Genomic DNA, 115,343 nt, shown 5'->3' with positions numbered 1-115,343 from the left:
TCTCTCCAACAAGCTGCAAATAACTTGCTTTTTAAATGTTTGAAGGCGTTTGATTCTTTACCACCAAGTGCTTCATACACTTTTTCACCAACTTTATTCTTAATCGCTTTTGCCTGAACACTAGCAATGTAAATGTTGTCCTTCAATTCCTCGATGTCGGCTTTCACCACGCTGACCTCCGATTGAATGGTTTGGACTGATTTACGAGTTTCGAGTGCAGCTTCAAGCGCTAATGTGATAGGGTCTTGTTTCACTTGGTAAGTACCGTATTTGCGGATAGATGGAATAACCTCAATTGCTAGCCAATCTTGGAATTGTTCAGCTGCTTCGTTAGAAGCTTTAAAAGCTAATTTGTAGACCATTGGCTCTGGTATAAAATCACCTTTGCCCACTTCTGGGCAAGATTTCTTTTCGCCCACTTGTGGTCGAAAGCCTAAATACTCATTAACACGTTGCCATCTAACTGATGTGTAAATCTTGCCATTTTTGTTCTCTGTTTTTGTTAACCCTAAAGAAACTGCAACTTGTTCAACATCAAATAGAATTGCATCACTTTCTATTTTTGCGCCAACTTCGAATAATTCATTTTTAAAAATTTGTAATTGATTCATTTGATTTCCTCCTTTTGGTATAGTAAAAGTCTAGCAAATTGATTAATTACCATTTTTGGAAAATATTTCACTTCTTGAAGTTTCGTAATGTATCTATCTTCAAGTTTTTTTGGAATTAAAAGTAAAATCATGCTTCACCGGTATTCGTTTGTACTTTATTTTTTATAAAAATGGAAATTATCCAAAATTCCGTGTCAAGTGTTTTTTATAAATCAGGGAACAATTCAAAAAACGTCGATTCTAGAATAGATTCCAATTGCATTGATAACTCAATACTTGGGTTTGTTTTGCCAGACTCTAATGAACTAATCATTGTTCCTGAACAACCAACAAGTTTACCTAGTTGCGCTTGTGTAAAGCCTTTAGATTTTCTTTTAGCAATTAAACGCTCTCTCTTTGAGCCTTTTATATTCCTGAATTCATTACATGGAAATTGCTTTGGTTTTTTCTTTTTACGTTTTGGCTTGGTCATGCTCCAACCCATGGTTACACTTCCTTTCGTTTAGGCAGTTTTGTTTTGTGTATTTTTTGCACAGATTTCAATAAAAAAAATGGTCCAATCTATACCTAATACTTTTCCAATCGCTTGTGCAACTTTTACACTTGGTCTTAGACCGTTCTCAATTTTTGTGTAATAAGAACGTTCAATTCCCACCATATTAGAAACTTGTTCATGCGATAACTTTAACGCTTTTCGTTGTTTCTTTAATATTTCCGGAAACATGTTATTACCTCCTTTGTGCATTTCTTACACATAGTATATCGTGCATTTTTTGCACAGTCAATACTTTTTGTGTAGTTTTTTCACAAAATATTTATTGTGCAAAAAATTCACTTATAATATATAGAATAGAAAGGAGCGTAATGCATGAAATATGGCGATGTATTAAGGAAACTACGCACTGAAAGAGGTTTATCCCAAAAGGAATTAACTGACCGCCTTATAATAAATAGATCAACATATGCTCGTTATGAAACATCATCTACTCAACCAGATTTTGAAACTTTAAGTAAATTAGCTGACTTTTATAATGTATCTGTAGATTATCTACTAGGCAGAACTAATAACAGAGATGCTTTACATACACAAGCCGGAATATCTAATGAAGATTACAACAATCTAAGTGCATACCAAAAAGAAGTTATTGATTTCTTTCTAACTAGAGAAGATTTGTTCTTTAAAAATCAACCAGAAAATTTGTTAGATGCATTAGAACAATTCGAGGTTTTCTATGAAGTACTGAAAAGACAACAGGAAAACAAGAAGTGATATCGTTCTTGTGTAACTTTTCCAGACATTAAAAAATTCGCCTTTTCTGTGGTGGATTTTTTTGTTAATATAAAAAGAACATATGTTTGCAAAAGAGGGATGTTATGACTTTCGTTTATACTCATTTAGAAGATTACATTAGAGACCTTTATACCAGTATCGGTGTAACCAACCCAGAACATTTAGACATGAAAGTAATCGCGTCACGACTTGGGTTTACTTTATTCTTATCACCATATGATTCGACTAACATTGGTAATGTAATTTTTATAGATTCTAGATTATCCAAAGAGGAACAGTGGCAAGAATTTGGTCATGAACTAGGTCACGGGACTCTGCATTCTGGTAATCAAGCGAAATCCCCTCCTTTATTTAGAGAGTATCAAGAATGGAAAGCTAACAATTTCATGTACCACGCTTGTATTCCGACATTTATGCTAAATAAAATGATTCTACCTTCAAACAAGGAAAAAGCTATTTTCTTAATACAGAAAACTTTTAATGTCGAATATTGGTTTGCTGAAAAGCGATTAGAACAATATTTTAACAACCATTTAACATCAGTGAGTATAGATATTCAATTATATATTTAAGTCGATTTAACTTTTATAATGGAGGGGTATTACATGGCTTCTATCCAAAAATATGAATTAAAAAACGGCAAGGAACGGTGGATGTATGTAATTGAAAACGGTACTAATCCCACTACTGGTAAGAGAGAACGAATTGTTAAAAGAGGTTTTTTAAAAGAAAAGGATGCTGTTAAGGCTGCTCGTGCTATGGAATATGAAATAGATAAATGGAATTTAGATTTTAAAAACAAAGCAACCTTTCGTGACTTAGGAGAGGAGTGGTTTGAACGCTATACAAAAAGTGGTGTAAAAAATAGCACCATACGTTCAAAAAATTATCATTTAGAAAAGTTATATGAAGGTTTTGGGCATGTTAAAGTTCAAAATATATCACAAGATGTTTATCAAAAGTTTCTATTTAATCTTCACGAGCAATTATCTTACAACACTTTGACAAATGTTCACGGTACAGCTAAACAGGTATTTAAATATGCTCGTGAAAAGAAAATACTATTAGATGATCCAACTGAATTCACGATTGTTCCTAAGAGAATAAAAACAGTTGAAGAGATTGAAAACGAGGCTATCACCGATACATACTTCGAAAAACATGAATTAAAGGCGTTTTTAGATGTTTGTTATCAGAGTGGTAAAATAGGTGACTATGTTTATTTCAACACGTTAGCATGGACAGGAATGCGTCCAGGAGAGGCATTAGCATTAAAGTGGTCTGATATAGATTTTGAAGAAGGAACCATCAACATAACAAAGACTCTTTATAATCCAAAGAATAAATTTGATCAATTTGAACTTACTCCTCCTAAAACAGAGGGTTCAATTCGGAAAATAGATATTGAAGAGGAACTCATAGCTTTATTAATAGGGCATCAACTAAATCAAAAAAAGATAAAAACTATTTATGAGAAGAATTATAAAGATTTTGATTTTGTTTTCTCGCGCTTATATGGCGAATATATGGGTTATCCATGGTATTTACGAATTGTGAATAGACACATGAAATTAATTTTGAATAAAATGCCAAATTTCAATAAGCAACTAACACCACATTCATTCCGACACACTCACACTTCTCTTTTAGCAGAGATTGATGTACCGTTAGAATTAATCATGGATCGATTAGGTCACGAAGATGAAGATACAACTAAAAAAATATATCTTCATGTTACTCAAGACAGAAAAAAAGAAGCATCAGAAAAATTCGGTAAATTGATGAGAGAACTTCAAAAAACATGATTTTTTAGGGTTTCGGCATCATTTTGGCATCGTTTTATAAATACAAAGCCCGAAACCACTTGATAAATAAAGGATTTCGGGCTTTATGTCCGCGTTTACGTCCATAATATTTCTATTGTACACAATTTTAAAGCTGTATTCATCTGTTTCGGTTTAAATTCCACAAGAGTTAAAATAATTAATAATTCTAAAAATTAAAGTGGGCAGATCAGGTTGTTCTATATTTACTTTTTACATTAATCATAGCAAAAGAGACATCTCAAATTTAAATTGAGATGCCTCTTATCCCATTATATGATAATTTCTTTTTGCTCTGGTACATAAATTTCAGACTCACGTTGCTCATATTCTTGCACAATACCATTTAATATAGCACGTAATTCTGTTGCTGTTTCGGTTTGGTTAATAGCACTGCGAGCTTTACCGTTACCACGAATACCTTTTAAATACCACGATGCATGCTTACGCATTTCGCGCACAGCCACACTCTCTCCTTTTAATTGCATTAGGCGTTCAAAGTGCAATAAACATACATCCATTTTTTCGCGAACGCCAGGCTCGTCTTTTAACTCTCCTGTTTCCAAATACTGAACTGTACGATAAATCATCCACGGATTACCTAATGCTGCTCGTCCGATCATTACAGCATCCACCCCTGTTGTATCAAGCATACGCTTTGCATCTTGGGGCGATTCAACATCACCATTGCCAAGCACAGGGATATTGACATTTTCCTTTACTTGACGAATAATATCCCAATTTGCTTTTCCTTCGTACATTTGCACACGTGTACGACCATGAACCGCTACTGCTGAAGCGCCGGCACGTTCAACAGCCTGCGCATTTTCCACAGCAAAGACATGTTCATCGTCCCACCCAATACGCATTTTTACACTGACTGGCTTTTTCACCGCATCAACAACCGCAGCTACCATTTCGTAAACTTTGTTTGGATCTAGCAGTAAACGCGCACCTGCTTCACACTTAATTATTTTATTGACTGGACAGCCCATATTAATATCAATAATATCGGCAGTTGTATTTTCATCTACATACTTCGCCGCTTCTACAAGTGTCGTTTTATCTCCACCAAAAATTTGTAGGGAAAGGGGATTTTCACGTTCGTCAATATATAGCATACCTAACGTCTTTTCGTTTTTACTAACAATCCCTTTATCACTAATCATTTCTGCATATACTAGTCCTGCTCCGAATTCTTTCACCGTTAATCGAAAAGCAGAGTTACAGATACCAGCCATTGGTGCTAATACGACACGGTTGTCCATGACAATATCGCCAATTTGAAACGGCTTTTCAGTTGTCTGACTCAACGTCGATTTCCTCCTTCTATGGGCTTTCACCCGTCATTGCTAAAGATGTATTGTTAATGCTTTTGGCATTTATTATTAAGCTCTCCACAAATCAAACTTATGCACATTATTTCATAGACGGCATCAATCTCGTATCCGCCGATTGCTTCCATAGTGTTACGCCTTCCTCTTGCCAATTCATCTGTTGCAGCGTTTCGTGTGCTCTTTGCAATTGCTCTCCAGATGGGGTAGGCGTAATTTCTATTAATGGTACTAACACGAAAGCTCGTTCATACATTCTTGGGTGTGGCACAAGTAAGCTCTCTGTTTCAATATTTTCGTGATTGTAGAGTAGAATATCAAGGTCGATGATTCGAGGCCCCCATCGAAACTCCCGAACACGACCTAGCTCATTCTCTACTGACTGACAAATCTTTAGCATTTCACAAGAAGAACTGCTTGTTCTAATATATACAGCGATATTTAAAAAATCTGCTTGGTCAGTAAAGCCTACAGCTGCAGTTTCATAGATAGAAGATATACGCATAACCTCTATCTGGTCTTTTTCCATCAAAAGTTCAATTGCACGCTGAAGGTTTTCATAACGTTCACCAATATTGGTGCCAATTGATATATATACGTCATTCATTAGAAGTCACCTCTAGTTATCTCAACTGAAACTTCTTTGTAATAACCATGGATTGGCGGATCTGGTTTAATCAACTCAACTCGTACACCTTTGACCTTGTCAGGATAAGCAGAGAGAATACTATTAGCGATTTTCGCAACAAGGGCTTCAATTAGTTTAAAAGGCTCGCCCTCAACGATATCACGACAAAGCGCATACACTTCAGCATAATTCACTGTATACGTTAAATCATCTGTGTCACCCGCTTTAGTCATATCAACCGCTAGTGAAACATTGGCGCGGAAGCGTTGACCAAGTGTTGTTTCTGCTGCTAAAACACCATGATAGCCATAAAACTGCATGTCCTTTAAATGAATATAGTCCATTACGCTTCCTCCTTGTAAATACGTTTACCAACTAACACATCAGCCATGTGTGCAGCACGAGCCATTTCTTTCACATCGTGCACACGGATTAGATGACAGCCTTTTTCAATGCCATAAACAACAGTTGCACATGTTCCTTCAATCCGTTCTTCTACAGGAAGCTGCAATACATTGCCAATCATTGACTTACGCGAAGTTGCTAATAACACAGGGTATCCCATATTCACTAAATCCGCTAGATGCTGCATCATTGCAATATTTTGAGCTGTTGTTTTAGCAAAACCAATGCCTGGATCCAATATAATATAAGAATCTTGCACACCAGCCTTCTTCGCAATAGCAATACTCTGTTCTAAATCCGCTTTGGCTGTTGCCCAAAAATTACTTCCATAATCTTTGTTTTCGCGATTATGCATTAAAATAATCGGTACATTTAGTTCCGCAGCAACTTCTGCAATGGCAGGTTCTGATTTGGCACCCCAAATATCATTAATAATATGAGCACCCGCTTCAATCGCCGCACGCGCTACTTTTGCTTTATACGTATCAACCGAAATAATAGCTGGTACTTCCGCGACTAGTGCCTGAATAACCGGAACAATGCGCGCAATTTCATCCTCATCAGAAATACGCTCATAACCAGGGCGTGTCGATTCACCGCCAACATCAATAATTTTCGCACCTTCAGCAACCATCTTTTTAGCCTGCTCTACAGCCGCCTCAACGCTATTGTATTTCCCACCATCTGAAAAAGAGTCTGGCGTGACATTTAAAATACCCATAATAAATGTTTCACTGTTATAATCTAAAGTAATCCCATTAATTGTTAACGGAGTTGTATAGTTTTCTAGCATTTTAATGCTCCTTCTATTGTTGTTCCACCTCTTTGATAAACGCCTCATGTAAACGTAAATAAATCGGTCCTTTATTGCCTAACAACTGAATATCTTCTAACTTGCAAATCGGAACAAGCTCTTGCACAGAGTTTGTAATAAAACATTCGCTCCCTTGCTCCACATCGTTTTTAGTAAATAAACCTTCTCGTATTTCCATACCTACTGACTGCGCTTGTTCTAGTATCCACGCTCTCGTAATACCAGGTAAAATACCCGCTTCTAAAGAAGGCGTATATAGTATATCATCTTTCACCCAAAATATATTTGAAGTGACACCTTCAGCCACATAGCCCTCCTCTGTTAAAAAGAAACCTTCCTGCATGGCTAAAGAGGACATTTCAAACCTCCCTAAAACGTTATTGCCATAATGATGCGATTTAACACGCAAAGTACCTTCAGGAGTATTCCGTCTTACCTCTAACCATTGCGCTGTTTTTTCCTTACCACGAGGAGTATCAGGCAACTCTTTCCGAAAGACGATTACATTGGGTTGTGTATACTCGCTCGGTTGCAAGCCTATACTGTGCTCCCCAGCAGATACATTTAAACGAAAATAACCATCTTGCCCACCGGCGGCTAAATTTAGTTGTTCAATAACAGCTAGTAAATCCTGTTGTGTATAAGGCATATGAATATGGAACTGCGTAAGTGCCGCTTGTAATCGTTCCATATGCGCTTCCCAAAATAATACCTTCCCATTGTAAGTACGCAACGTCTCGAAAAAACCTAAGCCATATAAAAAACCATGGTCAAATGGTGAGATTCGCAATTCCTCCGCTGTTACATAGGTCCCGTTCAACCAGCACTGCATATTATTTCGCTCCTTCTACATACAATTCGATAAAATGACGTAGAAGCTTTTTCCCCTGTTCCGTCATAATAGATTCTGGATGATATTGAACTCCTTCGATTGGATACTCTTTATGTCGAATCCCCATAATTTCTCCTTCCGCAGTCCAAGCTGTCACATCAAAACAGGCTGGTAAGCTTTCTTTTTCCACAATAAGCGAATGATATCGTGTTGCTTGAAATGGATTGGGCATACCTGCATGTAGACCATTTTCCGCATGCAACACCGGAGACGTTTTACCATGCATTAAACGTTCGGCACGAATAACATGCCCCCCAAAAACTTGAGCTATTGCTTGATGTCCAAGACACACCCCTAAAATAGGAATATTTCCCGCGAAATATCGAATGATGTTTAGACTTTCACCAGCTTCGTTCGGACTACAAGGTCCAGGAGAAATCACAATCATATCGGGCGCAAGTTTTTCAATATCCGCAATTGTTAGCGAATCATTTCTTTTCACAATTAACTCATGTCCAAATTCTCCAAAATACTGCACAAGATTATATGTAAAAGAATCATAGTTATCAATCATTAAAATCATTTTGCTCGCTCCTCTGCCATTGCCTTAGCCTGCCACATAGCTTTTGCTTTATTTAAAGATTCTTGGTATTCTCTTTCCGGAACAGAATCAATGACAATTCCTGCACCAGCTTGGATATGGGACATTCCATCTTTAACAAATGCTGTTCGTATTACAATATTCAATTCCATATCTCCTGTATAGCCTAACCAGCCGATGGAACCCGTATATAACCCTCGACGGACTGGTTCTAATTCTTCAATAATTTCCATCGTACGAATTTTAGGTGCACCTGTAATCGTCCCACCTGGGAACATCGCTCGAACAACATCCGCATTGGTCTTTCCTTCAGCTAGTTCGCCACGGACATTTGACACAATATGCATGACATGTGAATAACGTTCAATGACCATAAACTCATCGACCTCCACTGTACCGTACGTGGATACTCTCCCTAGGTCATTACGTTCTAAATCAACGAGCATCACATGTTCTGCTCGCTCCTTCTCGTTATCAATTAACTCCTGTGCCAACGCAATGTCTTGTTCATCAGACTTTCCTCTCGGACGCGTTCCTGCTATTGGTCGTGTTGATAACTCCTTACCATGGCGTTTCACCAATAGCTCTGGCGAACCCGACACAACCGCAAATTCAGGGGCTTCAATATACGCCATATATGGCGAAGGATTAAAGGTACGTAACGCTTCATAAACATCCATTGCTGTAGCATTTAGTTTTTTCGATTGACGGACTGATAAATTCACTTGAAACACATCACCTTGTGTTATATAGCTTTGAATTTTCTTCACAGCAGCTTCAAAGTCCGTTCCTGCAAATGACACAAGCAGCTCACTTTCATCATTTACCACTTCAACAGCATTTGTCTTTTCGAACTTTCTTAACTGCAAACCTTCCTGTGCCGCTACTTGCCAAGTATGTGCTCGCTCTTCAAGGTTCACATCACAGTTAGCTAACTTCATAAACGTTACTTCATTTGTCTTAACATCATGTACTGCCCAACAATCAAATAAATAAAAATAAATATCTGGCACCTTTAAATCATCTGTTGCTAGTTCTGGCAGCTCCTCAATTTTCCGTGCGTAATCGTATGACACAAAACCGATTGCGCCTCCTTGGAAAACAGGCAGTTTAGCATCATAAGTTAATTGATAGTTCGCTACTAACTGTTCTAATAAATCAAGTGGCTCCCCGTATAACATTTCGCGAGCGCCATCTCTCCACTCAATAAGCAAACCACCCGCAATTGATTGAGCAGTTGCTAATGGCTGCCAAGCAGCGATCGAATAGTGCCCCCCACGTCCACTCTCTAAAAATACATGGGCTTTTTCATCTGTCGTTTGCTTTTTATAGCTATAAAAAAACGCGTCTGCGTCCATTTTTACTGATTTCGTAGATAATGTATTCACGTTGCTCTTCCCCTTTGGATCATATGATGTGATTCCATCTTAACGTGAAAAATGCAGAGATGCGAATTTTTTTTGCTTCTAAAATAAATAACTATTAACGTCACTTCTTACTACAACCGCTTGCCAATACTGTCGTTTTTAATGGCACTATTTCTTGCTCAAAAGATGTTCCATACGGACGTTCTGTATAATTAAAAATTTTTCTAAACATGTTGCCAAGCTAAAATGCGTATGTGAATTTATTAATTGATTGTAGCTCGAGTCCTGCGTGAAAAGCGCAAAGAATAGTTAAAACCCGCCTATAAAAAGCAAGTAACCCCCTTTAAGGGAATCAACCTGCGCGCAGAATTTGACGCCACAGCTATTCCATAAAGAAAAAACTGTAGGCACACTCTCAATTTTTTGAGATTGCCTACAGTCTATAAGACTCCCTAATAGGAGGATGTCATGTTGTCTGAAAATTAGTCTTCAAATTGGTATAAAGGTGTAGATAGGTAACGCTCACCATTTGAAGGTACGATTGCAAGAACATTTGAGCCCTTACCTAAGCGTTTTGCTGTCTCAATTGCTGCATAGATCGCTGCACCTGAAGAAATACCGCATAGAATACCCTCTTCACGCGCTACTTTACGTGCTACTTCAAAGGCAATTTCATTTTCTACAGGGAATACTGAAGAATAAACGTCCGTATCTAAAACAGAAGGTACGAATCCAGCACCAATCCCTTGGATTTTATGCGGACCTGGTTGACCTCCTGAAAGTACTGGAGAATCTTTTGGCTCAACAGCAATAATTTCAATATCTGGGTACTTCTCTTTTAATACGCTACCAGCACCAGTAATTGTACCACCTGTACCAACACCAGCAACAAATCCATCTAATTTCAAGCCGTCAAAAGCTTCCACGATTTCTGGCCCTGTTGTTAAACGGTGAACAACTGCGTTTGCTGGGTTAGTGAATTGCTGAGGTAAAAAGTATCCGTGCTCTGCAGATAACTCTTCCGCCTTTGAAATGGCACCTTTCATGCCTGCTGGTCCAGGTGTTAACACTAGATCAGCACCATAAGCACGCAGTAAATTACGGCGCTCTAAACTCATTGTTTCTGGCATTACTAAGATTGCTTTATAGCCCTTAGCTGCAGCAATCATTGCTAATCCAATTCCTGTATTACCAGAAGTAGGTTCAATAATCGTACCACCTGGTTTTAACGTTCCGTCTTTTTCAGCAGCTTCAATCATCGCCAACGCTAAACGGTCTTTTACTGAGCTCCCTGGGTTAAAATACTCTAATTTAACATATACAGTACCTTCATTTTCACCTGTTGCATGATTTAATTTTACAATTGGTGTTTTACCAACTAATTCAGCTACTGAGTTCGCTAATCTACTCATTTATTATTCCACTCCTAATCCCTACTAATTTTATAGGTTTTACTTATTTTGTATTTTATCAATTTTCCAGTTACATTGTCAATCAATAAAGCTTATATTTTCAGAATATTTATTTGAAGCCAGAAAGTACGTTACTTTCTGGCTTCCTTTTATCATTTCTTTTCTTCACCATAATACCAAGTCGCCTTAAATTCAGACCAAAATGCTTCAGGTGTTATAGATTGTTGCAATTGCTCCAACGCAAGCTCCCGTTCGATATGTTCTTTCACATCGTCATATGTAAAGGATTGACCTTCTATTACTTCTTGAACTTGCACGATTCCGTAATGGCCATTATCTAACTTAAATACCTTACTAATTTCATTTGCCGATAAAGTTTTAACCGCTTTTAACAGAGCTGGATCAATATTGCCCTGCTTCTCTGTTAAGAAGCCTATGTCTCCACCTAAGCTAGCCGATGCACTGTCAATTGAAATTTCACGTGCCAGCACAGAAAAATCAGACCCATTTTTTAGTTCACTTAGCGCTTCTTCAGCAGCTTTTTTTGAGTCTACCTCAATAAAATTTGTACGATAACTTGTGTCAGTATTATATAATGCTTTATTTTCTTCATAGTATTTTTTTATACTGTCTTCTTTAATCACTACATCTTTTGTTAGTACTTTATCTAAAATAAGCTCCGAGCGAATTTTCTGCTTTAACTGGTCAGCCGAAAGATTTTGCAATGCTGTATCGAATTTATCTTGAGCTGAACGCATTAGGGCAAGTTCTAAATCAATCTCTTGATTCGACACTTTTATTTTATATTTATCAGCAGCCTTTTCCATAACAGATTCATTCACTAAGTTTTGGAGAGTTTCTTTACCATAGCGTTCTTCCATAGCAATCATCCAGTCTTGGCGTGTTATTACATCGCCATCAACGGTAGCGACTTGTTCGTCGCTACCAATTTCCTGACCTTTATTTGGAATTAACCAAGCAATAAACCATAAAAAATTCCCTAGTAATAATATAGCAATAACTATTAAAGCCGGTTTTGTTTTTAAACGGCGTTGCAATAAGGGCGTTTGGTTGGTTGTTGAAGATGTCTGTGGTCTCCGATTACGCGTTGAGCTCATCGATAAAACCTTCTAGTTCTTCTTTTGAGAAATGATATGTTTCTAAACAGAAGTGACATTGCGCTTCAGCCGCACCATCTTCATCAATCATTTCTTGAATTTCCTGCGAACCCAAACCTAAAATTGCTGCACCAAATCGCTCTTTTGAACATTGACATTTAAATTCAACCGGCATTGAATCTAAAATTTGGACTTTTCCTTCTCCTAATACAGCCTCTAAAATTTGCTCTGGCGTATAGCCCTTTTCAATCATTTTCGATACAGGCTCTAGCGTCGCTAAATGTTGCTCGATTGCATCAATTGTTTCTTCTTCACAGCCCGGCATCAGTTGAAGAATAAAGCCGCCCGCTGCTAGAATAGAATTATCTGGATTTACTAGTACACCAAGTCCCACAGATGAAGGTACCTGTTCAGATGTTGCAAAATAGTAAGTAAAATCTTCTGCAATTTCTCCAGATATGATTGGTGTTTGACCAGAGAACATATCACGTAAGCCTAGGTCCTTGACAATCGTTAACGCACCTTCCGTGCCGACACCAGCTCGTACATCCAATTTACCTTGTTCGTTTAAATTAAAATGCACATGTGGATTTGTTACAAAACCACGGACTTCGCCTTGAGCGTTACTGTCAATTACCATAGGACCGATTGGACCATTACCTTCGATTTTAATCGTAATCTTTTCTTGACCCTTTAACATAGCTCCCATCATGACACCAGCAGTCATGGAACGGCCAAGAGCTGCTGACACAACTGGCCACGTATTATGACGGCGTTGTGCTTCTCCTACAGTGGCTGTTGTACAAGCAGCGAAAACACGCACCTGCCCATTAAATCCTAAACCTCGAACTAAATAATCTTTCATAAATGAAAAGTCCCTCTTTTCTTATTGGTTACGTTTATATAACTTATATAAACCTTTTAATGTTAAAAATGGATCAACGACATCTATTACTTGCGTCTCCCCAGCAATTAAATTGGCTAATCCTCCAGTTGCAATCACAAGCGGCTCTTCTTTACTTTGTGCCTTCATGCGATTAACAATGCCCTCCACTTGTCCAACAAAACCATAAAAAATGCCGGCCTGCATCGCAGAAACGGTTGTTTTTCCAACAATATGTGTAGAACGAAGAATTTCAATACGTGGTAATCGAGCTGCCTGCGTATAAAGTGCCTCCGTTGAAATTGAAATACCTGGAGCAATAGCACCGCCCATATAATCGCCTTTTTCATTCAAATAACAATATGTTGTTGCTGTACCAAAATCCACAATAATTAACGGTGCTTTATATGCATCGAGCGCTGCTATTGCGTTTACGATTCGATCCGAACCAACCTCTCGTGGGTTTTCATATTTAATATTTAAACCTGTTTTGACACCGGGGCCAACGACCAATGGTTTTTTCCGGAAATATTTTTTGCACATTGCTTCTAACGAAAACATAATCGGCGGTACAACCGAGGATATAATAATGCCAGTAATTTGTTCAAATGAAATGCCTGCATGGTTAAAAAAAGCGAGTACTTGCATCGCATATTCGTCTTCTGTTTTATGAAGATCCGTAACCATTCGCCAATGAAAAGCGAGCTGATCATTTGTATCATAGACTCCCAATACAATATTTGAATTTCCTGCATCCAATACTAAAATCACGGCCGATGCCTCCATATCAAATTCGCCCCCATGAAACCGACTGAGTTTCATTACTATCAACAAACGTTTGTTTGTGTAACTTCACTTCATCGAACTAGAGGCGCTTATTTTCAGTTTAAGAAGGCGCTTCGCTGAACACCAAATAAAGTTTGAACACTTTAGAAAATGATACCACACTTTTAAGCCAATGAAATAGCATTCCTACTCACGATAAAGGAGCTACCCGACATTTTAGAAATTTTAGAAGGTAGCTCCATCACATTATTTAAAATTAAATTTTTCAGGGTCTGGTCCGCAACGCAAACCGTCATTCATAGCATCTAATTGCGCCATTTCTTCATCAGCTAACGCAAAATCAAAAACATCTAAGTTTTCTGTCATACGTGATGGTGTCATTGTTTTTGGGATGGTTACAACACCATGTTGAACATCATATCGCAAAACAATTTGTGCTGGAGTTTTGTTGTATTTACTTGCTAACTGTTGAATTAACGCTTCCTCCAACAAAGAACCATTCATTAATGGTGACCATGCTTCTACTTGAATACGATGTTCTTTACAATAATTACGTACTTCCTCCTGCGTCAGATGGGGGTGAAATTCTATTTGATTGATAACAGGAATAACCGTCGTTTCTTTTAATAAATGTTCTAAATGATGTACATGAAAATTGCTGACACCGATGGAACGAACACGCCCGTCCTGATAAATTTTTTCAAGCGCTTTATATGCCTCAATATAGCTCGTATCTAAACCTGGCCAATGAATTAAATATAAATCTAAATAATCTAAACCTAATTTTTCTAAACTGCTAGCGTATGCGGCTAGTGTCTCTTCATAAGAAAGTCCGTCATTCCAAACTTTTGAAGTTATAAAAAGCTCCTCACGTGCAACGAGACCTTCATCAATTGCTGCGCGAATTCCACGCCCAACGCTTTCCTCATTACGATACACTTGTGCAGTATCTATGCTACGATAGCCTTTTGCGATAGCCGTTTTAACAGCTTCAGCCAAATCATCTCCATCTGGTACACGGAATACACCATAGCCTACTAAAGGCATTTCTAGTCCATTATTCAATGTTACGTTTTCCATGTTCAACACTCCTATCCATTATGCAGACGCATAACATACTATTTACATCGTAATGCTTCATGCAAAAAAAAAGCAAAGAAAAAGACTGCTTATGAAATTTTCATAAGCAGTCTTTTATGTGATTAATCACGTTTTTCGTCGATCCCTTTAGGAGCATCCTTTTGGTCGAAACCTTCTTTTGGTAAATCCGCTGTTGTTGGATTTGGCGCTTCGCTTAGCAATTCTTTTTCAAGAACAGGTTTACCGACTTTTTCTAAAGTTGGTTGTGCTTCAGCTTTAGGCGCTTGTTCTACAACGTTTTCCACCGCTTCAGGTTCTGGTAAAACACCATGATCGCGTAAATGTTCGATTTCTTGCGCATTTAATGTTTCTTTTTCCATTAAAGTATTCGCAATTAAATCAAGTAAATGGCGTTTTTCTGTCAGAATACGTTTAGTACGTTCATACTGCGTATCGATAATTTTTTGCATTTCTTTATCGATTTCATAAGCAATTGAATCTGAGTAGTTTTGATCAGAGTTGAAGTCACGACCAAGGAATACATTCCCACCTTGACTTGACCCAAATTGCATCGCACCAAGATTTTCACTCATACCATATTCTGTAACCATTGCACGTGCAATGCTTGTTACCTTTTGGAAGTCATTATGAGCCCCAGTAGATACTTCACCTAGCACGATTTCTTCAGCTACACGACCACCAAGAAGTCCCGCAATACGGTCTAACAGCTCTTGTTTTGTTGTGAAGAAACGTTCTTCCTTCGGTAACATAATCGCATAACCACCCGCTTGACCACGTGGTACGATTGTTACTTTATGAACTGTATCTGCTTCATCAAGCTCTAGACCAACAACAACGTGACCCGCTTCATGGAAGGATACAAGCTTTTTCTCTTTTGCAGAGTAAACGCGGCTCGCTTTCGCTGGACCTGCAATAACACGGTCAGATGCCTCATCAATATCTGCCATATTAATCGTACGTTTACTTTTACGTGCTGCTACAAGTGCAGCTTCGTTCAATAAGTTTTCTAAATCCGCACCCGAGAAGCCTGGTGTACGTTGTGCTACAGCTGCTAAATCGACTGAATCCGATAGAGGCTTATTGCGAGCATGCACTTTTAGAATGGCTTCACGGCCTTTTACATCAGGATGTCCTACTGTAATTTGACGGTCAAAACGACCAGGACGTAATAACGCTTTATCTAAAATATCTGGACGGTTTGTTGCCGCGATAATAATAATCCCTTCGTTTGCACCGAAGCCATCCATTTCAACTAATAATTGGTTCAATGTTTGCTCACGTTCATCGTGACCACCGCCAAGACCAGCACCACGCTGACGACCTACAGCATCAATTTCATCAATGAAAATGATACATGGAGCATTTTTCTTCGCATTTTCGAATAAATCACGCACACGTGAAGCACCTACACCGACAAACATTTCTACGAAGTCAGAACCTGAAATCGAGAAGAATGGTACGCCAGCTTCACCTGCTACTGCACGAGCAAGTAATGTTTTACCTGTACCTGGAGGACCTACAAGTAAGATACCTTTTGGAATACGAGCACCTATTTCAGTGAATTTGCGGTGATCCTTTAAAAAATCAACGACCTCTACAAGTTCCGCTTTCTCTTCATCTGCACCCGCTACATCAGTAAAACGAACTTTTTTCTTTTGGTCATCATAAAGCTTAGCTTTACTTTTACCAAAACTCATTACTTTATTGCCGCCACCTTGAGATTGACTCATTAGGAAGAAGAATAAGAAGATGATAATGATGAATGGAATAATACCTGTAAAGAACTGTACCCATCCACTCGTTTCTGGTGCTTTCAAGAAATCTATATTGCTATTCTTATCCTTAGCAGCTTCATCGATTCGATCCATCAATGATTGGTTATCGCGGGGAAGGTTCACTGTGAAACTTTCGCCTTTTTCATAACCTTTCATGGAACCTTCAACAATATATACTGATTTATCAGGTTGAATTTTTGCTTCTGTAATTTCATTCTTATCAAGAGCTTCTAAAAACTCTGGGTAAGTAATTTCTTTCGTCGGCGATTTACCGCCATTGAAAGTACCAAATATACCAATGATCACTAGGAAAATCAGTAAATAGAATATGGTATATCGAAATATTCGATTCATCTCCAGCCTCCTCATTACAAACAGAAAAATTATAAGTAAAATCTTAACATATCATGATTTCATCATACAACGAAAAGCCTTACTTAAAAAAAGTTTCGTTCGAATTTTGTCGAAATCTAAACATATTTACTCCCACTAATTACAATCCCAGCGAATTTGCAACTGGTAATCCTCTTTTGGCGCAACTTTCGATGCGTCCAAAACTGAATTGTTTTTTTCAATCTACCTATGTCATCCGCTGGAGGCTTAACTTGTACCCACGCATCTATGCGAGCGGGCTAAGTCATTAAAATGAATAAACTTCTGGCTTTAAAATACCGATATATGGTAAATTGCGGTATTTTTCAGCGTAGTCTAAACCATAGCCAACAACAAAGCCATCGGGAACTTTGAAGCCAACATAATCAGCAGAAAGGTTTACTTTTCGTCCTGATGGTTTGTCTAAAAGGGTAACAATTTTAATGGATTTTGCTTTACGGTATTTAAATAGATCTACCAGGTAGCTTAGCGTTAACCCGCTATCAATGATGTCCTCGATAATTAATACATCACGACCCTCAACACTTGTGTTTAAATCCTTTAAAATTTTCACTTCACCAGATGAAACTGTTGCATTACCATAGCTAGATACATCCATAAAATCTAGCTCAATAAAAGAATCAAAACGTTTCATTAAGTCTGTCATGAAGGGCATCGCACCTTTAAGTACGCCGACAGCTAACGGGAATGAATCTTGATATTCCTCTGTCAATTGGGCGCCTAGCTCAGCGATTCTTTCTTGCAGTTGTTCTTCTGTAATCATAATTTTTTCGATGTCATTTTGTAACATATTGATTCCTCCTCGTGTGTATCAAAAACTTTCAACCTGTATGTAGGTGAAATATTTTACAAAGACCATTAGTCTACGATGAGCACTGTATCATCGCTTGGTTGCGGCGTAGTTGAAAAATAAACACCCATACGCACACCAATTACCGCTACGACCTCGTTAGATTGAGAACTCAGTAACGGCCAGCTATTTCGCTCATTTAAAGGAATCTTTTCATCTATAAAAAGGCGAGATAAACGTTTTGGCTTATCCATTCCTTTTAACAGCATTCGGTCTCCTTCCTTACGTGCCCTAATATAGAGTGGAAGTGTAAGTTTATTAGCGTTAAAGTAAAAAAGTTGTGCACTATCTGTAAGCAATTCGGATGCTAATTCAGACAGCTTAACGACAGATAGACGGACACCATTTTTTAATGTTGTCCTATCATTAGCAGTTAAAACAATTCCTTTTTCAGGGTAAATTTCACTTTCTAATGATTCGCTTTTCTGAATCGTCAATTTGCCATAACGGCGAACTGCCATAAAACCTTCTGGTAAGTGAACTTCTGCATACCCAGATGTTGTTTCACAAAGCTTTAAAAGCGAAGTTAAGATAGCATAACTTTGTATCGTATTTGAATCTTTGTAAAGATAGTTTAATAGTATTAAAATGAGCCTCCTTTGTAAAGCAGGTGCTACCATTTCAAATGCTTCTATCTCCATACTATACATATTTTCTTTGTATATTTTTACTGTTTTTGAAAATATGTCTTGTGCAAGTGTCATTAAGTACGCATCATCCTCTTGCAAATGCTTTGTAAATCGACTCGTCTGCTCAGCTACACGTGGGTTTTCCGCCTCCAATAGGGGTACTACGTGGTGTCTATAACGATTTCTTACGTAGGAGTCTTTCAGATTGCTCGCATCTTCACGATAATTCAAACCCTGCTTCCGTAAATATTCCCTTATTTCGGACTTTGTAACCGTTAAAAACGGACGAATTAATGATTTTCCTGCAAAAATACGCTTTGGACGAATACCTTGCATACTATTCATCGTAGCATTTTTCGTCAGGGCCATTAATACTGACTCCAGTTGATCGTCCGCATGATGTGCAGTTACAAGCTTGGTTGCCATCGTTTTATGTATGACTTCTGCAAAATAACGATAGCGTTCTCTACGACAAACTAACTGTGAGTTGCCATTTTCCAGCGCTAAAATTTCTGGAATAGGAATGGCTGTTGCATGCAACATAACGCCATATTTATCGCAATAGCGTTGGACAAAAGCTCTATCCTCAGCGGATGCCTCGCCTCTTAACATATGATCGACATGCACTGCCTCGACCTCAATGCCCCATTGCTCTTTAGTTTTCACAAAGTAATGGAGTAGTGCCATTGAATCTACACCACCCGAAACGGCGACGAGAAGATGGTCGTCTTGCTGTAATAATTGCTCTTCATCAATAAATTGTTTGACCTTTAATTCAAATGACAAACGCTTCTCCTCCCCTTTTCGTTTCTTTTTACGAAGATTTACTCATGGAATATTGAGCTGGTTTAAATACTGCCCATGTTGGCACGACGTGGGTAACTTCTAACATCAATACTGTACAGTCATCCTCTATTGCATAATACGATTGGAAGGACTGCATGATTGTTGTTAATTTATCTTGTATGGTTTTATTTGTGCTTGCTACCTGCTGTGCGAATGCTAAAAAGGATTCTTCTTGCTCATCCCAATCGGCAATGCTTGAAAACAGACCATCGGAATGCATCAGTATGACATCGCCCGCCTTGAGCTTTCTTTTTTCAGCTTCAACCGCCGAAATTGACAAAAACCCAACAGGTGCTGCGTTACTCTCAACTTTCAATACCTCTTTGCCTCGTAAAATATAGGTGGACATGCCCCCCGCCTTCCACGACCATAAATCGCCATGTTGTAAATCGACTAGAGCAAAGTCGAGCGTAGCGTACATATCATCCTGTTGCTTAAGAGACATCACATAATGCAAGGTATGCATCGCTGTCTCGGGATTCATATTGAAATTCAAACATTCCCGCATTAAATGAATCAATTTCCTACTCTCATGCTGTGCTTCTTTACTCTGCCCCATTCCATCAGACAACAAGATGGCAAATAACCCTGGATGCAATTGGAATAGCGCGTGTGAATCACCAGAATAGAGCGTTGCATCTTTTGACATGCTATATATATCATACTCTACTTCAAAGCTAATAGCTGATCTAAAGCTTACTTGAATGTGACGAAATGGTACATCACACGCAACAACTTTATCAATTTCAAACGGTTCTTCAAAAATATCGTATAAAATTGGCAAAATCATACGCTCTGCTACTGTTGTATCCTCTTCCCAATTAACACGTGCAGGAGCTAGTGCGCATACGATTTTTCGCGCGCCCGCCTTATTGCTCAGCACATCAAGCTGAAAACACTCGATATGAGCATCCTTCAAGCGTTGAATAATATCCTTCTCTACGCTGACGAAAGAGATTGTTTCTTCTTTCATCTCTGCAATTAACTGATTAAGATGATTACTCATATCGCGTAACTGAAGGGCAATCATTTTTTTACCATGAAAATACTGTCCATTAATACGCTCCCTATACAGTTCCGTCTCCAATTCCTCGAAAATTTTGGTTGCTTTAACACATTTATATCGAATTTGTTCTTCCACCCGGTGGATAGACGATTCTTTCCCTACACCTTTCATATGAAACCAATCTGTCATAAGCTTGTCCATGCCATTATTTTGCGCGCCCCAGCACCGATCATGGCGAAAACAACTTAAACATGTATTCATAGGAGCCACTTCTTCTTTCACTGCTACAGGGGCTGTCATAAAGCGTTCAAATACAAGTTCTTTCATGAAATGAACGAAATGTTGAAAGTGCTCTAGCTTAAATGTAACATGCTCTGTCAACCAATGTTGCCTAGCTAATAACACTTCTTCACGTTGTGGAAAAAGCTTGTTACGCACTTTATCTGAATAGCTTTTAGGAAGAACTAAAAAAACCAAACTGCCTATAGCAATTGACGTGAAGTACACGCTATCTAATGGCAACGTTGCGTCATAAAATAAAAAAAACACACTCGGCAAAATGCTACCAATCGCTACACCAAATCTCCCTGCACGAGCCCCCATACCTGCACAAAGCCCCGTTAAGGTTGCAACCGACAACATCCCTGTAAAAGATAACTTTGCCACACCTATAAGTGCTCCTAATACCGCTCCTATTACAGTAGCTAGCGGCACACTTCCCACGGATGCACCAAAACAAATAAGTAGTTGTAATAAAAAAATAGGTAGAGAAAAATAGCTAATGACGACGGCTTGCATCCCCGTAAGCATAGCCGCAAATACAACTAATGCTGAGCCTAGCCGTTCATATGTCCAATGGCTTGTAAACCACTCATAGGAGTTAACAAAAAGCACTTGCATAAATAACGTCATAATGAGCGCTAACGCTACTTCACATCCTACATAAAATTGTACAAGCACTGGCGGAAGCCCTTGGTGCATTACTCCTTGCCATAATACTTGTACGATAAGTACAGCAAGTGAAACGGCAATACTTTGGGGTAACTGCCAATATCGGAAACGTTGTATACATTCATACATGCCTATTTGTAATGCTAGAATGAGGACTTGTCCAAAACCAAGGAAATAACAGCCTATTAAACCGCCTATTAAGACGAACTTCGCATACTCTTTATATTTACTGCGAATAATCGCCCAAAACGGGACAGAGAAAGGTACAGCTGCTTCAAACACCACAGATTGAGCTAAAAAAAAGGATGTTAAGAAAAATAGGGAACCTATCAGCAATTGCCTTTTTCTTGCCCCCGATTTTTGGTCGTCTACATTCGCTGTTTCATACCATTCAACACTAGTCATTACATAATCCCCTTTCTACACTTTTTCGTTATTATAAGAAATTATGTGTGGAAAGATTGTCTGACGATGGCAAAAAAAAATATAAACATTTCGACGAATACATATGCATAAATACGTTAATTGTCAGCAAGTACTAAAAAAATAGGATACTGTGCAAAATTACAGTAAATATTTTTCGGAATATTCTATTATTACGTGTTTTTATGGTGCTAACGTCATTTTTTGCGCTGATATTCATGCGCTCACGGTGTTTGTTCTCATGCAAATAGATGCTTTTTCATTTTTTTAAGATTTTTATTAAACTTTTTTCATAAAGAATATTGACACTTGGTTTAATGGATTGTATTATTTAACTTGTCCTTAAAAAAGAAATGCGGAAGTAGTTCAGTGGTAGAACACCACCTTGCCAAGGTGGGGGTCGCGAGTTCGAACCTCGTCTTCCGCTCCAATAACATTTCGGCGGCCTAGCTCAGCTGGCTAGAGCGTACGGTTCATACCCGTAAGGTCGGGGGTTCGATCCCCTCGGCCGCCACCATAATTGGCCCCTTGGTCAAGCGGTTAAGACACCGCCCTTTCACGGCGGTAACACGGGTTCGAATCCCGTAGGGGTCATACTGCAAAATGGCTTAGAAGTATTTTCTAAGCCGTTTAAATTGTCGACAAAAGGCATCAAGAGTGAATTTAAACTCCTTGATGCCTTTTGTTATTTTTTGTGTTTTTAAAAATACTGAAGTGAATCTTTTGTAAACAAGAACCGATCTACATGTTGAGCACCACATGGCAAGCCCATCTTCAGCGAAAATCAACATCCATATTATTGGTTTACAATACCGTACAATTGGCATCAGCACTTTTAGTATGCCTCTTTTCTAAAACTGTGGCATACTTATGGTAAAATGCACATGTTATTAGGAGGTTACCTTTCTTTGAGTTTATTAACGAAAGCAGCTTTAATTTGCGGGAGTGGCTCTATGATTATTCTCGTATCCATACTCATTAACTTACCGTTTGCCATACAAATATTTTTACTCCTTACCGGACTAGTCGTAAGCGTATACGGCGTGTACTTGCTCGTAAAAATGGTGTCCCAGCCAGCGCAAAAGACAGTTAAAACAACACAGGAGCAACCTGCACCTGCTCCTAAGAAGAAGAAAAGACCAACCTCAACATTATAAGGTGTTTTCTTTATTTGCGTAGTTTCAATCTTTTGGAATTACGTTTTTTTGACCCTTATCATTCCAAATGTACATATTCTATAGACTTTAAACCAAAAAAGATTAGCCTTTGTCATAAACAAAAGCTAATCTCCGTTCTATTTAATACACTTTTTCTACGATTAAAACAGTCAGCAAACTACCCTCTTCTAGCCCCGCGACCACCACGTTTTGACTCTGTAGCACGTTTTAATGTTGCTAAACGCTCATCACTATCTTTTAAGAAACGTGCCATTTTTTGCTCAAAGTTTTCCTTCGGCTGATGGCGTTCGTTACGATCGTTAGAACGATTGTCACGACGCGGACGTTGAGGACGCTCTGGTCTCTCAGCTTGAGGCTTTGCTTTACGGATTGAAAGACCAATCTTTCCATCCGCTTCAACATTCATCACTTTTACTTCAACTTCATCTCCAACTTTTAGATGCTCATTGATATCTTTTACATAATTGTCAGCAACTTCACTGATGTGTACTAAGCCTGTTTTGCCGTCTGGCAGCTCAACGAATGCTCCAAAATTTGTGATTCCTGTTACTTTACCTTGTACCTTGCTGCCTACTTCAATTGACATAAAAAAAATGCTCCTCCTTAAAAATTAAGCGACTCTTTTGAGCCATGTAATCAATTTAATCAAACTTTTTACTTCAATAAGTTTCTCTTTTCATTATATATAACTAAAAAAGAGTGTCAACAATACATAGCTTTTCAGTCGTCTTTTTTATCTTCCTTATCTGGCATAATGAAAATAATTTCACCTTCCTCAGATAAGAAGTACTCTTTTCGCAATAACTTTGCAATATACTCATCATCTTCTAATTGTTTAATTTTAAGATTAAGTGAATCCTGTTCCTCTTTTACCTTCATCAAATGCTGATTGGCTTCTTCTTTTTTCTTTTCCTTTGCAGCTAGCGTTTCAGACTGATGGGCAAGTACATTTAAGAGAAAGGCGATGATAACGACTGGCGCAATCGCAAAAAAGACAATACGACGCATTTTTCGTTTACGCGATTGCACTTTACGATTTATAGCTTTATCCGTGTTACGGACATAGTCATTATCAAGCTTGGTGTAGTTTTTCTGTTCATCTTTTGATGAATGACGTCTAGTCATGCCCGCACCTCCGAAGTTATTGTTGTCTTTTATTATACTTGATATATCGAATTTTTTTTAATAAAGTGTAGGACAAATACGAATAAATTTTGACAAAAGGCCTTAAGACGAACGTAGCAATTTTAATGAATATCTGTATTATTTGTCGAATAATAGCGATTATTACTCGGACAATAAACCAAAAAGGTCTCCATGTTATATTCACTACGATGCGTGCCATGAAACGTAAAAAGGTTTGAAAAAAAGTCTGATATAAAAATATACCAGCAATCTGCGCTAGCGGGTCGTAAGCCCGCCACGCGCCGTCTTTTAGCCAAAATAATAAATAATACGTTAACCCTCCAAGCAGAATCCATGTCAGCAGCTCTAACACCATCATCCACTTTCGGAGGCTTGACTTTTTTGGAGTTGAAAAAACTATGAGCCTTACACTATCAATAATAAATCCCACTGCTATACCGCTCACAACCATGACTAATAGCTGAACGAATTGCTGACTAACAATCATCCAAACAATTTATGAAGGAAACCTTTCGAGAAGCCACTTTCCTCCTCGTCATACTGCAAGGTTTTTACAGTTCCTTCAAGTGTCAATAACCCTTTGTCAACATCTAAGTGAACGATATGCAGTTCCTCTCCACGAATCAATAAATGCCCTTGGGACGTCTTGATAAAAAACTCTTCCTGATCAAAGCGTTCAATTGATTTTACAGAAGTCATGTCCATTCTTTTACGATTACGAATCGTTAAAATATGCTCTCCAGATGGAATTGTGTAACGATTACTTTCTTGATGTAGCGTCATTTTTTTCCTCCTTTAGTCGTCCTAGCTTCTGTTCACTTTATGCGGACAACCTTCAAAGCATGACAAACTTTATGGAAGTTGCCTTACTTTTAAGAAGAAAAATTTATAACGGTACCTATTCTGCTATCCGTTCACTTTGGTAAAACTGCCATCTGATTGCTGGCAATTGAGCACAAATCTATATTATCACTAGCACCTTATCGTCTTTTTAGCTAGCGTTTTGCCCGCCTATATTAGCGGCAAGTATCTACTAAAGTAATTTTCATTAGTCCTCATCATCAATAAATTCAGGCTCAACCTTTTCAAGACGCTCTTCTTTTAAAATTGTAAACATCTTTGCAGCATCTTCTTTTTTCACTGTATCACGCAATTCTTCCACACGTGCCGTGACAATTTTTTGACCGAAGCGAATCGCTAATTCATCGCCAGCCTTCACACTGCTACTAGCCTTCGCTACTTTACCATTAATAGTAATACGACCTTGGTCAGCGACTTCTTTTGCTAACGTACGTCGTTTGATTAATCGTGAAACTTTTAAAAATTTATCTAATCGCATGTTTTTACTCCTTCTCAAGCTGCTTGGCTTCATCCCAAAAAGCATCTAATTGTTCTAGTGTATAATTTGAAAACGGCTGACCGCTCGCCTTTACTTTCGCTTCAACATAGCCAAAACGTCGTGCAAATTTCTCATTTGCATGCAACATTGCTTCTTCAGGTGATAGCTTATAAAAGCGCGCTAAGTTTACAAGTGTAAACAAAACATCGCCAAATTCATCGAGTCGTGTTCCATTAGACCCTTTCGCCACTTCCTGACGAAATTCCTGCCACTCTTCCGCAAACTTATCCCAAGCACCTTCTACATCTGGCCAATCAAAGCCAACTTTTGCAGCCTTTTTTTGATAATTGTATGCCGTTTGCAACGCGGATGACGCGCGGTATTCTTCTTCCAGCAGTGACTTGTCACTCATACCCTTTTCTTCAGCCTTTATCGCTTCCCAATTAACGACAACACCGTCTGCATCCTCCACTGATACATCGCCAAATACATGAGGATGTCGACGAATCATTTTTTCACTAACGGAAGCCAACACGTCCTCTAGTGTGAAGTAGCCTTGGTCTTCTCCAATTTGTGCATGTAAAAATACTTGTAGTAACACATCTCCAAGTTCTTCAATCATTGCAAAATCATCTTCTGCATCTACAGCCGCCAAATATTCATGTGCTTCTTCCAGTAAATATTTTTTAAGTGATTCATGTGTCTGTTCTCGGTCCCACGGGCAGCCGTTTGGCCCACGTAAAGTAGCAATTATTTGGCGGAATGTTGTCCAATCACGTAAAGCCTCTTCCTGTGATGTGACTGGCGGTACATAAACCGTTGTTAAATTATTTACTTCAACGCTTTGATCTAGCTCATACAGTGGCACTGTTACAAGCTTTTCTTGTGAGGAACCCGCTGCTGTAACAACGGTTACCGGATATTCATCATGATATTTTTCCATCAATGTCAGCTTTACTTCAGATGCACTAAATGTATCATATACTTGCGCAATTAAAATGTGCTGACGCATATTAATGTCATGCATGGAAAAGCTAGTGCCATCTAGTAATTGAAAGCCCTCAATCGGATCGATTTTTAACGCACCAAAAATAGGATCTAAGAAGCTTTGTCCGCCTTCAATCACTACCTTCACTTTACCTTCATCCGCAGCTTCAATCAGTAATTGCACTGTTTGCTCTGCCACTAGCGGATGACCTGGCACAGCATACATAACATCTCCAATTTTAGTCGCTTCAATTAATCGTTGTGCAATTTCTTCATACACTGGCTGGAACGTATGATGCTTTTCATAAATTGCATCAAAGCTTTCAAACTGTAAGCCTTCGTTAGCTAACTCATCTAATACAGGATGATCCACCGTCCGCACAAATAACTTTTCGGTTGCCATTAATTTTTTATAAACGCCCATTTGCAACTGACTGAAATCACCAGCGCCAAGACCAATTATTGTTAATGTATTATTCATTCATTCCACCTACTTCTTTCGATTTAACCATAGTTGATAAACTGCCATTCTTCGACCAAAAGGCAGTAGATACCATTCTTTTTCAGCCAGTACTCGTAGCTTGGCAATGCACGTAATCATAACAAATGCACCAATACAAACCGCACTAAAACCAGCAACCACTGCCACTAAACGTTGAGATAATAAACCATCAAATAAAGATGGGGTAATTTGAAGCCAAAGTATGACTGCTATTGCCATACATAATGATGCAATGCTAATCTTTTTGTAAAAACTAGCAGGTGCTAATTGCATACCCGTTAATTTTTTTAAGTAAAAAACAAGCGCTAATGCTGTGAACAACAGGCCCACATTATTTGCAATAGCAGCACCTAAAACACCTAATGTCTTAATTGTGAACACATTTAGCAGCACTTTCAACGAAAAACCTGTCAATAAAAACAGGGCTGGCTTTTTTAACTTCCCAAAACCTTGCAAAATCGCTGTAAATGTCAAAATAATAGACAACGGTACAATTTGGAGTACATATAGCATTAGTACTTCCGATAAAGCATCTGTTTTAAACAGCATTGTATTTATATAAGGCATCACTAATATTAACCCTAGTGAAGCAGCCCAGCCAAATAATATAGAAGCTCTATATGTCAACTGTATAAATGGCAACGCACTACGTCCATTTTGCTTATTAGACATATGGGCAACGAGCGGAACGATTGCTAGAGATAATGAGGCAGCAATGACAACACCAAGTTGCACTAATGGTTGTCCACGATCGTAAATCCCTTTCGTTTCCTTCGCTATCGTGTGGTCCATCCCGCTATCTATTAATAGCGAATAGATAGTAAAAGAATCGACTAGTTGATAACCAAGCAGTAATAAACTACTCATACTTACACTTAAACTTAGTAGTGTCACTTCTTTTAACACCGGAAAACTGGCTAAGCGTTGTTGCTGTTTTCCTATAAATGAACCAAAGCGTTTTCTAAAGAGATACGCAATTAATAATAAGCCTACGCCTTCTCCAATAACAGTCCCGATAATCGCCATTTGGCCAGCACCGTAGAGAGATTTTGACGTCGTCATTATGATAAATGTACCGGTCAAAATAACAGAAACCCTTACCGTTTGCTCCAAAACTTGTGCATAAGCAATTGGCTCCATAATCCCTCTGGATTGAAAGCCTCCCTTAAAAATAGCAAGTGCCGGCATAACCAATACAATAAATGACCCCGTTCGTAGTAAAGGAGCAAGATTTGCATCTCCCATCATTTTCGCAATGACGTCAGCTCCAGCAAATAATGCAACAAAAAATACCAGGGAGAGTATCGTTAAATAACGAAATATAATGCGCATAATGCTTCGTCTTCTCTGTGTACGTTCTTCCACATCGACCAAACAATCATTATCTGCCAGCATTTTGGAAATTGCTACAGCAAAACCACTCGATGTCCATACTACAAATATGGATATTACAGGATACACTTGTTGGTAAATATAAAATCCTTCGTCACCTACAAGGTTTTGAAAAGGCACACGATAAATTGCGCTTAAAATCTTCACAATGAGTGCCGCAATGGTTAATAATGCTGCACCCTTCATGTAACTTTTCATACCAAATCGTTCCGACATACATTGTCCTCTTTCCTTCGTTTAACAATGCCAATAGTATAGCATACCTCAAAAGTTTGACGCTCACCTGAACAATCTTTGCTATCAGCGAAGCTTTATGTATACAAAAAAAGTTATTGTTCACCCTAAAAAGAGTTATGACAATAACTTTCGATGTTCATTAATTATTCATTTGTTTTGATAAGAAGTTAGCAGCTGTTTCCACAACTTTTACTTCTACTTCGCCAACAAAATGTACTTTAGATAAAACAATAATACAACCAATAGGATCCCCGTTCACCATGATTGGTGTTGCACAATAGGATTTAACTTGCTCATATTGTCCAGGAACAATTTCAATTGTTGTTTCCATCTTCTCAATTTTTGTTGAACGCTCGTCCATAAAACCTTCCGCAAAGGATGTAATACGACGATTAATGTATTCCTTCTTACCAATCCCTGCAACAGCGATTACTTCGTCACGGTCTGTTACAAATGCCGGCGTGCCTAGTGTTTCATATAATGTTTCCACATATTCACGGGCGAATTCTCCTAAATCATTAATTGGAGAATATTTTTTCAAAATGATTTCACCTTCACGGTCCGTATAAATTTCTAACGGGTCACCTTCACGAATACGTAGCGTTCTACGAATTTCCTTTGGTATTACCACACGTCCTAAATCATCTATACGACGAACAATTCCTGTTGCTTTCATGCTAAACTGCCTCGCTTTCGTATTCATTAAAATTTTTCTTCAACAATAGTATGGTTTTTCTTGAGACAATCTATGCAAAAAATGAACGAAAAGGATTATGAATCCAACATTAATTTTTTTAATAAAAATTTGTCTTTTCATACAATAAGGCTGAACTTGCCAATTTGTCAACAAGTTCAGCCTTTTTTCACATATTTTTTTTGGAATTTGCAATAATCTGCATTATTTCTTCTAATATATCAAAATGATGGTATTTTATGCATTTACGCTCATCAATTGTCAATATCAATTGCATACTATCCATACCGAAGCCAACAGCTCGCTCAAACTTCATCGTCTCGCTTACAATTTTACTTCCATCCACTTTGGCTGAACCTTCCTCCGATAGCAAAATGGAGATGACCTTTTGCTTTTCCTTAATAGAAGAAACACCCATTTCTAATCCCCAAATCTTCATGCGGGCAATACGCAGTAAACGTTCTGTTTCGATTGGTAAATCACCAAAACGGTCTTGTAATTCTTCCATAATTTCTTCGTATTCATCTACTTGGTCCATCGCTTTAATGCGCTTATACATCTGAATTTTTTGATAGCCGTCTGGTATATACGCATCAGGAATGTAAGCATCAACGTTGAGTAAAATCTCTATCTCTGGTTTCTCTTCTTTTTTCACGCCAGTTTGTCGCTCTGCAATTGCCTCTTCTAGCATTTGGGAGTACAAGTCGAAACCAACTGAATCAATAAAGCCATGTTGTTGCGCACCTAATAAATTCCCAGCCCCTCGAATGGATAAATCACGCATAGCAATTTTAAATCCAGAACCGAGCTCTGTGAACTCTTTTATTGCTTGTAATCGTTGCTCAGCTACATCTGTCAGTACTTTGTCACGTTGATACATAAAGTAAGCATATGCCACTCGATTTGAGCGACCTACACGGCCACGTAATTGGTAGAGCTGTGCTAAGCCCATTCGATCTGCATCATGGACAATCAACGTGTTCACATTCGGAATATCAACACCTGTTTCGATTATTGTAGTTGTTACTAAAACATCATAATCCCCTTCAATAAAGGCTAAAATTACAGACTCCAATTGTGATTCCGTCATTTTGCCATGAGCATAGCCGATACGTGCTTCAGGGACAAGTATTTGAATCTCCTCAACTTTACGCGCCATATCCTCTACTCGATTGTATAAGTAAAATACTTGACCACCACGCGCCATTTCTCGCTCAATGGCTTCGCGTACAAGTGCCCCACTATGCTCCATAACATAGGTTTGTACTGGGAAACGATTGGCAGGAGGTGTCTCGATAACCGATAAATCACGAACACCTACCATAGACATATGCAATGTTCTCGGGATAGGCGTTGCGGTTAATGTTAAAACGTCCACATTCGTTTTTAATTGTTTTATTTTTTCCTTATGGGTAACACCAAAACGCTGTTCTTCATCTACAATTAATAGACCAAGATCTTGGAACGTTAAATCTTTAGATAAGATTCTATGTGTCCCTATTACAATATCTACTTGCCCTTCTTTTAATCCTTTTAAAGTCGCTACTTGCTCTTTTTTCGTACGGAAACGAGATAATAAACCGACATTGATAGCAAAATCCTGAAATCTATCACGGATTGTCTCGTAGTGTTGTTGCGCTAGAATCGTCGTAGGCACTAAGAAGGCAACTTGTTTACCGTCCTGAATAGCTTTAAAAGCTGCACGAATGGCTACTTCTGTTTTACCATAACCTACGTCACCACATACAAGGCGGTCCATCGGGCGTTCACGTTCCATATCACGTTTCACTTCAACTATAGAACGAAGCTGATCTTCCGTTTCTTCATAAGGGAACGATGCCTCAAAATTCCGTTGATCGTCATTATCCGGTGCAAAAGCATGCCCTTTTTCTGCTTCTCGCTTGGCGTATAGCTTTATTAAATCATCTGCAATATCTTGTACGGCAGAGGAAACCTTTGCTTTTGCTTTTTTCCACTCTGCTCCACCTAATTTATGTAGCTTCGGTTCGCGGTCTTCAGATGCCACATATTTTTGAATTAAATCGATTTGCTCCACAGGTACATATAATTTATCGTCTGCACGATAGCGTATATGCAAGTAATCCTTATGTGTGCCATTGACTACAAGCGTTTCTACACCAATGTATTTCCCAATCCCATGATGCACATGCACGACAAAGTCGCCAGCTTTAATTTCTGTATAGCTTTTAATACGCTCTGCATTTGTCATTTTTTGAGGGCGCGATTTTTTCTTTGCTTGTTGTTTAAATAATTCATCCTCTGTCACAATTGCCAGACGCTGCAATGGTAGTTCAAAACCACTCGATAATCCGCCTTCTACAATGTATAGACCTGGGTCATGAGGCTCTCCAATGGTTGCATGAATATCATATTCCTCAAGCATTTCCTGTACACGTTTTACACGGTTTTTATCTCTAGCTACGATAAGAACGGTAAATTTACCAAGCTGCCATCGTTCAACTTCACTTTGTAATAATGCCATTTGTCCGTGGAATTGTTGCATCGGTTTACATGAAAAATTAGTCGTTTTAGAAAAGGTAATACCTGCAAACGTACGAGAAAATAGCGAGAAATAAAGCTTCTGCTGCGACAGCATCGCCAATATTTCCTTTAAAGAAAAGGCTGGTTTCACATCATGTACCATTTTCCCCTCTTCGATTAGCGATAAAAACCATTCTTCCTCTTCACGTTCCCATGCATCCATTACTTCTTGAATACGACCTAGCTCATCAAATAATACAATGCCATTTTGTGCAAAATAGTCACCTAAATAAGCTGTTTTATCATATAGCAACGAGCCATATTTATTTACAAAGTCAGGTAAGTTCCCTTGTTGCAACAATTCTATATCATACTGAATATGTTGATACAGCAGCTCTTTCGTCTCTTGCTTCTTTACTTTTTTCAAGCTTGTCGCTAACGCACTTTCTAATCGACCTGCTAACGCGATTCGCTCTTCCATTGTCAAAATCACTTCTGATGCAGGTAAAATACGCACTTCTTGCAATTTATCAATCGAACGCTGGTCATCCGCAGAAAATGTACGAATGGAGTCCACTTCTGTATCAAATAACTCGATTCGAATCGGCGCCTCTAAATAGGGAGGATAAATATCCAAAATCCCTCCACGCAACGCAAACTCCCCAGGTGTCGTTACCATTGAATTACGAACATAGCCCATAGCTACGAGCGTCTGTAACCATTCCTCAATTTGTACTTCTTGTCCGACTGCTGTCTGTAAAAAATAATGAATCCAATGCTCTTTTGGTGGCATTATTTTTCGTAAACCGGCAATCGGGATAATATAAACAGCTTTTTCACCTCTCGCTAGGCAATCAAGCGTCGCAATACGCTCTGCTCGAAGCTCTGGCGAGGCAACTGCTAAGTCAGCAGCAATAAACTCATCTGCTGGGTAATAGTGAACATGTTCCTCTCCCAATAACCCAACAAGCTCATCCGCCATCTTTTGCGCCTGCAATAAATTGGGTGACACAATATAAATGGGTTTTTGGACATGTTCAAATAACGCATCGACCATAACTGGACGTGCGCTTCCTGTTAAACCTGTAATAAGCTGTGATGCTGTATTGCCGCTCTGAATCTCCTGTAAAAATGATGTGATATGTTTGTCCTGCGACACAAGCTGTCGTAAAACTTCCACAGTCAAAAGCTCCTTTCAGCGCGAAAATTCTAATTATTCAATGTGTTTTATACTATTATTCTAGTACAATATTACACATTCCCATTGTCTAATTATCATGTTCACCTTTGTGTAATTGTCCTAGTCAGTTCATTTTTAGTTTAAAAAGATGACTCTCTAATCATTCATCTGTATTAATTTTTTTCGTATGATTAAAAGCAGCATAACCATGTGCTTCAAAAAATAAAAACGGAAAAAGCTTTGGACGCACACATTGTGCGCCAAAGCATCCTTCCAATTATTGAATCCATTTATTGAGTGCGTGATAATCTGGATATTGTCTAAGCGAATCCTCACATTGCTCACAAATGCAGTGGACAGTAGTTTCACCTTGTTGATTCTTTTCAACATAATCGTCTGCCTCACCTAACTCAAAAATATGCAACTTTCGAATTGTATCATCTGCATCAAATGGTAGTGTTCCTATTTCTACTTCACAATGCCTACATCGGTAGCGAATTGCCATCTCCAAATCATCCTCCTTTAAGCAACTTACTACTTAAAGTATAGACATTTAGGAAAAAGATTATGCACCGTTAAATTGGTTCATCACATCAAGAAATGGTTTTGAAAGAGACGCTTCTATTGCATGAACACTATTATCAATAGCATCAGCCATAATAATATTTTCTTCTTTAGAAAACTTGGATAGCACATAATCCGCTACCTTCATGCCTGCCGGTGGGCGACTCACGCCAATACGAATGCGATTAAATTCCTGCGTTCCTAAATGCTGAATTAACGATTTAATCCCATTATGCCCGCCCGCACTGCCTTTTTGACGCAAACGTAATTTGCCTGTTTCTAAATCTAAATCATCATAAATAACGATTAAATCTTTCACCTCAATATCAAAATAGTCCATGAGAGGTCTAACACATTCCCCTGATAAATTCATATATGTTAAAGGCTTAACAAGTAGAACCTTTCCTTCAGGACGATGTACAGTAGCATACATGCCATTAAACTTAGAATTTGTTAATGGTGCATCCCACTTTTTTGCTAATGCATCTATGACATCAAAGCCAATATTATGTCTTGTATGCTCATAAGGTTTACCTGGATTTCCTAAACCAACGATAATTTTCATAAGTACCTCACTTCTTTCAATCTAATAGTCATTATTTTACCATACTGCGCTCTAAGAAAGCATTTCGTTCATATCACTTCTGAACAATTATCCATATGCTAAAAATTCATTCGCCATTAATTTCATTGTCGCTTTTTCAACAAAAAAAGACTATCAAGTCCGTCTTTTACGACTTCCTCGATAGCCTTCCCTACTAACGTCTATTTAACCTTATGCCTCAACACTTTCTTCGACTTCTTCATCTTCTGCCGATACGGTTGGCGCCATAATTGTTGCTAAGATATGATCATCTTCGTTCACAATTTCAAACTCTACTTGATTGCGAATATCCGCTACCATGATAGATTCTCCAATTGCTAGTTTCGTAATATCAATTTCTAATGTTTCTGGAATATCAGTAGGTTTTACTTTAATTTTCACTTCTAAGTTTGGCTGCATTAAAATGCCACCTTCACTTACACCAACGGATTCTCCAGTAAGTGTTACTGCAACATCTACTTCTAATTCTTCAGTCATATCAATTGCTAAAAAATCAACATGATTCACTTCATCTTTCAGTGTACATTTTTGTACTTCTGATACAACGACATTTACCCGTTCACCATCTAACTCCACCGGAATAACACCATTACGCCCATTTTTTTGAACGAACTGTCTAAATTCTTTCGCTGAAATAGAAATTGGGGTTGAATCTAGTTTGTAGCCATAAATAACAGCAGGAATGGCTCCCCCTTTTCTAAGTTGGGTTAATGTCGAACGATGCCCAGTTTCGCGTTTATTTACACTTAACACGGTACTCATATCTATACCTTCCCCTTCCAAGAAAAATTAATAATTTATTTCACCGAAGCCGCAACCTATTTACAGAATTTTAATATACTATTTATTCGTTCTGTTAAAAGTCTTTGACAACGCTGAAATTATTTATAATATTTACATTCTTTTTACATATGAATGCAAATATTAAGCAGTAACAATTACTATTATACCCTTTAATGAGAAACTTCACACATAACTGCTACGCAAAAAGGACAAATCTACTCATAAATGTAGATTTGTCCTTTTTTTGTCACATATTATGCTAATTCTTTTACGTATAACTAAAACGAACCCCATAATTTATATTTCTAGCGTTACAGATAACCCTTTTAAAAGCTATAAAGCTAAGGCGGACACTATCCTTCGATGGAGTTCGCCGCCTTTTGCTTTATTGACATGCATCTGTCCCTAAAAACATTATGAATCGATTTTAATTAATCGAATAAAGTACTTACTGATTTGTTTTCGTAAACGCGAGAAATTGCATCTGCCATTAATTTAGCTACTGAAAGCTCTGTAATTTTTGGTGATTTTTTCTCTTCAGAAAGTTGAATTGTATTTGTTACTACTAATTCTTTAATCGCAGAGTTTTCAATACGCTCGATAGCTGGGCCAGAAAGTACTGGATGTGAGCAACATGCATACACTTCTTTTGCACCCGCAGCACGTAATGCATCAGCGCCAATCGTAATTGTACCTGCAGTATCGATAATATCATCAATCAAGATTGCCACTTTACCATCAACATTACCAACGATGTTCATCACTTCTGCAACATTTGGTTTTGGACGGCGTTTGTCAATAATTGCAATTGGTGCTTTTAAACGTTCTGCCATTTTACGTGCACGCGTTACTCCACCATGGTCAGGTGAAACAATTACGATTTCCTCAGCAGGAATACCTTTTGATTTGAAGTAATCAGATAGTAAAGGTACCGCCATTAAGTGATCGATTAAAATATCGAAGAAACCTTGGATTTGTGGTGCATGTAAATCTAAAACGATAACACGTGTTGCACCAGCCGTTTCAAGTAAGTTTGCCACTAATTTAGCTGTAATTGGCTCACGCGCTTTTGCTTTACGGTCTTGACGAGCATAACCATAGTAAGGCATTACAACGTTAACTGTACGTGCAGATGCGCGTTTTACAGCATCTACCATAATTAAAAGCTCCATTAAATGTTCGTTTACAGGTGCAGAAGTTGACTGCACGATAAACACGTCACAACCACGAATACTTTCTTCAATGCTAATTTGAATCTCTCCATCGCTAAAGTGCTTAACAGAAGATTTCCCTAATTCAACTCCCATTTCTTGCGCAATTTCTTGGGCAAGTGGATTATTAGAATTGAGTGAAAATATTTTTAATTGTGAGTTTGCATATTGATACGGCATGATGGCCTCCTGTTTAGTTGATAATTATTTTGAATTTAATTTGCTTACATAATTCGGTTTGTTTTCTTGTCTTGCACGAGCAATTGCTAGCGCATCTTCAGGAACTTCTTTTGTAATTGTAGATCCTGCTGCAATAAATGAACCTTTTCCAACTTTCACTGGCGCTACTAAGTTAGTATTACATCCTACAAATACATCATCTTCAATAATTGTTTGGAATTTGTTTTTCCCATCATAGTTCACTGTAATAGAACCACAGCCAACATTGACGTTATTTCCTATTTCAGCATCTCCAATATAGCTTAAATGGGATACTTTTGTGTCATGACCTAGTGTACTTTTCTTCACTTCTACAAAGTTACCGATTTTAACATGGCTACCGATATCAGATAGTGGACGAATATGTGCAAATGGTCCAATCGCTGTATCTTCCGCTACAGTGCTTTCTCTTACAACAGAGGAATGTACTGAAGTACGGTCACCGATACGGCTATCAATAATTTGTGAATTTGGACCAATGATACAATCTTCTCCTATTACCGTAGCCCCTTCAATCATAGAACCAGGATGTAGAACAGTATCACGTCCAATAACTGCGTCTGAACTAATATACGTAGCAGTTGGGTTAATGATTGTTACACCATTGCGCATATGACGTTCATTAATGCGTGCACGCATTAATGTCTCCGCCTGTGACAATGCCACACGGTCATTGACTCCGAGTGTTTCTTCAAAATCATCTGTTACATATGCTTCAACAATATCGCCTTGCTTTTGTAAAATTTCAATTACATCAGGTAAATAATACTCGCCCTGTGCATTGTCATTTTTCACAAGCTTTAACGTCTCAAACAACGCCTTGTTATCGAAGCAGTATGTCCCCGTATTAATTTCTTTTACTTGCTGTTGCGTAACACTTGCATCTTTTTGTTCAACAATTTGTTCCACCTGTCCATTATCGCCACGTAAAATACGACCATAGCCAGTTGGATTTTCAGCAACAGCTGTTAAAATTGTCGCTTTTGCATTGTTTGCTAGATGATGCTCAAATAACGCTTTCATCGTTTCAGGACGAATAAGTGGCGTATCACCGCAAACAACTAATGTTGTTCCTTGCTCGCTACCTAAAATTGACTCTGCTTGTTGTACTGCATGTGCTGTACCTAGTTGTTCAGCTTGTAAAACATACTCACTTTTATCGCCAAGTTGTTGTTTTACTTTTTCTGCACCATGTCCTACAACCGTTACGATGCGCTCGACATCTAACGTTTGAATGTGATCCACTACATGTTGTACCATGGGCTTCCCACATACTGAATGGAGCACTTTATATAATTTGGACTTCATACGTGTACCTTGACCTGCAGCCAAAATGACAGCAAAAATATTGCTCATCAGTAAGTCCTCCAATACGCTCATTTTCTCTTATGACTATATAGCAAAATTCATCTATTTTCAAGGCATGTAGAATTGACTAAAAAGTGAATTCCTAAATCAAACACGGCTTATGCTCGATTGTTATGAGCTATGCACTAAAATCTGCCCGTTTTCTCTTTTTTGAAAAATAAAAAGAACCCTTCATTCTATGAGGAGTTCTTTCTATTTTTCATCGCCAAAAAGTCCTTATTTTGTAAATAACCTTTGAACGAACATTTATTTTCATAAAACTATACGCCAATTCCTTCTAATTCGGCTGCTTGTTCTGACTCAGGCATGTCGCTTGAGTTATGATAAGCGTTTAAAATAATCTCTTGAATTTTGTTACGTGTCGTTGAATTAATCGGATGCGCAATATCTCTAAATTCTCCATCCGGTGTACGTTTACTTGGCATAGCAACGAATAAGCCTGTATTGCCATCAATTACACGGATATCATGTACCACAAACTCATTGTCGAGTGTAATGGAAGCAATCGCACGCATGCGACCATCCGTTTGAACATGACGTAATCTCACATCAGTAACTTCCATTTTCTCACCACCTCTCATCTTAGATGCCTAAATGAAAATATTTATATTCCTATTACCGAATATTTTCCTTTTCATAGTCTAACAAATTTTCTAAAAAATTTGAATACTTCATTTTTAATTCACTATAATATTTTCTCTAGTTCATCGTAAATTTGACAATAGTTTGTCAAATTTTTGGAAAACTAACGAATCTTTTATGTTTTTCTGTAATACAGCTCCATTTTCTAAGTAAACAAGTTTTTTAGATGTCTAAGATAATGACTACATGGCACTCGTAAGAAATTTTGAGTATTAGTAAAAAACCCTTTAAAAGAGTTATTGTTCTTTTAAAGGGCGCTTATTTTATTTTACAACGGCTATTACTTCTATTTCGACTTTCACATCTTTTGGTAAACGAGCTACTTCCACTGCCGAACGAGCTGGCTTATGTTCGCCAAAGTGACTAGCATAGACTTCGTTCATTGCCACAAAGTCATTCATATCTTTCATAAAGACAGTAGTTTTTACTACATTGTCTAATGATGAACCAGCAGCCTCTAACACTGCCTTTAAGTTAGCAAATACTTGGTGTGTTTGAGCGGCGATATCACCCTCTACTAATTCCCCTGTTGCAGTAAGCGGAATTTGACCTGAACTATAAAACATCCCATTTACAATTATTCCTTGTGCATATGGTCCAATTGCTGCTGGTGCATTCGTTGTAGATACTACATTCATTTGTCATTTCTCCCTTTTTGTAAAATAATTTCCTTCACTTAATGCAATCGTACGATCCTTTTCATTAACCTCATGAAGCTTTACAAGTGAATAGTAATCGTCTACTAAAGTTTCATCGGCATGCTCTGCTTCAACAAGAACCGCGATACCTGCTAGTTGACAGTCAAACTCTTCTAATAGATTTTTCATACCGTTCATCGTACCTCCGACCTTCATAAAATCATCGGTAATCAGTACACGCTGTCCACTCTTCATGCTTCTTTTTGATAATACCATTGTCTGAATTCTACGAGAAGAACCAGATACGTAGTTAATGCTGACTGTAGAACCTTCTGTTACTTTGCTGTCTCTACGTACAACTACTACTGGTACATTTAAATGTCTTGCTATGGCATGGGCAATAGATATCCCCTTTGTTGCCACCGTCATAATGACATCAATTTGTTGGTCAGCAAAGGCAGATGCAAAGACCTTACCAACTCGATTAATTAAATCTGGATTGCCTAGTAAATCCGTCATAAATAAATAGCCACCAGGTAACAAACGATCTGAATGTTCAAGTTCAGCTTTTAAATCCTGTATCACTAAACGAACTTCCTCTTCGGACATTTTAGGAATATACTTCACACCACCTGCAGCCCCTGGCACTGTTGTCAATAACCCGATTCCTTTTTCTTCGAAAGTTTCTTTTACAATCGTTAAATCTTCACTAATTGAAGACTTAGCTGATTGATATAATTCTGAAAAATAAGTTAGCGGGATCAGCTGATGTGGATGTTCTAGTAAATAGTACGTCATATCAACTAGTCGTTCACTACGCTTCCATTTCATGCGACCCTCTCCTAAACACGAATATTTATAGGTAAAATTAACACAATTATGCGTTTTTAAGCAAGCGTATTTCGCTCCCCTAAAATGCGCACAGCATATACTTCTTCACAAAAGCCTCGTAAGCCATTGTAAATTCGACTTACACGAGCCTCACTATCCACAAGGCCAAAGACCGTTGGACCGCTTCCACTCATTAATGTCGCATCTGCTCCAAAACGTTTCATCTGCTCTTTTAACATAATAACTTCTGGATGCAACTTAAATGTTACAGTTTCCAAAACATTTCCTAAAGATGCACATAATAGTTCATAATTATCCGTCTCAATCGCTTGAATCATTTGCTTTGTATTTGGATGCTCAAGTCCTTCAACTTTCAATCCGCCATATACTTCCGCTGTTGATACGCCTATTTTAGGCTTGGCTAATACAACCCAACAGCTTGGCGGAGCAGGTAATTCTTGAATTTTTTCTCCACGTCCAGTTGCTAACGCTGTACCGCCGTATACACAAAAAGATACATCAGAGCCAATCTTAGCACCAAGCTCTGCTAACTCATCTATGGATAAGTTTAAATTCCAAAGTTCATTTAAGCCTTTTAGTGTCGCCGCTGCATCACTACTACCTCCTGCAAGACCTGCAGCAATCGGTATTTCTTTTTCAATTGTAATGGATACACCTTGTCTAATGCCGTATGTATCTTTTATAAGACGCGCTGCTTGATAAGCAAAGTTGCGGTGATCATTTGGTACGAAATTATCCGTTGAAATAATTTCGATTACTCCATCTTCACGAGATTCTAAGCTAATACGATCTGCCAAATCGACAGTCGTCATGACCATCTCCACTTCGTGATAATTATCTGGTCGTTTATAAAGAACATCTAATGTTAAATTAATTTTTGCAGGCGCCTTTACATAAAGCATCTTACTTCCTCCCTCATAACTACACGCAGAAACAGCCATTCATTTTTCGCGCAAGATAATTCATTTTATTTTACCATAATGAGAAAGCAAACTGAAAAAAGAACCGTTTTATAACGGTTCTCTCTCGTCAGTTGTTTTGTTGTGTTCAGCATAGGCAAGCCTAGCTAAATGAAGTAAATAAATGTAAGCAACCTATTTTACGCAAAGTAGACTACTTACGCTCTTGTTCACTGCTTGCTCTTTCCGCCATCTCAATGGCACGTTTCACCATATTACCAGCATCTCGAGCTTTAATGCCGCCCCAACCTTCTTTTTGCACAACATCATAAAATCCAAGTTCTTTGGCGATCTCTTCTTTTAAACGAGGTGACATGATACCTTTTCTAGGCATATAAACTCCTCCTTGTAACAACTGACGACATTAGTATGTCCGATAAAACGAAAAACACTCATGTAGTTTTTAACATACATGAGTGCTCCAAAATATAGAAATAAGTACTAGAAACTATTTCGCGACAGCAGCTTTTGCTTCGTCTAAAAATGTAATCTCTACTGCCTCAGTTAAAATATCTGTGTAGCTATACGATACGCGCTTGCACGTATTGTCTTCTTGATCAAGCTCAACTACAAAAATTGCACGATATGTTTCGCGCAATATCCCTGCACACTCGACCGTTTTCTTGCGACCACCGTTTGCTTTTAACTGCAAACGTTTACCCAAATGACAATCCAACGACTTTTTAATGTCCGCTAAAGTTTTTGGCATTTTCGCTTACACCTCACTAATAACTAGTATAAGTGATACGCCCAAAAATGTCAACAAAATATAATATTTTATCAGCCCTTTGTAAATGTTGTCAACTTATTTTTTTTGAAAAAATACGTTTTTTTTTCATAACACATGAAAATGTAACAATTTTTTTACTTTGCAAAGGTTGGGTAAAGTGCGTCCGCCAGCTTTCCAAACTCTTGAATAGAAAGCGTCTCACCACGACGAGTTGGCTCGATATTTACAGATTCTAAAGCCTCGATAATTTTCTCTTTATTGGCCTTACCATTTGGTAAACCCGATTGTAAATTATTTAAGATGGTTTTACGACGCTGTACAAATGACGCTCTTGTGACAACAAAAAGAAAGTCCTCATCAATTACATTAACCGGTGGCGCATCATGCTTAATAAGGCGAATAACTGCTGAATCTACATTTGGTTGTGGCATAAAAACAGTTTTCGGTACGGTCATCGCAATTTCAGCCGTCACGTAATATTGAATGGCAATCGATAATGAACCATATTCTTTTGTTCCTGGTTTCGCTGTAATACGATCCGCAACTTCTTTCTGCATCATCACCACAAAACCACGGATTGGTAGACGATCATTTAACAACTTCATTAAAATTGGTGTCGTAACATAATAGGGTAAATTAGCAACAACCATAATATCCTCAATACCTGGCATTTCCTCCTCAATTACTTTAGCAACATCTGCTTTTAAAATATCGGAATGCACGATAGACACATTATTATATGGACTTAATGTATCGGCTAGTACTGGTAATAAACGCTGATCGATTTCAAACGATACGACCTTTTTTGCGCTGCGTGCCAAATGCTCGGTTAATGCGCCAATACCGGGACCAACTTCAATTGCACCACTGTTTTCTGTCAAATTCGCATGACTAACAATGTTTCTTAAAATGTTCGGGTCAATTAAAAAATTTTGACCTAAGCTCTTTTTAAATGAAAAACCATATTTCTTTAAAATTTCCTGTGTTCGAATGGGTGTTGCAATATCCTTATGCATTATTTTCCTCCTGATCTACCTGTGCGACAGCAGCACCAAATTGCTGTTCTGTTATTTGAAACATTTTCAATCTTTTATGAAGTTGTTTACCATTTGTTGCACCAATATTCAATATTTCACCTAGACGATCACGACGTCTTTTCGCCAATGGATGACCGATTAAACGAGCGGTCATTAAATCTTCTAGTGTAATATCATCGGCAATGGGCTCGCTGCTATTTGGCGTATAGACAAGACTTAACGCTTCGCGAATATCCTCATCTGCCGCATGCTCAATGCCTAAACCTTTACCGTTTTTTGCAATTGTTTTTGATTTTGGTAAAAAGGCATGTTTTACTCCTGAGACATGTTGCTCAATAATAGCTCGAATTCGCCGTCCTGGATAATCTGGATCTGTAAACACAATAACACCTCGTTTATCCTGTGCGTGCTGAATACGTTTAAGCGTCTCCTCTGAAATCGCAGATCCATTTGTTTCAATAGTATCTGCTTGCACAGCTCGCTTAATGGCTGTTGTATCATCTTTTCCTTCAACGACAATGATTTCTTGAATTTGCAAAAAGGCTCCTCTTTTCTACCTTATCTTCAGACCATTTTACAACTGCCCTGTGTGATTGTACAGAAATACAAGGCTCGTTTGTCCTATACGTGAAAAAAGCTTTCCCGCCAGTCAATACAGGAAAGCCAATGCTTAGTGAAAACATTTTGTTATATTTTACATTTTTTTTAATTTAATACTTTAATACGCACTTTCTTACGTCCCCAGTTACGGGCTTGAGCATCTGTTTGTACAAGTATGTCGATCTTATTACCTTTAATTGATCCGCCAGTATCCCCAGCAATAGCTGTTCCATAACCTTCAACCCACACCTTTGAGCCAAGTTTAATAACAGATGGATCTACTGCGATTACCTTTAAGCCAGAACCTGAACGCAAGTTAATGCCAGTAGCTGATGTACCTGAACAGCCTTTACAATACGGTGTATAAGCTGTTGCTGTTACATAAAATTCTTTCCCACTAGCAGGCTCCGCTGAACCACGAGACACAGTTGTTGCGCTAGCTACTAATTTTTTTGCACCAACAGCAACTACTTGTTTCTTTGGCTCTTTTATAACGTTTTCAGATTGTAAATTTTTTGCCACAATTTTGCCGTTTTCTTTCACGACTTCATACGTTCGAGAAACTGTACCCTTCTCGCCCGTCGTGACAACTTTTTCTTTTCCTTTAAGCAAAGAAGCATCTTGCTTCTTTTCAATTGTGAAATCTATAGAGTCTTCCACTACATCGATAACCTTTTCTACGCGAACTACTGCGATTTTACTCTCTGGAGTGATAACGTCCTCCAGGTTATTCTCGACACGATCGAATTCATTAAGTTGAATTCCTTGTTGTTTTAAAAAGTTAGCGACCGTAGTCGAAGTGGACCAAACTTGTCTGTTTTCTAAACCATCGACAAGCGTTACCTGAAACGCTTTTTGAATATCGATTTTGTTATCTGCTCCTACTTCTGTATCCAAACCTTGCGCTAATGAATCATGTTCTGATACTTCGATATTTGCTTCCTTCAAAATGTCTTTCACTAGTTTTTCAGTTGTCCAAACTTTTGACTGATTTCCATCAACTGAAATTGTTACTTCTTTTGCCTGTTCCCAAGTAATTGCTAAACCATTAACAATTTTGGCATTCAGAGAGGGTGATATTTTGTCATGCGCTGCTACGTCTATATTTTGATTTTGTAATAGTTCTTCTACAGTTTTAGCATGTGTTGATACTTCAATTGCTTCTCCGTTAGCATTAAGCGTTACGGATTTTTTAGTACCTTGGTAAAGTACGAATGAAATTACTGACACAAACAGGACAAGTGAAACAATTCTTATCACTGTTTGCTTACTCCTCAATGATCCTAAGAACAAGTTTTTCATGGAATTATTTGACATGAAAAAACGCCTCCTTAATACAAAGTTGGATTATACGGACTAGATTTAGCACTGTCAACCCGAATGTATTTCAAAAAAATTTGACCATGCTATTTTAGCCAACCGCAAACACAGTATTGGAGGCACTTTAGCTAGTTAAACGTCAATCCTAAAAAATTTTTTTGCATTGGCAGTCGTTACATTGGCAACTTCCTCAATTGGGATTTCTTTTAAACGTGCAATTTCTTCTGCAACTAATGGCACCAATGCTGGTTCATTACGTTTACCACGATATGGATGTGGAGCTAGATATGGCGCATCTGTTTCAATCATCAAGTGCTCTAAAGGTATCTCTGTTGCCACTTCTTTCGGCATACGAGCATTTTTAAAAGTCACTGGTCCGCCAAGACTAATCATAAAATTCATTGCGATGCATTGACGTGCTGTTTCTACACTCCCACTATAGCAATGCATAACGCCTCCAACAGAAGCAGCGTTCTCTTCACGTAAAATATCCACAACATCTGCTGTTGCATCTCGATTATGAATGATAATTGGTAAATTTACTTTTTGTGCTAAATGAATTTGCTTGCGAAAAAGAGCTTGCTGAACATCCTTTGGTGATTTATCCCAGTAATAGTCTAACCCTGTTTCACCAATTCCAACGACTTTAGGATGTGCCGCCAATTCCTCAATCCATTTTAAATCTTCTTCAGTGCAATCAATGGCATCTACTGGATGCCAACCAATCACACCATAAATAAAATCGTATTGTTCTACTAATTCCATTGTTTTTTTAATCGTTTTACGATCGAAACCTACAACTACCATGGTTTCAACCTTTGCTTCAAGAGCTCGATCTATGACTTCTTGTAAGTCTTCTTGATATTGCTCTGCATTTAAATGTACATGAGTATCGATAAACATTGTCATTCCCCTAACCTTGATTTTATTAAAAATTATTATTTCATATTTTTCATCTGCATTACAATTTTGTTACAAACAAATTAGTATTGTGACAATACACTTATATATATTCGCCAAAACTATTACCATGTGCCTAAAATTCGCCAATTTACGCGTTGCATAAGTTATAGTGAAATAGTTTTCGGCCAAATAATAGTCCAAATTTAGAATGGCCTGCTGAATATTTTCTACTCAACAGGCCATACTGCATTTTTTATTTTACTTTTGCACCATTTTCAAGTTTTGGATCAACAGAGGCTAGCTTTAAAATTCCATCTTTTTCACCAGCTAAAATCATCCCTTGTGATAATTCACCACGTAATTTTACAGGTTTCAAGTTTGCAACAACAATCACTTTTTGTCCGACTAGCTCTTCCGCAGTATAATACTTAGCAATTCCCGAAACTACTTGGCGTTGCTCATATCCAAGGTCAACTTGTAGCTTTAATAATTTATCCGCTTTTGGAATCGGTTCACATGCTGTAACCGTTGCCACACGTAAGTCCACTTTCATAAAATCATCAATAGAAATTGCAGGTATTTCTGGAATTTCTACAACTTTTGATTCTGTGCTTGGTTCTTCTTCTTGAGAAGTTTTTACAGAGCCGCGCATTTCTTCTCGAATGTAAGTAATTTCAATTTCACCATCTAAACGTGGGAAAATTGGTGTACCTTTTTCTACCACTTTAATGTTTGCTGGAATAGTATTACCGAATGTTTCAATTGTTTCCCATGATAAAAATTTGTCGTCTAATCCTAATTGTTGCAATATGCGTGTCGGTGTAGATGTCATAAATGGTTGTAGCATAACGGCAATATGATGTAAACTCTCTGCCAAATTTCGCATAACAGCCCCTAATTTTGGCTTATCTGCTTCTTCTTTTGCAAGTACCCAAGGCTGTGTTTCATCAATGTATTTATTTGTACGAGATACTAGTGTCCACAGGTCTGCTAATACGACACTAAATTGCATTTTTTCCATACTTTCTTCATATTTAATACGTACAGTTTCTGCATGCACTTTTAATGCCTCATCAAATTCTGTCGATTGAAGATTTTCTGTAGGAATATTACCATCAAAATACTTATTAATCATAGAAATTGTACGGTTTAATAAATTACCTAAATCATTAGCTAAATCAAAATTTGTTCGCTCCACAAATGATTCTGGTGAAAATACGCCATCAGAGCCGAATGGTAACTCTCTTAATAGGAAGTAACGTGTTGCATCTAATCCATAACGTTCGATTAACATTTCAGGATAGATAACATTTCCTTTTGATTTAGACATTTTTCCGTCTTTCATCATAATAAATCCATGCGCGAAAACTTTTTTAGGTAATGGTAAATCAAGAGCCATTAAGAATATCGGCCAATAGATTGTATGGAAACGTACGATATCTTTTCCTACCACATGTACATCGGCTGGCCAATATTTATTAAATAACGTTTCATCTTCTGATAAGTAACCTAAAGAGGTAATATAATTTGTTAACGCATCTACCCAAACGTAAATTACGTGTTTTGGATCTCCCGGTACTTTAATGCCCCAATCAAATGAAGTTCGTGAAACTGATAAATCTTCAAGCCCTGGTTTAATAAAGTTATTAATCATTTCGTTTTTACGAGATTCCGGTTCGATGAATTCTAGATTTTCTTCATAATAAGCGAGTAGGCGATCTGCGTATTTCTTCATATTAAAGAAGTAAGATTCTTCTTTAACTTTGTGTACAGCGCGACCACAGTCTGGACACTTTCCATCTTCTAATTGCGTTTCAGTAAAGAATGACTCACAAGGAGTACAGTACCACCCTTCATACTCACCTTTATAGATATCGCCGTTGTCTAAAAACTTTTGGAAAATTTTTTCGACAGTTTTTTTATGACGTTCTTCCGTTGTTTGAATGAAATCATCATAAGAAATATCCATTAATGCCCATAGTTTTTTCGCTGCCTCGGCAATCTCATTTACATATTCTTGAGGATGCTTGCCAGCTTCTTCAGCTTTTTCTTGAATCTTTTGTCCATGCTCGTCCATCCCAGTTAAGAAACGTACATCATAGCCACGTAAACGTTTGTAACGTGCAATCGTATCAGACGCTACTGTCGTATACGCTGTACCAATATGGAATTTTCCACTTGGATAGTAAATCGGGGTTGTTATATAGAATGTTTTGTTTTGTTCGCTCACGAGAACTGCCTCCAATGTTTCACAGTATAATATCTATTCTATCGAAGTACGAAATTCGTTTCAATGAAAGTTTATTGAATGCGAAAAATGTCGAATATTATATTAATCCATTTAATGTATTTTATAAGAAGCTTTTTTACTATAAAATAAAATCTATAATAAAAACCTTTTAAAAAAATAGAAATAACAGTTTTCTCCTCAAAAATTTTTACAAATAAGAAATTATTACTGTATTAATTAATTGACGTTTATGGCATTACTTGGTATGATAACTATCAGACAAGGAAATTATGTCGAAATTTGACGAAACACAAATATAACTTTCACTTATAGGAGGAAAAATAATTATGAAATCAACAGGTATTGTTCGTAAAGTCGATGAATTAGGTCGTGTGGTAATTCCAATCGAACTTCGTCGTACATTAGGTATCGCTGAAAAAGACGCTTTAGAAATCTACGTAGATGATGACAAAATCATTCTAAAAAAATATATGCCTAACATGACTTGTGCTGTTACTGGTGAAGTTTCTGATGATAACTTCCGTCTAGTTGGAGGCAAATTAATTTTAAGCCCTGAAGGCGCAGAAATGTTAATGAAAGAAATCCAATCTAGCTTAAAAAAATAAACCCATTCCTGCACCTAAATCGACAACAGCGGTTTAGGTGTTTTTATTATTTGATAAAAATTTCTTTTTATAATGGCAAAGTTTTATATATACTTCCCATATAATGTCCATGTCAGACCTCTTTTATTAAGATTACCCGTTTTTACAATTATTATCAATTTAAACATGAACGTTTTAATAGAGATAATCACTCTCAATCGTAATAAATTGGCGAATATTGTATTTTCATAACAAAAAAAGATTGCCTCTATGGAGACAATCTTTACTACTCACTCACTATGGTATTCGTTATAAATATCACGCTTCGCTACTTGGCGCAGTTTTGCAACTTCTTTTATTGCTTCCTTAGAAGTAACGCCTGATTCGGCAATAATATAATCAACATGTTCCACTACATTCATGGCAATCCAATAGGCATCTTCTTGCATATCGTCTTCTGCATTTTGATTTCCTTCCAATACAATACAAAACTCTCCGCGGATTTCTTCAGTTTGAGACCATTCCACCGCTTCTGTTATAGTACCACGAAGAAACTCTTCGAATTTTTTTGTCAGTTCACGCGCAAGCACAATACGACGGTTACCAAGAATTAATTCCATATCCTTTAGTGTTTCTTTTAAACGATGGGGAGCCTCGTAAAATAAGATGGTTTCTTGTCTTTTTTTTAATTGCTCTAATTGTTGTCGTCTCTCTTTTTTTCCACGATTTAAAAACCCGTAAAAGAAAAAGGGTTGTGGTGTTAAACCAGAAGCAATTAAAGCAGAAATTGCGGCATTCGCACCTGGTATTGGTACTACAGCTATTCCTTCGGCAATTGCCTTACTAACAATATCTGCCCCTGGGTCCGAAATACAAGGTAAACCAGCATCACTTACTAATGCCACCGTCTTTCCTTGACGTAAAAAGCTAAGTAGCTTCTCTCCCCCGGCATCAATATTATGTTCGTGATAACTTACAAGTGGTGTTTCAATGTCAAAATAGTTGCATAGCTTCTTTGTATTCCGTGTATCTTCAGCAGCGATTACATCCGCTTCCTTTAAAATTCGTAGTGCACGTACACTCATATCCTCTAAATTGCCAATGGGTGTTGCGACAAGATATAAATGTCCTTGATGATCCTGCATCGTACTTTTTTGTGATTTCACGATTTACCCCTCCCTATATAGTTCGTTTTTTGCGCCCGTGTTAACTGCTTAAAAGCATATTCTGCCCGCATCGCTTCTTGTTTTGTGTCGAAAGCTTCGACATAAATACATTCAACCGGCCCTCTAGCCCGTGTATATTTGGCACCTTTCCCTGCATTATGTGCGGCAACACGCTTTTCTACATTAGTTGTATATCCTGCATAATATGACTTGTCCGCACATTCTAACACATAGAAGAAATGACTATTCGTTTTGTCCATAAAGCATTGCTCTCACTTCAGCTGTATATTCATTATTTGAATCGTAGACATACAGTGGGGGTAATATTTTCAAATCTGGTTTACCATCCTTTATTGCTTCGATTAATAAAGTATTGGCTTCCTTCCCTGCTTTCGGATAAATCAGTTGCATTCGTTTTGGTTCTAATCGATTTGCTCGCATAGCTGTGACAATATCTAATAAGCGACCAGGGCGATGTACAAATGCTGCTTTTCCACCTTGTTTTAATAATCTACTTGCGGATTGCACCGCTTCATCGAGCGTTAAATGTAACTCATGTCGAGCGATCGCGTAATGTTCAGATAAATTTTTATCACTTGCTTCATGTGCTAAAAAATATGGCGGATTACAAGTCACTACATCATATTTTTCTATTCCTAATTGAGATGGAATTTCCTTTACATCACCAAGTACCATATTGATTTGTTGCGCTAAGTTATTATACCGAATACTTCGCTCTGCCATGTCAAATAAACGAGGCTGTAATTCTACACCCGTAATATGTCCTTTCGTTCTAGCACTTAAAAATAACGGAATAACACCATTACCTGAGCATAAATCAACTATTTCCCCTTTATGATAAGGTACATTGACAAATTTCGAAAGTAACACTGCATCCAATGAGAAAGAAAAGACAGATGGGCTTTGAATAATACGTAAATTCTCTGCCAACAAATAATCTAATCTTTCATCATCCTTCAACCAATTTTCCATGAGCCTTCCTCCTACTATACAAAACAAAAGACTGATACCACCGAAGCGGGAATCAGTCTTCTATTACACATTTTGCTTATTTAAAAATGATAGACAAAACAGACAATCTTCACCTTTACGTGAACTTCCAAAATGAACATGACAAACGTGGAAGCCCTCTTGGTATAGACGTGCTAAGTTATCATATCCCTCGCCAATATCTAATGGATTCTCTTTCTTCTCATCTGTAGCCTGTACGGTGTTCTCTTTAGAAAGTAGTTCTTCTAGACGTGTACGAAGGTGATGATTTTCTGTTTCGAGTGCCTTATGTTCTTCCATCATTAACGCTACAAATTGCTTCAATGCACCAAATTGCGCCTGCATTGCTTCGAGCTGTTGTTCGAACTCCATAACGGTATCTAAGAAATTACGGTCCTTCACCCAAGCCACCTCGTTAAATTCTCTATCTTATATAAGATTTTTTTCGCATGCTAGCAGTTCTTCGAGCGTATACTCAACCGTGCGCTCTTGCTCCTGTAAATATACTTGAATAAGTCTTTCTAGCACATTTAAACCAACAACTCTCCCACGGCCATCTGGTGTCATTGTCATTTCACCAATATCTGGCATACCCTCTTTTGCTTCTTCGTATTCATCGTTTTCATACTTCAAGCAGCACATTAAACGACCACATAACCCAGATATTTTAGATGGGTTTAAAGATAAATTCTGATCTTTTGCCATTTTAATAGACACCGGATCAAAATCACCTAAAAATGTTGAACAGCATAGCATTCGGCCACAAGGACCAATACCACCTAATAATTTTGCTTCATCTCGCACACCAATTTGGCGGAGCTCGATACGGGTTCTAAAAACAGATGCTAAATCTTTTACTAAGTCCCTGAAGTCAACACGACCTTCTGCCGTAAAGTAAAAGATAATTTTATTGCGATCAAATGTATATTCAACATCAACAAGTTTCATCTCTAGTTTATGTTCTATAATTTTTGCATTTGCTAGCTCAAATGCACGTTTTGACTCAATCGCATTTTCTTCAACTTGAATACGATCACGTTCATCTGCTGGTCGTAGTACTTGTTTAAGTGGCAATACGACATCATTTTCCCCTACTACTTTTTGAGGGACAACCACTTTACCGTATTCTACACCACGAGCTGTCTCTACAATGACATATTGACTGTCCTCTAGTAGAAATGATGCTGGATCGAAATAATATATTTTACCCGCCTTTTTAAAGCGGATTCCTACTACATTATACAAATGTATATCCCTCCTGCAGATTTAGCATTAGCTGCTCCATCATTAACGTCCTATTCATGTTACGCTGTAAAGATGCACGCGCCTGTAAAATGGACTCCATTTGACTAGATAGGCGTTCAAAAGTCGAATGTAACGCAGCTTCTTTAAACGTCTGTAACATGTCTGGATAAGTACAAGCTGCTTCGGGATTAGCTTTTATTGACACTATATCACGGTAAGCAAATAGTAGTAAATTCAATGCTTGCTCCATTTCGCTTTTTTCCTTAAATAGTGGCAACCATTCCTCATGTACAACTATCATGGCTTCATGTACATTTTGGCGAATTGCCTCTACTAATTTTAACACTGTTTTTCGAGCCTGTGCAAACTGCTCATCTTTTGCTAAAAAAATAGCGGTTTCGAGCTCGTTCGTCATCATGCTAACCGTAGAAGCCATGGAGTGGGGAACGTCATTTTCTTGCAAATGCTTTAACAACAATTGACGCGGCATTTTTTGAAACTTAATATGCTGACAGCGCGAACGAATCGTAGGCAATATTGATTGCATCTGCTCTGTTAACAAAATAGCCGTAACTTCTCCATCGGGTTCCTCTAAAAATTTTAATATCATATTAGCAGATGCGATATTTAAACGATCTGCATGATGAAGTACGTATATTTTACGTCCTTGCTCAATACCCATCATTTTCATTTCAGAAATAAGATCACGTATTTGATCAATTTTAATAAATTGACCTTCCGGATAGATTTCGTGAATATTCGGATGATTTCCCGACTCAACTCGTCTGCAATTTCGACATGTTTCACATGGAACATTTTCATGTGGGTGTTCACATAGCATTAATTTTACAAAAAAATGCATAATATCCACTTTCCCTGTTCCTTTTTCGCCATCAAAAATGTATGCATGGGCTAATCTATCTTTGTCAAAAATCGTTTGAAGCTGCTTCATTACGACTGGCTGTAGTGTGAAAAGCTCTTCAACATTCTTCGCCATTTTTATTATATTCCTTCCTATATCTATAAAGCCTTATGGACTTGTACATGAAATTTATTTTTGGTAGAAGAAACGAACGCTTTACCCATTGTGATAGTAAGAAGTAAATCCTACTGATTAAATTTGAAAAAAGCCCGCGCCTACAAGTGAACAAGACACGGGTTTTACATATATAAATTAATTAATAGACCTTTAATCTCACCGATTTTGTCGAGAAGGTCAATTGCTTCCTTTTCTTCATCTAAAATATCTTGTGCAAGCTCCACAAGACGCGTATCAATTGTCTCAATAATTTTCAATCGTCTTCCTTCACCAAAGCGATTCCACGTATGCGATTGTTTTAATTCCATACCATGCTCGACAGTTTCCTGTAAGAAACGCTTCACAAGCATTTTAAAACGAGCAAGCTCTCGCAAATTACGGGACCTTGCCACACGGTCACCAGCAGTTGAAATATCCCCCAACAATCGTGTTAGTTGTTCGGTTTGCAATTTGGAGCCTTGCTTGACGACCATATCACCAAATCGGTTATTTGGATTATTATTTTGTAGAGGCTCCTTACGATTAGTATTGATCCCGACACGTATATCTTGATTGATCTTCAAGCTTTATTCGCCCCCAATTGCTTTATTATCAATGTCATCTATAGTTGTAAATTATTACTGCCAGTTTGGCAATGCTCACTAAATATTAAATACTGTTAAAAGTGGTGAAATTGTTCAATCGGTAAAACAAAGACGGTAGCGCCCCCTACCTCTACCTCCACTGGATATGGGATATAGGAATCTGCATTACCACCTAATGGTGATACAGGTGCAACCAATTGTTCACGTGCTCGACAATTATCACGGATAATATCTAAAACTTTGGGTATGAGAGAGTCTTCTGTTCCAATTAGAAATGTCGTATTACCAGAGCGTAAAAAACCCCCTGTACTCGCTAATTTTGTTGCGCGAAACTGATTTTTCGTTAAAGCATTTGATAAGCGGCTACTATCCTGATCTTGTACAACAGCTACGACTAACTTCATTCGCACTCACCCCTTTATATAATTGGCCTTGATAGAATTTATTCAAAACAGCAACATCGTCTAACAATTTCAATCCATACGTTGAAAGAAAAGACGCTAGCAACGTTCATGTTAAAAAACTTTGCGACGATTTAACTTTATTCGTACGCGTATCAGATGAAAGTAGGCATATTGCATTCTTCTTAGCACTTATAAGGTAAAGTTTTCTTTTATCCGATGCAGTAAATGGGTCATCAGATGTTACCATTATATCACAATATGGTAGTTAACTTCATGTTTTTACTGCATTGCCTTATACACTATTGCCCATACATCTTCAACTACATGCTCCATACTTTGGTCCGCATTAACGACTCTTATACGTTCTGGATAACGTTTTACTAATTGTAAATATCCTTCACGCACCTTTTGATGAAAGGCCAAACTTTCAACATCAAGGCGGTTTACTTCACGATCTCCATGAGCGTGTATACGTGCTAAACCAACCTCTGGTGAAATATCAAATAGGATAGTTAAATCAGGTAATTTTTTCCCTATAGCAAACTCATTAATAGAGAGTACCTCATCTACACCAATGCCACGCGCATATCCTTGGTAAGCTAACGATGAATCAATAAATCGATCACAAATAACCATCTTACCAGCATCTAAAGCGGGTCTTACTTTTTCAAAGTAATGCTGACTTCTCGCTGCTGCGTACAATAATGCTTCCGTCCGTTCATCCATTGCTGTGTGTTCCGGATTTAAAATGATTGTTCGAATTTTTTCGGCGATTTCAATACCTCCAGGTTCTCTCGTTGCTAAAACATCTATATTTTCTTGTGCTAATCGTTCAGCTATTTTTTTAATGATGGTTGTTTTCCCGGCACCTTCTGGACCTTCAAATGTAATAAATAAATTGCAATTCATGCTGTTATTGCCTCCAACTATTTAATGACCTCGATCATTTTTTCCTCTAACCTGTGATTTCCTTGAAATGTTGCGCCTGTTGCAAGTAATTCCTCCAACTGACTTAGTTTAGCTACCGTAATTTTTTCTCCCGGAATGAGCAATGGGATGCCAGGAGGGTAAGGAATAATCATACTTGCAGCCGTACGTCCCATTGTCCGCATGTAGGGTAGCCATTCCTTCTTCATATTGGAAATTTCATCAAATGAATATGCTGGTTCCGTAATAGCTGCGAAACTGTAGGCAGTGTGTGAAACCGTTTGTATTTCTGTTTTGTCAGTGTTTAATAATGCTGTTACAGCCTCTTTTATACGTACACGAATCTCTGCAAACGGAAAACTATACCCTTGTTTTAAAAGTGGCAGTACAAATAATACCTGATGAGCATCGGCAAGCTCTGCATATACATGCTTCGCTTCTAATGCTTCCTGTAGTTGATAGCCACTATAACCTTTAACGCGAAGCAATAATTTTATAGGGTCGTCTACCTCAATTACTTCAAGCGAACCGATTGAACGTAATGCATCAATCCATTGATTTTTTTTCTCTATTATATATGCACCATCGCTCTCCATATATGTCTGTATATAATAGCGTGCATCATCCAAAGAAGCTAACAATACATAAGATGGACTGCTGGATTGTAACATGCGTAAATAGTGATGGATACGATCAACATTGACTAATTGTGAGTTCACATGCATAAAAGATGCCATTGTCATAGCAGGCAATGTTTTGTGTGCTGACTGCACAACAACATCGGCGCCGAAGGTTAAAGCAGATGGCTGGAATAAAGAACAAGCATTAAAATGAGCCCCATGCGCCTCATCTACTAAAACGGGTATATTTTTTTCATGACAATATGCTATTTGCTGTGATATTTCTTTTGATGTCATACCGTAATATGTTGGATACGTTAAAACAACTGCCTTTGCATCTGGATAGTCATTAACAGCCTGCTTTAGATCGTGATAGGAAACATGTGTTGCAGTTAATGTTCGGTCGTCCCAAAGAGGAGAAACATAAACAGCCTTCGCTCCAACAAGCTCAATTGCATGAAAAATAGACTTATGAGCATTACGTTGTACAATGATTGTATCGCCTCTTTTACATGTAGCATATATCATCGCTAAATTCCCAACTGTTGAGCCACCTACTAAAAAAAAGCTTTTCATCGCACCATATGTTTCAGCTAGTAAATTTTCAGCCTCTAAAACCATTTCTTCAGGATAGTGTAAGTCATCCAGTCCTGTTAACTCTGTTACGTCGTATCGCATAACATCTTTAAAAGCCTGTGGTAAATGTGATAATTCTCCATGTTTATGTCCCGGTACATGAAAGGATATATTTTGTTGTTGTCGAAAACGCTCTAAACCTTCTACAATTGGCTTTTTCTTTTGCAAAACAAGACACCCTTTTTTCGTTTATTATATTCTTTAATTATACGGGATTATGGCAGGATAAAAAAGCTATCCTACAAAATAGGATAGCTTAAGATTTAGAACGCAAAACTAACTATAAAACAGCATTTGATTTTCATTCTAACTGCTACACTGATTCAATGATTGCCAATAAATTAACTATAGAATTGGCATGATAGGAATATGCAAAAAAGCTATTATATTTACTTCCTAAATAAGAATGGCCTTCCTCAATATAGCAAATTCTTTAAATATCTCTATTTTCATCACTTTCACCATTTGCAATACTTACTATCTATTTCTTACTGACTGTATTGATATATGATGCCACCCAGGTTATAAAACAATATATATGTTGTTTATAGTAGCTGGACTATGAGATACATTATAAGATCTACTACTTTTTTGGCTTGCAACTAATTATGACATGGATAGCAATGGGCTATAGTATCATTTTTTTATTTCTATAAATTATTTAACTTTCCCCTAGCGATTTGAAAACGTTATGATTTTAAATAAAAAAAGACCGAAGATTTCTCTTCGATCTTTTTAAGTTGCCTAGCGACGTCCTACTCTCACAGGGGGAAGCCCCCAACTACCATCGGCGCTAAAGAGCTTAACTTCCGTGTTCGGTATGGGAACGGGTGTGACCTCTTTGCCATCATCACTAGACAGTATTTAATTGAAAGATTGTTCTTTCAAAACTGGATAAACGGTTCATTGAATGTTTCAAACTTTTTGGTTAAGTCCTCGATCGATTAGTATTCGTCAGCTCCATGTGTCACCACACTTCCACCTCGAACCTATCTACCTCATCGTCTTTGAGGGATCTTACTTACTTGCGTAATGGGAAATCTCATCTTGAGGGGGGCTTCATGCTTAGATGCTTTCAGCACTTATCCCGTCCACACATAGCTACCCAGCGATGCCTTTGGCAAGACAACTGGTACACCAGCGGTGTGTCCATCCCGGTCCTCTCGTACTAAGGACAGCTCCTCTCAAATTTCCTACGCCCACGACGGATAGGGACCGAACTGTCTCACGACGTTCTGAACCCAGCTCGCGTACCGCTTTAATGGGCGAACAGCCCAACCCTTGGGACCGACTACAGCCCCAGGATGCGATGAGCCGACATCGAGGTGCCAAACCTCCCCGTCGATGTGGACTCTTGGGGGAGATAAGCCTGTTATCCCCGGGGTAGCTTTTATCCGTTGAGCGATGGCCCTTCCATGCGGAACCACCGGATCACTAAGCCCGTCTTTCGACCCTGCTCGACTTGTAGGTCTCGCAGTCAAGCTCCCTTGTGCCTTTACACTCTACGAATGATTTCCAACCATTCTGAGGGAACCTTTGGGCGCCTCCGTTACCTTTTAGGAGGCGACCGCCCCAGTCAAACTGTCCGCCTGACACTGTCTCCTGCCCCGCTAAGGGGCATGGGTTAGAATTTCAATACAACCAGGGTAGTATCCCACCGACGCCTCCTTCGAAGCTGGCGCTCCGAGATCTCTGGCTCCTACCTATCCTGTACAAGTTGTACCAAAATTCAATATCAGGCTACAGTAAAGCTCCACGGGGTCTTTCCGTCCTGTCGCGGGTAACCTGCATCTTCACAGGTACTATAATTTCACCGAGTCTCTCGTTGAGACAGTGCCCAGATCGTTACGCCTTTCGTGCGGGTCGGAACTTACCCGACAAGGAATTTCGCTACCTTAGGACCGTTATAGTTACGGCCGCCGTTTACTGGGGCTTCAATTCGCAGCTTCGCTTGCGCTAACCACTCCTCTTAACCTTCCAGCACCGGGCAGGCGTCAGCCCCTATACGTCACCTTACGGTTTTGCAGAGACCTGTGTTTTTGCTAAACAGTCGCCTGGGCCTATTCACTGCGGCTCTCATGCGCTTGCACGCTCAAGAGCACCCCTTCTCCCGAAGTTACGGGGTCATTTTGCCGAGTTCCTTAACGAGAGTTCTCTCGCACACCTTAGGATTCTCTCCTCGACTACCTGTGTCGGTTTGCGGTACGGGCACCTCTCACCTCGATAGAGGCTTTTCTTGGCAGTGTGAAATCAGGAACTTCGTCCATACGGACTCGCCATCACAGCTCAACGTTACAGTGTGCGGATTTGCCTACACACACGCCTTACTGCTTGGACGCGCACAACCAACGGCGCGCTTACCCTATCCTACTGCGTCCCCCCATTTCTCAAACGGTGAGGAGGTGGTACAGGAATATCAACCTGTTGTCCATCGCCTACGCCTATCGGCCTCGGCTTAGGTCCCGACTAACCCTGAGCGGACGAGCCTTCCTCAGGAAACCTTAGTCATACGGTGGACGGGATTCTCACCCGTCTTTCGCTACTCATACCGGCATTCTCACTTCTAAGCGCTCCACCAGTCCTTCCGGTCTGACTTCAACGCACTTAGAACGCTCTCCTACCACTGACATCGTAGATGTCAATCCACAGCTTCGGTGAATCGTTTAGCCCCGATACATTTTCGGCGCAGCGTCACTCGACCAGTGAGCTATTACGCACTCTTTAAATGATGGCTGCTTCTAAGCCAACATCCTGGTTGTCTGTGCAACGCCACATCCTTTTCCACTTAACGATTACTTTGGGACCTTAGCTGGTGGTCTGGGCTGTTTCCCTTTTGACTACGGATCTTATCACTCGCAGTCTGACTCCCGTGTATAAATATCTGGCATTCGGAGTTTGTCTGAATTCGGTAAACCGGGATGGCCCCCTAGTCCAAACAGTGCTCTACCTCCAGTATTCTCATCACGAGGCTAGCCCTAAAGCTATTTCGGAGAGAACCAGCTATCTCCAAGTTCGATTGGAATTTCTCCGCTACCCACACCTCATCCCCGCACTTTTCAACGTGCGTGGGTTCGGGCCTCCAGTAAGTGTTACCTCACCTTCACCCTGGACATGGGTAGATCACCTGGTTTCGGGTCTACGACCACGTACTAATTCGCCCTATTCAGACTCGCTTTCGCTGCGGCTCCGCCTTCTAAAGCTTAACCTCGCACGTAATCGTAACTCGCCGGTTCATTCTACAAAAGGCACGCTATCACCCATTAACGGGCTCTAACTACTTGTAGGCACACGGTTTCAGGATCTCTTTCACTCCCCTCCCGGGGTGCTTTTCACCTTTCCCTCACGGTACTGGTTCACTATCGGTCACTAGGTAGTATTTAGCCTTGGGAGATGGTCCTCCCGGATTCCGACGGAATTTCACGTGTTCCGCCGTACTCAGGATCCACTCTGGAGGGAATAAACTTTCGACTACAGGGCTTTTACCTGCTCTGGCGGACCTTTCCAAGTCGCTTCATCTAACTCATTCCTTTGTAACTCCGTATAGAGTGTCCTACAACCCCAAGAGGCAAGCCTCTTGGTTTGGGCTCTTCCCGTTTCGCTCGCCGCTACTCAGGGAATCGATTTTTCTTTCTCTTCCTCCAGGTACTTAGATGTTTCAGTTCCCTGGGTCTGCCTTCAAGACGCTATGTATTCACGTCAAGATACTACGCGATTAAACGTAGTGGGTTCCCCCATTCGGAAATCTCCGGATCAAAGCTCACTTACAGCTCCCCGAAGCATATCGGTGTTAGTGCCGTCCTTCTTCGGCTCCTAGTGCCAAGGCATTCGCCGTGCGCCCTTAATAACTTAACCTGCAGCTTCCGATATACATCGTAATCCAGCGTCAGCTTCATTCGTTCGGTCAGTCACGTACAGAGGTACGCTCCTTCTCTCACTCAATCGCTTCCTTGTCTTACTCGTATCTCGAAACCTTCATTTGTTATTAAGCCTATAAAAAACTTAAAAAAATAAATGTGTTTGTTACAATTTCAATGTCGTTTTATCCAGTTTTCAAAGAACAAATTCACTACCTGTTTCTACTTCTTCGCAAATTTGCGACGAAAGCGTAGCGACAGGAGCACAGTTTTGAAGTATTTCATCGTAATGATGAACCTTCAAAACTGAACGCAAAACGTAATCTTACAAACCCAAGGTTTGTATTCCGAAAATATCCTTAGAAAGGAGGTGATCCAGCCGCACCTTCCGATACGGCTACCTTGTTACGACTTCACCCCAATCATCTATCCCACCTTCGGCGGCTGGCTCCAAAAGGTTACCTCACCGACTTCGGGTGTTACAAACTCTCGTGGTGTGACGGGCGGTGTGTACAAGGCCCGGGAACGTATTCACCGCGGCATGCTGATCCGCGATTACTAGCGATTCCGGCTTCATGTAGGCGAGTTGCAGCCTACAATCCGAACTGAGAACGACTTTATCGGATTAGCTCCCTCTCGCGAGTTGGCAACCGTTTGTATCGTCCATTGTAGCACGTGTGTAGCCCAGGTCATAAGGGGCATGATGATTTGACGTCATCCCCACCTTCCTCCGGTTTGTCACCGGCAGTCACCTTAGAGTGCCCAACTAAATGATGGCAACTAAGATCAAGGGTTGCGCTCGTTGCGGGACTTAACCCAACATCTCACGACACGAGCTGACGACAACCATGCACCACCTGTCACCGTTGTCCCCGAAGGGAAAACCATATCTCTACAGTGGTCAACGGGATGTCAAGACCTGGTAAGGTTCTTCGCGTTGCTTCGAATTAAACCACATGCTCCACCGCTTGTGCGGGCCCCCGTCAATTCCTTTGAGTTTCAGTCTTGCGACCGTACTCCCCAGGCGGAGTGCTTAATGCGTTAGCTGCAGCACTAAGGGGCGGAAACCCCCTAACACTTAGCACTCATCGTTTACGGCGTGGACTACCAGGGTATCTAATCCTGTTTGCTCCCCACGCTTTCGCGCCTCAGTGTCAGTTACAGACCAGATAGTCGCCTTCGCCACTGGTGTTCCTCCAAATCTCTACGCATTTCACCGCTACACTTGGAATTCCACTATCCTCTTCTGCACTCAAGTCTCCCAGTTTCCAATGACCCTCCACGGTTGAGCCGTGGGCTTTCACATCAGACTTAAGAAACCACCTGCGCGCGCTTTACGCCCAATAATTCCGGACAACGCTTGCCACCTACGTATTACCGCGGCTGCTGGCACGTAGTTAGCCGTGGCTTTCTAATAAGGTACCGTCAAGGTACAGCCAGTTACTACTGTACTTGTTCTTCCCTTACAACAGAGTTTTACGAACCGAAATCCTTCTTCACTCACGCGGCGTTGCTCCATCAGGCTTTCGCCCATTGTGGAAGATTCCCTACTGCTGCCTCCCGTAGGAGTCTGGGCCGTGTCTCAGTCCCAGTGTGGCCGATCACCCTCTCAGGTCGGCTACGCATCGTCGCCTTGGTGAGCCGTTACCTCACCAACTAGCTAATGCGCCGCGGGCCCATCCTATAGCGACAGCCGAAACCGTCTTTCAGTATTGTCCCATGAGGGACAATAGATTATTCGGTATTAGCCCCGGTTTCCCGGAGTTATCCCAAACTATAAGGTAGGTTGCCCACGTGTTACTCACCCGTCCGCCGCTAACGTCAAAGGAGCAAGCTCCTTCTCTGTTCGCTCGACTTGCATGTATTAGGCACGCCGCCAGCGTTCGTCCTGAGCCAGGATCAAACTCTCCATAAAAGAAATTTGATTAGCTCAAATTGTTTTGCTGGCATCAATTTTGATGTCCAAAATTTTGTTTCGTTCACTAACGAAGTTAGCTAGTAAAAACTATATTGATTACGTTTTGCTTGTTCAGTTTTCAAGGTTCAATTTGTCGCCGTTTGTTTCAGCAACTCTTATATAATACCATCTTTTCAAATCGATGTCAACAGTTTATTTTAAATTGTTTTTTGTTTTATATAAGTTGTTTCAGTTGTTATCTTAACGACTCTTATTACTATATCATAATATTTATAGTTTGCAAGTCTTTTATAAAAATAATATTAAAAAAGTGATTCCTAGTACACCTGGAATGCCCAACAATGCAATTGTGAAAACGGAAAACAGATTAATTGGTACATTATAACCGCTATAACCAACACCTAAATGAATAATGAATAATAATAAAAATGCAAATGCAAATCGGAACCAAAATACTGATAGTCCTTCTATTACTTTACCCAATTTAATGTGTCTTCCTACTATATAAAGAAAAAGAAGCGCTACAGGAACACAAATACTCACAATTACAGTCCACGGCATATGATTGCCCCCTTCGATCATAATTATGTAATTTTATGATTCCTATAGCACATCTATAACTCTACAATCATTATTTTATTAGTACTCGTCGAATTCTAGCTTCTTTAAATAAATAAAAGTGAATACTCTCTGCTGCTTTTCGCTGTGCAATAACTTCTAAATCATAATCATTTAATAATTCTTCAATCAATTTTGCTTGTTGTAAATCTTCTTTTGTTTGTTTAATAAGATTAACAAGCTTTTCGTCAAATTCTCTTTTTAGCTTTCCTTTATTGCGGAAGAACATTTCAATCCCTCACTCATAACTCTCGGCGGCCTTCCATTGCCTTCGATAACGTTACTTCATCAGCATATTCTAAATCTCCACCTACTGGTAATCCGTGCGCAATGCGTGTTGTGCGGATGCCAGATGGTTTAACAAGACGAGAGATGTACATAGCCGTCGCTTCACCTTCAATAGTAGAATTTGTTGCTAAAATAAGCTCCTGCACAGTTTCATCTTGTAAGCGTACTAACAATGAGGCTACATTAATATCCTCCGGACCGATACCATCCATTGGTGAAATAGCCCCCTGTAACACATGGTACTTACCATGGTAATCACGCATTTTTTCCATTGCAATAACGTCCTTTGTATCTTGTACAACGCAAATTACTGAGGCATCGCGTTGTTTATCGGTACAAATATGACATGGGTCTACATCGGTAATATTGCCACAAACAGAGCAATAACTTAAATTACGTTTTGCATCTATTAAAGCTTTGGAAAAAGAAAGAACGTCATCTTCTTTCATTGTTAACACAAAAAACGCCAGTCGGGCCGCGGTTTTTGGCCCGATACCTGGCAATTTCATAAAACTATCGATTAATTTTGATATTGGTTCTGGGTAATACATATTGTTACCTCCTAGAATGGAAGGTTCATGCCTTGCGTAAATTTACCCATTGTTGCATTTGTTTTTTCTTCTACTTTTTTAAGTGCTTCATTCGTTGCAACAACAATTAAATCTTGTAACATTTCAATATCGTCAGGATCTACTACTGAAGTATCAAGATTCACTTCTACTACTTCACGTTGACCTGTAACTGTTACTTTCACCATACCGCCGCCAGCAACACCTTCAAATTGTTCAGCATTTAAAGCTTCTTGAGCTTCCATCATTTCTTTTTGCATTTTTTGCATTTTTTTCATCATGCCTTGCATATTTCCCATTCCACGCATAACCTATTCCTCCTAAGTAATCAGTCTTCAATAATTTCAATAAAATCCTTACCGAACAGCTTTTCCGCTTCCGTCACTAATGGATCTTGTGATGCCAGCGGCTGCGCATCATCGATAAAAGGTTCTTCTGGCATTTCTGCCGGTGGTGGTTCCAATAATTCAACATTCGGATCATCGTTAGCTAGTGTTGCTTTCTTTTGTTGTAATCCGTGATCACGAATGAACTCTTCACGCAACTTTAACCATGTTTCTTCTGGCGTACAAAGCATTTCATACATTGTGCCTGTTTGACCTGCAATAAGTTGTGTGAATTGAGCTTTTAGCATTTGATTATCAGCGACCATTTGACAATGAATATCATACTTGAATTTTAACACAAAAGCACTCGAAGATGCCGCAACAGGTTCAGCTTCTGCTAAAAGAGCGGATTGTGACTTTTGCAATTGATTTAACGCCTGCGCCCATACAGCCTTTACGCGCTGTACATCTTGCTTTGTCGCATCCTTTAGCACTTCTTGGATACGACCAGTAGGCGCTTTATAACCATTTGGACTTTTTGCACGCGGACGTTGTTCTTTGGCAACCTGAGCTGCTTGCGACGGCGCACCATTTTGTAATTGTAAGGATAATTGTTGCACCATTTGCTCAAGCGCAATGATTTTTTGCGCAAGTTCTGGACTCATTACCGCTTCACTTGATGGGGCAGTTTGATTGACTACGCCACCCGAAAACTGTGTCATTTTTAGCAATGCTGTTTCCAAATAGATTTTCGTATGGTGCGAGAAACGCATTTCTTGTTGTGTTTTCGCTAAAATGTCGATGTAGCCGTAAAGCATATCTGGAGCAAAGTCATGCGCCAATGCAAATACGCGCTCCTCAGGTGATACTAACTCTAATAGTTCAGCTAAATTCTCACTTGTTTGTAGAAGAAGTAAATCGCGGAAAAATGTGATTAAATCCTCTGATAAGCGCAACGGATCCTTCCCATCTGCGATTAGCTGCTCTAACAGGGCAAGCATTTGTGCCACATCTTTGACCTTTAAAGCTTCAGCTAAATCATAGAAAACATCCTGACTAATTGAACCTGTGACTAGTAGAGCATCCTCTAGTTTCAACATTTCACCGCTAAAGGATACAACTTGGTCCAACAAGCTCAATGCATCACGCATACCGCCTGCTGCTGACTGCGCAATCACTTTTAGTCCTTGTTCTTCAAATGGGAGTTCAATATCTTCTAGTACGACCTTCATGCGCTCGATTATATCGTTAGTTGAAAGTCGCTTGAAATCAAAACGTTGACAACGTGAAATAATCGTTGCAGGTAATTTATGAGGTTCTGTTGTTGCTAAAATAAATACAGCGTGTGGTGGTGGTTCTTCTAGCGTTTTTAAAAGCGCATTGAAGGCACTTGTAGACAGCATATGCACTTCATCAATAATGTACACTTTAAACCTACTACTGGCTGGAGCAAAACGTACCTTTTCAATAATGTCCCGTATTTCTTCAACACGTGAATTAGAAGCCGCATCAAATTCAATAACATCAGGATGAGAACCATCTGTAATGCTTAAACAAGTTGCACACTCATTACAAGGTTCGCTTGCTGGAGCATGCTCGCAGTTTAAAGCCTTAGCAAAAATTTTAGCTGTACTTGTTTTCCCTGTACCCCGAGGTCCGGAAAACAAGTAAGCATGAGTTGTTTTATTCGCTAGGAGAGCATTTTGCAGCGTTCTTTTGACATGCGCTTGACCTGACATTTCTCGGAAAGATTGTGGTCTATACACACGATAAAATGCTTGATACGTCAATGATTTCCTCTCCCCTTCTTTTTCAATATTAATAAAACCATTATAGCATCGGCAGCCTTGTTTATAAAACCGTGTCCTATTTTATAATATAAAAAAACGCACTCGCCTACAGTAGACGAATGCGTTTAAATTGGCAATTTAATGCCGTGCACCTTTCTTCGACAGCCGCACATAAGCGTTACTCTTGTCGTTAGCTCAGATTAGGCAACCCCGCGGCACATGAATAAGACCACTTAATGCTGCTTCCTTCCGGACCTGACATGGTTCATGGGTATCCATTGCGCAGGACCCAATCGTCAACACTACGTGCAAAAGGCAGACCAAACAATACGGACAGCCTCGAAAAAGGAATTCAGTCTCGCTAGAGCGGATTGCGAGTTACAGGACACCGCTACCTTCCCACCTAGCACGGCAATAACTAGTATACTTTCAGTTTGTATAAATTGCAACGAATTGCACAAATTATTTAAGTACATTCCTAATGAATAAAAATTAATTTTTAAAAACCTAATATTTTTTCAAAAAGATGTTGACGTCAAAATAAAATCATGATAAATTAGTTCTTGTCGATAAGACATCAAAGCAATATAGTATGGAGGTATACCCAAGTCTGGCTGAAGGGATCGGTCTTGAAAACCGACAGGCGGGTAACACCGCGCGGGGGTTCGAATCCCTCTACCTCCTCCAGTTTTTTTAAATCCGACTACACGATGTAGCCGTTTTTTTTTGCTTAAAAAATTGTATGTCATACTTATTAAATACCACTTCCGATTCGGTTGTGGTATTTTTTTATTAGCAATCTTGCTCTTAAATACTTTAGGAAGGATATTTAATATGTATTCCAAAGCCTTTATTTCTCGTAGTTCCCTCACGTGGATTATATCCATCGCTTTATTAACGGCTATCGGTAGTGAAATTAAAATCATTCCTTTCGCCAATACTTCTTTTCGCTTTGGTCTCGGGACAATTATATTCTTTTTATGCACCTTACTTAGACCGACACCAATTATTTTAGCCGGCATTGTAACCAGCATTGTAACGACCACTTTACGAATCGCTATTAGTTACTATACGCATAATACATCTTTAATAGATGGTATTTATAATCACTTACCTGCTGGGACATTTTATTTATTGTTTGCAATATGCCTACAGCTTTTAAATATTCATCAATATCGTGAAAAGCCATTAAAGTTAGGATTACTAGTTGCCTTCAGCGAGGTTATTAGTAATTTAGCGGAACAATTGCTACGTTTCCTTGTCCAATCTTATACAATTTTATTTATTCATGACCTACTCATCCTATTAGCCGTTGCCCTGTTACGTAGTTTTTTTGTTGTTGGCATTTATAGCTCTATTGTCATTGCAGAGCAAAAAAAACGCGTGCAGGAAATGCTGACGATTGGTTCAGATTTATATGTAGAGACGCTCTATTTAAAAAAATCTATGAACCATATTGAAACGATTACTGCCAATGGGTTTGATTTGTATAGACAATTAAAAGCACAAGGCAATCGTTCAGAAAGTATACAAGCACTTCATATTGCCCAGGAAATTCATGAAGTCAAAAAAGATTCTCAGCGAATTTATGCGGGGATATCTAAAATTGTTGGGGACAAGAGCTTCGGCTCATTACGATTATCAGAATTATTACATTATATAGAAGACGGCAATCGCAAATACAGTGAGTTACTCGGTAAAGACATCCAGTTTAATATAAGTTTAGATACTGATTTTTTAACGAATGAGCATATTGCCTTGCTGGCACTATTAAATAATTTAACTGCTAATGCCATTGAAGCAATTGAAAAGCAAGGTATCATATCTATTGATATTCAACAGCAGGAGGTTGATACTGTAATAACAGTAAGTGATGATGGAAAAGGCATCTCCGAAAGTGACCTTTCTATTATTTTTGAACCTGGCTATACGACGAAATATAATGTTGAAGGTGTAGCAGCTACAGGAATTGGACTATCACATGTCGCTGAATTAATTTCTAAATTAAATGGCTCCATTTCAGTTGAATCAAATAACTACAAAACGGTGTTTAAAATTATAATTCCTACGCAAACTATTCTAACGGGAGAGACTTAAATGAGGTATTTTATTGTAGATGATGATCGTGCAAGCCGCGTGATGCTAAAACAAATTATTGAAGATAGTGGTTTAGGTACAGTAATCGGCGAAGCACGTAATGGGGTGGATGCCATTCCACAAATATTAATGACACAACCTGAATTTGTACTAATCGACTTACTTATGCCTAAGCTAGATGGTATAGCAACGGTGGAGCATCTTCTTCAGAATCGATTTGAAGGACAGTTTATTATGATTTCACAAGTTGTTAATAAGGAAATGGTCGGTGAGGCCTATGAACAAGGGATAGATTTCTTTATTCATAAACCCATTAACCGTATTGAGGTTGAAAATGTTTTACGCAAAACAACGGAACAATTTCGCCTAAAAAATTCCCTATTAGTTATTCGACAATCACTAACGAACATTGATTTAAGTGAGCAAATAAACAATAAAGCCACATCGCGAGACCATATCCAATCCATCTTAAATGATATGGGGATTGTCGGTGAAATTGGAAGTGAGGATATTATAGCAATTATTGAAACATTGCTAGCTCATCAGCACAAAATTGCGCCACTTCCTCCATTAAAAGAGCTTTATGAGGAAATTGCAGCTGTCACAAAGTCAACTCCTGATGAAATATTAAAAGAGAGTAAAGCAATTGAACAGCGGGTACGTCGAACGATTTTAGCTGCCATGATAAATCTCGCCAATTTAGGCGTCGTTGATTATACAAACTCTGAATTTGAATATTATGCTCCTCGATACTTTGACTTTAAAGAGATTCGTCAGCTTATGACGCAAATCGAAGACCATGGGAATCGCAAAGCAAAGGTCAATATTAAGAAGTTTATTCAGGTGTTATATTCAGACATTTTAACAAAAGTAAATTAATTTTCTCGGATTTTGTCGGATTTCATAAGTCCTCCGTATTATTAAAGTAAGGCGTGTCCTAAAAATTTTAATATAGGGGAGGAATTAAGATTTTGAAAAAGAAATTTAAAATCAGTTTAGCCGCTCAAATTTTAATCGGTTTGATTTTAGGGATAATTGTTGGTGGTATCTTTTATGGTAACCCCAAAGTTGAAACATATTTACAACCATTAGGAGATATCTTCCTACATCTAATTAAGATGATTGTAGTACCTATTATCATTTCGACTTTAATTGTTGGTGTTGCTGGAACTGGAGACATGAAACAGCTCGGAAGATTAGGCGGAAAAACGCTTATTTACTTTGAAATCATTACAACAGTAGCGATTGTTGTTGGATTGCTTTCAGCAAACCTGTTCCATCCAGGTGCTGGCATCAATATGAACGAACTTTCGCAAGGGGATATTTCAAAATACGTTTCAACAACTGAAGAAGTACAGCATGAAGGTCCATTTGATATTATTGTAGGCATTGTACCGACAAATATTATTCAATCAATGGCTGAGGGCAATATGCTTGCCATCATCTTCTTCTCTGTTATTTTTGGTTTAGGGGTAGCTGCAATTGGAGAACGAGGTAAACCTGTATTGGACTTCTTCCAAGGTGTAGCAGATGCTATGTTCTGGGTAACGAACCTTGTGATGAAATTCGCTCCAATTGGGGTATTTGGTTTAATTGGTGTAACCGTTTCCAAATATGGGTTCGCTTCCCTCATACCTTTAGGTAAGCTTGCAATACTTGTATATGTCACAATGTTCTTCTTCATCTTTGTCATTCTTGGCCTTGTTGCAAAATTTGCCGGTGTCAACATTTTTTACTTAATCAGAGTGTTAAAAGATGAGTTAATTTTAGCCTTCTCCACTGCTAGCTCGGAAGCTGTATTACCACGAGTGATGTTGAAAATGGAGAAATTAGGTGCACCAAAAGATATTGTTTCCTTTGTTATTCCAACAGGTTATTCTTTTAACTTAGATGGTTCAACATTGTATCAAGCAATTGCCGCATTATTCATTGCCCAAATGTATGGTATTCACTTAAGCATCGGGGAACAAATTACATTAATGCTTGTATTAATGGTTACTTCTAAAGGGATTGCCGGTGTACCAGGCGTATCATTCGTTGTATTACTTGCCACTTTAGGTACTGTTGGTATTCCAATCGAAGGTTTAGCATTTATTGCTGGTATCGACCGTATCCTTGATATGGGACGAACAGTAGTTAACGTAATCGGAAACTCACTAGCTTCATTAGTAATGGCGAAATGGGAAGGCCGCTTCGATAAAGAAAAAATGAAAAACTACTTTAAAGAAAATGAAAATTTAGCATAAATTCATAAAAAATGCCTCACGATGGCTTATGACATCGTGAGGCATTTTTTTATTTTGTCAGTACTTTATCTAAATAAGCAATAATAGACGCTTTGCCATTGACATGGGCTTCTTGTGCGCGCACTTCATCCTTTTGGACTTTCGCCTCAGCGGCTGCAACAATACGCTCTGCATCTTCTTGAGGCACGACAATAACGCCATCTACATCTCCAATAATATAATCACCTGGTTGTACTGTTACACCGCCAATAGCGATTGGCACATTCACTTTACCACCGCCATTTTTATTGCCCGCTGCTACGGTTGTCCCAAGTGAAAATACAGGGAAATCTAGTTCTCGAATCGCGGCAATATCACGAATAACCCCGTCTACTACAAAGCCCTGTACACCCATACCCTTTGCTAAAGAAATAACAAAATCTCCTGCGACAGCACGATTTCTATTACCCTTTGCATCAATGACCAAAATATCACCCTCGCTAGCTCCTCGAATTGCTTCAAGTACAGCCCCATTTTCGCCATCAGGTAAACGGACGGTTACCGCTCGCCCTGCTATTTTAAAATGGTCTGCTAACGGTTTAATGTCACTGCGTAAATTTGTATGTCCCCCAGTTGCATCTGAAATTGCTGTCGTTGGTAAATGTTTAAAACTTATTTCCACTTTTGTCATACATAACACCCCTATTATGATTTATGAATACCTTACACAATTATTGTAAATAAAACACATCTACTATTTCAATATAATTCAGAAAATTTAGTAAAGTATATTTTTAAAAACGGTAGTAACTATTCGATTGTTTTTTATAGCAATATAAAAAACCTGAGGCAAATGTTCACGTCATGACTATTTGCCTCAGGCATCTTTTAAATTATTTCAATAAATTGCTTAGACCGTTCATCTAATGCCTCTGCTGCAGAAGCGATTTCAGCAAAATCACTCGTCGTCACAGTAATCTGCCCATTCGTTTTTTCAATTTCTTCAGAAATTCGCGTGATGCTTTCTGTTACTTGCCCTATCTCGCGTACAATCCCTTCCACATTTTCTTTCACCTCTGAAATCGATTGCTCTACTCTTACGGACAGTTTTCGCACCTCTTTGGCGACAACATCAAAACCTCTGCCATACTCTCCAGCTCTTGCGGCTTCAATAGCTGCATTTAAAGCAAGTAAGTTTGTTTGGGAGGCAATACCTTGAATTGTTTTGACAATGCCTTTAATGGATTCTGCTTGATTTTGCAATTGATCTAAGTTTTTAACATTTTCCGAGGATTCTTTTGAAACTTGTTGAATTGTTTCAAGTAAATTTTCACTATTTTTAATACCTGCCTCTGAACGACTATACAGCTTAGTGGACATTTGCTTTAACTGATCTGCTACATTGACAATGGTATTTTGACGTTCCGTAATATTTGTTGCTATTTTGGATACACCAATCACTTTTCTTGAATGACTATCAAATACTGGCATATAAGTAGCCTCTAGCCAAATACTATTTCCTTGAGCATCCATTCGTTCTACTTTATCTTGATAGCTCTTACCTGCTGCTAAATTACGCCAAAACCTCTCGTATTCAGGACTCTTTACGTAATTAGGAAAACAAAATTCCTTATGGTCTTTCCCCATCATTTTTTCTACTGTAAAGCCCATTGTTTTCGCAAAAAGCTCATTTACATAAGCAACTTTTCGGTTCATATCAAATCGGATAATCGCTATATTACGCTCAATTGCTTGAACAACTAAATCATCTGTGACTTGTGTATCATTTTTTTGCATAACATCCACCTCTATCACTCTATTTTACTAGCGTTATCTCTAATTTACTTTCTTCTTTTTAAAAAATGCATTGTTATATATTATAATATATCTAATAGCATCTTAAAAATACTATAAATTTGTATTTTTACTATTCTTATGCTCAATTATGCTTTTTTTCTTATTTTATCATTGTTAAAACTTCTTCTGCCGTTGTAGCTACACGAATTAACGCCTTGTGTTCTGGGTGTATAAAGCCCTCCTCTAGCATTTTAGAAAAATGTAGTAGAAGTGCGTCATAAAAACCATTGATGTTAAATAAAATAACAGGCTTTTCATGTAATTTAATCTGCGCCCATGTAAATACTTCAAAATATTCGTCCAGTGTACCGCCACCACCTGGCAACGCGATAAAAGCATCTGCTAATTCAACCATTTTTGCCTTACGTATATGCATGGATTCTACAAAATGTATTTCCGTCAATGCGGCATGAACGCTTTCTTGTTTTTGTAAATGAGTAGGCATGACGCCAATCACCTCTCCACCTGCTACTAAGGCGGCATCAGCCACTTTGCCCATCAATCCTATTTTAGAACCTCCATAAACAATACCATGTCCATGTTGTGCTAATACCGTTCCTAATTCACTTGCCTTTTCAGCATAAATCGGGTTATTGCCTAGTGCTGATCCACAATATACTGCGATTCTCATATTTATTCCTCCTATTACAAAAGACGTGATAACAATAGGTATCATATTGTCTCACGTCTTTTGGTCTTATTTCTGTTATTTATTTTAAAATACAAAGTCCTTATATTTCTATCTGGAAGCTTTCTACGTTCCTTTTGCTTTCGGTCAGAACGCTTTGAGGTTCCCTTCTTCAAAGTCTTTACTGTTGCAATAGCGATTCTTCTATTTACGTAAATGACTTGTTTGCGCCTGACGCTTCGCTTTCGGCCAGAACGCTTTGAGGTTCTTTCTTCAAAGTCTTTACTGTTGCAATAGCGATTCTTCTATTTACGTAAATGACTTGTTTGCGCCTGACGCTTCGCTTTCGGCCAGAACGCTTGGAGTTTCTTTCTTCAAAGTCTTTACTGTTGCAATAGCGATTCTTCTATTTACGTAAATGACTTGTTTGCGCCTGACGCTTCGCTTTCGGCCAGAACGCTTGAAGTTTCTTTCTTCAAAGTCTTTACTGTTACTTAGCGATTCTTCTATTTACGTAAATGACTTGTTTGCTTTAGCATATGACTTATGCGGCTGACAATTGATTCAATTGCGTCTGGATTTTTTAATAAATCATAATCATTAATATCTAAACGTAGGACAGGGCATGAATTAAAATTATTTATCCAATTTTCGTAACGCTCATGCATTTCAATCCAATAATCATTTGGTGTTTGCTGTTCCATCTCACGACCACGCTCTTGAATACGTCCAATGACATCATCAATCGGTCCCTCTAAATAAACTAATAAATCGGGGTGCGGGAAATACGGTGTCATCACCATCGCATCAAATAAATTACGATACGTTTCATAATCAGTTGGACTCATTGTTCCTTTATCATAATGCATTTTGGCAAAAATCCCTGTATCTTCATAAATAGAACGATCTTGCACAAAGCCCCCACCATATTCGAAAATACGCTTCTGTTCTTTAAAACGTTCTGCTAGAAAATAGACTTGTAAATGGAAGCTCCATTTTTCAAAGTCGTCATAAAACTTATCTAGGTACGGATTGGTATCTACTTTTTCAAATGATGTACGGAAATTTAACGCTTGTGCTAGCGCCTTTGTCATCGTTGATTTTCCTACACCTACTGTTCCGGCAATTGTAATTACAGTTTGTGGCGGAATATCATATTTCTCTCTCAAATTCATTGTTGCAAGCTCCTTTGTTGTAACGTATCTTCGATTGTTTTTAATACATATTGTAAATCTTGTGGGTTTTTTACAAAATCAAGTTGATCTCCATTAAATCGGATTACAGGAATTTCGGGATGTAACTGCTCAAAATGCTCTGTAAAAGTATGATAGTCTGCTACTAACTGCTCCATATATTCACGTGAAATCATTTTCTCAAATTCACGCCCCCGTTTAGCAATGCGTTTCATTAACGTATCGACACTAGCATGTAAATAAACGACGACATTAGGCACTGGCATATCTTTTGTTAAAATTTGATAGATTTCTTCATACTTTTCGTACTCAGCAGGTGGCAATGTACGCTTTGCAAAAATTAAATTTTTAAAAATATGATAGTCCGATACAACTGATGTCTTTTGTGCTAAACGTAACTTCTTTATATCTGTTAATTGTTTATAGCGATTACAGAGGAAGAACATTTCTGTTTGGAAACTCCATTCCTCAATATTTTCATAAAACTTATTTAAAAACGGATTTTCGTCTACAATTTCTTTTAATAGATGGTAATTAAATGTTGCCGCTACCTCTTTTGCCAATGAAGTTTTGCCTACACCAATCGGACCTTCTACTGCAACAAATGGAACCGTCACTAGAAGTTCCTCCTTTATATTTAGGATTCTATAAGTCAATTATGCCACTATTTTAAGGCTATATTGTATGAAACTAAAATGAATCAGTGCTTTTCATTGTATCATAGTGAGAAAATGAAAAACAGAATCAACATGTATCTCAATTTTTAACATTATTTGAACTGCCCAGTTGATAGATATCCAACAAATTATAGTTCCATGCAACAAAAAAAGACCCACATTAGTGGGCCTAACTTTAGCCAGCCAATACTGCGTAGATTTTTCGCTAAGTGGACTCTTTCCGTTCTGCATCCGGTACGTCCACTCTAAGCAAGCGTTTTGGTGAAAATCTACTTCGAGAATTGTTTGAGAATTGTTTGGGTGACTGGCACTATAATTTTACTCGTTGTAAACGTAAGGCATTTAACACGACGGACACTGAGCTGAATGCCATAGCTGCGCCCGCTACCCACGGTGCAAGTAGGCCCATGGCTGCAATTGGAATCCCTAATGTATTATAAGCAAATGCCCAAAATAGATTTTGTTTAATATTGCGCATTGTTTTACGGCTCATAATAATGGCATCCGCAATGCTAGTTAAATCACCACGTATAAGCGTAATATCAGCCGCCTCCATTGCCACATCTGTACCAGTTCCTATAGCCATCCCAATATTGGCAGTTGCTAATGCTGGTGCATCATTAATGCCATCACCAACCATCGCAACATTTTTGCCCGTAGCTTGCAGTTTTTTCACTTCATCCGCTTTACCTTCTGGAAGTACTTCTGCGATAACATGGTTAACCCCAACTTCCTGACCGATTGCTTGCGCAGTCCGTTCGTTATCACCCGTCATCATAATGACTGTAATGCCCATATCCTGTAAACGACGAATGGCTTCTTTTGACGTGTCTTTCACCGTATCTGCAACAGCAACAAGTCCTGCATATTGACCATTTATAGCAGCCAACATTGTGGTTTTACCGTTTTCCTCTAATGTCTCCATTGTCGGCAATATATGCTCAATATCAATATCATATTGTTGCATTAATTTACGTGTCCCGATTACCACACCTTGACCAGAAACGGTTGCTTGCACGCCGTAACCTGGAATGGCCTCAAAAAATTGAACATCGCCAAGCGTGACACTTCGTTCTTCAATTCCTTGCACAATGGCTTGTGCTAGCGGATGTTCGGATTGTTTCTCTGCTGCCCCAATCAATGAAAGAAAGGATGCTTCTTCTTGCCCTGTTGCTAGTACAACATCTGTTAATATCGGCTTGCCGTGTGTTACGGTCCCTGTTTTATCGACAACAACTGTATCAATGCGTTGCGTTTGTTCTAAATGCTCGCCACCTTTAAACAAAATCCCAAATTCAGCAGCGCGACCAGAACCGGCCATAATAGAAGTTGGTGTCGCTAAGCCTAGCGCACAAGGACAAGCAATAACAAGTACCGCAATTAACACTTCTAGTGCAGGTGTAAATTCACCAGGTTTTACCCATAAAATCCAAACAAGGAATGTCACGATCGCAATACCAACAACAATCGGCACGAATATGCCCGAAATTTGGTCGGCTAAACGTTGTATTGGCGCTTTTGAACCTTGTGCATCTTCTACAACTTTAATAATTTGAGCAAGTGCTGTGTCTCTACCAACTTTGGTTGCTGACATTTTCACAAAGCCATTTTTATTAATTGTTGAACCGTATAATACATCGCCTTGTTTTTTATCTACGGGAAGACTTTCTCCTGTTAGCATTGATTCATCAACGGCTGTTGTACCTTCTAATACTTCCCCATCTACAGGTATTTTTTCGCCTGGTTTAACTAATAAAATATCGCCTATCACAACTTCTTCTAATGGGACTTCTTTTTCTACTCCATCTCGCACAACTATCGCCGACTTCGCTTGCAGACCCATAAGCTTTTTAATCGCTTCTGATGAACGACCTTTTGCCTTTGCTTCGAATAATTTACCTAATAGAATTAACGTAATTAAAACGGCACTCGTTTCAAAGTATAGATGCGGGCCGTGATGTGAATTGACTGTAACAATTGCTTGATAAACGCTGTAAAAATAAGCTGCTGAAGTCCCCATAACGACAAGGACATCCATATTAGCACTGCCATTGCGTAAAGCTTTATATGCGCCTACATAAAATTGTTTCCCAATAATAAATTGAACTGGTGTAGCTAACACTAATTGCACCCAAGGATTCATTAAAAAATCGGGGACATATAAAAACGATGTCAATGAAAAGTGAGCAACCATCGTCCACAGTAATGGTAGCGATAGAATAGCTGAAAAAAGAAATTTTTGTTGCTGTTGTTTTATTGCCTTTTCTCGATAATCTTCAGTTGCTCGCTCATCTGCTTTTTGATGAGCACCATATCCAAGCTTCTCAACCTTGCCAATAATGTCCGATACAGAAACCTCGGTTGGATTAAATTCAATGGATGCTTTTTCAAGTGCCAAGTTTACTGTTGCCGTTGAAACACCTGAAAGTTTATTTAAACCTTTCTCAATACGAGTGGCACATGCAGCACACGTCATACCTGTAATATCAAGTTCCGCTTTCTGTTTTACGACGCCATAGCCTAACGCTTCGATTTTCTTTTCAAAGTCTGCTTCACTCAATTTTGCTGGATCATATTTTATTGAGGATTTTTCAAGCGCTAAGTTTACAGTTGCTTGCTCGACACCATCCATTTTTTTTAAGCCTTTTTCGATACGCGTAGCACACGCTGCGCAGGTCATACCTGTAATTTGTAGGTTCGTTTCCTTCAATTCAGAATGCATTAACTTTCCACCTCTTTCTATACCATATAGGGGTATATAGATTTGAAAATAATAGAGTGCTTTTTGAGCACCCTATTGATCTTATTCTACCTCGTAACCTTGGTCGTCAATCGTTTCTTTAATTTGCGCAAGTGATACTTGAGCATCGTCAAATGCGACATCTACCAAACCATCTGCTAAATTTACTGTTACTTGTTCTACACCAGCTAGTGCGCCGACACTTTTTTCCACTGCATTGACACAATGTCCACATGACATTCCTTGTACGTTTAATGTTACATTTTGCATAAATATCTCTCCTTTAAATTTAATGTACATGCTATATAAGAGTAACTACCCGTAAAATTATTTTTTCATTAATTTTTGAATGGTCACGACTAACTCATCTAGAACCGCTTCATCACCTTCAGATAGGCGATCTACGACACAGCCCTTTAAATGACCTTCTAATAAAATTTTCGCTACGCTATTCAAAGCGGATTGTGTGGCAGACAGTTGCGTGATGATATCATCACAGTAAACGTCTTTTTCAATCATTCCCTTAATGCCTCGGATTTGACCTTCTACTCGATTTAAGCGAGTCGTTAAATCCTTTTTCACGCGCTCAGGGTGATGACTTTTTCGACACGACGTAGTTTCCTCTGTATGACAAGCATCATTTTTCACTGTGTCCTCCAACTTCTTCACCTCCTATTTGCTATTATCATACTATACCCACGAAGGGTATGTAAATAGGCGTTTTAGTTTTTTATATTTAATGGTGGTCATGATGAACTGGCTCACTCTTTAGATTACATAAAATTGATTCAGCATGGCGGTTCGCTATGGTTTCCAATTGAATCGTTACGTGCTTTATGCCCTTATGTTCAAGATTATGTTCAATTTCACGTAAAATATGCTCGCTTTCTCCAATTGTTAGCTGGTCATCGACAACTGCATGGCAGGATAATGCATTTGTTCCGCTAGTTATCGTCCAAATATGAAGATCATGAATACTTTGCACACCTTCCGTTTGCTCTATTATTTGAATGATTTCCTGTACGTCGACATTTGAAGGTGTTCCTTCCATAAGAACATGGATAGCAGACTTTGTCACAAAATATCCACTACGTAGTACTAATAATGCAACAATAACACTGGCAAGAGGATCGGCCCAGCCCCAGCCGAAAAACATAATGACTAAGGCAGCAATGATGGCACCGACAGAGCCAAGCATATCACTAAGAACATGTAAAAATGCACCACGCTTGTTTAAATTGTCTTCCGTATCTCCACCACGCATCATAATCCAAGCAACTACTATATTAATTAACAAACCAATTACACTAATAATCAGCATACCTGTTGTTGCTACTTCAGGTGGATTTGCAAAACGCTCAATGGCTTCATAGAAAATAAATAACGCAATTAAAATTAATGTCACACCATTTAAGACAGCAGCTAATATTTCAAACCTTTTATAACCATATGTTTTACTAAAGCTAGCTGCTTTTTCTCCAAACATAAAAGCAAGAAGTGCAATGGCTAAAGAAATCGAATCACTTAACATATGTCCAGCATCCGATAAAAGCGCCAAACTATTTGTTAAGAATCCACCTATTGCTTCAACCACCATATAACTCGTGATAATGATAAAGGATAGTAAAAGCACTTTTTTATTCGCGCCATGTGTATGATCATGGCCGTGATCGTGATTATGCCCCATCGTTTTCCCCTCCAAATATTAATTAATACAATTAGTTGTGCGTAGCGTGTTCAATTGCTTGCTTCAATAAATTCATAATGTGGTCATCATCTTTTGAATAATATAAGCTTGTTCCTTCTCTCCTGAATTTTACTAATCGTAAATTTTTTAAAAATCGTAATTGATGCGATACTGTTGACTGACTTAAGTCTAATATTTCAGCAATGTCGTTAACCGAGTGCTCATCTGAACATAATAAATTTAAAATCCGTATTCTTGTTGGATCACTTAATGCTTTAAACGTTTGAGAAACAACAAATAGCGTTTCCTCATCTAAATGCTGGCCATTACCACTTTCTATTTCGCCCTGTTTAACTTGTTCATCCATTTTCCGTTCCTCCTATAGTTTATTTATATATGAGCATGTGTTCATATATAAATATATAGGGTTATTTTAGGAATGTCAATTCAAAGAAAAATACAAAACCTCACGCGCATGATACACTACTCTTAAGGAGAGATTTGAGTGGATATTTTTGAAAAAGACCGTATCTTTATGAACCAAGCTTTAGAAGAAGCAAAAAAAGCTGCTTTGCTTGGTGAGGTACCAATAGGGGCCGTTCTTGTATATGAAGGAGAAATTATTGCGCGCGCGTATAATCTACGTGAAACAACTCAAAATGCAACTACGCATGCCGAATTAATGGTAATTCAAGAAGCATGTAAAAAATTAGGTAGTTGGCGACTTGAACAAACAACACTTTATGTCACACTGGAACCTTGCCCTATGTGTGCAGGGGCCATTTTGCAGTCTCGAGTGCCGCGTGTTGTATACGGCGCACGGGATATAAAAGCTGGCTGTGTCGATTCACTCTATCATTTATTAAATGATGCGCGTTTCAACCATGAATGTGATGTAACGGAAGGTATTTTAGCTGAAGAATGCGGCCAAATTTTAACCGATTTTTTTAGAGCATTACGTGAACGAAAAAAAGCTGAAAAAAAAGCACGTAAAATGGCAGAATCTAGTGAGCCCCAATAAGTGGTGTTTATCAGAGTATTTGCTTTCAACATGAAAAGGTACCTCATAATTTATGGGGGTACCTTTTTCTTTTCTCTAATAATCGGTACAAATAAGGAAACAAGACCGAAATTATCCTTTTATCCGAAACTTTTCCATGCTTTAATCGTAATAGATATAGAGTAAATAAAACAACATGGGAGAGAGAACAATTGAAAAAATGGATGAAGAGATCAATTGCTTTAGTAGCGTCAGCTTCACTAATGGTACCTGCTGCTTCTGCCTATGCTACAGCACCAGAAAAAACAACAAAGCATACAGAAGTAGAGAAAAGTCTTATAGCTAGCAATAAGGAACAAGCATTAAAGTATGTCAAAAATGATAAGGAATGGATTAGTAAAGATACCATTATCGTCAAGCATACAGGTCTTGCTAAGAACGCACATAAAAACATTGGCTCAAAAGTAATACGATCTATTCCATCATTAGGATATGATGTAATCCAACTGAAAAAGGGAATTTCTTTAGAAAAAGCAGTTTCTTACTATGCAAAGCAAGACGGAGTTAAAAGTGTATCCCCAAGCTACGTGTATCATTCTTTTGCTAACGAAGCAGATCCAAAGAAAAAAGATATGTATCATCTAAACTTACTTCAAATGGATAAGGCACTAGAGTTAGCAGGTAATCATGAAGTAAAAGTAGCAGTTATTGATTCTGGTGTGGATTTTAAACACCCTGATTTAAAATCTCAAGTACTTCCACCGTATAATGCCGCAGCACCAGCCAATACCACTTATACTGGTGACCACGGAACACATGTAGCAGGCATTATTGGCGCAGCAAAAGATAATAATATTGGAGGACATGGCATTAATCCCAATGCTAAGCTTCTTCCAATTGATGTATTCAACGGAGAAGAAGGTGCCAATGATTTCGTCATTGCACAAGGTATTCTTTACGCCATTGAACAGGGCGCCGATGTTATTAACATGAGTCTTGGTGGTTATGGAGAATCTCCATTAATGAAAGACGCTGTTAAGCAAGCGATAGATAAAGGAATTACGATTGTAGCTGCAGCAGGAAATGAATCGACAGATGAATACTCTTTCCCTGCTTCTTACGAAGGTGTCATTAGCGTAGGTTCTACAAATGATATTAACAAACTATCAAGCTATTCAAACTATGGTCCATCGGTTGACGTGGTAGCACCAGGTGAGGAAATATACAGTACCGTTCATGATGAGAAAAAGGGATCGTCCTTTGTCAAATTTAGTGGTACATCAATGGCGGCTCCCGTTGTAGCAGGTGTTGCCTCCCTACTAAAATCAAAACATCCAAATTTAAAGCCTCATGAAGTAGAAGCTATTCTCGAAATGACCGCAAATAATCTAGGTGAGAAAGGCTATGACCTTACATATGGACATGGTCTTATCAACCCGGTGAAAGCATTACAGTTTAATGTCAATAATCTACCGAAAGAGTATTCAGAAACAACGGAAGAACGTATAAAAAACGCCAAAGTTCTTGCTAAGAATACATTGAATTCAGAAAAAGGTGAATTCAAACAACCAAACGAAAAAAAATGGTACAAGGTTGATTTAGATGCAAATGAATATGCTCAACTGACATTAAAAGGTGCAAACAAATACGATTATGCACTTGAATTGTATTTCTACCCTGCAGATAACAAAGAGGAAGTCGACCCAATCCATGTCAATGATGTGCGTGTAGGAAAGCAAGAGGGCTACCTATACAAAGCAGATCAAAAAGGAACACTGCTTGTTGGGGTTAAAGATTATAATGGCAGCTATAACTTAAATGGTGAGTCGAACTACGTATTCACTGCTCAAACAACGAAGGATTTACCAATTGATTCATTAGAGATGGACAAAAAGGAGAACATTCAACAGTTCCCATTCAGTACAAAAGGGAAAAACTATACCCTTCTTTCTAAAGATCAGCAAAGGGACCAAGATTATTTCACATTTTCAGTAAAAGAACCAACAACACTGCGATTTGATTTGTCTGGTATTCCAGGTGTTACAGCCTCTATGGAACTTTATCTAAAGGAAGACTTAGATGCTGTACCAGCAGAAAACGTTAATGATGAGGAAATGTATGAGGCCTATCCAATTCAAACAAGCTATAGCGCAGATAAAGGCGACGGAGTAAATCTTATTGTTGACGCTATTCCTGGGGCAGAATATGTATTAAACGTATCCAATCAGGGCAGTAGCGCTTTTTCACTTGATATGTTCTTTAGCGGCGGCATTGAAAATGAAGAAACGGTAAGTGAATCCATCATCCCTTATACTTTAAAGGGTGAAGTCGTTACCCTTCCTGAAGATGAAGACGGGTTACCTTTAAATGAGGGAATGCCAGAAGGTGATGTAGAAAATGAGCTTTTACCTTTAACTCAATATCAAGCAAAAAAAGACAATCAAATCAATGATATATTCAATATGTTTATGAATCCTGGTGCTATGGGAAATCCAGAAGACATAGCTCTAATTATGGGGCAAGCGGTTCCTTTTGATATTGGTCAGGATAAAAAAGCTTACTTCCAAACAGAATTTGATGAAGATTACTTCTTATTGAAGCCTAAAGAAGATGCCGTATATGGGTTCCAAGTTAAAAATGGCATGAATCAAATTCCAACTGGAACTATTTTTGAATATGATGAGGAAACAAATGAATTATTAGCAGTTTCTTCATTAAGTAATGATATGGGGCTACTAAGTTTACTTCTTGGCTCAACTAGTAACGCCAATGATGCAAAAGCAGTTGCGTTGAAAAAGGACAAAACTTATGTTGTAAAGGTAATGAATCAAGGTGCTCGCTCGGCTGAACCATATACTCTTAAAACAAGTAAATTAGCAGCTATCCCATCAGATTATAAAAGTGATAATAACACAACAATAAATGCTCAAGCGGTTCAACCTGGTACAATCTATCAAGATCATATCATTTATCAAGATGATATTGATTACTACTATTATAAACAACGAGGGCAAGATGAAATCATGAGCCTTCTTGTTTCTTCTGTGCCTATGACAAATGAACAGCTAAATCAATTACCTAAAGAGCTTCAAAATGCCTTTAAATTTTCTGGTTCTATAATTGAAGATACAAATGGCAACATGGAAATTGATCCAAAAGAATTGGAAACCGAAATTCAATTTGGACAAGGCAATAACATTATTGAACAATTACTCGGTATTTTTGGCACAACAGATGTTAATACCTCTTTTAAAGCGAAAAAGAATCATGGTTATTTTATTATTATTAACGGTATGAACCTTGGACAAGTATCCATTCATCCGTATACTTTAAGCATGTATAAACACAATCAGGTCGATGAAGATAAGGGTTCTGAGTTAATCAATGGTATACCAACAAAGCCATCTAAGCTTACGAAAAAAGAGAACAAATGGGTTGCTACGCAATATTTAAATGCTGGTGTTCCGTTTGGCGATAAAGACTATTTTGAATTAAATATTGATAGCAAACGCGATGTATTCTTCTCTCTACAAACAGAAAAAGCACTGGATGGTGTTATACGTATTATTGATGCAAAAGGAAAAACAGTGGGAACATTTGATCTTTACGGAGCTGACGATCCTGAAGTAGGTACAGTGGAATTGGACAAAGGAACTTACTATATTGAAGTAAGTGAAGTAAACGGCAAAGCTAGCACTCAACCATATACACTTGAAGTACAATAGGGTATAAATCACCTAAACACCGACACTTCTGTTGTCTGATTTAGGGCTGAAATAAAAGAGAAAAAGTGTTAGATTGACTGTAGTCAATCTAACACTTTTTTGCTATGCCGTTGTCGTCCGTAACGGTGATGCTTTCCGCTCAGCACAGTAAGTCGCAACCTCGCTAAGGCGTGGAATGTCCGCGTCTTACATTGTGTGCTGTTCCCGCAGGAGTCACAACCTCCGCTACCGACAACTCGTGAACAGTTCTAATTTTTAGTTGTTGCAAAAGCAAGAATAGCTAAGTTCTCTATATAGCAAAAATTTATGAACATCTTTCCACTGTTCCTTAAATTTTTTCGTTATGCCCCAACCTCTTTTTTGGTGTGGATGGTTTGAAGAATTTCACTAATTACTTCGGTGCAATAACTTTTTTGCCGCCCATATAAGGAACTAATACCTCTGGAATAACTACGCTTCCGTCAGCTTGCTGATAGTTTTCAAGGATGGCGGCCACTGTTCGACCAATGGCAAGACCTGAACCGTTTAATGTGTGGACGTATTCTGGTTTAGCATTTGGCTCACGGCGGAAGCGGATATTGGCACGACGCGCTTGGAAATCCTCAAAGTTTGAGCAAGAAGAAATTTCACGGTACATATTTTGCGCTGGAATCCATACTTCTAAATCATATTTTTTGGCAGCAGTGAAGCCTAAATCAGCTGTACACATTTTTAATTTACGATAAGGTAAGCCTAATAATTGCAATACTTTTTCAGCATGACCTGTTAATAATTCTAGCTGTTCATAAGATTCCTCTGGTTTCACAAAACGGACTAATTCTACTTTATTGAATTGGTGCTGACGAATTAAGCCACGTGTATCACGACCGGCAGAGCCCGCTTCTGAGCGGAAGCAAGCGCTATACGCTGCAAAGCCTTGTGGTAAAACTTCAATAGGTAGAATTTCATCACGATAGAAATTCGTCACAGGTACTTCTGCTGTTGGAATCATAAAGTAATCTGTATCATCTAGTTTAAATACATCTTCTTCAAACTTAGGAAGCTGACCTGTACCCGTTAAGCTATCTCGATTTACGATAACAGGTGGTAGCATTTCTTCATAGCCATGTTCTTCTGCATGTAAATCCATCATAAAGCTCATTAATGCACGTTCTAAACGAGCACCTAAACCACGATAGAATAAGAAACGACTGCCCGCTACTTTTGCTCCGCGTTCAAAATCTACAATTTGTAAATCTGTTGCGATATCCCAGTGTGCTTTAATATCAAAATCAAAAGTTGGTACTTCTCCCCACGTATATTCCACTACATTGTCGTCTTCCGTAGTACCGACTGGCACAGATTCATGTGGCACGTTTGGTAAACGCATCATCATATCTTTAAAACGGTCTTCTACTTCATTGAGTTGTGTATCTAACTCTTTAATTTCATCGCCAACTTGACGCATACGTGCGATGACTTCATCAGCATTTTCTTTATTACGTTTCATAACAGAAATTTGTTCAGATACTTTATTTCGTTCAGCTTTCAGTTCTTCTGCTTTCGCGATTAATTCGCGACGTTTTGTATCTAAAGCTTCAAAATCATCTAAGTTTCCTAAATCTTCGTTGCGTGTTAATAGCATTTCTTTAATTTCCGCGAAGTTATCACGGACGCGTTTAATATCTAACATCCTTCATACCTCCAGTAGTAGATTCATAAATGATGGGAATTTATAGATAAGATAGAACACAAAAAAGCCCTCATCCCATGAAAGGGACGAGAGCTACCCGCGTTGCCACCCTAATTGACCAGACAGATTGCCTAGTCCACTTATCTCATAACGGCATTTCAACCGGCGACAGCCTACTTCATTCACTTCGACTGCGCAACTCCAGGACGGATTCACAAGTGCTTTTATCAGCTTCCACCACCCGCTGACTCTCTAAAAAAAACGTGCTTGCTACTACTTCCCATCATCGTGTTCAATTATTTAAATTTTATCCATACTGTACTATATGAAACGACATTTTGCAAGTCACACCATAGTCGTCACAAAATATTTGACAATGCGCAAATCTGTCGTTAATTCAGGATGAAATGAACAGCCCAGTAAATGACCATCTCGCGCTAGCACAATTTTTCCGTCATGCTCCGCTAGCACTTCCACACCTTCCCCAACTGACACAATATGCGGTGCGCGTATAAAGACGGCTGGTATTGCTTCGCCAATCGCTTGGATATTTAAATTCGCTTCAAAGCTATCTACTTGACGTCCATATGAATTCCGAGCAACGACAACATCCATTACAGCTAAATGTGGATCATGGTCAACCACTTCTTTTGCCAATAATATCAACCCAGCACACGTGCCGAACATTGGTACGCCTTTTTGCGCAAGTAAGCGAATAGGTCCCATTAGTTCATAGCGATCAAGTAATTTGCGCATCGTTGTACTTTCTCCACCTGGTAATATGAGTCCATCAAGCCCTTCTAAATGCTCCTTATGCTTGACTAAAACCGTTTGACAACCAAGTGCCTCTAACATTCGTACATGCTCTCTAACAGCACCCTGTAATGCTAAAACACCCACTCTCTTCATATTACCAGCCTCGTTCTTGCATACGTTCACTTTGACTAAGCTGTGCAATATCAATACCTTTCATCGGCACACCTAGCTCTTTTGAAATTTCTGCAATCAATTTATAATCTTTATAATGCGTCGTTGCTTCCACAATGGCACGTGCAAATTTCTCAGGATTTTCTGATTTAAAAATACCAGAGCCGACAAATACTCCATCAGCACCTAACTCCATCATTAATGCTGCATCTGCTGGTGTCGCAACACCTCCTGCTGCAAAGTTTACAACCGGTAATCGACCAAGTTTTTTAATTTCTCGTAATAATTCAAATGGAGCACCCAGCAATTTTGCCTCAGTCATTAACTCATCTTCAGTCATCCCGACAACTTTTCGTACTTGGGCATTGACCTTACGAATATGGCGTACAGCCTCTACAATATTCCCTGTACCTGGCTCACCTTTCGTCCGTAGCATAGATGCCCCTTCACCGATACGACGAGCCGCTTCACCTAAATCGCGACAGCCGCATACAAATGGCACTGTATAGTCACTCTTCAATAAATGGTATTCCTCATCCGCTGGCGTTAACACTTCACTCTCATCAATATAATCAACCCCCATTGCCTCTAACACGCGAGCTTCGACGATATGACCAATACGTGCTTTCGCCATAACAGGAATTGTGACAGCCGCCATAACTTCCTCTACAATACGAGGATCTGCCATGCGTGCCACTCCTCCTGCCTTTCGTATATCTGAAGGCACTCGCTCTAATGCCATCACAGCCACAGCACCCGCTGCTTCAGCAATTTTCGCCTGCTCCGCATTAATGACATCCATAATGACGCCACCCTTTTGCATTTCCGCCATCCCACGTTTTACTAATTCTGTTCCTGTTTGCTTCATTCTTTTCTACCTCCACCTTTGTGATGAAATTTAGTATAATAGAAATTGACCATATCAAAATATTCAGTTTATAAAATAATTATAAGGTCAGGTGGGAAATCGAACATGGATATGCTTTTATTTCAGCTTGAAAAAAACGGTGAAAAACCGCTATACGATCAGCTTTACAGCGGTATTAAAGAAGCGATTATTACAAAGAAAATTACGGTCGGAGAAAAATTACCTTCGAAGCGAAAATTGGCAGATTTTTTGAATATTTCTCAAACAACAATCGAAATTGCCTATGCACAATTACTGGCAGAAGGTTATATAATATCGAAATCTCGGGTCGGTTATTTTGTAGAGGATATTGATGAACTACCTTATATTCAACAAGACACATCTATGCTACTAAAAGAGCAACCTCGGAAAAAAACATATGCCATTGATTTTAATCCTGGTTCCATAGATATTGATGCCTTCCCATTTCAAACGTGGCGAAAATATGCAAAAGAACTTTTTGATGATGCCTCCAAAGAATTATTATTGACAGGGGAACCACAAGGAGAATTAGCGTTACGTACGGAGATTGCAAATTACTTATATCAGTCGCGCGGCGTTGTTTGTAGCCCAGAGCAAATTGTCATTGGTTCAGGTACAGAACAACTGCTTCCGATGATTTTGCGTCTTTTCAGCGAAGACACTTGCTTTGCACTCGAAAACCCTGGTTATCCGACCGTGCATCGGATGTTTTTACAACACAAGCGACAGGTTTGTCCAATTGCAGTAGATGATGAAGGTATCCTTATCCATGAACTGGAAAAAACAGCTGCTAATGTTGTTTATATCACGCCGTCGCACCAATTCCCTACTGGTGCTGTCTTGTCTGCCACAAGGCGCGCACAAGCTTTAAATTGGGCGGCTCAAAGTCCATCACGATATATCATTGAAGATGATTATGATTCGGAATTTCGTTATACTGGAAAACCAATTCCCGCGCTACAAGCTTTAGATCGCAATGAGAAAGTTATCTATATGAGTACTTTTACCAAATCCTTAATGCCTTCCTTGCGAGTCGCCTATTTTGTACTACCACCTAAGCTACTTACTACTTATAATGATGTCTTTAATTATTATTCATCAACAGTACCAAGGTTCGATCAGCACATTGTAGCTAATTTCATGAGAGACGGACATTTTTCAAAACATTTAAATCGTATGCGAAAAGTATATCGAAAAAAGCATGAGAAGCTCACGACGATATTAGAAAATTATTCTACTCAAATAAAAATCACTGGGGAGCAGGCTGGTATGCATATCTTGCTCAATGTGCAACATGATTTATCTGAGCAACAATTACAGCACAGTGCCAATGATGCAGGTATCGGTATCTATCCATTATCAGCTTATCGTCTTGATGAAAATACGACCACACAAGCTCAATTTTTACTCGGCTTTGGCGGTATTCCTGTGCACAAGATTGAATCATCCATTGAGAAGTTAATGAATTGCTGGGCAATACAAACGAAACAACCATCTTCATCACGATTCAAGTGACGAGATGGTTGTGCTTTTTTAATTTTCTTTTAGTTGAATGTTGTATTGCTTAAACCATGTATCAATCTGTCCCAAATAAGCTAAAAGTTGTGGCCCCGCCATTAATTGTCCATACCAAGGTTCTTTAAATGAACTTCCTCCAGAGTCAATTAACTCCACTAGTTTTTGTCGTTCAAAAAATTCATGAAGAACTGAATGTTTATCGCTCATAATTTCTGTTAACCATTTTTGAACACCTGCTGTATATACCGGATGATAGGTTTTTGGATAAGGATTCTTTTTTCGGTATAATACTTCCTCTGGCAATAAATGCGCCATCGCCTTACGAAGCAAACCTTTTTCCATGCCGTCTAAATTTTTCATTTCCCAAGGAATATTCCATGCATATTCCACAAGCCGATGGTCTGCGAATGGCACACGCACCTCAAGACTCGCCCCCATACTCATGCGGTCTTTCCGTTCTAGCAAAGTCTGCATAAACCATACCATGTTTAAATAAAACATTTCACGATGTTGCGCTGCATCTGTGCTTTCCCCTTCTAAATAAGGTACTTCACCAATCGTTTGTTCATAAACATGCTGCGCATAATTTTCAACAGCTAACTTTGTACGCCATTCCTCGCGTAACATAGCTGTTCTTTCGGGTAATGAACGAATCCAAGGGAAACCAGTCGTTCTTTCTTTGAACCATGGATAACCACCGAATATTTCATCGGCACATTCCCCTGATAAAGCAACCGTAAAATCTCTTTTTATTTCTCGGCAAAACCATAGTAAGGATGAGTCAACATCAGCCATACCAGGTGCATCTCTTACAAAGACCGCTTCTTTCAACAAGTCAATTAACTGTTGTTGGCTAATTTGCTCCGCATGATGTGTTGTATCAAACGAGTCTTTCATTTTTTGTATCCAATAGGTATCCGTTGAATTTTGAAAAGCATGCGGATTAAAGAAACGTTCATTGTCCTCATAGTCGATAGAGTACGTGTGGAGTTTACCTTTCTTTTGTTGTTGAAAGTTGTTTGCTGCTATTCCAGTAATAATGCTGGAATCAAGCCCTCCAGAAAGGAATGTACAGATTGGTACATCTGAGACTAGTTGACGCTCAATAGCATCGGTTAGTAAATACCGTACATGGTCAATCGTCTCTTCTAATGATTCTTCATGTTTTTTGCTTTGAAGCTGCCAGTATTGCCATATACGTAATCCCTCTTTTGAATACCGCATTGCGTATCCTGGTCGTAGTTCATGAATATTATGGAACAACGACTTTCCGGGCGGTTTAGATGGTCCTACAGCCATGATTGTCGCAAGACCTTCCCTATTAACAAACGGTTGGACTGCTGGATGTGCAAATAATGCCTTGACCTCCGATGCAAATAGTAATCCTTCTTGTTGTTCAGTGTAATACAGAGGCTTTACACCTAGACGATCACGACACAGAAAGAGCGATGCCGTTTGTTCATCCCACACACCAAATGCAAAAATGCCATTTAGATAATTCACACACTGTTCTTTCCACTCAATATACGCAGTTAACAATACTTCTGTATCTGACTGGGTTGTAAAGACGTACCCTCTTGTTTGCAGTTCTTTACGCAATTCTTCGGTATTATACAGTTCGCCATTATATGTAATGACATATGTTACGCCATCATGTTTTTTTACCATTGGTTGCTTGCCACCTATTAAGTCAATGACCGCTAACCGTCGGTGGCCAAATGCGATATGTTCATTACACCAAATATTTTCATCATCTGGTCCCCGTTTACTTAATGTTTGCGCCATTAACTTCACAATGCTCTCGCTTGTTCGTAAATCTCTTTTAAAACTAGCCCACCCGGTAATTCCACACATTTAGCCACATCCTTTCGCCTATTAGCGTATGCACATTGACTGTAAAACGTGAAAAAAGAACACGCTATGTTTTTACAAACATAAACGTGTTCTTACTAGTTAGTTTTTAAAATAATCCACCAACAAAATCAGTAATGCCACCCCATAAGTTTCCGAAGAAGTTACCGATACCTTGGAAGAATAGAGAAATACCGCTAGCACGTTCTACAGACGCTGTTGTCACGACATCAGATGTAAACTCTTTACCATCAATAAAGCCGTAATCTTTGCCTTCTGTGCGCTCTATAACGACCTTCCCTACTACTGTATCTTTCTTAACTTTAGCTTCAAGGCTTTTTTTATCTAAAACTAATTTAGGTTGGTATAAATCCTTTTCAGAAGATTTCACCATAAATGAAATTGGTTCTTTCACAGCAATAGCTACTTTGTCTTCTTGCCCTTTAGTTACTTTCACAGTCTTTTGGTCTTTAAACTTATAGTTTGCTGGAATAATTTCATGTTTTGTAAATTGCGTGAAGCCATAATTAAATAACTTAGCCGTAGCATCAAAACGTGCTTTATAAGAGCCTTCTCCTTTTGCATCGACAGCTTTCATTACGACTGCAATTAGACGCGTCCCATTGCGTTCTGCAGTACCAGTGAAGCAATGTCCTGCAAAGTTAGTAGTACCTGTTTTTAGGCCATCTACGCCTTCATACTGGAATACTAGACCTGGTAACATAAAGTTCCAGTTTGACATTTCAATTGCGTCATCTGTTCCTTCACGGAATGTCTTTTTTGTTATTTTAGATGTCTCTAAAACCTTTGGATGATCTTTTAATAAATGATAGGCTAATTTTGCTACAGATTTAGCAGGCATTACATTCTCATCTTCTGGACCAGTACCTGCTGGCTGCATACCAAATAAATCAGCATTGTTAAGACCGGAAGCATTTACAAACTTATAGCCTTCAAGGCCAAGCTCTTCTGCCTTTTTATTCATTAGTTTTAAAAACTCAGTTTCAGTACCAGCAATTGTTTCTGCAATTGCCACTGTAGCTGCATTAGCAGAGTAGATAGCCATTGCCTCATATAGTTCACGAATTGTATATGATCCGTCTCTTCGTAACGGTACATTACTTAATGCACGGTTTTGAGACATACGATACGTATAATCCGTCACATGATATTCCTGATCCCATTTCACCGTACCTGCATCAATTGCGTCCAGTAGTAGGTACTCGGTCATCATCTTCGTCATACTAGCGATACCTAGTGAAGTATCTGCATTTTGTTCATATAAAATTTTCCCTGAATCTGCGTCTATTAAAATCGCAGCGTCAACCGTTAACCCTAAATCTGTTTCTGCATTTGCTTTTGCAGGAACACCTGCAAATATACTAAATAATAGAACAGGAATTAGGAGCAAACGTAATACGGTGTTCGTTGTTTTTTTCACCTTTATTGCCCTCCAAAAAATAATCTTGTCCTCGACATTTTATCATAGATATCCTAGTAGGTGCGCAATCTATCTCATAAAAAATGCCCTCGTATCATCTTTTTAGACGATACGAGAGCATAAAAGTTGCTTGAAATATATTACATTGAATAGTTTGGTGATTCTTTTGTAATTTGAACATCATGTGGATGTGATTCACGAAGACCTGCACCTGTCATACGGACAAACTGAGCGTTGTCACGTAAATATTCAAGGTTAGGCGCACCACAATAACCCATACCTGCTCGAATACCACCAATCAATTGATAAACTGTATCTGCTAGAGGTCCTTTATAAGGAAGTCGACCTTCAATACCCTCTGGTACTAATTTTTTTGCATCTTCTTGGAAATAACGATCTTTTGAACCTTTTTCCATTGCGCCAATAGAACCCATACCACGGTAAACTTTGAAGCGACGACCTTGGAAAATTTCAGTATCTCCTGGAGATTCAGAAGTACCTGCAAGAAGTGAGCCAAGCATTACGATATTACCGCCTGCAGCAAGAGCTTTTACGATGTCTCCAGAGTATTTAATACCACCATCAGCAATAATTGTTTTACCTAATTCACGCGCTACTGTAGCACAATCATAAATGGCAGTAATTTGAGGTACACCTACACCTGCAACAACTCGAGTTGTACAAATTGATCCTGGTCCAATACCAACCTTCACTACATCTGCACCAGCTTCAAACAATGCACGTGCTCCCTCTCCAGTTGCCACGTTACCAGCAATAATTTCTAATTCTGGGTAAGCTTCACGGATAGAACGGATTGTTTGTAGTACACCCTCTGAGTGACCGTGGGCTGTATCGATTACTACGATATCAACCTGTGCTTCAACAAGCTTCTCAATGCGAATCATTGTATCTTTAGATACGCCTACAGCTGCTCCTACTAATAAACGACCATGTACATCTTTTGCAGCATTCGGGAACTCAATTACTTTTTCGATATCCTTAATTGTAATTAAACCAGTTAACTTACCTTCTTCATCTACAATAGGAAGTTTTTCGATTTTATATTGTTGAAGAATCTTTTCCGCATCCTCTAAAGTCGTTCCAACAGGAGCCGTAATCAAATCTTCTTTTGTCATTACATCTTCAATTTTTAAAGAGTAGTCAGAAATAAAACGTAAATCACGATTTGTAATAATTCCTACTAGCTTTTGGTTTTCCATACTATCCACAATTGGTACACCTGAAATTCGGTATTTACCCATTAAATGTTCAGCATCAAAAACTTGGTGAGTCGGAGTTAAGAAGAATGGGTTTGTAATAACACCATTTTCAGAACGTTTTACTTTTTCAACTTGTTCCGCTTGCTCATCTATGCCCATATTTTTATGGATAATACCGATACCACCTTGACGTGCCATAGCAATAGCCATCTTAGATTCTGTAACTGTATCCATACCTGCACTGACCATTGGAATATTTAATTTAATCTTTGGTGTAAGTTGAACTGATAAATCAACATCTTTCGGTAGTACTTCTGAATGAGCTGGTACTAATAATACATCATCAAAAGTTAAACCTTCTTTGGCAAATTTAGATTCCCACATTTTCGTAACTTCCTCCTATAGTTAAAAGAATATTAATTGTAAGATTAACAACGTGTCATGCTACTGTCAAGAAACTTATAAAAGAAAGACAATTCAGATTTTTTAGTTTGTCCAAACTTATACCTAATTATTCATTTTTAAAACCAATTTTCTATATTTAATGCAGAAATATCTCTTTTTTAAAATATTTTTCTCCTAAATAATCAGCTACCTAGAAAAAATTAAACCCCCAAATCATTAATCAGATAATTAATAGTTAGCATATTTATTTTCACTTAGTTTCTCACACAATATGCAAAAATAATAGCACAAAAGGGCTCATAAGAACGCTTACAATTTTATTGAAATCGTTTTCTAAAGCTAAAAATAGACAAAAAACAGCCAGCAATTTGCTGACTGCTTTGTGTGCCTAGCGACGTCCTACTCTCACAGGGGGAAGCCCCCAACTACCATCGGCGCTAAAGAGCTTAACTTCCGTGTTCGGTATGGGAACGGGTGTGACCTCTTTGCCATCATCACTAGACTATATTCGACCTCCAATACACGGCGTATTACTGTGTCTTGAAGCTCTCTTTTTAGAAAGGTTGTTCTTTCAAAACTGGATAAACGGTTCATTGAATGTTTCAAACTTTTTGGTTAAGTCCTCGATCGATTAGTATTCGTCAGCTCCATGTGTCACCACACTTCCACCTCGAACCTATCTACCTCATCGTCTTTGAGGGATCTTACTTACTTGCGTAATGGGAAATCTCATCTTGAGGGGGGCTTCATGCTTAGATGCTTTCAGCACTTATCCCGTCCACACATAGCTACCCAGCGATGCCTTTGGCAAGACAACTGGTACACCAGCGGTGTGTCCATCCCGGTCCTCTCGTACTAAGGACAGCTCCTCTCAAATTTCCTACGCCCACGACGGATAGGGACCGAACTGTCTCACGACGTTCTGAACCCAGCTCGCGTACCGCTTTAATGGGCGAACAGCCCAACCCTTGGGACCGACTACAGCCCCAGGATGCGATGAGCCGACATCGAGGTGCCAAACCTCCCCGTCGATGTGGACTCTTGGGGGAGATAAGCCTGTTATCCCCGGGGTAGCTTTTATCCGTTGAGCGATGGCCCTTCCATGCGGAACCACCGGATCACTAAGCCCGTCTTTCGACCCTGCTCGACTTGTAGGTCTCGCAGTCAAGCTCCCTTGTGCCTTTACACTCTACGAATGATTTCCAACCATTCTGAGGGAACCTTTGGGCGCCTCCGTTACCTTTTAGGAGGCGACCGCCCCAGTCAAACTGTCCGCCTGACACTGTCTCCTGCCCCGCTAAGGGGCATGGGTTAGAATTTCAATACAACCAGGGTAGTATCCCACCGACGCCTCCTTCGAAGCTGGCGCTCCGAGATCTCTGGCTCCTACCTATCCTGTACAAGTTGTACCAAAATTCAATATCAGGCTACAGTAAAGCTCCACGGGGTCTTTCCGTCCTGTCGCGGGTAACCTGCATCTTCACAGGTACTATAATTTCACCGAGTCTCTCGTTGAGACAGTGCCCAGATCGTTACGCCTTTCGTGCGGGTCGGAACTTACCCGACAAGGAATTTCGCTACCTTAGGACCGTTATAGTTACGGCCGCCGTTTACTGGGGCTTCAATTCGCAGCTTCGCTTGCGCTAACCACTCCTCTTAACCTTCCAGCACCGGGCAGGCGTCAGCCCCTATACGTCACCTTACGGTTTTGCAGAGACCTGTGTTTTTGCTAAACAGTCGCCTGGGCCTATTCACTGCGGCTCTCATGCGCTTGCACGCTCAAGAGCACCCCTTCTCCCGAAGTTACGGGGTCATTTTGCCGAGTTCCTTAACGAGAGTTCTCTCGCACACCTTAGGATTCTCTCCTCGACTACCTGTGTCGGTTTGCGGTACGGGCACCTCTCACCTCGATAGAGGCTTTTCTTGGCAGTGTGAAATCAGGAACTTCGTCCATACGGACTCGCCATCACAGCTCAACGTTACAGTGTGCGGATTTGCCTACACACACGCCTTACTGCTTGGACGCGCACAACCAACGGCGCGCTTACCCTATCCTACTGCGTCCCCCCATTTCTCAAACGGTGAGGAGGTGGTACAGGAATATCAACCTGTTGTCCATCGCCTACGCCTATCGGCCTCGGCTTAGGTCCCGACTAACCCTGAGCGGACGAGCCTTCCTCAGGAAACCTTAGTCATACGGTGGACGGGATTCTCACCCGTCTTTCGCTACTCATACCGGCATTCTCACTTCTAAGCGCTCCACCAGTCCTTCCGGTCTGACTTCAACGCACTTAGAACGCTCTCCTACCACTGACATCGTAGATGTCAATCCACAGCTTCGGTGAATCGTTTAGCCCCGATACATTTTCGGCGCAGCGTCACTCGACCAGTGAGCTATTACGCACTCTTTAAATGATGGCTGCTTCTAAGCCAACATCCTGGTTGTCTGTGCAACGCCACATCCTTTTCCACTTAACGATTACTTTGGGACCTTAGCTGGTGGTCTGGGCTGTTTCCCTTTTGACTACGGATCTTATCACTCGCAGTCTGACTCCCGTGTATAAATATCTGGCATTCGGAGTTTGTCTGAATTCGGTAAACCGGGATGGCCCCCTAGTCCAAACAGTGCTCTACCTCCAGTATTCTCATCACGAGGCTAGCCCTAAAGCTATTTCGGAGAGAACCAGCTATCTCCAAGTTCGATTGGAATTTCTCCGCTACCCACACCTCATCCCCGCACTTTTCAACGTGCGTGGGTTCGGGCCTCCAGTAAGTGTTACCTCACCTTCACCCTGGACATGGGTAGATCACCTGGTTTCGGGTCTACGACCACGTACTAATTCGCCCTATTCAGACTCGCTTTCGCTGCGGCTCCGCCTTCTAAAGCTTAACCTCGCACGTAATCGTAACTCGCCGGTTCATTCTACAAAAGGCACGCTATCACCCATTAACGGGCTCTAACTACTTGTAGGCACACGGTTTCAGGATCTCTTTCACTCCCCTCCCGGGGTGCTTTTCACCTTTCCCTCACGGTACTGGTTCACTATCGGTCACTAGGTAGTATTTAGCCTTGGGAGATGGTCCTCCCGGATTCCGACGGAATTTCACGTGTTCCGCCGTACTCAGGATCCACTCTGGAGGGAATAAACTTTCGACTACAGGGCTTTTACCTGCTCTGGCGGACCTTTCCAAGTCGCTTCATCTAACTCATTCCTTTGTAACTCCGTATAGAGTGTCCTACAACCCCAAGAGGCAAGCCTCTTGGTTTGGGCTCTTCCCGTTTCGCTCGCCGCTACTCAGGGAATCGATTTTTCTTTCTCTTCCTCCAGGTACTTAGATGTTTCAGTTCCCTGGGTCTGCCTTCAAGACGCTATGTATTCACGTCAAGATACTACGCGATTAAACGTAGTGGGTTCCCCCATTCGGAAATCTCCGGATCAAAGCTCACTTACAGCTCCCCGAAGCATATCGGTGTTAGTGCCGTCCTTCTTCGGCTCCTAGTGCCAAGGCATTCGCCGTGCGCCCTTAATAACTTAACCTAGTTATTAAGCCTAAAAACTTAATTTAAAAAATAAATGTGTTTGTTACAATTTCAATGTCGTTTTATCCAGTTTTCAAAGAACAAGTTTTGAAGTATTTCATCGTAATGATGAACCTTCAAAACTGAACGCAAAACGTAATCTTACAAACCCAAGGTTTGTATTCCGAAAATATCCTTAGAAAGGAGGTGATCCAGCCGCACCTTCCGATACGGCTACCTTGTTACGACTTCACCCCAATCATCTATCCCACCTTCGGCGGCTGGCTCCAAAAGGTTACCTCACCGACTTCGGGTGTTACAAACTCTCGTGGTGTGACGGGCGGTGTGTACAAGGCCCGGGAACGTATTCACCGCGGCATGCTGATCCGCGATTACTAGCGATTCCGGCTTCATGTAGGCGAGTTGCAGCCTACAATCCGAACTGAGAACGACTTTATCGGATTAGCTCCCTCTCGCGAGTTGGCAACCGTTTGTATCGTCCATTGTAGCACGTGTGTAGCCCAGGTCATAAGGGGCATGATGATTTGACGTCATCCCCACCTTCCTCCGGTTTGTCACCGGCAGTCACCTTAGAGTGCCCAACTAAATGATGGCAACTAAGATCAAGGGTTGCGCTCGTTGCGGGACTTAACCCAACATCTCACGACACGAGCTGACGACAACCATGCACCACCTGTCACCGTTGTCCCCGAAGGGAAAACCATATCTCTACAGTGGTCAACGGGATGTCAAGACCTGGTAAGGTTCTTCGCGTTGCTTCGAATTAAACCACATGCTCCACCGCTTGTGCGGGCCCCCGTCAATTCCTTTGAGTTTCAGTCTTGCGACCGTACTCCCCAGGCGGAGTGCTTAATGCGTTAGCTGCAGCACTAAGGGGCGGAAACCCCCTAACACTTAGCACTCATCGTTTACGGCGTGGACTACCAGGGTATCTAATCCTGTTTGCTCCCCACGCTTTCGCGCCTCAGTGTCAGTTACAGACCAGATAGTCGCCTTCGCCACTGGTGTTCCTCCAAATCTCTACGCATTTCACCGCTACACTTGGAATTCCACTATCCTCTTCTGCACTCAAGTCTCCCAGTTTCCAATGACCCTCCACGGTTGAGCCGTGGGCTTTCACATCAGACTTAAGAAACCACCTGCGCGCGCTTTACGCCCAATAATTCCGGACAACGCTTGCCACCTACGTATTACCGCGGCTGCTGGCACGTAGTTAGCCGTGGCTTTCTAATAAGGTACCGTCAAGGTACAGCCAGTTACTACTGTACTTGTTCTTCCCTTACAACAGAGTTTTACGAACCGAAATCCTTCTTCACTCACGCGGCGTTGCTCCATCAGGCTTTCGCCCATTGTGGAAGATTCCCTACTGCTGCCTCCCGTAGGAGTCTGGGCCGTGTCTCAGTCCCAGTGTGGCCGATCACCCTCTCAGGTCGGCTACGCATCGTCGCCTTGGTGAGCCGTTACCTCACCAACTAGCTAATGCGCCGCGGGCCCATCCTATAGCGACAGCCGAGACCGTCTTTCAGTATTGTCCCATGAGGGACAATAGATTATTCGGTATTAGCCCCGGTTTCCCGGAGTTATCCCAAACTATAAGGTAGGTTGCCCACGTGTTACTCACCCGTCCGCCGCTAACGTCAAAGGAGCAAGCTCCTTCTCTGTTCGCTCGACTTGCATGTATTAGGCACGCCGCCAGCGTTCGTCCTGAGCCAGGATCAAACTCTCCATAAAAGAAATTTGATTAGCTCAAATTGTTTTGCTGGCATCAATTTTGATGTCCAAAATTTTGTTTCGTTCACTAACGAAGTTAGCTAGTAAAAACTATATTGATTACGTTTTGCTTGTTCAGTTTTCAAGGTTCATTTCGTTAACTGTTTTAAAAGAGTTAACTTTTATATAATAACATGTTTCTGAAATAATGTCAAACATTTTTTTGTTTTTATTTTTTCTTAACTACATGTTGTAACAGCAACTTTTATATAATAACATCTAGTTTTTGAAAAGTCAACAGTTTTTATTATTTTTTTTAAAAACTACTACATTCTAAATCTCGGCCAAGTTTTTAAAAATTGAAGAGTACGATTTCTACCTATCTCTAGCAATGTTTCTTTAGTCTCTTCATTTAAATCAAATTGTGTGGCGCTATAATCATCTACTGGAATAAAAACAATATCCCTTTCGTGTCTTCTTGAAATATACCTTTCATCATGTGCCCCTTTCATAGTAGCAAATAACGCTTCAAATAAATTCAAGCCATTCTTTATCTCTTGTGGACATTGTTCTTCACTACTTCTACTTAGTTTAAGACCAAGTACAGGTCGCTTTTTACGCCCTTCTTTGTCATCAAATATCCATAAAGGAAAATTACTTAGTACGCCTCCATCAACAATGACAGACTCCCCCCTTCCTGTTTTTAATGTAACTGGTTCAAAAAAGAACGGAATGCCACAGCTCATACGTAACGCACAAGCAACAGAAAAATTATTGGCATCAATTTGATATTTGTGTAAATCATCTGGTAAAACAATAATTCTGCCATTCGATAAATCGGATGCTACTAATTTTAATGAACCTTTAGGTAAATCGGAAAAAGTATAAACCCCTTTATCCGCTAATTTTTGAAAAAACCATTTTTCTAATGCTTTCCCTTTATACAACCCTAAATGGTTATAAACATTAATCCATTTCATAAACGGTAATGGTAGAAATGTTTTTCGAGGATCTAATAATGAAGGTACATCTAATTCTTCAAGTATACATTCAATTTCCTTTCCACTATAACCAGCAGCAATAAAAGCAGCTAATATTGCTCCAGCACTTGTTCCTGCAACTCGTTTAAAGTGAAAATTTTCAGCTTCTAATACTTGATACGCTCCAACCAAAGCAAAGCCTTTCAATCCTCCACCAGAAAAAACCCCATCAATCCACAAAATTCCCTCTCCTTTTTTAAGTAATCGTTATATTATAGAAAATTATCAAAGAGATTAGAACTTTAAAAAATGAATTCTGTCGAACTAACTGGATTATTAGATTGTTTACGTAAACATTAAAAATACATAATAAAAAAATAGAACGCCTGTCAGTATAAATCTCAATCTTAAATAAATAAGTAATACTTCAATATCTGCATGTATTCAATTAATATTCTCATATCGAATATTCAAACCTCCAGCTTTCAAGCCCGTCTTAAGTAACTCATATGTTTTATAATTAAAACATGCCATATAGTCACTAGAATGCCCTTAACGGGCTTTAAAATTGCAAAAATAGTATATTGCCAGCATCTACACTTTCTAATTCTTCTATTGATACTTTGTTAAAATTTAAAATGCTTAATAATGAATTATGATTTTCCTTTTTAAAAAAATAACGAGAACCTATAAAAATAATAGATTCTCGTTATTGCTCAAAATAAAAAAACAGCCAGCAATTTGCTGACTGCTTTGTGTGCCTAGCGACGTCCTACTCTCACAGGGGGAAGCCCCCAACTACCATCGGCGCTAAAGAGCTTAACTTCCGTGTTCGGTATGGGAACGGGTGTGACCTCTTTGCCATCATCACTAGACTATATTCGACCTCCAATACACGGCGTATTACTGTGTCTTGAAGCTCTCTTTTTAGAAAGGTTGTTCTTTCAAAACTGGATAAACGGTTCATTGAATGTTTCAAACTTTTTGGTTAAGTCCTCGATCGATTAGTATTCGTCAGCTCCATGTGTCACCACACTTCCACCTCGAACCTATCTACCTCATCGTCTTTGAGGGATCTTACTTACTTGCGTAATGGGAAATCTCATCTTGAGGGGGGCTTCATGCTTAGATGCTTTCAGCACTTATCCCGTCCACACATAGCTACCCAGCGATGCCTTTGGCAAGACAACTGGTACACCAGCGGTGTGTCCATCCCGGTCCTCTCGTACTAAGGACAGCTCCTCTCAAATTTCCTACGCCCACGACGGATAGGGACCGAACTGTCTCACGACGTTCTGAACCCAGCTCGCGTACCGCTTTAATGGGCGAACAGCCCAACCCTTGGGACCGACTACAGCCCCAGGATGCGATGAGCCGACATCGAGGTGCCAAACCTCCCCGTCGATGTGGACTCTTGGGGGAGATAAGCCTGTTATCCCCGGGGTAGCTTTTATCCGTTGAGCGATGGCCCTTCCATGCGGAACCACCGGATCACTAAGCCCGTCTTTCGACCCTGCTCGACTTGTAGGTCTCGCAGTCAAGCTCCCTTGTGCCTTTACACTCTACGAATGATTTCCAACCATTCTGAGGGAACCTTTGGGCGCCTCCGTTACCTTTTAGGAGGCGACCGCCCCAGTCAAACTGTCCGCCTGACACTGTCTCCTGCCCCGCTAAGGGGCATGGGTTAGAATTTCAATACAACCAGGGTAGTATCCCACCGACGCCTCCTTCGAAGCTGGCGCTCCGAGATCTCTGGCTCCTACCTATCCTGTACAAGTTGTACCAAAATTCAATATCAGGCTACAGTAAAGCTCCACGGGGTCTTTCCGTCCTGTCGCGGGTAACCTGCATCTTCACAGGTACTATAATTTCACCGAGTCTCTCGTTGAGACAGTGCCCAGATCGTTACGCCTTTCGTGCGGGTCGGAACTTACCCGACAAGGAATTTCGCTACCTTAGGACCGTTATAGTTACGGCCGCCGTTTACTGGGGCTTCAATTCGCAGCTTCGCTTGCGCTAACCACTCCTCTTAACCTTCCAGCACCGGGCAGGCGTCAGCCCCTATACGTCACCTTACGGTTTTGCAGAGACCTGTGTTTTTGCTAAACAGTCGCCTGGGCCTATTCACTGCGGCTCTCATGCGCTTGCACGCTCAAGAGCACCCCTTCTCCCGAAGTTACGGGGTCATTTTGCCGAGTTCCTTAACGAGAGTTCTCTCGCACACCTTAGGATTCTCTCCTCGACTACCTGTGTCGGTTTGCGGTACGGGCACCTCTCACCTCGATAGAGGCTTTTCTTGGCAGTGTGAAATCAGGAACTTCGTCCATACGGACTCGCCATCACAGCTCAACGTTACAGTGTGCGGATTTGCCTACACACACGCCTTACTGCTTGGACGCGCACAACCAACGGCGCGCTTACCCTATCCTACTGCGTCCCCCCATTTCTCAAACGGTGAGGAGGTGGTACAGGAATATCAACCTGTTGTCCATCGCCTACGCCTATCGGCCTCGGCTTAGGTCCCGACTAACCCTGAGCGGACGAGCCTTCCTCAGGAAACCTTAGTCATACGGTGGACGGGATTCTCACCCGTCTTTCGCTACTCATACCGGCATTCTCACTTCTAAGCGCTCCACCAGTCCTTCCGGTCTGACTTCAACGCACTTAGAACGCTCTCCTACCACTGACATCGTAGATGTCAATCCACAGCTTCGGTGAATCGTTTAGCCCCGATACATTTTCGGCGCAGCGTCACTCGACCAGTGAGCTATTACGCACTCTTTAAATGATGGCTGCTTCTAAGCCAACATCCTGGTTGTCTGTGCAACGCCACATCCTTTTCCACTTAACGATTACTTTGGGACCTTAGCTGGTGGTCTGGGCTGTTTCCCTTTTGACTACGGATCTTATCACTCGCAGTCTGACTCCCGTGTATAAATATCTGGCATTCGGAGTTTGTCTGAATTCGGTAAACCGGGATGGCCCCCTAGTCCAAACAGTGCTCTACCTCCAGTATTCTCATCACGAGGCTAGCCCTAAAGCTATTTCGGAGAGAACCAGCTATCTCCAAGTTCGATTGGAATTTCTCCGCTACCCACACCTCATCCCCGCACTTTTCAACGTGCGTGGGTTCGGGCCTCCAGTAAGTGTTACCTCACCTTCACCCTGGACATGGGTAGATCACCTGGTTTCGGGTCTACGACCACGTACTAATTCGCCCTATTCAGACTCGCTTTCGCTGCGGCTCCGCCTTCTAAAGCTTAACCTCGCACGTAATCGTAACTCGCCGGTTCATTCTACAAAAGGCACGCTATCACCCATTAACGGGCTCTAACTACTTGTAGGCACACGGTTTCAGGATCTCTTTCACTCCCCTCCCGGGGTGCTTTTCACCTTTCCCTCACGGTACTGGTTCACTATCGGTCACTAGGTAGTATTTAGCCTTGGGAGATGGTCCTCCCGGATTCCGACGGAATTTCACGTGTTCCGCCGTACTCAGGATCCACTCTGGAGGGAATAAACTTTCGACTACAGGGCTTTTACCTGCTCTGGCGGACCTTTCCAAGTCGCTTCATCTAACTCATTCCTTTGTAACTCCGTATAGAGTGTCCTACAACCCCAAGAGGCAAGCCTCTTGGTTTGGGCTCTTCCCGTTTCGCTCGCCGCTACTCAGGGAATCGATTTTTCTTTCTCTTCCTCCAGGTACTTAGATGTTTCAGTTCCCTGGGTCTGCCTTCAAGACGCTATGTATTCACGTCAAGATACTACGCGATTAAACGTAGTGGGTTCCCCCATTCGGAAATCTCCGGATCAAAGCTCACTTACAGCTCCCCGAAGCATATCGGTGTTAGTGCCGTCCTTCTTCGGCTCCTAGTGCCAAGGCATTCGCCGTGCGCCCTTAATAACTTAACCTAGTTATTAAGCCTAAAAACTTAATTTAAAAAATAAATGTGTTTGTTACAATTTCAATGTCGTTTTATCCATTTTTCAAAGAACAAATAAAAATTGGTGGAGCCTAGCGGGATCGAACCGCTGACCTCCTGCGTGCAAGGCAGGCGCTCTCCCAGCTGAGCTAAGGCCCCAAGAGGTTATATATGGTGGGCCTAAATGGACTCGAACCATCGACCTCACGCTTATCAGGCGTGCGCTCTAACCAGCTGAGCTATAGGCCCTCTTGGAAGTTTTATAAAGTTAGTTATAAACCTTCAAAACTGAACGCAAAACGTAATCTTACAAACCCAAGGTTTGTATTCCGAAAATATCCTTAGAAAGGAGGTGATCCAGCCGCACCTTCCGATACGGCTACCTTGTTACGACTTCACCCCAATCATCTATCCCACCTTCGGCGGCTGGCTCCAAAAGGTTACCTCACCGACTTCGGGTGTTACAAACTCTCGTGGTGTGACGGGCGGTGTGTACAAGGCCCGGGAACGTATTCACCGCGGCATGCTGATCCGCGATTACTAGCGATTCCGGCTTCATGTAGGCGAGTTGCAGCCTACAATCCGAACTGAGAACGACTTTATCGGATTAGCTCCCTCTCGCGAGTTGGCAACCGTTTGTATCGTCCATTGTAGCACGTGTGTAGCCCAGGTCATAAGGGGCATGATGATTTGACGTCATCCCCACCTTCCTCCGGTTTGTCACCGGCAGTCACCTTAGAGTGCCCAACTAAATGATGGCAACTAAGATCAAGGGTTGCGCTCGTTGCGGGACTTAACCCAACATCTCACGACACGAGCTGACGACAACCATGCACCACCTGTCACCGTTGTCCCCGAAGGGAAAACCATATCTCTACAGTGGTCAACGGGATGTCAAGACCTGGTAAGGTTCTTCGCGTTGCTTCGAATTAAACCACATGCTCCACCGCTTGTGCGGGCCCCCGTCAATTCCTTTGAGTTTCAGTCTTGCGACCGTACTCCCCAGGCGGAGTGCTTAATGCGTTAGCTGCAGCACTAAGGGGCGGAAACCCCCTAACACTTAGCACTCATCGTTTACGGCGTGGACTACCAGGGTATCTAATCCTGTTTGCTCCCCACGCTTTCGCGCCTCAGTGTCAGTTACAGACCAGATAGTCGCCTTCGCCACTGGTGTTCCTCCAAATCTCTACGCATTTCACCGCTACACTTGGAATTCCACTATCCTCTTCTGCACTCAAGTCTCCCAGTTTCCAATGACCCTCCACGGTTGAGCCGTGGGCTTTCACATCAGACTTAAGAAACCACCTGCGCGCGCTTTACGCCCAATAATTCCGGACAACGCTTGCCACCTACGTATTACCGCGGCTGCTGGCACGTAGTTAGCCGTGGCTTTCTAATAAGGTACCGTCAAGGTACAGCCAGTTACTACTGTACTTGTTCTTCCCTTACAACAGAGTTTTACGAACCGAAATCCTTCTTCACTCACGCGGCGTTGCTCCATCAGGCTTTCGCCCATTGTGGAAGATTCCCTACTGCTGCCTCCCGTAGGAGTCTGGGCCGTGTCTCAGTCCCAGTGTGGCCGATCACCCTCTCAGGTCGGCTACGCATCGTCGCCTTGGTGAGCCGTTACCTCACCAACTAGCTAATGCGCCGCGGGCCCATCCTATAGCGACAGCCGAAACCGTCTTTCAGTATTGTCCCATGAGGGACAATAGATTATTCGGTATTAGCCCCGGTTTCCCGGAGTTATCCCAAACTATAGGGTAGGTTGCCCACGTGTTACTCACCCGTCCGCCGCTAACGTCAAAGGAGCAAGCTCCTTCTCTGTCCGCTCGACTTGCATGTATTAGGCACGCCGCCAGCGTTCGTCCTGAGCCAGGATCAAACTCTCCATAAAAGAAATTTGATTAGCTCAAATTGTTTTGCTGGCATCAATTTTGATGTCCAAAATTTTGTTTCGTTCACTAACGAAGTTAGCTAGTAAAAACTATATTGATTACGTTTTGCTTGTTCAGTTTTCAAGGTTCATTTTGTTTCGTTTAGTGCGTCACCTCTTGGCGACTCATTTATAATATCAAGATTCATAAACTATGTCAACACTTTATCTAAAAAAATATAAATAGTTTTTGATTACATGTATTTACTCTAGTAGAACAACGGATTAATAAGGCAATCACAACACTTTATGACTGCCTTATTAGTTCTTTATTTACTCTATTCATTTGTAATAATTCGTGAAATATAAAACGTACGATTTTTCCCTAAATCAAAAATTTCACCTGTAATGCTTAATTTAATAATAGGACGTGTAGGTGCATATCTGTTTACGAACATTACTTCACCACGTTCTAGATTTGAAAGTTCAATAATTGTTCCAATTGGTAAGTCTGCCACTAAGTCAATCAACGCTCTTACTACTTTAATATCAAATTTCCCAAACTCAGACTCATTTATCATTTCTATTACTTTAAACGAAGATTGTTTAGAGCGATAAACTCGCTCACATGTCATAGCATGAAAAACATCAGCAACTGCAATAATCTGCGCAAAGACCGATATGTTAGCGATTTTCTCGCCTTTAGGATAGCCACTTCCGTTTAAGCGCTCATGATGTTGGAAAATTGCTTCTTTAATTGTATCTTTTAGGATAGTTAAATCCTTTACCATGTTATAACTATATATAGGATGTTTATGAATCTCTGAAAATTCTTGTTCTGTTAAAGTGGTTTTTTTATCACGAATACGTGGGTGAATTTTAGCCATACCGCAATCTGCTAATAAACCGCCAATTGCAATTTGAATGGTTAACCCTTTATCGTAACCTAATTTTTGAGCGATCACAGAAGAAATCAGTGCTGTTCCTACACAATGATGGTATAAATAATCTTTTGGATTCGAATATTCATTTAAGTTAAAAATAATTGTACGATCTTCTAAAACCATATCCAATAATGGCAAAATAATCGAACGTGCTTTTGTAATATCTACCTTCGCACCAGCTTCCCAATTTTTAAACTCTTTCTTAAATTGTTCAACAGAATTGCTGTAAACTCTTTTAAACGTTGGGACAACTTCTGGTTGGAAAGCAAAATCTATGTCTTTTTCAGTCTCTACTGAAACTTCTTTTAAATTGTCTTTATATACAGGAGCTCTTGAAATATTAAATGCGCTAAAGACTTGTAAATGCTCATGCGATACTACTGTATCTTTAAAAATTATTGGATATTGTGTATTAGCAAAAATATCTTCAGAAATAACTTTTCCAATACGTAATTCTGAAATTGGGACATGTACCGTTTCCACGAAATTAAACACCTCTTTACTATTTCACTTACTTGAACTAAGGTCTATTTATATATTATCACGAATTTCTAAATTATTACTTATTTTTCACGATATATAATAAAAACCGATGAGCAGCAACAAACGCTGTCGTCATCGGTTATTTTTTATTCTTCTATTTCCTCATTTTCATCAGTGGTCTCTTCGTCTTCTTTTTCAACTTTTGCAACAGTTGCAACAAGTTCGTCATCCCCTAAACGAATTAAACGAACGCCTTGCGTGCTACGACCAATTAATGAGATATCATTTACATCCATACGTATCAGCATTCCGTTGATTGTAATAAGCATTAAATCTTCAGAACCATCAACCGTTTTAACAGCCACCATAGGACCATTTTTATCGGTAATTTGAATTGTTTTTAAACCAACGCCACCACGACTTTGTAAACGATACTCCTCTTCAGTTGTACGCTTACCATAGCCTTTTTCGGTAACGACTAAAATTTCTTGTCCAGGTTCGACGATTTCCATACCAACTACTTCATCGCCTTCTCGTAGCTTAATACCACGTACGCCACCTGCTGTACGTCCCATTGAACGGATATCATCCTCTTGGAAACGAACAAGCATACCGTCACGCGTTCCGATAATAACTTGCTTCATACCATCCGTTAAACGAACAGCAATTAAATCATCATCTTCTCTTAAACTAATAGCAATTAAGCCATTCGTACGGATATTTGCAAATTGAGATACAGGTGTACGTTTTGAAATACCTGTTTTCGTTGTAAAGATAAAGTAAGCATCCTTGTCAAATGAATCAACACGAATCATTGCCGTAACTTTCTCACCTTTATCGATATTCAGTAAGTTAACGATTGGTAAACCTTTCGCCGTGCGACCGTACTCCGGAATTTCGTAACCTTTTGCACGGAATACTTTCCCCTTAGACGTGAAGAATAATATAGTATCGTGCGTAGATGTATTCATAAGGTGCTCGACGAAGTCATCCTCATTGGTTCCCATTCCTTGTACACCACGACCACCACGCTTTTGACTGCGATATGTATTGGCAGCTAAGCGCTTAATATAACCATTATGCGTTAACGTAACAACTGAATTTTCTACAGGAATTAAATCCTCATCCTCAATCATTTCCATACCGCCAGATGTAATCTCTGTACGACGAGCATCATTGAAGCGCTCTTTCAGTTCTAATATTTCAGTGCGAATAATCTCAACAATTTTAGCTTCATCAGCTAAGATTGCTTTTAATTCAGCAATTAGCACTTGTAACTCTTGATATTCCGCTTCAATTTTTTCTCGTTCTAACCCACTTAAACGAACTAAACGCATATCTAAAATTGCTTGCGCTTGACGTTCAGATAAATTAAACCGTTCCATTAATTGCGGTTTAGCTTCCTCACCACTACGAGAACCGCGGATAATCGCAATAATTTCATCAATATGATCTAGGGCAATTCGTAAGCCCTCTAAAATATGAGCACGGTCTTCTGCTTTCTTTAAATCGAATTCAGTACGGCGGCGAATAATGACTTTTTGATGCTCTAAATAATGATACAGCATCTCTTTAATGCCCATTACTTTTGGCTGTCCATTTACTAACGACAGCATATTAACACCAAAGCTTGATTGCATCGCTGTTTGCTTATAAAGATTATTTAACACGACATTTGCATTTGCATCTTTTCGTATTTCAATAACTACACGCATACCACGGCGGTCAGATTCATCTCGTAAATTGGTAATGCCATCGATTTTTTTATCGCGAACTAGCTCAGCAATCTTTTCAATTAATTTTGCCTTATTTACTTGGTAAGGTAATTCATGAATAAGAATTGTTTCTTTACCGTTTGATTTTTGTTCAATTTCTACTTTAGCTCGAATAATAATGGAACCACGGCCCGTTTCATAGGCACGGCGAATACCACTGCGTCCTAAAATTAATCCGCCAGTTGGGAAATCCGGTCCTGGAATAATTTCCATCAATTCTTCAGTAGTAATTGCAGGATTTTCAGATAGTGCTAACACTCCGTCAATCGTTTCCCCTAGATTATGTGGCGGGATATTTGTTGCCATACCAACGGCAATACCAGCAGCACCATTAACTAATAAGTTAGGATAACGACTTGGTAAAACGATTGGTTCTTTTTCAGAGCCGTCATAGTTATCAGTATAGTCAATTGTGTTTTTATTAATATCTCGAAGCATTTCCATTGCAATACGAGACATACGCGATTCTGTATAACGCATTGCAGCTGCTCCGTCGCCATCAACAGAACCAAAGTTTCCGTGACCATCAACAAGCATGTAACGATAACTAAAATCTTGTGCCATACGTACCATGGCATCGTAAATAGAAGAGTCACCATGTGGATGGTACTTACCCATTACATCCCCAACGATACGTGCTGATTTTTTGTACGCTTTATCTGCTGTATTCCCTAACTCTTGCATGCCGTATAAAATACGACGATGAACTGGCTTTAATCCATCGCGTACATCTGGTAATGCACGCGAAACGATTACACTCATTGCATAATCGAGGAAGGATGTTTCAATTTCTTCTGTTATATTAACTCCTTTAACACCGGAGCGTTCTTGTTCTGACAAAGTGTAGACCTCCCCTCAAGAAAAATTAAATATCTAAATTAGCGTATACTGCATTTTCTTCGATAAATTGACGACGAGGTTCTACTTCATCGCCCATTAAGCGTTCGAAAGCTTCGTTCGCTTTAATTGCATCATCTAATTCCACTTGCAATAATGTGCGGTGCTCTGGATCCATTGTTGTATCCCACAGCTGCTCCGCATTCATTTCGCCAAGACCTTTATAGCGTTGAACTACAGGCTTAGGCATGTTTGGCAATCGCTCTAAAATCTCTTGTAGCGCAATATCATCATAGCAATATTCAACATGCTTCCCTTGCTTCACTTGATAAAGTGGTGGCTGTGCAATATAAATATAACCAGCATCTATTAGAGGTCGTAAGAAACGGAAGAAGAATGTTAACAATAACGTACGGATGTGCGCTCCATCTACGTCGGCGTCCGTCATAATAATAATTTTATGATAACGCGCTTTTTCTAAATTAAATTCTTCCCCAATACCAGTACCGAAGGCTGTAATCATTGCTCGAATTTCAGCATTAGATAATATTTTATCTAATCGTGCTTTTTCAACGTTCAAAATTTTACCACGTAAAGGTAAAATCGCTTGGAAGTGACGGTCACGTCCAGATTTCGCTGAACCACCGGCAGAGTCACCCTCTACAATGTAAATTTCACATTCAGCTGGGTTTGTAGAAGAACAGTCAGCAAGTTTACCAGGTAAGCTTGATACTTCAAGTGCTGATTTGCGGCGTGTAAATTCGCGCGCCTTTTTCGCTGCCACACGTGCCCGAGCTGCCATTAAACCTTTATCAATAATTTTACGTGCTACAGTTGGATTTTCTAACATGAAACGTTCAAAACCATCTGAGAATAACGCATTCGTAATTTGGCTTACTTCGGAGTTACCAAGCTTAGTTTTCGTTTGTCCCTCAAATTGAGGATCAGGGTGCTTAATAGATATAATAGCCGTTAACCCTTCGCGAACATCTTCACCTGTAAGGTTCGTATCCGCTTCTTTTAATAAGCCATTTTTACGCGCGTAATCATTGATAACACGAGTAAGTGCTGTTTTAAAACCTGACTCATGTGTACCACCTTCATACGTATTGATGTTATTTGCGAACGAGAAAATATTCGATGAAAAACCAGCATTATATTGCATGGCGATTTCAATAGAAATACCGTCCTTTTCGCCAAGAACATCAATTGGCTCATGGATAGGCTCTTTAGACTTGTTCAAGTGCTCTACATAAGAACGAATACCACCTTCATAATGATATGTAGTGGAACGTATCTCATCTTCACGCTCATCTGCAATTGTAATTCGAATACCGCGATTCAAATAGGCTAATTCGCGAATACGATGTGCTAAAATATCGAATTCATATTCTGTTGTTTCTTTGAAAATTTCAGGATCTGCTTTGAAACGAGTAGTTGTTCCGTTATGATCGGTTTCACCAATAACAGTTAATGCCTGTGTTGTTTGACCGCGTTCAAATTTTATTTCGTGGATTTGTCCCTCGCGATGAACTTGAACAATTGTCTCAACTGACAAAGCATTTACTACTGATGCCCCTACACCATGAAGACCGCCTGATACTTTATAGCCCCCACCTCCGAATTTACCACCAGCATGGAGCACTGTCATAATGACTTCGACAGCTGGTTTTCCCATCTTTTCTTGAATACTGACAGGAATTCCTCGACCATTATCTTCTACACGAATCCAATTGTCTTTTTCAATCGTAACTGAGATATCAGTACAAAAACCTGCAAGTGCTTCATCTATACTATTATCAACAATTTCCCATACCAAATGGTGAAGACCTTTAGAGCTTGTTGAACCGATATACATCCCCGGTCTTTTACGAACCGCTTCTAAACCTTCTAATACCTGTATTTGATCGGCTTCATACGCTTGATCTTGTAAACCTTCGTTTTCTATAGCCACGGCTTCCATCTACTCCTTCATAACATCTTTGTGTGTAAATGAATGAACAGTCAACCGAGCTGACTATTACCATTCTTTTATAATCTAAAAAACTCCCTGGCTAACTTTCTTCAATCGCACCTTGTTTCACGTGGAACAGCTGAGCATGTTCCATCGTCTCATGATGAATTCCATCAACACTTGTAGTCGTTACAAAGGTTTGGACTTCACCTTGAATGGTATTTAATAAATGCGATTGGCGATAATCATCGAGTTCCGACAATACATCGTCTAAAAGTAGAATGGGTGTTTCATTTGTTTCTTGTTTAATTAACTCAATTTCGGCGAGCTTTAATGACAAAGCAGTTGTACGCTGCTGTCCTTGTGAGCCATATGTTTGCACATCATAGCCATTCACTAAAAATTGTAAATCATCTCGATGTGGTCCAACCATCGTGACACCACGCTCAAATTCACGATTCTTTACCTCTACTAACTTTTTAAGTAATAGATCTTCCATTTCACTAGCAGTCTGTCCTTTATCAATACCTGCTACAGTGCGGTATTTAATCATTAAAGTTTCCTTACCTTGTGAAATTCCTGCATGAATCGGCTCTGCCCACTCTTGTAATAAATCCATAAATTGAAATCTTTTTCGAATAATTTGGGTAGCTGCGTGAATATACTGCTCATTATAAACATCATACATCACATCGTTTGTCATTATCTTACCCTGATTCATTTTCAAATAATGATTGCGTTGTTTTAAAATCTTTTGAAAGGTTAATAAATCATGTAAGTAGACGGGCGAAATTTGCCCAATCTCCATATCAATAAAACGTCGTCGTATTTGCGGGCTTCCCTTAACAACATTTAAATCTTCTGGCGCAAACATAACCACATTCATTTGACCAATATAATGACTAAGACGGCTTTGTTCAATATGATTAATTTTACCCTTTTTGCCCTTTTTCGTAATGGTAAGCTCTATTGGTAAAATACCGTGCCTTTTTTGAACGGCCCCTTCTATTTTACCATAGTCTGAATCCCAACGTATCAATTCTTTATCGTTCGTCGTGCGATGTGATTTAGCCATCGCTAATACGTAGATGGATTCCATCACATTTGTTTTCCCTTGGGCATTTTCACCAATAAATACATTTATTTTTGGAGAGAATTTTAACGTTAACGCATCATAGTTGCGGTAATTTGTAAGTTTTAACTGCTCAATATGCATAATTTATTGTCCAGTGGGTCCAACAATTCGGAACCGGCCACATCCAGGTATATTTACAACATCTCCGTTACGTAATTTGCGACCACGGCGATCATCTACCTCGCCATTTACGTAAACATCATTTTCGTGTAAAAACCATTTTGCCATACCGCCTGAGCTAATGGCATCAGTCATTTTTAAAAGTTGTCCTAACGTGACAAACTCTACATCGATTTCAATGTCTTTCATAGCTGTGTTACCCTCCAAATACAGAATGTCTATCTCTCTATCATACCTAAAAATGCTTCATAAGTAAAAAAAGATAGCCGCAATGAGCGACTATCCCAAAGTTTATCAAAGTAAGTAAACATAACTTAAAATCCAATTTATTCTATAAAATACAACTAATAGAAATCGGGCGATTAATATGTGCGAACTGGTAAAATTAGTTGCAGAATTGCATCATCATGAACAGAGCGTAAAATAAATGGTCTCATCGCACCAGTGAATTGAATAACCACATCTTGACCATCAATTGCTTTTAATGCTTCCATCATGTATTTAGCGCTAAAGGAAATTTTTAAGTTATCCCCTTCTAATGCTTCCACAGGTATTTCTTCTTGTACTTTACCTATCTCCGGAGAATTCGATGAAACTTCAACCGCTTGACTATCTAAAATTTCGAAGCGCACAACATTATTACGATCTCCTCGTGCGACAAGTGATGCACGATCAATTGCTTGTAATAAAGCTTTACCGTTAATCGTTACATTTGTTTGATATTCTTCTGGAATTAAACGTGATGTATCAGGGTAGTTCCCTTCAAGTAAACGAGAGAAGAATAATACATCTCCTGTTTTAAATAATACTTGCTGACTTGTAATAACAATTTGGACAAGATTTGTAGAATCTTCTAACACCTTATTTAACTCATTTAAACTTTTACCAGGAATGACTACACTATGTTCAACTTCAGGTAAATCTTCTAGCTGTACTTTACGTCTTGCTAAGCGGTGGCTATCTGTTGCAACACAGATTAATGTTTCGTTTTTAATCTGCCAGTTTACACCTGTCAACACGGGTCTGCTTTCAGAAGTTGCCACTGCGAATACTGTTTCACGGATAATTGATTTTAGTAAGTCAGCAGGAATAGTAAATTTTTGATCCTCTGTTAATTCTGGTAATAAAGGATATTCAGCAGCATCAGAGCCAATTAAATGGAATTCTGATTTCCCTGAACGAATATGCGTTTGGAAACCTGTTGTTACTTGAATTTCAACCTCGTTTGTCGGCAATTTACGAACAATTTCATTGAACATACGTGCTTGTACAACGATTGAACCAGTTTCCGCAATGTGAATAATTTGTTGCCCATCTTCTTCTACTGGGATAAATGTTTGAATTGTAATATCTGCATCACTACCAGTTAGACGAATTCCTTCGTTTGTTACATCAATTTTAATCCCCGTTAATATCGGAATCGTTGTTTTCGAACTTACGGCTTTCATGACATCATTTAAACCTTCTAGTAAACGGTCACGTAAAATATCAAATTTCATTTGTTTTCCCTCACATATTTATATTATTTATTTATTAAATATAAAAAGATATAGTAATAGGCCCTGTGGATTTGTGGATAAGTGCTTCTAGGTGAATAAAATCAGTCTATCCACATGTAGATAGACTGTGTATAAGTTTGTGTTTAAAAATTAGAGTTGTCCACAAGATTATTTCCCTAGCATGCTACGAATTTGTTTAATATCTTGTTGTAGTTGAACGTCATTTTTCAACAAAGAAGATATTTTTTCATGAGCATGGATAACAGTAGTATGGTCACGACCACCAAACTCTTCGCCAATTTTCGGCAGCGAGAAATCTGTTAATTCGCGTGATAAAAACATCGCAATTTGTCGAGGAAAGGCGATTAGCTTAGTTCGTTTTTTAGCTGAAAAATCTTCTAAACGAATATTAAAGTGCTCTCCTACTGCATTTTGAATGTCTAAAATTGTCACAGTTCTAGGTTTTGTATTAGGAATGATATCTTTTAATGCTTCAGCGGCTAATGTAGCTGTAATATCCTTGTTTACTAACGAAGAGTAAGCTACGACACGAATAAGCGCACCTTCAAGCTCCCGGATATTGGAGTCAATCTGGTTCGCAATATAGAGCATGACTTCGTTTGGTACATCCAAACCGTCCGCTTTTGCTTTTTTTCGTAGAATAGCGATACGCGTTTCTAAATCAGGTGGAGCTATATCTGTAATTAGCCCCCACTCAAATCGAGAACGTAAGCGATCCTCTAAAGTAGGTATTTCCTTAGGTGGACGGTCACTTGATATGACAATTTGTTTTGATTCCTCGTGCAATGTGTTAAAAGTATGGAAAAATTCTTCTTGAGTCGATTCTTTTCCAGCAAGGAATTGAATATCATCAATTAGCAGCACATCTACATTACGGTATTTGTTGCGAAAATCGAGTGCTTTATTATCGCGAATAGAGTTAATAAATTCATTTGTAAACTTTTCTGATGATAAGTACACGACTTTTGCGTTTGGATTATGTTCTAACACATAATGGCCAATTGCGTGCATTAAATGCGTTTTGCCAAGCCCTACGCCCCCATATATAAAGAATGGGTTATAAGCCTTTGCAGGGGCTTCAGCAACAGCTAACGATGCAGCATGTGCGAAGCGGTTTCCAGAGCCAATAACAAACGTATCAAATGTATATTTCGGATTTAACATCCCTGGTGAAATATCATGATGGTCGTTATTTTTTGCTTGGATAATCGGCGCTGGTAAGTCAAAATCGTCCGAATCCTGGTTTTTTTGAACAACAAATTTAATAAGCAAGTCTTCGCCTGTTAGCTCCGTTAATATACCTGTAATCAAATGAATATAATGATTTTCAAGCCAGTCTCGAGCAAACGAATTTGGCGCCGCTATTGTCACGGTTGAACCACTTCCATTGTAAGAAAGTAATTTAGTAGACTTTAGCCACGTTTCGAAGCTTGGTTTAGAAATTTTTTGTTCAACTTGAGCCAGGACATTATTCCATAATTCTTCTAAATGTTCCAA

Annotated in this window: 94 protein-coding genes, 6 tRNA genes, 9 rRNA genes, 1 other RNA gene and 1 other annotated feature (1 of these 111 running past the window's edge); of the genes, 15 read left to right on the top strand and 95 right to left on the bottom strand. The window is 39.5% G+C overall.

Annotated features, from left to right (window positions below):
- From MHH88_RS00550 to MHH88_RS00540, 3 genes are all read right to left on the bottom strand, one after another.
- Positions 1-611: the 5' portion of an ORF6C domain-containing protein gene (locus MHH88_RS00550; protein ID WP_339260881.1), read on the bottom strand. It extends 157 nt beyond the left edge of the window; the window shows 611 of its 768 coding nt (coding positions 1-611); the start codon lies at positions 609-611; its stop codon lies beyond the left edge, outside the window.
- 205 nt (positions 612-816) lie between these two features.
- A complete protein-coding gene (locus tag MHH88_RS00545) occupies positions 817-1,083 on the bottom strand; it encodes a helix-turn-helix transcriptional regulator (RefSeq protein WP_339260879.1) in 267 nt (88 codons plus the stop codon).
- 30 nt (positions 1,084-1,113) lie between these two features.
- Positions 1,114-1,335, bottom strand: a complete 222-nt coding sequence (locus MHH88_RS00540; RefSeq protein ID WP_339260877.1) for a helix-turn-helix transcriptional regulator — start codon at positions 1,333-1,335, stop codon at positions 1,114-1,116.
- Between the two features lie 144 nt (positions 1,336-1,479).
- Here MHH88_RS00540 and MHH88_RS00535 point away from each other — a divergent pair, with 144 nt between their 5' ends.
- From MHH88_RS00535 to MHH88_RS00525, 3 genes are all read left to right on the top strand, one after another.
- Entirely contained in the window at positions 1,480-1,881 is a 402-nt protein-coding gene (locus MHH88_RS00535; protein ID WP_339260875.1) for a helix-turn-helix transcriptional regulator, read from the top strand.
- A gap of 104 nt (positions 1,882-1,985) precedes the next feature.
- Entirely contained in the window at positions 1,986-2,474 is a 489-nt protein-coding gene (locus MHH88_RS00530) for an ImmA/IrrE family metallo-endopeptidase (RefSeq protein ID WP_339260873.1), read from the top strand.
- A 33-nt stretch (positions 2,475-2,507) separates the two neighbouring features.
- Positions 2,508-3,707 (top strand): tyrosine-type recombinase/integrase, encoded by a 1,200-nt coding sequence (locus MHH88_RS00525; protein ID WP_339260871.1) that lies wholly within the window; start codon positions 2,508-2,510, stop codon positions 3,705-3,707.
- Positions 3,708-3,997: 290 nt separating this feature from the next.
- Here the strand turns inward: MHH88_RS00525 and dusB are convergent, their stop codons facing one another.
- The 16 genes from dusB to MHH88_RS00445 all read right to left on the bottom strand — a co-directional run bounded on the left by dusB (position 3,998) and on the right by MHH88_RS00445 (position 21,861).
- The gene (gene dusB / locus MHH88_RS00520) at positions 3,998-5,038 is read right to left on the bottom strand and encodes a tRNA dihydrouridine synthase DusB (protein WP_069510868.1); all 1,041 of its coding nucleotides are present in this window, start codon (positions 5,036-5,038) and stop codon (positions 3,998-4,000) included.
- A gap of 106 nt (positions 5,039-5,144) precedes the next feature.
- The gene (gene folK, locus MHH88_RS00515; RefSeq protein WP_069510865.1) at positions 5,145-5,666 is read right to left on the bottom strand and encodes a 2-amino-4-hydroxy-6-hydroxymethyldihydropteridine diphosphokinase; all 522 of its coding nucleotides are present in this window, start codon (positions 5,664-5,666) and stop codon (positions 5,145-5,147) included.
- The gene (gene folB / locus MHH88_RS00510) at positions 5,666-6,031 is read right to left on the bottom strand and encodes a dihydroneopterin aldolase (protein WP_024362617.1); all 366 of its coding nucleotides are present in this window, start codon (positions 6,029-6,031) and stop codon (positions 5,666-5,668) included. The genes folK and folB overlap by 1 nt, the downstream gene beginning before the upstream one ends.
- On the bottom strand, positions 6,031-6,885 hold the full coding sequence (folP, locus tag MHH88_RS00505) for a dihydropteroate synthase (RefSeq protein WP_339260868.1): 855 nt from the start codon (positions 6,883-6,885) through the stop codon (positions 6,031-6,033). The genes folB and folP overlap by 1 nt, the downstream gene beginning before the upstream one ends.
- Positions 6,886-6,898: 13 nt before the next feature.
- Complete coding sequence (pabC, locus tag MHH88_RS00500; protein ID WP_339260866.1) at positions 6,899-7,738, bottom strand: aminodeoxychorismate lyase; 840 nt, start codon at positions 7,736-7,738, stop codon at positions 6,899-6,901.
- Position 7,739: 1 nt separating this feature from the next.
- Positions 7,740-8,321 (bottom strand): aminodeoxychorismate/anthranilate synthase component II, encoded by a 582-nt coding sequence (gene pabA / locus MHH88_RS00495; protein WP_069510859.1) that lies wholly within the window; start codon positions 8,319-8,321, stop codon positions 7,740-7,742.
- Positions 8,318-9,697, bottom strand: coding sequence for an anthranilate synthase component I family protein (locus tag MHH88_RS00490; protein ID WP_339262968.1), 1,380 nt, complete (start codon positions 9,695-9,697; stop codon positions 8,318-8,320). The genes pabA and MHH88_RS00490 overlap by 4 nt, the downstream gene beginning before the upstream one ends.
- Before the next feature lie 491 nt (positions 9,698-10,188).
- The gene (gene cysK / locus MHH88_RS00485) at positions 10,189-11,118 is read right to left on the bottom strand and encodes a cysteine synthase A (RefSeq protein ID WP_339260863.1); all 930 of its coding nucleotides are present in this window, start codon (positions 11,116-11,118) and stop codon (positions 10,189-10,191) included.
- 152 nt (positions 11,119-11,270) lie between these two features.
- Positions 11,271-12,236 (bottom strand): peptidyl-prolyl cis-trans isomerase, encoded by a 966-nt coding sequence (locus MHH88_RS00480; protein WP_339260861.1) that lies wholly within the window; start codon positions 12,234-12,236, stop codon positions 11,271-11,273.
- Positions 12,220-13,101, bottom strand: coding sequence for an Hsp33 family molecular chaperone HslO (hslO, locus tag MHH88_RS00475; protein ID WP_339260859.1), 882 nt, complete (start codon positions 13,099-13,101; stop codon positions 12,220-12,222). Before hslO ends, MHH88_RS00480 begins: the two co-directional genes overlap by 17 nt.
- Before the next feature lie 21 nt (positions 13,102-13,122).
- Positions 13,123-13,890 (bottom strand): type III pantothenate kinase, encoded by a 768-nt coding sequence (locus tag MHH88_RS00470; protein ID WP_025218335.1) that lies wholly within the window; start codon positions 13,888-13,890, stop codon positions 13,123-13,125.
- Between the two features lie 261 nt (positions 13,891-14,151).
- Positions 14,152-14,985: an aldo/keto reductase gene (locus tag MHH88_RS00465; protein ID WP_339260856.1), complete on the bottom strand. Its 834-nt coding sequence runs from the start codon at positions 14,983-14,985 to the stop codon at positions 14,152-14,154.
- 122 nt (positions 14,986-15,107) lie between these two features.
- On the bottom strand, positions 15,108-17,135 hold the full coding sequence (gene ftsH / locus MHH88_RS00460) for an ATP-dependent zinc metalloprotease FtsH (RefSeq protein ID WP_024362607.1): 2,028 nt from the start codon (positions 17,133-17,135) through the stop codon (positions 15,108-15,110).
- A 286-nt stretch (positions 17,136-17,421) separates the two neighbouring features.
- On the bottom strand, positions 17,422-17,964 hold the full coding sequence (hpt, locus tag MHH88_RS00455) for a hypoxanthine phosphoribosyltransferase (protein ID WP_069510847.1): 543 nt from the start codon (positions 17,962-17,964) through the stop codon (positions 17,422-17,424).
- 68 nt (positions 17,965-18,032) lie between these two features.
- Complete coding sequence (tilS, locus tag MHH88_RS00450; RefSeq protein WP_103978036.1) at positions 18,033-19,439, bottom strand: tRNA lysidine(34) synthetase TilS; 1,407 nt, start codon at positions 19,437-19,439, stop codon at positions 18,033-18,035.
- Between the two features lie 28 nt (positions 19,440-19,467).
- Positions 19,468-21,861 (bottom strand): SpoIIE family protein phosphatase, encoded by a 2,394-nt coding sequence (locus MHH88_RS00445; RefSeq protein WP_339260852.1) that lies wholly within the window; start codon positions 21,859-21,861, stop codon positions 19,468-19,470.
- A 373-nt stretch (positions 21,862-22,234) separates the two neighbouring features.
- Here MHH88_RS00445 and MHH88_RS00440 point away from each other — a divergent pair.
- From MHH88_RS00440 to MHH88_RS00425, 4 genes are all read left to right on the top strand, one after another.
- Positions 22,235-22,309: transfer RNA gene (locus MHH88_RS00440), tRNA-Gly, on the top strand.
- 10 nt (positions 22,310-22,319) lie between these two features.
- A tRNA-Met gene (locus MHH88_RS00435) sits at positions 22,320-22,396 on the top strand.
- A gap of 5 nt (positions 22,397-22,401) precedes the next feature.
- Positions 22,402-22,473 (top strand) — tRNA-Glu (locus MHH88_RS00430).
- A 314-nt stretch (positions 22,474-22,787) separates the two neighbouring features.
- Entirely contained in the window at positions 22,788-23,036 is a 249-nt protein-coding gene (locus MHH88_RS00425; protein WP_024362603.1) for a hypothetical protein, read from the top strand.
- A gap of 178 nt (positions 23,037-23,214) precedes the next feature.
- Here MHH88_RS00425 and MHH88_RS00420 read toward each other — a convergent pair whose 3' ends face one another.
- The 25 genes from MHH88_RS00420 to metG all read right to left on the bottom strand — a co-directional run bounded on the left by MHH88_RS00420 (position 23,215) and on the right by metG (position 47,696).
- Complete coding sequence (locus MHH88_RS00420; protein WP_024362602.1) at positions 23,215-23,643, bottom strand: S1 domain-containing RNA-binding protein; 429 nt, start codon at positions 23,641-23,643, stop codon at positions 23,215-23,217.
- Positions 23,644-23,777: 134 nt separating this feature from the next.
- The gene (locus tag MHH88_RS00415) at positions 23,778-24,182 is read right to left on the bottom strand and encodes a septum formation initiator family protein (protein WP_339260849.1); all 405 of its coding nucleotides are present in this window, start codon (positions 24,180-24,182) and stop codon (positions 23,778-23,780) included.
- Positions 24,183-24,198: 16 nt separating this feature from the next.
- Positions 24,199-24,690: a spore cortex biosynthesis protein YabQ gene (gene yabQ / locus MHH88_RS00410; RefSeq protein ID WP_103978038.1), complete on the bottom strand. Its 492-nt coding sequence runs from the start codon at positions 24,688-24,690 to the stop codon at positions 24,199-24,201.
- A complete protein-coding gene (gene yabP / locus MHH88_RS00405; RefSeq protein ID WP_004229167.1) occupies positions 24,687-24,986 on the bottom strand; it encodes a sporulation protein YabP in 300 nt (99 codons plus the stop codon). The genes yabQ and yabP overlap by 4 nt, the downstream gene beginning before the upstream one ends.
- A 265-nt stretch (positions 24,987-25,251) precedes the next feature.
- Complete coding sequence (locus tag MHH88_RS00400; RefSeq protein WP_024362599.1) at positions 25,252-25,542, bottom strand: RNA-binding S4 domain-containing protein; 291 nt, start codon at positions 25,540-25,542, stop codon at positions 25,252-25,254.
- Positions 25,543-25,546: 4 nt separating this feature from the next.
- Positions 25,547-27,010: a nucleoside triphosphate pyrophosphohydrolase gene (mazG, locus tag MHH88_RS00395; RefSeq protein WP_339260846.1), complete on the bottom strand. Its 1,464-nt coding sequence runs from the start codon at positions 27,008-27,010 to the stop codon at positions 25,547-25,549.
- Positions 27,011-27,019: 9 nt separating this feature from the next.
- Positions 27,020-28,639: a polysaccharide biosynthesis protein gene (locus MHH88_RS00390; protein WP_339260844.1), complete on the bottom strand. Its 1,620-nt coding sequence runs from the start codon at positions 28,637-28,639 to the stop codon at positions 27,020-27,022.
- A 160-nt stretch (positions 28,640-28,799) separates the two neighbouring features.
- On the bottom strand, positions 28,800-29,336 hold the full coding sequence (gene spoVT, locus MHH88_RS00385) for a stage V sporulation protein T (RefSeq protein ID WP_024362596.1): 537 nt from the start codon (positions 29,334-29,336) through the stop codon (positions 28,800-28,802).
- Between the two features lie 187 nt (positions 29,337-29,523).
- The gene (gene mfd, locus MHH88_RS00380; protein ID WP_103978041.1) at positions 29,524-33,036 is read right to left on the bottom strand and encodes a transcription-repair coupling factor; all 3,513 of its coding nucleotides are present in this window, start codon (positions 33,034-33,036) and stop codon (positions 29,524-29,526) included.
- Positions 33,037-33,313: 277 nt separating this feature from the next.
- On the bottom strand, positions 33,314-33,541 hold the full coding sequence (locus MHH88_RS00375) for an anti-sigma-F factor Fin (RefSeq protein WP_069510833.1): 228 nt from the start codon (positions 33,539-33,541) through the stop codon (positions 33,314-33,316).
- Between the two features lie 60 nt (positions 33,542-33,601).
- The gene (pth, locus tag MHH88_RS00370) at positions 33,602-34,165 is read right to left on the bottom strand and encodes an aminoacyl-tRNA hydrolase (protein WP_069510831.1); all 564 of its coding nucleotides are present in this window, start codon (positions 34,163-34,165) and stop codon (positions 33,602-33,604) included.
- Positions 34,166-34,375: 210 nt separating this feature from the next.
- On the bottom strand, positions 34,376-34,966 hold the full coding sequence (locus tag MHH88_RS00365; protein WP_069510829.1) for a 50S ribosomal protein L25/general stress protein Ctc: 591 nt from the start codon (positions 34,964-34,966) through the stop codon (positions 34,376-34,378).
- A gap of 452 nt (positions 34,967-35,418) precedes the next feature.
- Positions 35,419-36,378 (bottom strand): ribose-phosphate diphosphokinase, encoded by a 960-nt coding sequence (locus MHH88_RS00360; RefSeq protein WP_024362592.1) that lies wholly within the window; start codon positions 36,376-36,378, stop codon positions 35,419-35,421.
- Between the two features lie 24 nt (positions 36,379-36,402).
- A complete protein-coding gene (gene glmU / locus MHH88_RS00355; protein WP_069510827.1) occupies positions 36,403-37,773 on the bottom strand; it encodes a bifunctional UDP-N-acetylglucosamine diphosphorylase/glucosamine-1-phosphate N-acetyltransferase GlmU in 1,371 nt (456 codons plus the stop codon).
- A 272-nt stretch (positions 37,774-38,045) separates the two neighbouring features.
- A complete protein-coding gene (gene spoVG, locus MHH88_RS00350) occupies positions 38,046-38,348 on the bottom strand; it encodes a septation regulator SpoVG (protein WP_069510826.1) in 303 nt (100 codons plus the stop codon).
- A 342-nt stretch (positions 38,349-38,690) separates the two neighbouring features.
- Positions 38,691-39,065: a RidA family protein gene (locus MHH88_RS00345; RefSeq protein WP_024362589.1), complete on the bottom strand. Its 375-nt coding sequence runs from the start codon at positions 39,063-39,065 to the stop codon at positions 38,691-38,693.
- A gap of 3 nt (positions 39,066-39,068) precedes the next feature.
- Positions 39,069-39,896: a pur operon repressor gene (gene purR, locus MHH88_RS00340; protein ID WP_024362588.1), complete on the bottom strand. Its 828-nt coding sequence runs from the start codon at positions 39,894-39,896 to the stop codon at positions 39,069-39,071.
- A 56-nt stretch (positions 39,897-39,952) separates the two neighbouring features.
- Positions 39,953-40,819 carry a 4-(cytidine 5'-diphospho)-2-C-methyl-D-erythritol kinase gene (gene ispE / locus MHH88_RS00335; protein WP_069510824.1) on the bottom strand — a complete coding sequence of 289 codons (867 nt, stop codon included), beginning with the start codon at positions 40,817-40,819 and terminating at the stop codon, positions 39,953-39,955.
- 211 nt (positions 40,820-41,030) lie between these two features.
- Positions 41,031-41,210 (bottom strand): small, acid-soluble spore protein, alpha/beta type, encoded by a 180-nt coding sequence (locus MHH88_RS00330; RefSeq protein ID WP_004229193.1) that lies wholly within the window; start codon positions 41,208-41,210, stop codon positions 41,031-41,033.
- A gap of 114 nt (positions 41,211-41,324) precedes the next feature.
- Positions 41,325-41,585: a Veg family protein gene (locus MHH88_RS00325; RefSeq protein WP_004229199.1), complete on the bottom strand. Its 261-nt coding sequence runs from the start codon at positions 41,583-41,585 to the stop codon at positions 41,325-41,327.
- Positions 41,586-41,740: 155 nt separating this feature from the next.
- A complete protein-coding gene (rsmA, locus tag MHH88_RS00320) occupies positions 41,741-42,622 on the bottom strand; it encodes a 16S rRNA (adenine(1518)-N(6)/adenine(1519)-N(6))-dimethyltransferase RsmA (RefSeq protein WP_103978045.1) in 882 nt (293 codons plus the stop codon).
- Positions 42,615-43,181 carry a ribonuclease M5 gene (rnmV, locus tag MHH88_RS00315; RefSeq protein WP_069510820.1) on the bottom strand — a complete coding sequence of 189 codons (567 nt, stop codon included), beginning with the start codon at positions 43,179-43,181 and terminating at the stop codon, positions 42,615-42,617. Before rnmV ends, rsmA begins: the two co-directional genes overlap by 8 nt.
- Positions 43,182-43,348: 167 nt before the next feature.
- On the bottom strand, positions 43,349-44,560 hold the full coding sequence (locus tag MHH88_RS00310; protein WP_069510818.1) for a G5 and 3D domain-containing protein: 1,212 nt from the start codon (positions 44,558-44,560) through the stop codon (positions 43,349-43,351).
- A gap of 135 nt (positions 44,561-44,695) precedes the next feature.
- Positions 44,696-45,466, bottom strand: coding sequence for a TatD family hydrolase (locus MHH88_RS00305; RefSeq protein WP_339260833.1), 771 nt, complete (start codon positions 45,464-45,466; stop codon positions 44,696-44,698).
- A gap of 253 nt (positions 45,467-45,719) precedes the next feature.
- Positions 45,720-47,696: a methionine--tRNA ligase gene (metG, locus tag MHH88_RS00300; protein WP_339260831.1), complete on the bottom strand. Its 1,977-nt coding sequence runs from the start codon at positions 47,694-47,696 to the stop codon at positions 45,720-45,722.
- Positions 47,697-48,043: 347 nt separating this feature from the next.
- Between metG and MHH88_RS00295 the strand changes: the two genes are divergently transcribed.
- Positions 48,044-48,322 (top strand): AbrB/MazE/SpoVT family DNA-binding domain-containing protein, encoded by a 279-nt coding sequence (locus tag MHH88_RS00295; protein WP_024362580.1) that lies wholly within the window; start codon positions 48,044-48,046, stop codon positions 48,320-48,322.
- A 269-nt stretch (positions 48,323-48,591) separates the two neighbouring features.
- On the opposite strand, the gene rsmI is transcribed toward MHH88_RS00295, so the two are convergent.
- From rsmI to ffs, 19 genes are all read right to left on the bottom strand, one after another.
- On the bottom strand, positions 48,592-49,467 hold the full coding sequence (rsmI, locus tag MHH88_RS00290) for a 16S rRNA (cytidine(1402)-2'-O)-methyltransferase (RefSeq protein ID WP_069510811.1): 876 nt from the start codon (positions 49,465-49,467) through the stop codon (positions 48,592-48,594).
- On the bottom strand, positions 49,464-49,727 hold the full coding sequence (locus tag MHH88_RS00285; protein ID WP_069510809.1) for a GIY-YIG nuclease family protein: 264 nt from the start codon (positions 49,725-49,727) through the stop codon (positions 49,464-49,466). Before MHH88_RS00285 ends, rsmI begins: the two co-directional genes overlap by 4 nt.
- Positions 49,711-50,460, bottom strand: coding sequence for a tRNA1(Val) (adenine(37)-N6)-methyltransferase (locus tag MHH88_RS00280; RefSeq protein ID WP_339260827.1), 750 nt, complete (start codon positions 50,458-50,460; stop codon positions 49,711-49,713). Before MHH88_RS00280 ends, MHH88_RS00285 begins: the two co-directional genes overlap by 17 nt.
- Before the next feature lie 63 nt (positions 50,461-50,523).
- A complete protein-coding gene (yabA, locus tag MHH88_RS00275) occupies positions 50,524-50,880 on the bottom strand; it encodes a DNA replication initiation control protein YabA (protein ID WP_024362576.1) in 357 nt (118 codons plus the stop codon).
- Positions 50,881-50,907: 27 nt separating this feature from the next.
- On the bottom strand, positions 50,908-51,723 hold the full coding sequence (locus MHH88_RS00270; RefSeq protein ID WP_024362575.1) for a stage 0 sporulation family protein: 816 nt from the start codon (positions 51,721-51,723) through the stop codon (positions 50,908-50,910).
- Complete coding sequence (gene holB / locus MHH88_RS00265) at positions 51,716-52,720, bottom strand: DNA polymerase III subunit delta' (RefSeq protein ID WP_339260825.1); 1,005 nt, start codon at positions 52,718-52,720, stop codon at positions 51,716-51,718. Before holB ends, MHH88_RS00270 begins: the two co-directional genes overlap by 8 nt.
- A gap of 164 nt (positions 52,721-52,884) precedes the next feature.
- On the bottom strand, positions 52,885-53,325 hold the full coding sequence (locus tag MHH88_RS00260; RefSeq protein WP_069510804.1) for a YaaR family protein: 441 nt from the start codon (positions 53,323-53,325) through the stop codon (positions 52,885-52,887).
- Between the two features lie 95 nt (positions 53,326-53,420).
- Positions 53,421-53,750, bottom strand: coding sequence for a cyclic-di-AMP receptor (locus MHH88_RS00255; RefSeq protein ID WP_024362572.1), 330 nt, complete (start codon positions 53,748-53,750; stop codon positions 53,421-53,423).
- Positions 53,751-54,029: 279 nt separating this feature from the next.
- A complete protein-coding gene (tmk, locus tag MHH88_RS00250) occupies positions 54,030-54,659 on the bottom strand; it encodes a dTMP kinase (RefSeq protein ID WP_069510802.1) in 630 nt (209 codons plus the stop codon).
- A gap of 17 nt (positions 54,660-54,676) precedes the next feature.
- Entirely contained in the window at positions 54,677-56,101 is a 1,425-nt protein-coding gene (locus tag MHH88_RS00245; RefSeq protein ID WP_339260820.1) for an aminotransferase class I/II-fold pyridoxal phosphate-dependent enzyme, read from the bottom strand.
- A gap of 574 nt (positions 56,102-56,675) precedes the next feature.
- Positions 56,676-56,791, bottom strand: a 5S ribosomal RNA gene (gene rrf / locus MHH88_RS00240).
- A 66-nt stretch (positions 56,792-56,857) separates the two neighbouring features.
- A 23S ribosomal RNA gene (locus MHH88_RS00235) occupies positions 56,858-59,785 on the bottom strand.
- A 365-nt stretch (positions 59,786-60,150) separates the two neighbouring features.
- Positions 60,151-61,702, bottom strand: a 16S ribosomal RNA gene (locus tag MHH88_RS00230).
- The 16S, 23S and 5S rRNA genes sit together here, the layout of an rRNA operon.
- A gap of 291 nt (positions 61,703-61,993) precedes the next feature.
- A complete protein-coding gene (locus MHH88_RS00225) occupies positions 61,994-62,266 on the bottom strand; it encodes a pro-sigmaK processing inhibitor BofA family protein (protein ID WP_339260818.1) in 273 nt (90 codons plus the stop codon).
- Positions 62,267-62,336: 70 nt separating this feature from the next.
- Entirely contained in the window at positions 62,337-62,552 is a 216-nt protein-coding gene (locus tag MHH88_RS00220; protein WP_024362956.1) for a YaaL family protein, read from the bottom strand.
- A 13-nt stretch (positions 62,553-62,565) separates the two neighbouring features.
- The gene (recR, locus tag MHH88_RS00215) at positions 62,566-63,162 is read right to left on the bottom strand and encodes a recombination mediator RecR (protein WP_024362955.1); all 597 of its coding nucleotides are present in this window, start codon (positions 63,160-63,162) and stop codon (positions 62,566-62,568) included.
- 11 nt (positions 63,163-63,173) lie between these two features.
- Positions 63,174-63,488, bottom strand: a complete 315-nt coding sequence (locus tag MHH88_RS00210; protein ID WP_024362954.1) for a YbaB/EbfC family nucleoid-associated protein — start codon at positions 63,486-63,488, stop codon at positions 63,174-63,176.
- 20 nt (positions 63,489-63,508) lie between these two features.
- Entirely contained in the window at positions 63,509-65,296 is a 1,788-nt protein-coding gene (gene dnaX, locus MHH88_RS00205; protein WP_339260814.1) for a DNA polymerase III subunit gamma/tau, read from the bottom strand.
- Between the two features lie 144 nt (positions 65,297-65,440).
- Positions 65,441-65,708, bottom strand: an RNA gene (ffs, locus tag MHH88_RS00200) — signal recognition particle sRNA large type.
- Positions 65,709-65,890: 182 nt separating this feature from the next.
- On the opposite strand from ffs, the gene MHH88_RS00195 reads away from it, so the two are divergent.
- From MHH88_RS00195 to MHH88_RS00180, 4 genes are all read left to right on the top strand, one after another.
- Positions 65,891-65,983 (top strand) — tRNA-Ser (locus MHH88_RS00195).
- Between the two features lie 147 nt (positions 65,984-66,130).
- Positions 66,131-67,393, top strand: coding sequence for an ATP-binding protein (locus MHH88_RS00190; protein WP_339260812.1), 1,263 nt, complete (start codon positions 66,131-66,133; stop codon positions 67,391-67,393).
- On the top strand, positions 67,394-68,272 hold the full coding sequence (locus tag MHH88_RS00185; protein WP_024362951.1) for a response regulator: 879 nt from the start codon (positions 67,394-67,396) through the stop codon (positions 68,270-68,272).
- A 92-nt stretch (positions 68,273-68,364) separates the two neighbouring features.
- Entirely contained in the window at positions 68,365-69,639 is a 1,275-nt protein-coding gene (locus MHH88_RS00180) for a cation:dicarboxylase symporter family transporter (RefSeq protein ID WP_103978054.1), read from the top strand.
- 49 nt (positions 69,640-69,688) lie between these two features.
- Here MHH88_RS00180 and MHH88_RS00175 read toward each other — a convergent pair whose 3' ends face one another.
- The 10 genes from MHH88_RS00175 to MHH88_RS00130 all read right to left on the bottom strand — a co-directional run bounded on the left by MHH88_RS00175 (position 69,689) and on the right by MHH88_RS00130 (position 78,767).
- A complete protein-coding gene (locus tag MHH88_RS00175) occupies positions 69,689-70,309 on the bottom strand; it encodes an RraA family protein (RefSeq protein WP_339260810.1) in 621 nt (206 codons plus the stop codon).
- A gap of 197 nt (positions 70,310-70,506) precedes the next feature.
- The gene (locus MHH88_RS00170) at positions 70,507-71,415 is read right to left on the bottom strand and encodes a methyl-accepting chemotaxis protein (protein ID WP_339260808.1); all 909 of its coding nucleotides are present in this window, start codon (positions 71,413-71,415) and stop codon (positions 70,507-70,509) included.
- Between the two features lie 160 nt (positions 71,416-71,575).
- Positions 71,576-72,106, bottom strand: coding sequence for a TIGR00730 family Rossman fold protein (locus tag MHH88_RS00165; protein WP_069511022.1), 531 nt, complete (start codon positions 72,104-72,106; stop codon positions 71,576-71,578).
- A gap of 503 nt (positions 72,107-72,609) precedes the next feature.
- Positions 72,610-73,278 carry a deoxynucleoside kinase gene (locus tag MHH88_RS00160; protein WP_024362947.1) on the bottom strand — a complete coding sequence of 223 codons (669 nt, stop codon included), beginning with the start codon at positions 73,276-73,278 and terminating at the stop codon, positions 72,610-72,612.
- Positions 73,275-73,913, bottom strand: coding sequence for a deoxynucleoside kinase (locus MHH88_RS00155; RefSeq protein ID WP_024362946.1), 639 nt, complete (start codon positions 73,911-73,913; stop codon positions 73,275-73,277). The genes MHH88_RS00160 and MHH88_RS00155 overlap by 4 nt, the downstream gene beginning before the upstream one ends.
- Positions 73,914-74,283: 370 nt before the next feature.
- Positions 74,284-76,695 (bottom strand): heavy metal translocating P-type ATPase, encoded by a 2,412-nt coding sequence (locus MHH88_RS00150; protein WP_339260805.1) that lies wholly within the window; start codon positions 76,693-76,695, stop codon positions 74,284-74,286.
- An 81-nt stretch (positions 76,696-76,776) separates the two neighbouring features.
- Entirely contained in the window at positions 76,777-76,983 is a 207-nt protein-coding gene (copZ, locus tag MHH88_RS00145) for a copper chaperone CopZ (RefSeq protein WP_024362944.1), read from the bottom strand.
- A 57-nt stretch (positions 76,984-77,040) separates the two neighbouring features.
- Positions 77,041-77,373 carry a metal-sensitive transcriptional regulator gene (locus MHH88_RS00140; protein WP_069511030.1) on the bottom strand — a complete coding sequence of 111 codons (333 nt, stop codon included), beginning with the start codon at positions 77,371-77,373 and terminating at the stop codon, positions 77,041-77,043.
- 76 nt (positions 77,374-77,449) lie between these two features.
- Positions 77,450-78,400: a cation diffusion facilitator family transporter gene (locus tag MHH88_RS00135; RefSeq protein ID WP_339260802.1), complete on the bottom strand. Its 951-nt coding sequence runs from the start codon at positions 78,398-78,400 to the stop codon at positions 77,450-77,452.
- A 31-nt stretch (positions 78,401-78,431) separates the two neighbouring features.
- On the bottom strand, positions 78,432-78,767 hold the full coding sequence (locus tag MHH88_RS00130) for a metalloregulator ArsR/SmtB family transcription factor (protein WP_069511033.1): 336 nt from the start codon (positions 78,765-78,767) through the stop codon (positions 78,432-78,434).
- Between the two features lie 138 nt (positions 78,768-78,905).
- Here MHH88_RS00130 and tadA point away from each other — a divergent pair, with 138 nt between their 5' ends.
- Positions 78,906-79,421 carry a tRNA adenosine(34) deaminase TadA gene (tadA, locus tag MHH88_RS00125; RefSeq protein WP_339260800.1) on the top strand — a complete coding sequence of 172 codons (516 nt, stop codon included), beginning with the start codon at positions 78,906-78,908 and terminating at the stop codon, positions 79,419-79,421.
- A 191-nt stretch (positions 79,422-79,612) separates the two neighbouring features.
- Positions 79,613-83,125 carry a S8 family peptidase gene (locus MHH88_RS00120; protein WP_339260798.1) on the top strand — a complete coding sequence of 1,171 codons (3,513 nt, stop codon included), beginning with the start codon at positions 79,613-79,615 and terminating at the stop codon, positions 83,123-83,125.
- A gap of 391 nt (positions 83,126-83,516) precedes the next feature.
- On the opposite strand, the gene serS is transcribed toward MHH88_RS00120, so the two are convergent.
- From serS to pdxS, 3 genes are all read right to left on the bottom strand, one after another.
- Positions 83,517-84,797, bottom strand: a complete 1,281-nt coding sequence (serS, locus tag MHH88_RS00115; RefSeq protein WP_107897521.1) for a serine--tRNA ligase — start codon at positions 84,795-84,797, stop codon at positions 83,517-83,519.
- A gap of 79 nt (positions 84,798-84,876) precedes the next feature.
- Positions 84,877-85,093, bottom strand: a binding site (T-box leader).
- Between the two features lie 49 nt (positions 85,094-85,142).
- A complete protein-coding gene (gene pdxT / locus MHH88_RS00110) occupies positions 85,143-85,706 on the bottom strand; it encodes a pyridoxal 5'-phosphate synthase glutaminase subunit PdxT (RefSeq protein ID WP_339260793.1) in 564 nt (187 codons plus the stop codon).
- 1 nt (position 85,707) lies between these two features.
- Positions 85,708-86,592 carry a pyridoxal 5'-phosphate synthase lyase subunit PdxS gene (pdxS, locus tag MHH88_RS00105; protein ID WP_024362936.1) on the bottom strand — a complete coding sequence of 295 codons (885 nt, stop codon included), beginning with the start codon at positions 86,590-86,592 and terminating at the stop codon, positions 85,708-85,710.
- A gap of 105 nt (positions 86,593-86,697) precedes the next feature.
- Here pdxS and MHH88_RS00100 point away from each other — a divergent pair, with 105 nt between their 5' ends.
- A complete protein-coding gene (locus tag MHH88_RS00100) occupies positions 86,698-88,128 on the top strand; it encodes a PLP-dependent aminotransferase family protein (RefSeq protein WP_339260791.1) in 1,431 nt (476 codons plus the stop codon).
- Between the two features lie 18 nt (positions 88,129-88,146).
- Here the strand turns inward: MHH88_RS00100 and asnB are convergent, their stop codons facing one another.
- From asnB to dnaA, 19 genes are all read right to left on the bottom strand, one after another.
- Complete coding sequence (gene asnB, locus MHH88_RS00095) at positions 88,147-89,985, bottom strand: asparagine synthase (glutamine-hydrolyzing) (protein WP_339260789.1); 1,839 nt, start codon at positions 89,983-89,985, stop codon at positions 88,147-88,149.
- 106 nt (positions 89,986-90,091) lie between these two features.
- On the bottom strand, positions 90,092-91,423 hold the full coding sequence (locus MHH88_RS00090) for a D-alanyl-D-alanine carboxypeptidase family protein (protein ID WP_339260787.1): 1,332 nt from the start codon (positions 91,421-91,423) through the stop codon (positions 90,092-90,094).
- A gap of 140 nt (positions 91,424-91,563) precedes the next feature.
- The gene (gene guaB / locus MHH88_RS00085) at positions 91,564-93,027 is read right to left on the bottom strand and encodes an IMP dehydrogenase (RefSeq protein WP_024362932.1); all 1,464 of its coding nucleotides are present in this window, start codon (positions 93,025-93,027) and stop codon (positions 91,564-91,566) included.
- A 407-nt stretch (positions 93,028-93,434) separates the two neighbouring features.
- Positions 93,435-93,550 (bottom strand): 5S ribosomal RNA (gene rrf, locus MHH88_RS00080).
- 109 nt (positions 93,551-93,659) lie between these two features.
- Positions 93,660-96,587, bottom strand: a 23S ribosomal RNA gene (locus MHH88_RS00075).
- Positions 96,588-96,768: 181 nt separating this feature from the next.
- Positions 96,769-98,320 (bottom strand): 16S ribosomal RNA (locus MHH88_RS00070).
- Between the two features lie 305 nt (positions 98,321-98,625).
- Entirely contained in the window at positions 98,626-99,519 is an 894-nt protein-coding gene (locus tag MHH88_RS00065; protein WP_069512206.1) for a patatin-like phospholipase family protein, read from the bottom strand.
- Between the two features lie 519 nt (positions 99,520-100,038).
- Positions 100,039-100,154 (bottom strand): 5S ribosomal RNA (rrf, locus tag MHH88_RS00060).
- Between the two features lie 109 nt (positions 100,155-100,263).
- Positions 100,264-103,191, bottom strand: a 23S ribosomal RNA gene (locus MHH88_RS00055).
- A 94-nt stretch (positions 103,192-103,285) separates the two neighbouring features.
- Positions 103,286-103,361 (bottom strand) — tRNA-Ala (locus MHH88_RS00050).
- 13 nt (positions 103,362-103,374) lie between these two features.
- A tRNA-Ile gene (locus tag MHH88_RS00045) sits at positions 103,375-103,451 on the bottom strand.
- A 96-nt stretch (positions 103,452-103,547) separates the two neighbouring features.
- Positions 103,548-105,099: ribosomal RNA gene (locus tag MHH88_RS00040) — 16S ribosomal RNA — on the bottom strand.
- A 317-nt stretch (positions 105,100-105,416) separates the two neighbouring features.
- Positions 105,417-106,505 (bottom strand): HD-GYP domain-containing protein, encoded by a 1,089-nt coding sequence (locus MHH88_RS00035; RefSeq protein ID WP_069514007.1) that lies wholly within the window; start codon positions 106,503-106,505, stop codon positions 105,417-105,419.
- Positions 106,506-106,651: 146 nt separating this feature from the next.
- Positions 106,652-109,120, bottom strand: coding sequence for a DNA gyrase subunit A (gene gyrA, locus MHH88_RS00030; RefSeq protein ID WP_069514010.1), 2,469 nt, complete (start codon positions 109,118-109,120; stop codon positions 106,652-106,654).
- Between the two features lie 25 nt (positions 109,121-109,145).
- A complete protein-coding gene (gene gyrB / locus MHH88_RS00025; RefSeq protein ID WP_069514013.1) occupies positions 109,146-111,080 on the bottom strand; it encodes a DNA topoisomerase (ATP-hydrolyzing) subunit B in 1,935 nt (644 codons plus the stop codon).
- A 91-nt stretch (positions 111,081-111,171) separates the two neighbouring features.
- On the bottom strand, positions 111,172-112,287 hold the full coding sequence (gene recF, locus MHH88_RS00020) for a DNA replication/repair protein RecF (protein WP_069514016.1): 1,116 nt from the start codon (positions 112,285-112,287) through the stop codon (positions 111,172-111,174).
- A gap of 3 nt (positions 112,288-112,290) precedes the next feature.
- On the bottom strand, positions 112,291-112,515 hold the full coding sequence (yaaA, locus tag MHH88_RS00015) for a S4 domain-containing protein YaaA (protein ID WP_024364626.1): 225 nt from the start codon (positions 112,513-112,515) through the stop codon (positions 112,291-112,293).
- A 173-nt stretch (positions 112,516-112,688) separates the two neighbouring features.
- On the bottom strand, positions 112,689-113,825 hold the full coding sequence (gene dnaN, locus MHH88_RS00010; RefSeq protein WP_024364627.1) for a DNA polymerase III subunit beta: 1,137 nt from the start codon (positions 113,823-113,825) through the stop codon (positions 112,689-112,691).
- 168 nt (positions 113,826-113,993) lie between these two features.
- Positions 113,994-115,343 (bottom strand): chromosomal replication initiator protein DnaA, encoded by a 1,350-nt coding sequence (gene dnaA / locus MHH88_RS00005; protein ID WP_069514019.1) that lies wholly within the window; start codon positions 115,341-115,343, stop codon positions 113,994-113,996.

This window comes from Lysinibacillus sp. FSL K6-3209, assembly GCF_037976175.1.
Classification (GTDB): Bacteria; Bacillota; Bacilli; order Bacillales_A; family Planococcaceae; genus Lysinibacillus; species Lysinibacillus sphaericus_D.
Note: the sequence above shows the minus strand (reverse complement) of the source record. Positions and strands in the feature narration are given on the sequence as shown.

Bases quoted from the DNA above. Each gene is read 5' to 3' on its own strand.
- gyrB (WP_069514013.1), bottom strand. From the start codon at position 111,080: ATGGAAGCCGTGGCTATAGAAAACGAAGGTTTACAAGATCAAGCGTAT.
- MHH88_RS00345 (WP_024362589.1), bottom strand. From the start codon at position 39,065: ATGAATGTAGTATCTACAACGAATGCACCAGCAGCAATTGGACCATAT.
- yabQ (WP_103978038.1), bottom strand. From the start codon at position 24,690: ATGATTGTTAGTCAGCAATTCGTTCAGCTATTAGTCATGGTTGTGAGC.
- copZ (WP_024362944.1), bottom strand. From the start codon at position 76,983: ATGCAAAATGTAACATTAAACGTACAAGGAATGTCATGTGGACATTGT.
- folB (WP_024362617.1), bottom strand. From the start codon at position 6,031: ATGGACTATATTCATTTAAAGGACATGCAGTTTTATGGCTATCATGGT.
- pdxT (WP_339260793.1), bottom strand. From the start codon at position 85,706: ATGAAGAGAGTGGGTGTTTTAGCATTACAGGGTGCTGTTAGAGAGCAT.
- MHH88_RS00390 (WP_339260844.1), bottom strand. From the start codon at position 28,639: ATGTCGGAACGATTTGGTATGAAAAGTTACATGAAGGGTGCAGCATTA.
- MHH88_RS00415 (WP_339260849.1), bottom strand. From the start codon at position 24,182: ATGACTAGACGTCATTCATCAAAAGATGAACAGAAAAACTACACCAAG.
- purR (WP_024362588.1), bottom strand. From the start codon at position 39,896: ATGAAATGGAAGCGTAGTGAACGACTAGTTGATATGACGTACTATTTA.
- MHH88_RS00375 (WP_069510833.1), bottom strand. From the start codon at position 33,541: ATGGCAATTCGCTACCGATGTAGGCATTGTGAAGTAGAAATAGGAACA.
- MHH88_RS00255 (WP_024362572.1), bottom strand. From the start codon at position 53,750: ATGAAGTTAGTCGTAGCTGTTGTACAAGATCAGGATAGTAGCCGCTTA.
- MHH88_RS00480 (WP_339260861.1), bottom strand. From the start codon at position 12,236: ATGAGCTCAACGCGTAATCGGAGACCACAGACATCTTCAACAACCAAC.
- MHH88_RS00135 (WP_339260802.1), bottom strand. From the start codon at position 78,400: ATGGGGCATAATCACGATCACGGCCATGATCATACACATGGCGCGAAT.
- MHH88_RS00545 (WP_339260879.1), bottom strand. From the start codon at position 1,083: ATGACCAAGCCAAAACGTAAAAAGAAAAAACCAAAGCAATTTCCATGT.
- MHH88_RS00130 (WP_069511033.1), bottom strand. From the start codon at position 78,767: ATGGATGAACAAGTTAAACAGGGCGAAATAGAAAGTGGTAATGGCCAG.
- ftsH (WP_024362607.1), bottom strand. From the start codon at position 17,135: ATGAATCGAATATTTCGATATACCATATTCTATTTACTGATTTTCCTA.
- MHH88_RS00325 (WP_004229199.1), bottom strand. From the start codon at position 41,585: ATGCCAAAAACTTTAGCGGACATTAAAAAGTCGTTGGATTGTCATTTG.
- MHH88_RS00360 (WP_024362592.1), bottom strand. From the start codon at position 36,378: ATGCCGTATCAATATGCAAACTCACAATTAAAAATATTTTCACTCAAT.
- pdxS (WP_024362936.1), bottom strand. From the start codon at position 86,592: ATGAAGCAAACAGGAACAGAATTAGTAAAACGTGGGATGGCGGAAATG.
- MHH88_RS00190 (WP_339260812.1), top strand. From the start codon at position 66,131: ATGTATTCCAAAGCCTTTATTTCTCGTAGTTCCCTCACGTGGATTATA.
- MHH88_RS00280 (WP_339260827.1), bottom strand. From the start codon at position 50,460: ATGGAAAATTGGTTGAAGGATGATGAAAGATTAGATTATTTGTTGGCA.
- MHH88_RS00305 (WP_339260833.1), bottom strand. From the start codon at position 45,466: ATGTTTATCGATACTCATGTACATTTAAATGCAGAGCAATATCAAGAA.
- MHH88_RS00535 (WP_339260875.1), top strand. From the start codon at position 1,480: ATGAAATATGGCGATGTATTAAGGAAACTACGCACTGAAAGAGGTTTA.
- MHH88_RS00285 (WP_069510809.1), bottom strand. From the start codon at position 49,727: ATGGACAAAACGAATAGTCATTTCTTCTATGTGTTAGAATGTGCGGAC.
- glmU (WP_069510827.1), bottom strand. From the start codon at position 37,773: ATGAGCAATATTTTTGCTGTCATTTTGGCTGCAGGTCAAGGTACACGT.
- hpt (WP_069510847.1), bottom strand. From the start codon at position 17,964: ATGTTACAAAATGACATCGAAAAAATTATGATTACAGAAGAACAACTG.
- folK (WP_069510865.1), bottom strand. From the start codon at position 5,666: ATGAATGACGTATATATATCAATTGGCACCAATATTGGTGAACGTTAT.
- MHH88_RS00160 (WP_024362947.1), bottom strand. From the start codon at position 73,278: ATGAATTTGAGAGAGAAATATGATATTCCGCCACAAACTGTAATTACA.
- MHH88_RS00400 (WP_024362599.1), bottom strand. From the start codon at position 25,542: ATGCGATTAGATAAATTTTTAAAAGTTTCACGATTAATCAAACGACGT.
- MHH88_RS00420 (WP_024362602.1), bottom strand. From the start codon at position 23,643: ATGTCAATTGAAGTAGGCAGCAAGGTACAAGGTAAAGTAACAGGAATC.
- hslO (WP_339260859.1), bottom strand. From the start codon at position 13,101: ATGAAAGATTATTTAGTTCGAGGTTTAGGATTTAATGGGCAGGTGCGT.
- MHH88_RS00465 (WP_339260856.1), bottom strand. From the start codon at position 14,985: ATGGAAAACGTAACATTGAATAATGGACTAGAAATGCCTTTAGTAGGC.
- pabA (WP_069510859.1), bottom strand. From the start codon at position 8,321: ATGATTTTAATGATTGATAACTATGATTCTTTTACATATAATCTTGTG.
- MHH88_RS00530 (WP_339260873.1), top strand. From the start codon at position 1,986: ATGACTTTCGTTTATACTCATTTAGAAGATTACATTAGAGACCTTTAT.
- cysK (WP_339260863.1), bottom strand. From the start codon at position 11,118: ATGAGTAGATTAGCGAACTCAGTAGCTGAATTAGTTGGTAAAACACCA.
- asnB (WP_339260789.1), bottom strand. From the start codon at position 89,985: ATGTGTGGAATTACCGGGTGGGCTAGTTTTAAAAGAGATTTACGAACA.
- holB (WP_339260825.1), bottom strand. From the start codon at position 52,720: ATGGCGAAGAATGTTGAAGAGCTTTTCACACTACAGCCAGTCGTAATG.
- pth (WP_069510831.1), bottom strand. From the start codon at position 34,165: ATGAAAATTATCGTTGGTTTAGGAAATCCAGGTAAACCTTATGAGCAT.
- MHH88_RS00150 (WP_339260805.1), bottom strand. From the start codon at position 76,695: ATGCATTCTGAATTGAAGGAAACGAACCTACAAATTACAGGTATGACC.
- guaB (WP_024362932.1), bottom strand. From the start codon at position 93,027: ATGTGGGAATCTAAATTTGCCAAAGAAGGTTTAACTTTTGATGATGTA.
- yaaA (WP_024364626.1), bottom strand. From the start codon at position 112,515: ATGAAAGACATTGAAATCGATGTAGAGTTTGTCACGTTAGGACAACTT.
- MHH88_RS00100 (WP_339260791.1), top strand. From the start codon at position 86,698: ATGGATATGCTTTTATTTCAGCTTGAAAAAAACGGTGAAAAACCGCTA.
- tmk (WP_069510802.1), bottom strand. From the start codon at position 54,659: ATGAATTGCAATTTATTTATTACATTTGAAGGTCCAGAAGGTGCCGGG.
- folP (WP_339260868.1), bottom strand. From the start codon at position 6,885: ATGCTAGAAAACTATACAACTCCGTTAACAATTAATGGGATTACTTTA.
- ispE (WP_069510824.1), bottom strand. From the start codon at position 40,819: ATGCTTTATGTAAAGGCGCCTGCAAAAATTAATTTAACATTAGATGTT.
- MHH88_RS00185 (WP_024362951.1), top strand. From the start codon at position 67,394: ATGAGGTATTTTATTGTAGATGATGATCGTGCAAGCCGCGTGATGCTA.
- rsmA (WP_103978045.1), bottom strand. From the start codon at position 42,622: ATGCATAAGGATATTGCAACACCCATTCGAACACAGGAAATTTTAAAG.
- MHH88_RS00220 (WP_024362956.1), bottom strand. From the start codon at position 62,552: ATGTTCTTCCGCAATAAAGGAAAGCTAAAAAGAGAATTTGACGAAAAG.
- MHH88_RS00365 (WP_069510829.1), bottom strand. From the start codon at position 34,966: ATGAGTACCGTGTTAAGTGTAAATAAACGCGAAACTGGGCATCGTTCG.
- MHH88_RS00170 (WP_339260808.1), bottom strand. From the start codon at position 71,415: ATGCAAAAAAATGATACACAAGTCACAGATGATTTAGTTGTTCAAGCA.
- MHH88_RS00445 (WP_339260852.1), bottom strand. From the start codon at position 21,861: ATGACTAGTGTTGAATGGTATGAAACAGCGAATGTAGACGACCAAAAA.
- MHH88_RS00490 (WP_339262968.1), bottom strand. From the start codon at position 9,697: ATGGACGCAGACGCGTTTTTTTATAGCTATAAAAAGCAAACGACAGAT.
- recR (WP_024362955.1), bottom strand. From the start codon at position 63,162: ATGTATTACCCAGAACCAATATCAAAATTAATCGATAGTTTTATGAAA.
- dnaN (WP_024364627.1), bottom strand. From the start codon at position 113,825: ATGAAATTTGATATTTTACGTGACCGTTTACTAGAAGGTTTAAATGAT.
- MHH88_RS00310 (WP_069510818.1), bottom strand. From the start codon at position 44,560: ATGTCAAATAATTCCATGAAAAACTTGTTCTTAGGATCATTGAGGAGT.
- spoVT (WP_024362596.1), bottom strand. From the start codon at position 29,336: ATGAAAGCAACAGGAATTGTTCGTCGTATAGATGATTTAGGACGTGTG.
- MHH88_RS00525 (WP_339260871.1), top strand. From the start codon at position 2,508: ATGGCTTCTATCCAAAAATATGAATTAAAAAACGGCAAGGAACGGTGG.
- MHH88_RS00295 (WP_024362580.1), top strand. From the start codon at position 48,044: ATGAAATCAACAGGTATTGTTCGTAAAGTCGATGAATTAGGTCGTGTG.
- yabP (WP_004229167.1), bottom strand. From the start codon at position 24,986: ATGACGCTACATCAAGAAAGTAATCGTTACACAATTCCATCTGGAGAG.
- MHH88_RS00175 (WP_339260810.1), bottom strand. From the start codon at position 70,309: ATGACAAAAGTGGAAATAAGTTTTAAACATTTACCAACGACAGCAATT.
- spoVG (WP_069510826.1), bottom strand. From the start codon at position 38,348: ATGGAAGTTACTGATGTGAGATTACGTCATGTTCAAACGGATGGTCGC.
- MHH88_RS00330 (WP_004229193.1), bottom strand. From the start codon at position 41,210: ATGCCTAGAAAAGGTATCATGTCACCTCGTTTAAAAGAAGAGATCGCC.
- MHH88_RS00210 (WP_024362954.1), bottom strand. From the start codon at position 63,488: ATGCGTGGAATGGGAAATATGCAAGGCATGATGAAAAAAATGCAAAAA.
- MHH88_RS00540 (WP_339260877.1), bottom strand. From the start codon at position 1,335: ATGTTTCCGGAAATATTAAAGAAACAACGAAAAGCGTTAAAGTTATCG.
- serS (WP_107897521.1), bottom strand. From the start codon at position 84,797: ATGTTAGATATTAAACGCGTCCGTGATAACTTCGCGGAAATTAAAGAA.
- mazG (WP_339260846.1), bottom strand. From the start codon at position 27,010: ATGAATAATACATTAACAATAATTGGTCTTGGCGCTGGTGATTTCAGT.
- MHH88_RS00225 (WP_339260818.1), bottom strand. From the start codon at position 62,266: ATGCCGTGGACTGTAATTGTGAGTATTTGTGTTCCTGTAGCGCTTCTT.
- recF (WP_069514016.1), bottom strand. From the start codon at position 112,287: ATGCATATTGAGCAGTTAAAACTTACAAATTACCGCAACTATGATGCG.
- pabC (WP_339260866.1), bottom strand. From the start codon at position 7,738: ATGCAGTGCTGGTTGAACGGGACCTATGTAACAGCGGAGGAATTGCGA.
- MHH88_RS00165 (WP_069511022.1), bottom strand. From the start codon at position 72,106: ATGAGAATCGCAGTATATTGTGGATCAGCACTAGGCAATAACCCGATT.